The organism is Nonomuraea sp. NPDC049646 (assembly GCF_044465525.1).
Taxonomy (GTDB): Bacteria; Actinomycetota; Actinomycetes; order Streptosporangiales; family Streptosporangiaceae; genus Nonomuraea.
In genome coordinates, this window is sequence record NZ_JBITLU010000010.1 from 220,566 (window position 1) to 333,456 (window position 112,891).

Below are 112,891 nucleotides of genomic sequence, written 5' to 3' on the forward strand. Positions count from 1 at the left end.
TGCACGCACCCTCTATCCTGATTTTTCGCTTTTATTCGCTTTTATCAGGGATTACCCCGTAGCCAGCGAGCCGACGATCGACGCCCTGGCCGCCCGCCGGGCCGGCACCACGGCGGCCAGCACGCCCGCCAGCCCCGAGAGCACCACGAACAGCGCGATCTGCCCGATGGGCGCGGAGAAGACCGCCCCCGGCAGCATCGCCCGTACCGCGGCCCAGCCGAACACGCCGCCGAGCACCACGCCGACCAGCGCCCCGATCAGGCCGAGCAGCAGCGCCTCGACCGAGAGCATCCGCCGCAGCTGCGGCCGGGTCAGCCCGAGCGCCCGCAGCAGCGCCGACTCCCTGGTGCGCTCGTGCACCGACAACGACAGGGTGTTGGCGATGCCGAGCAGCGAGATCAGGATCGCCAGCCCGAGCAGCCCGGTCACGATCATGAGCAGCATGTCCAGGGTCTCGTCGAACTGCCCGCGCACCTCGGTCGAGCTGGCCATCTGGACGGTGGGATGGGCCGCGATGGCGGCCCTGACCACCTCGCGGGCCTGGTCGGTCGCGACGCCGTCGCGGATGTTGATCATCACGCGGGCGTCGGGCACCCGGTCGTAGTAGGTGTCGAACGGCCGCTCGGCGACGGTGAGCGGCGGCAGGGTGGAGTTCGTCCCGGCCAGGACGGCGACCACCTTCAGCGGCACGGACCCGGCCAGCTCGGTCCTGACGGTGACCGTGTCGCCGACCTTGACGCCCAGGGCGGAGGCCGCGTAGTCGAGCAGCGCGACCTGCCCGGCCGACAGGCCCGCCATCGAGCCGGACAGCACCTCGGGGGCGAGGGTCCCGTGGTAGGTGCCGATGTCGAAGCGCCGGTCGCCCACCTTGCCCGGTGTCTCGCGGACCTGCAGCACCGAGGCCAGCTCGGGCCGGCCGCGCAGCTTCTCGGCCACCGACCTGGGCACGCCGCTGTCCTGCACCTGGCCGGTCAGCATGTAGTCGACCGGGAACTGCTCGTCGAGCTTGTTCCACACGGTCAGCCGGGTGGAGGCGCTGAGCACCGAGATCAGCGTCATCAGCGTGACGCCGATGGTGAGCGCGACCGTGGTGGTCGCGGCGCGCCGGGGGTTGCGGGCCGAGTTGTCCAGGGCCAGGCGTCCGGGCACGCCGAACAGCTTGGCCGGGATCCAGCCCACCACCGCGCTCAGCGGCCCGACCAGCACCGGCCCGAGGATCAGCACGGCCAGGAAGACCAGCGCGCCGCCGGCCATCACGACGAACAGCGTGCTCGTCTCGCCCGCCGGCAGCCCCGCCACGCCGAACGCGGTCAGGCCCGCGCCGCCCAGCAGGAACAGCCCCGCGAACACCGAGCGCAGCAGGCCGGTGCGGAAGTCCTGCTCCTCCGGCTGGGCGCGCAGCGCCGCGACCGGCGGCACGCGGGTGGCCGCCCGCGCGGGCAGCAGGGCCGCGAACAGGGTGACCACCAGGCCGACGGCCAGGCCGATCCCGATGGTGGCCGGCGTCAGCGCGACCGCCGCGTCCGTGGGCATGGGGGCGTCGAACGCGGCCAGCAGCGTCAGCGCGAGCACCGCCAGCCCGTAACCGGCCAGCAGGCCGAGCGCGGAGGCGAGCAGCCCGACCGCGATCGATTCCAGCACGATCGAGCCGAACACCTGCCCGCGGGTCGCGCCGATGCAGCGCAGCAGCGCCATCTCCCGGGTGCGCTGGGCGACCAGGATGGTGAAGGTGTTGTAGATGACCAGCGCGGCCACCATCATCGCCACCGCCCCGAACAGCAGCAGGCCGATGGTCAGCGTGCGCATCGACAGCCCGGCCGCGGCCGCCAGGTCGTCGGCCAGCTCCGCGCCGGACTTGACCTCGTACGCCTCGCCGAGGGCCGCGGCCACGGCCTGCTTCAGCCCGGGGGCCGAGCCGGCGACGTCGATCTCGCGGTAGCCCTTGGCGCCGGTCATGCGCTGCGCGGTGGCCGCGGTGAAGCCGACCGCGCCGGTGAAGGAGAGCTCCTGGTCCACCCCCGGGTCGAGCAGGCCGACCAGCCGGAACTGGTGCCGGGCCTGCTTGCGGTCGAGCACGGTGATCGTGTCGCCGAGCCGCAGGCCCTGCGACTTCGCGGTGTTCTTGTCCAGCACGGCCGCCTGGTCGTCGGTGCCCGGGCCGGTGCCCGCGACGATCGAGACGCGGTCCAGCGGGCCGGGGACGATTGACAAGGCCGTGGTCGGGCTGCTGCCGACCGCCCTGCCGTCCTTGCCGAGCAGCGGCGCGGGGTCGCGGATCAGGCCCTGCGCCTCGGTCACTCCGGCCAGGGCACGCACCCGTTCCAGGGCCTTCTCCGGCAGCACGCCGTCGCGCTCCTTGGGCAGGACGGCCACGTCCACCTTGTCGGCGTCGGCGGTGACGCGCTGGGAGAAGCCTGCCTGGATGGTGTCGTTCAGCACGAACGTGCCCGCGATGAAGCCCACCCCGAGCGTGATCGCCAGCGAGGTGAGCAGCAGCCTGAGCGTGTGCGCGCGCAGCCCGGCCAGCGCCGTCTTCAGCACCTCAGCCCTCCAGCTTCACGAGGGTGTCCAGGACGGCCTGCGGCGACGGCGAGGTGATCTCGGTGACCAGCTCGCCGTCGCGCAGGAACACCACCCGGTCGGCGTAGGCCGCCGCGACCGGGTCGTGGGTGACCATGACGATGGTCTGGCCGAGCTCGCGGACCGAGGTGCGCAGGAAGGACAGGATCTCCGAGCCGCTGCGCGAGTCCAGGTTGCCCGTGGGCTCGTCGGCGAAGATCACCTGCGGCTTGCTGATCAGTGCCCTGGCCACGGCCACGCGCTGCTGCTGGCCGCCGGACAGCTCGGTCGGCCGGTGCGCGAGCCGGTCGCGCAGCCCGACGGTGTCGATGACCCGGGCGAACAGCTCCTCGTCCGCCTGCCGGGCGGCGATGTCCAGGGGCAGCCTGATGTTCTGCTCGGCGGTCAGCGTGGGCAGCAGGTTGAACGCCTGGAAGATGAAGCCGATCCGCTCCCGGCGCAGCAGCGTGAGCTGCCGGTCGGCCAGGCCGGTCAGCTCGACGTCGCCGATGTGCACCGTGCCCGAGGTGGCGGTGTCCAGGCCGGCCAGGCAGTGCATGAGCGTGGACTTCCCGGAGCCGGAAGGGCCCATGATCGCCGTGAAGGCGCCGGTGGCGAAGGCCACGTCCACGCCGCGAAGGGCGTGGACCTGGGCGTCGCCCTGGCCGTACACCTTGGTCAGGGCCTTGGCCACCACCGCGGGCGGTGCCGCGCGCCAGGACTCGGTGAGGGTCACTTTCACTCCTTGTCGCAATTTCTCGTCGCGACCAACGTTAGGAGTGGAAATTTCAGGAATTGTGGGCCCTGAGGAGGGACTTCGTGTAGGACCTCAGACGACCCCCGTCAGCCTTTCGGCCGATGCGAGGGCACGACGAGCCCCGCCTCGTACGCGTACACGACCACCTGGGCCCGGTCCCGCAGCCCCAGCTTGGCCAGCACCCGGCCGAGATGCGTCTTCACCGTGGCCTCGGCGACCTCCAGGCGGCCCGCGATCTCCATGTTCGACAGGCCGCGGGCCACCATGAGCAGCACCTCCCGCTCGCGCGGGGTCAGCTCGGTCGCCGCAGGCAGCTCCTCCACCGGCAACTGGGCGGCGAAGCGGTCCAGCATCCGGCGCAGCGTGCGCGGCGAGACCACGGCGTCGCCCGCGTGCACCTGCCTGATGGCGTTGACCAGGTCGGCGGGCGGCACGTCCTTCAGCAGGAACCCGGCCGCGCCCGCCTTGATCGCGGCCAGGGCGTACTCGTCGAGGTCGAACGTGGTCAGGATGAGCACCTTCGGCCCGTCGATGCGCCTGGTCGCCTCGACGCCGTCCATGCGCGGCATGCGGACGTCCATGAGCACGACGTCCACCTCGACGCGGTCCAGCAGCTCCAGGGCCGTGACGCCGTCGGCGGCCTCGGCCACCACGTCGATGTCGGGCTGGGCGCCGAGCACCATCCGGAACCCGGCCCGCAGCAGCTCCTGGTCGTCGACCAGCATCACCCTGATCATCACGCCGCCCTGGCCGTCGGGAGGCGGGCCAGCACCTCGAAGCCGCCGCCGGTCAGCGGGCCGGCCGAGACCGCGCCGCCGTACATGCCGACGCGTTCGCGCATGCCGATCAGGCCGTGCCCGTCGGGGCTGCGCGGTGCGGCCGCCCCCCGGCCGTCGTCGGTCACCCGGACGACCAGCTCGGGCCCGCCGTAGTCGATCTCGACCCGCGCCTGGACGTGCGGGCCGCCGTGCTTGAGCGCGTTCGTCAGCGCCTCCTGGACGATGCGGTAGACGGCGAGCTGCTGCCCTTCGGGAAGGTCGCCGGGCACGCCGCCGATCCGCAGGCTGGCGGGCACGCCGGCACCGCGTACCAGCTCTTCGAGCTGGCCCAGGCCGGGCTGCGGGGTGTAGTCGGTGCCGTCGTCCTCGTTCTCGCGCAGCACGCCGACCATCCTGCGCATCTCGGCCAGGGCCGCCCGCCCGGTCTTGGAGATGTTCCGTACGGCCAGCCGGGCCTGCTCGGGATCGCTGTCGAGGGCGAAGCCCGCGCCGTCGGCCTGCACCACCATCACGCTGACATTGTGCGCCACCACGTCGTGCAGCTCCCTGGCGATCCTCGTCCGCTCGGCCGCCGCGGCCATCCTGGCCTGCTGGTCGCGTTCGCGTTCGGCCCGCTCGGCGCGCTCCTCCAGCCCTTCGAGGTAGCGGCGGCGGGTGTTGGCGTACAGGCCGGCCAGCCAGATGGTGACGACGAAGATCGAGCCGCTGAAGAACATGCCGAAGGTGGCGACCGACCAGTTCACCAGCGCCAGGAAGATGCCCAGCTCGGCCACCAGCCCGGCGGCCAGCGCCCACCGGAACGCGCACTCGGAGGCGACCGTCCACAGCGCCACCATGACCGCGAGGTTGGCGGGCAGCGGATCGACGTGGGCCAGCCACTGCCCGAAGGAGGCCAGCGAGATCACCGCGTACGCCGCCAGCGGCCTGCGCCGCCACAGCAGCGGCGCGATCAGCAGCACCGAGAGCGCGACGTAGCCCGCCACGCCCAGGTACCGGCTGCCCGGCGCCGGGGTGAGCGAGGCGTAGGGGATCGCCAGAAGCAAGCTGAAGACGGCGAGGGGGGCGACCCGCAGGACGCTCACCAGCCCGCCGTGGCGCCTCGACCACGCCCGTACCCTGCCGAACACATCATCACGATATGTAAGCCAGGCCGGGGGTTTGTCCGCCTGGAGGGGGAAGTCCGCGTACGACCCAGGTCTTACATGGGTCTTACGGAGGACCAGGCATGGTGGTACACGGGAGCGCCCCTCGTGGGCGAGTAAAGGGAGATCGTGATGGCGGATCATGATCGAGACGCGGGTCGCGCGGTGAAGAGGAAGCACCGCGCGACCCGGCCCCCCGGACGGCGCGGCCCGCGCGGCCGCCGCGTGTGCGGGCGGGGGGACTCGAACCCCCACAGTGTCTCCACCAACAGGACCTAAACCTGCCGCGTATGCCATTTCGCCACGCCCGCGATCCCGCCGAGGCGGGCTGGGAACAGCTTAGCGCTCCGGCCGTGACCGGGCAGCCTTCCACGACGACCGCAGGCCCCTGACGGCGGGTCCCTGACAGCGGGTCCCTGACTGGCGGGCCCTGGCAGCGGGCCCCTGACGGCGGGGCCCGCGAGCCGGGTCAGGCCAGGCCGAGCTTCTTCTTGAGCGAGGCCACGTGGCCGGTGGCCTTCACGTTGTAGAGCGCCTGCTCGATCTTGCCGTCGGCGTCGATGACGAACGTCGAGCGGATCACGCCGATCATCTCCTTGCCGTAGAGCTTCTTCGGGCCGTACGCGCCGTAGGCCTGGTGGACGGCGAGCTCCGGGTCCGACAGCAAGGGGAAGGTCAGGGCGTCGCGGGCGACGAACTTGGCCAGCTTCTCCGGCTTGTCCTTCGACACGCCGAGGACGACGAAACCCTCGCCGGTCAACTGGCTGAGGTTGTCGCGGAAGTCGCAGGCCTGCTTGGTGCAGCCGGGCGTCATGGCGGCGGGGTAGAAATAGAGGATCACCCTCTTGCCGCGCAGGCTGTCGAGGGAGACGGCGCCGCCGTCGGCGGTGGGTAGCGTGAACTCGGGCGCGGCGTCGCCGGGCGCGAGCTTGGTCTCTGTCATGGGCCCTCCTGAGTTCCTCCGGCAAACCTACCGGCCCGGCCGCTGTGCCGTACGGCGCGCCGACCTGACAGACTGATCACGACCAGAACGGACGGAGCTCGCGACGGACAACGTAGCGGGCGCGACCACGCGTACGGTCGAAAGGAGAGCCATGGCTGACACCGATCCCGACGAGTTGGAGCGGCGGATCGCGCGTACGCGCGCGGAGTTGGCGCAGACGGTCGACGCCATCGCCGACCGGGTGAGCCCCAAGCGGGTCGCCGAGCGTACGGTCGCCGATGTCAAGAGCCGGGCGGGCCACTTCGTGGCGTCCGTGGGGGACGCCCTCGGGGTGACCGCCCGCCCGGTCGACTACGGCGACAAGCCCGAAGGGGTGTGGGAGGACGAGCAGCCCAACCTGGCGCCGGTGCTCATCGGCGTCGGCGCGGTGCTGGTCGTCGGCGCCGCGATCGTGCTGTTCCGGCGCAGGCGCCGCCGCCGCTGAGCGCGGGCCGGGGCCGGGGCCGTCGTCACAGGAACGTCCGGCCCTCGCCCCGGTACGTCGGCACCGACTCGGCGAGGGTGTCGCCGTCCACGAGGTGGAGGGTGTCGAAGCGCTCGCACATCTCGCCCGCCTTGGCGTGCCGGAACCACACCCGGTCCCCGACCCGCAGCTCCTGGGCCGCCTGGCCCAGCAGCGGGGTCTGCACCTCGCCCGCGCCCTCGTCCTGCGCGTACCGCAGGCCGGCGGGCAGGTACGGCTGCGGCAGCCGGCTCGGCCCGGGAGGGCCGGAGGCGAGGTAGCCGCCGCCCAGCACCGTCACCGTGTCCGGGCCGGGCCGGCGGACGACCGGCAGCGCGAACAGGGCCGCAGGACGCCCGGTGAAACGCCGGTAGAAGTCGAACAGCCGCGGGTGGAAGAAGCCCGATCCGGCGGCGACCTCCGTGACCGCCTTCTCCCTGACGGTCGTCTCGATCGAGCCGGTGCCGCCGCCGTTGACGAACTCCAGGTCGGCGACCTGGCGCACGGCGTTCACGACGCGGCCGCGGCGGAGGATCAGCTCGCGGGCCGAGCGGGCCTGCATGACCCGCACGACGCGGGCGAAGGCGGCGTTGCCCGGCGGGGCGTCGCCCACCCCGGCGATCTGCGCCTCGTAGGCCATGAGCCCCACCAGGCGCAGCCCCGGGCGCTTGGCGATGGCCGTGGCCAGGTCGGCGGCCTCGTGGGGCTCGCGCACGGGGGAGCGGAGCGCGCCGGCCCTGAACCTGCCGCCGAGGGCGACGTAGCCGGCGTCCAGGTCGAGGGAGAGCCGCAGCTCGGCCCTGGGATGCACGCCCGACACGGCCTTGTCGACGAAGTCGAGCTGCTCGCGGGAGTCGACGGTGATCGCGATCTCGGCGGCGGCCCGCGGGTCGGCGGCCAGGGCGCGCAGCGCCTGCCGGTCGGCCGTGGGGTAGGCGACCAGGATGTCGGTGAAGCCCTGTCCGGCCAGCCACAGGGCCTCGGGGAGGGTGAAGGCCATGATGCCGCGGAAGCCGTCCATGGCCAGGATGCGTTCGAGGACCGGGCGGCTGCGCACGGACTTGCTCGCCACCCGGATCGGCTTGCCGGCGGCGCGGCGTACCAGGTCGGCCGCGTTGGCCCGCATGGCCGCCAGGTCGAGGATCGCGAAGGGCGGTTCGAGCGCGGCGGTGGCGCGGTCGTAGCGCCGGCGGTCATCCATGTCAGCAGGGTAACGGCATATCGGGCGAATGAATATGAGTGGGGTTCATATTCATTGGCGGAGCGGGGGAGAGGTTCACTTTCCTTGGTGCGGCCGTAATGATCGGGCAAACGGGCGGCGAGGGCGCGGTCGCGGCCCCCGCGGATCCATGTACGTCTGTCGTTGTGATGACCACGCTTCAGCAGATGGTGCCCGCAGCCATCACCGCCCAGCACCACACCGGGCTGCGCCGGGCGAGAAGGGCGCTCAGACCGGCGCGCACGCTGCCCGGCGCGCTCGTCGCGCTCGTCTCGGCGGCCGTGCTCGGCGCGACGACCGCCGAGGTGGTGACGTCGCTGCTCGGCAAGCCGCTGGGCTGGGTCCCGGTCGACGAGGCGGTCGAGCTGGCCGGCGCGCGGACGTGGCCGCAGGTCTCCTCGGCCGCGCTGCTCACCGCCGGGGCCGGGCTGCTGATGCTGCTGCTCGCGATCGTGCCGGGACGGTCCAGGACGGTCCCGGTCGAGACGTCCGACCCGCTGATCGTCATCGGCATCACCCGCGCCGGGCTGCGCCGCACCCTGCGCGCGGCCGCCCAGAAGGTGAACGGCGTGGACCGGGCCCGGGTGCGGCTGCGCCGGCGGACCATCGAGGTCACCGTCGTGACCGGGCCGGAGAGCTCGGGCGCGATGCTCCGGCAGGTCGGCACGGCGGTCGGCGACCGGCTGGCCGGCGTCGGCACGCTCGGCACCGGCGAGGTCGTCGTCCGGCTGCGCAGGAAGGGCGTGTGATGCGGCAGTACACCGGCAACCGCGTCGGCCTGGCCCTGGTCGGCCTCGCCCTGCTCGCCGTGGGCGGCTACGGCTGGCTGCGCGGCCGGGGCCTGCTGTTCGACCTGCCGCGCAACGCCAAGGTGCTGCCCGCCGAGTTCGCCCGCACGCTGGCCGCGGACCCCTGGACGTTGTGGCTGCTGGCCTTCGCCATGCTGATCCTGGCCATGCTCGCCGTGCGCTGGCTGCTGCTCAGCCTGGGCTGGGGCCGCCGGGGCGCGGCCAGCGGCACCGGCACGGCCATGCTGTGCGTGGGCCTCAAGGGCGTGGACGGCCTGGGCCGGGCGGGCGTACGGGTCGCCGACAACGGCCTGCGCGTCGCCCTGACCTGCCCCTCCGACGCGGACGTCGGCGCGGTGGTGACCAAGCTCGACCAGGACATCGTCGGCCGCATCCGCCGCGAGGTGCGCGACGACGAGACGCCTGCGGTCGTCCGCGTGCACGTCCGCCGCCAACCGGCCGAGCGCCGCTGACCACTCAGCCAACCGGCTGCTCGTAGCCCACAGGAAGAAGGCGCTACTCGGCGCCTTCGTCGTCGAATCCGATCGGGAGGTCGTCATTCACCGCATCATCGGCGCGTTCGCCGCCGCAACCCTCGCCCTCGCGCTCGCCGCGCCCGCCGCCCACGCGGCGACGGGCGACGGCTTTCCGCTGATCCCCTGCAAGATCGGGGAAGACGGCCAGATGCAGTGCGTCGGGGATCACCTGCCCGGCCTGCTGGCCAGGGCGCTCAGCCCCGCGGTCGGCCTGGTCTGCGTGAACAGCCACACCACCACGGTCATCTGCCGCTCGTCCGCCTGAACCCCGGCCCGCCCGGCCCCTCCTGCGCGGAGGGTCCGGGCGGACCGCCGCGTCTCTACTCGTAGTGGTAACGAGCCTGCAGGACGACGATCTCGTCGTGTGCGACCAGGTACACCAGGCGATGCTCGTCGGTGATGCGCCGGGACCAGGCGCCCGCCAACGCGTACTTGAGGGGCCCGGGCTTGCCGATGCCCTCGTAAGGATCGCTCAGGACATCCTCGACGAGCCGGTCAATGCGCTTGAGCACCTGCCGGTCAGCCGTCTGCCAGTGGACGTAGTCCTCCCAGCCCTGGCTGGTGAACGCCACCTTCACCGAGCAGCCTCGTCGCCCAGCAGCTCGTGCCGCTCATGACGCCCTTGGACCGCTTCCTGACAGGACTCGATCAGCCGGCGGGCGTTGGCCGGGGAACGTAGCAGGTAGGCCGTCTCCTGCAGGGCTTCGTACTCCTCTGCGGCCACCAGGTAGGCGCTGCCGCTCTTGGACACGATCTCCACGGCGGTGCGGTCGTCGTTGACCTCTTCGATGAGAGGGAACAGACGACGGCGAGCCTCGCTGGCGGTGATGGACATGGTCGCCTCCTCCGAGTGGTACAACTTCACGGTACCACTCGGAGGCGGGTCAGCACTCGATGACGTTGACGGCCAGGCCGCCGCGGGAGGTCTCCTTGTACTTGTCGAGCATGTCGCGGCCGGTGTCGCGCATGGTCTTGATGGCCTTGTCCAGCGCCACGTAGTGGCGGCCGTCGCCGCGCAGGGCGATCCTGGCGGCCGTGATGGCCTTGTTGGAGGCCACCGCGTTGCGCTCGATGCACGGGATCTGCACCAGGCCGCCGATCGGGTCGCAGGTCAGCCCGAGGTTGTGCTCGATGCCGATCTCGGCGGCGTTCTCCACCTGCTCGGGGGTGCCGCCCATGACCTCGGTCAGGCCGGCCGAGGCCATCGAGCAGGCCGAGCCCACCTCGCCCTGGCAGCCGACCTCGGCGCCGGAGATCGAGGCGTTCTCCTTGAACAGCACGCCGATCGCGGCCGCCGTGAGCAGGAAGCGCACCACGCCGTCGTCGTCGGCGCTCGGGACGAACTTGGTGTAGTACGTCAGCACGGCCGGGATGATGCCCGCCGCGCCGTTGGTCGGGGCGGTGACGATGCGGCCGCCGGCGGCGTTCTCCTCGTTGACGGCCAGGGCGAACAGCGCCACCCAGTCCATCGCCTGCAGCGGGTCCTTCTCGGCCGACTCGGCCTGCAGCCGCCGGTGGAGCTGGTTGGCCCGGCGCTTGACCTTCAGGCCGCCGGGCAGCACGCCCTCCTTGCTGATGCCGCGCCGCACGCACTCCGACATCACCCGCCACAGGTTGAGGATGCCCGCGCGGATCTCCTCCTCGGTGCGCCCGAACGCCTTCTCGTTCTCCAGCATCAGGGCGGAGATCGACAGGCCGGTGTTCGAGCAGTGCTTGAGCAGCTCCTCGCCCGAGGCGAACGGGTAGGGCAGGACGGTGTCGTCGGGCTTGATGCGGTCGGCGCCGGTGGCCTTCTCGTCCACGACGAAGCCGCCGCCGACGGAGAAGTAGACCTTCTCGCGCACGGTCTCGCCCTGCTCGTCGCGGGCGGTGAAGCGCATGCCGTTGGGGTGCTCGGGCAGGGAGATCTTGCGCTCGAAGACGAGGTCCTGGCCCACGACGAAGGGGATCTCGCGCTCGCCGTAGAGGTTGACCGTGCCCGAGGCGCGCATCTCGGCCAGGCGGGCGTCGACGGAGTCGACGTCGACCAGCTCCGGCTTCTCACCGGACAGGCCGAGCAGCACCGCCTTGTCGCTGCCGTGGCCCTTGCCGGTCAGGCCGAGCGAGCCGTACAGGATGACCTCGACGCGGGCCACGCGGGGGAGCAGGCCGTCGTCGTGCAGCCTGCGGGCGAACTTGTGCGCGGCGGCCATCGGGCCGCCCGTGTGGGAGCTGGACGGTCCGATGCCGATCTTGAAGAGGTCGAAGACGCTGATCGCCATTGATGGGCGCCCTTCAGTTCAGGAAGTGCCGGGGCCCGCCGCGGGCCCCGGCGGTGGTGTCAGGACTCGCCTGAGGTGAGCGCCGTGTACTCCTCGGCGGACAGCAGGTCCTCCGCGTCGCCCTCCATGCGGACGCGGAACATCCAGCCGTCGCCGTACGGGTCGCTGTTGGCCAGCGACGGGTCATCGGCCACGGCCGAGTTCACCTCGACGATCTCGCCGCCGACGGGGGCGTAGATCTCGCTCACCGACTTGGTGGACTCCACCTCGCCGACCGAGTCACCCGCCTCGACGGTCGAACCGACCTCGGGGAGCTGCACGAAGACGACGTCACCAAGAGCCTCGGCGGCGAAGGCCGTGATGCCGACGGTCACGGTGATGCCGTCGTCCACGCCCGACACCCACTCGTGCTCCTTGGTGTAGTTCAGGTCGTCAGGGATGTTGCTCACTTGTTCCTCCTGTAGAAGGGCAGCTCGACCAGGTCCATAGGTTCATGGCTGCCCCGGATGTCCACGGCCAGACCTGTGTCGGCCCCGGCGTCCACGTAGGCCATCGCGATGGGCTTGCCCAGGGTCTGGGAGGGCGCACCGCTGGTGACCTCGCCGACGACGGCGCCGTCGCGGGTGACCGGGTAGCCGTGACGCGGCACCCGGCGGCCCTGGGCGACCAGGCCGACGAGGCGGCGGCGGGGCTGGTCGTCCTTGACCGCCTCCAGCGCCGCCCTGCCGACGAAGTCACCGGGCTTGTCGAATTTCACCACTCTGCCCAGCCCCGCGTCGAACGGGGTCAGGTCGGAGCTCAGCTCGTTGCCGTAGAGCGGCATGCCGGCCTCCAGCCTGAGGGTGTCGCGGCTGGACAGACCGGCGGCGCGCAGGCCGTGCGGCTCGCCCGCCGCCTCCAGGGCGCGCCAGAGCGGCACGGCGTCCTGGTTGGCGACGAAGAGCTCGAAGCCGTCCTCGCCGGTGTAGCCGGTGCGGGCGATGAGCGCCTGGCGGCCGTCGACCACGCCGGGCAGGCCCGCGTAGTACTTGAGACCGTCGAGGTCGGCGTCGGTGAGCGTGGCCAGGATCTCCTGGGCCTTCGGGCCCTGGATCGCGATGAGGGCGTACTGCTGGGAGCGGTCATCGACCACCGCGTCATACGACTTAGTACGATTTTTCAGCTCATCCGCGACTTTGTCGGAGTTCGAGGCGTTGGCCACCACCATGAACTCCTCGTCCGCCAGCCGGTAGACGATCAGGTCGTCGAGCACCCCGCCGCGCTCGTCCACGATCATCGTGTACCTGGCCCGGCCGGGCGCGAGCGCCGACAGGTGGCCGACCAGCGCGTAGTCGAGGGCCTCTCCGGCCTGCGGACCGGTCAGGAAGATCTCGCCCATGTGCGAGAGGTCGAACAGCCCGGCCGCCTCGCGGACGGCTTTGTGCTCCGCGGACTCGCTGCCGTACCGGAGCGGCATGAGCCAGCCGGCGAAGTCGGTCAGCGTGGCGCCTAGGGCCTCGTGGACGTCTCGTAGCGGCGTAGGTCGGGACATTTGTCGCACCTCAGGACAGGATTGGATGCCAGCATCCTCCCCCTCTGTCATGGATGCCTGAGAGCTTCGCCCGAGTTTTACCGGACTTTCACCTTCGGCGAGGCCCCGGGGGCCTGCTTTCCAGAGGTCACCTCCCCGTAAGAACGCCTTACAGGGCTGCCGCGCGGTCCTTTGCCTTGAGAGGTTCGCGGGGAGGGCTTGCTCCTTCAGGGACCCTGACCGGCTGTCAGGGTGCTCTCCCGCACGGTTTCGCCGGTGATGTCCGTCAGCCTAGTGCCGTCATGGGGGTGTTGTCGCGCTTCGCCCCCCGCCATCCGCGGCATCCGCGGCATCCCGCACGCAGCGAAAAGCGGCCGCGGCCCCGGAGAGGCGGGGTCGCGGCCGCGTTGGTGGCCGCGCGCGAGCCGGTCATGGCAGGTCAGCTCGCACGCGGCAGCTCGGGGCGGGCCGGCCTGGACCGGCCCGCGGGGGATCGAACCCGGGATCAGGCCCGAGGATCAGGCCCGAGGGTCAGGCCCGTGCCCAGAGGGCGGGCACGTTCGGCGGCTCCCAGCCCGGCAGGCTGGTGTGCGCCTGGAGGCAGCGGTAGCTGACCCCCTGGTAGGTGACGACGTCTCCGGCCGTGTACGACTTGTAAGCCGTCCAGGTGGTGCCCTGGCCGTCCCCTCCGACGGTCAGGGTGAAGGACGCGGAGTGGTCCGCCGTCGCCCCGTCGCCGTTGATCCCTATGGTGTACGTCCCCGCCGCGACGCCGCCGGTGGTGGCGATCGTGACGGTGGACGACTGGCCCGCCTGAACCGTGGACGGGCTGAAGGAGACGGTGACCCCGCTCGGCACGTTCCCGGCGGAGAGCGCGACGCTCTGCGCCTGGCCGGACGTGACCTGGGTACTGACCGCCGCGGTAGCCGACTGACCGGCCTGGACCGACGCCGACGACGGGGTCACCGAGATCGAGTAGTCGTTCTCCGTGGGCGTGCTGGTGCCCACGGCGAGCTTCCATATGGCGTACGCGATGGCGTCGGAGTTGCGGTCGAGCGCCGTGGTGTTGATGGCGCTCGGGTAGCTGTCGCAGGCGCTGTGGTAGCAGCGGTCGAACGCCTGCCCGGCCGAGCCGCCCCACTTGGCGGCCTGGGCCGAGCTCTTGACCGCCCCGGCCCCGGTGGCCAGGCCGCCGACCCGGACGCCCGCGCTCTTGAAGGAGGCGTGGTCGCTGCGGCCGTCGCCCTCCCTGTCACCCTCGGTCTGCAGGCCGATGGTGGCGAAGTAGTCGTTGAAGGTCCGCTGGATCGCCGCGTCGTCGTCGTAGACGAAGTAGCCGGCGTTGGTCGAGGCGATCATGTCGAAGTTCAGGTACACCTCGACGCCGCTCGCGCCGCCGTTCTGCACGTAGTACCTGGACCCGACCATGCCCGCCTCTTCGGCGCCCCACCAGCCGAAGCGCACGTGCTTGGTGAGCGTGGGCCTGCGGGCGGCGAGGGTGAGGGCGTTCTCCAGGAGGGCGGCCGAGCCGGAACCGTTGTCGTTGATCCCGGGGCCGGCCGCGACGCTGTCGAGGTGGGCGCCGAGCATCACGGTCTGGTTGGCAGGGCCGCCCGGCCAGTCGGCGATCAGGTTGCTGCCGCCGCTGAAGTTCTGCACGCGGGTGGTGAAGCCGGCCGCGTCCAGCTTGCCCTTGATGTAGTTCATCGAGGCGGTGAAGCCCGGCCTGCCCGAGGCGCGGTTGCCGCCGTTGCTCGTGGCGATGGACTGCAACTGGCTCAGATGCGCCGTCACGTTCGCGACGGGGATGTCGGGCGCGGGGTCGGCGGCGGCGCCGGCCGGTCCGGCCGGCGTGGTGAGGGTCAGGGCCAGCGCGGCGGTGGCCGCGGCGCCCAGCCTGAGCATGGCGTTCACGTTCTGTGGCTCCTCAAGGGGGTTGGGCGGCCACCCCGGCGTGGCCGCCCAGGTCGAGCGACTTAGACCGGCTGCCAGAGGGCAGGGGTGTTGGGCGGCTCCCAGCCCGGCAGGCTGGTGTGCGCCTGGAGGCAGCGGTAGCTGACGCCCTGGTAGGTGACGGTCTGTCCGGCCGTGTAGGCCGTGTACGTCTGCCACGTGGTGCCCTGGCCGCCGCCCACCGTCAGGCTGAAGGAGGCCGAGTGGTCGGCGCTCGCGCCGTCGGCGTTCAGGCTGATCGTGTACGTGCTCGGCGTCACGCCGCTCGTGGTCGCGAACGTCACCGTGGACGACTGCCCGGCGGTGATCGTGGACGGGCTGAAGCTGACCGTCACGCCCGCGGGCACGTTGCTCGCCGACAGGGCGACGCTCTGCGCCTGACCGGCGGTGACCTGCGTGCTGACCGTGGCCGTGGCCGACTGCCCGGCCTGCACCGAGGCCGACGACGGGGTCACGCCGAAGGAGTAGTCGTTCGGCGAGCTCTGCCCGATCTGCAGGTTGTAGGTGGCCTGGCGGTCCACGTCGGCGCCGTCGGCCGTGATCGCGATCGAGTGGCTGCCCTGCGGGCTGCTCGCCGAGGTGCTGATCGTCAGCGTCGAGCTCTGCCCCGCGGTGATGGTGGCCGGGCTGAACGAGGCGGTCACGCCGGCCGGCAGGGTGCCGGTCCGCAGGGTGATCGACTGCGCCGAGCCGCCGGTCACGGTGGTGCTCACCGTGGTCGTGGTGCTCTGGCCCGGGGTGACGCTGCCGGAGGCGGGGTTCAGGTTGACCGAGAAGTCGTTGCTGCCCTGGGTGCAGGTCGGCTCGCCGGACTGGGCCCGTACGCTGACGCCGTCCCAGGCGTTCTTGACCACGTTGAACTCGGTGCAGCTGCCCGGGTACAGGGTCTTGGCGGCCTGGAGGGTGGCGACCCTGGCCTTGGCGTGCGTCCACGGCTGGGTCTTCATGTTCAGCGCGGACATGAACACCTCACCGGCCTTGCGGATGCCGATGCCGGTGATCGCGGCGCCGTTGTCGCAGCGGGTGCTGGCGGGCTTGCCCGAGGGGTTGGTGCCCTCGGCCACGAGGTAGAACCAGTGGTTCTGCGGGCCGGCCGCCGCGTGCACCTCGGTGTTCGGGATGGAGGCGCTGTAGCAGTTCGGGTGGCTGAGGGCCGACGGGTTGTACATGTTGCGGATCGGCCCGGACCCGGAGAGGTTGACCTCCTCGCCGACCAGGTAGTCCGGCGGGTCGTTCGGGTTGTTGGCGTACGCCTCGGTGAGCGCGCCGAAGATGTCGCCGGTGGACTCGTTCATGCCGCCGGTCTCGTTGCCGCTGCCCGAGCCGCCGCTGGTGAACTGGAAGATGCCGTGGCCGAACTCGTGGCCGACCACGTCCATCGACGTGAGCTGCTGGGAGTTGGCGGAGTTGTGGCCGAAGGAGCCGTACTGGCCGTTCCAGTAGGCGTTGACGTCGGCCAGGCCGACGCGGGCCGGGTAGCCGCCGCCCTGGCCGTTGATGCCGTTGCGGCCGAGCCAGGCGCTCAGCATGTCCCATTCCCGCTGCGCGGCGTAGAGCGCGTCGACGCAGGCGGTCTCCAGGTTCGTGCCCGAGCCGTTGCCCCAGGTGTCGGTGGTCTTGGTGTACGGCGAGCCGTTCTGGCCGCCGCACGCCACGCCGCTCCTGCGGGGGTCGCGCATCGTGTACGAGGGGCTGGTGTCGATGGTGACGGTGCCGACGTAGTAGCTGTTGCCGGTGCCGTCGCGCACCTCGTCCCAGTCGTCGATGACCCTGCCGGTGAGGGCGTCCACGTAGACGTGGAGCTTGGTCTCGTGACCGGCGGCGGTGGCGCCGGTGACGAGCACCTCCCAGGCCAGCCGCGGGGTCGTCGTGGTGGCGTGCACGGACAGCACCGGCGTGGCGACGGTCTCGACCCTGGCCACCTTGGCCCTGGCCGTCACGGCGGCCTGGGCCGCGGTGACCTTCGCCTTCGTGCCGATCCCGATCTTCGTGCGCTGCCCGGTGGCGACCGTGTCGACCACCGCGCCGGAGGCGTCCGTGGCGACGACCACGTCGCCGCCGTAGACGGGCAGGCCCGCGTGCTTGCGGGCGTAGGTCAGGTACTGCAGGCCGCGGACGCCTTCGACGGTCGACGTCAGCGTGAACGTGTCCTGCTCGGATGCCAGCAATGCCGCCGAGTCGGCCAGGATCGCGTTGTGTGCGGTGGCGATCGCGTTCCTGCGCTCGTCGGGGCTGGGAGGATCGGCCACCTGCGACGCTTGGGCTGTGGCGCTCGTGGCGCCCACCAGCGAGCTGGTGGTCAGGGCTAGCGCGAGCATTGCGGCAGCCCCCAACCTGAGTTTGGGGTTCACTCTCTGGCTCCTCAGGGGGGTGTGGAGTGGAAGAGCCCCGGCCGGCTGGGGATGAACACAGGGTGACACCGGGATGGCGCGACCCGGTACCCAACAAGTTTCCTATAACGCGGTGGTATGGCCCCCTGAGCTGGGATTTCGCGGGATTTTAGGGCGCAGAAAAGGTAAAGAAGCTTTCCAGTAACGGTCTCAGCAGGCCGCCGTGAACGCCTCGAAGAGCGCCGCCCCGTCGCCCGCCTCCGGGTGCCACTGGACCGCCGCCGCGAAACCGCCGGAGTCGAGCTCCACCGCCTCGATCGTCCCGTCGGCGGCCGTGGCGGTGACCGTGAGTCCGGGGGCGAGCCCGTCGATCGCCTGGTGGTGGTAGTGCGGGACCGCCACCGGGTCCGTGCCGAGCGCCTTGGCCAGGCGGCTGCCGGGCACGGGCGTGACCGGCAGGTGGCCGAACTCGCCGGGCGCGGGGGAGTGGCCGGTGTGCCCGGTCACGTCGGGCAGGTGCTGGTGCAGGGTGCCGCCGAGCAGCACGTTGAGCACCTGGAGGCCGCGGCAGATGCCCAGGAACGGCAGCCCGGCCTCCAGGGCCGCCGCCAGGAGGGCGAACTCGGCCTCGTCCCGGAACCGCCGGACGTAGCCGGTGCGCTCGTGCGCCGCGCGGCCGTACCTGGCCGGGTCGACGTCGCCGCCGCCGGCCAGGACGAGACCGTCGAGCCGCCCCACGACCTGGGCGGGATCGCCGGCCGGCGGCAGCAGCACGGGCTGCCCGCCGGCCTGGACGATCTTCTCGACGTACATGTACGGCAGCAGCGCGACGGGCAGGTCCCACACGGTGAAGCGGGCGGGCTCGACGTACGTCGTGACGCCGATGACCGGACGGGTCACAGCGGCGTCACGTACGCGCCGGAGATGCCGCCGTCCACCAGGAACTCGGCCCCCGTGATGAAGGAGGCGTCGTCGCTGGCCAGGAACGCCACGGCGGCGGCGATCTCCGACGCCTCGGCGAAGCGGCCCACCGGAATGTGCACCAGGCGCCGCTGGGCCCGCTCGGGGTCCTTGGCGAACAGCTCCTGCAGCAGCGGCGTGTTCACCGGCCCCGGGCACAGCGCGTTGACCCGGATGCCCTCGCGGGCGAACTGCACGCCCAGCTCGCGCGACATCGCCAGCACGCCGCCCTTGGAGGCCGTGTACGAGATCTGCGACGTGGCCGACCCCATCACCGCCACGAACGACGCGGTGTTGATGATCGACCCCTTGCCCTGCCGCCGCATGTACGGGATGGCGTGCTTGCAGCACAGGTACACGCTGGTCAGGTTCACCTCCTGGACGCGGCGCCAGGCGTCGAGGCCGGTCTCCAGGATCGAGTCGTCGTCGGGCGGCGAGATGCCGGCGTTGTTGAAGGCGACGTCCACGCTGCCGTAGGTCTCGTGGGCCGTGGCGAACATCCGGACGACGTCGTCCTCGCTGGTCACGTCGGCCTTGACGAAGAGGCCGCCGACCTCGCCCGCGGCCTTGGCCCCGGCCTCCTCGTCGATGTCGACGCAGACGACCTTCGCGCCCTCCTGCGCGAACCTGCGCGCCGTGGCCAGCCCGATGCCGCTGCCCGCCCCGGTGACGACGGCCACCCGGTCCTGCAATCGCTGCACTGTCACTCCCATGAGATGAAGACGTTCTTGGTCTCGGTGAAGGCCGTCAGGGCGTCCGGGCCGAGCTCGCGGCCGAGGCCGGACTGCTTGAAGCCGCCGAACGGCGTCCAGTAGCGCACCGAGGAGTGCGAGTTCACCGACAGGGCGCCCGACTCCACCGCGCGGGCCACCCGCAGCGCCCGCCCGACGTCGCGCGTCCAGATGGACCCGCTCAGCCCGTACGGCGTGTCGTTGGCGATGCGCACGGCCTCGGCCTCGTCGCTGAACGGCACCACCGACACGACCGGGCCGAAGATCTCCTCGGTGAAGGCGCGGTCGGTGACCTCGGAGGTGAGCACGGTCGGCGGGAACCAGAAGCCCTTGCCCTGGGGGCAGTCGCCCTGGAGGTAGGGCGTGCCCTCGACGAAGCCGCGGACGCGTTCCAGGTGCTCGGCGCTGATCAGCGGGCCCATCTCGGTGGACTCGTCGAGCGGGTCGCCGACCTTGACGCCGCGCACCGCCGCCGACAGGCGTTCCAGGAACTCGTCGTACACCTCGGCCTGGACGAGGATGCGCGAGCGGGCGCAGCAGTCCTGGCCGGAGTTGTCGAAGACCGCGTAGGGAGCGGTGCTGGCCGCCTTGCCGAGATCGGAGTCGGCGAAGACGATGTTCGCCGACTTGCCGCCCAGCTCCAGCGTCACCCGCTTGACCTGCGCCGCCGCCTTCGCGGCGATCTCCTTGCCCACCTCGGTCGAGCCGGTGAACACGATCTTGGCCACGCCGGGATGCTCGACCAGCCGGGCGCCCGCGACCTCCCCTGCCCCGGGCAGCACCTGGAGCACCCCCTCGGGCAGGCCCGCCGCCAGGGCCAGCTCGGCCAGCCGCAGCGCCGTGAGCGGAGTCCATTCCGCCGGCTTGACGATCACCGTGTTCCCCGCCGCCAGCGCCGGGGCCACGCCCCACGACATGATCAGCATCGGGAAGTTCCACGGCACGATGACGCCCACCACGCCCAGCGGCTCCTGGAACGTGACGTCCACGCCGCCGGGCACCGGGATCTGCTTGCCGTGGTTGCGCTCGGGGGCGGCGGCGTAGAAGTGCAGCACGTCGCGGACGGCCCCGGCCGCCCAGCGCGCGTTGCCGATCGGGTGCCCGGCGTTGTCCAGCTCCAGCCGGGCCAGCTCCTCGCCGTGGGCGTCCACCAGGTCGGCGAAGCGGCGCAGCAGCCGCGCCCGGTCGCCCGGCGCCACCTCCCGCCAGCTCCGGTACGCCTTCGCGGCCCGCTCCACCGCCCGGTCGACCTCGGCCGCGTCGGCCAGCTCGACCTCGGCGACGACCTCTTCCGTCGCCGGATTAACGATCCTCATGCCTACCGTCACATTCGCTCGAAACCACGGAACAGCTCCCAGTCCGTCACCGCCGCGTCGAAGGCGGCCAGCTCCACGCGCGCGTTGTTCGCGTAGTGCTCGACCACGTCGTCGCCGAACGCCTCCCTGGCCAGCTTCGACCCCTCGAACAGGGCGAGCGCGTCCCGCAGCGTGTGCGGCACGGTCTCGGCGCCGGAGTCGTAGGCGTTGCCGGTGAAGGCGTCCTCCAGCGGCAGCTCCCGGTCGATGCCGTCCAGCCCGGCCGCGATCAGCGCCGACACCGCCAGGTAGGGGTTGACGTCCCCGCCCGGCACCCGGTTCTCCACCCGCAGCGACGGCCCGTGGCCCACCAGCCGCAGGGAGCAGGTGCGGTTGTCGACGCCCCACTTGACGGCGGTGGGCGCGAAGCTGCCGGGCACGTAACGCTTGTAGGAGTTGACGTTGGGCGCGTACAGCAGCGTGAGCTCGCGCATGCGGGCGAGCTGCCCGGCGATGAACCGCGCGCCGAGCGGCGAGAGCCCGTACGGCCCCTCGCCCGCCATCGCCAGGCCGCCGTCGAGGCCGCGCAGCGAGATGTGGATGTGGCAGGAGTTGCCCTCGCGCTGGTTCGGCTTGGCCATGAAGGTGATCGAGCGGCCCTCCTGGGCGGCGATCTCCTTGGCGCCGTTCTTGTAGATCGAGTGGTTGTCGCAGGTGCGCAGGGCCTCGTCGTAGCGGAAGGCGATCTCGTGCTGGCCGAGGTTGCACTCGCCCTTGGCCGACTCGACGTACATGCCGGCGCCCTCCATGTCGCGCCTGATGCGCCGGAGCAGCGGCTCGACGCGGGCGGTGCCGAGGAGGGAGTAGTCGACGTTGTAGAGGTTGGCGGGGGTCAGGTCGCGGTAGGCGCGCCGCCAGGCGTCCTCGTAGCTGTCGTCGTAGACGACGAACTCCAGCTCGGTGCCCACGTACGCGGCCAGGCCCCGCTCGGCCAGGCGGGCGAGCTGGCGGCGCAGGATCTGCCGGGGGGAGGCGGTGACCTCGCCGCCCTCCTCCCAGGCCAGGTCGGCCATGACCAGGGCGGTGCCGTCCTGCCAGGGGACCCGGCGCAGGGTGGACAGGTCGGGCTTCATCGCGAAGTCGCCGTAGCCCCGGTCCCAGGAGGACATGTCGTAGCCGGCGACGGTGTTCATGTCCACGTCGACCGCGAGCAGGTAGTTGCATCCCTCGGAGCCGTGGTGGAGCACCTCGTCCAGGAAGTAGCGGGCGGAGAGCCGTTTGCCCTGCAACCTGCCCTGCATGTCGGCGACGGCGAGCAGCACCGTGTCGATCCGGCCGGAGGCGACCTCGCCCCGCAGTTCCTCGACGGACAGGAATCCGTTGCCCGCTGCTTCGCTCACCCTAGGTCGCTCCGATCTGCTCTGAAGCGCTTTCCCGTTGATTGGGCTAGTCTCAGACCATTGATGTGCATGCCGGGATCGCTTGTCAAGACCTGAGGACACCTTGGACGATTCGGCGCGTTTGATGACAGTGCTCCGCCCGGTGAGGGCGGGAAACGCCTTCGAGGAGACCGTGGAACGGCTGCTCCAGGCGATCAAACTGGGCGTGGTGCCGTACGGCGACAAGCTGCCGCCCGAGCGCGAGCTCGCCGTGCGGCTGGGCATCAGCAGGGTCACCCTGCGCGAGGCCATCCGCGCCCTTCAGGACGCGGGCTACCTCGACGTGCGGCGCGGCCGGTACGGCGGCGCGTTCGTCACCTATGTCCCGCCGCGGCCCGACGCGGGTGACCTGCGGCAGGCGGTGGCCGCCATGGGCATGGCCGAGCTGTCGGACGCGCTGACGTTCCGGCTGGCGGTCGAGTGCGGGGCGGCGCAGGTGCTGGCCGCGGCCGAGCTGACCCCGGCTCAGCGGGAGGTGCTGCCGCGCCGCCTGGCCGAGCTGGACGAGGCGCCCCTGGAGGACTACCGGCGCCTGGACACGGCCTTCCACCTGTCGATCGCCGAGCTGACCGGCTCGACGCTGCTCGCGGCGACGTGCGCCGACGCCCGCTCCCGGGTGAGCGACCTGCTGAACGCGATCCCGATGCTCCAGGTGAACATCGAGCACGCCGCCGCCCAGCACCGGGCCATCGTGGACGCCATCCTGGCCGGCGACCCGGACGCGGCGCGCCGGGCGATGGCCGAGCACCTGGAGGGCACGGCCGCCCTCCTCCGAGCCTTCCTGGCCTGAGCGCCCTTCCCGGCCTGAGGCTCTTCAGCGGGGGCCGGGGCCGTCAGGCGGTGCGGGCGTCCGGGGGCCGCACCCGGAAGGTGTGGCGGGCGCCGTCGGGCCAGGTCAGCGTGATGTCGTCGGCCGTCACCGCCGCCGTCGGCACCTCGAAGGGGTCGCCGCCCAGGACGGCCGCGCCGACCGCCCAGCCGTCGGCCGCCACCCCCTCCAGCACGGGCACGGCCGCCGGAGCCCCGAAGGCGCTGCCCTCGGGGTCGGCGGCGACGTGGGCCCGGCTGTAGCCGCGCATCGCGACCAGCTCGGAGACCAGCCCGTCGCCGTCCCGCACCCGCGCGCCGGGCCCGCCGGCCGGGTCGGCGGGCGCGACGAGCGCCCACCCGCTCTGCCGGACCGCCGAGCCGGGCGCGACCCGGTGGACGCGCACCTCGACGGCCCCCCTGACCAAGCTCAGGCTCTCCACGCCCGCGCCCGCCGACGCGGCCCACGCCAGGTCGCCCGCCGAGCCCGCCCCCCGAGGGATGATCGTGCCGCGCCCGGCGACCGTGCCGTCCGGGCCGACGACGCCGAAGTGGTTGTCGGGGACGCCCGTGGTCGGCGCGGTGCGGGTGGAGTAGGCGTAGCGGTCGTACAGGGGGTCGCCGGGGTGGTGCTGGCTGCCGTGGTTGAGCAGCCGGGCGACGTCGCCGGTGTGCTGGACGACCAGCCCGGGGCCGGGCAGCGCGGCGAGCCCGGTGGGGCCCGGCTCCTCGGGCGCCGTCCACACCGGGTGGCCGGCCGGCAGCAGCAGCCCGAGGAACGCCTTCGAGGCCCAGTACGGCGACGCCGAGCCGGAGTAGGACTGCAGCGAGGGCTCGTGGGGGCCGTGCCAGCCCAGCGTGAGCAGCCCTTCGGGGGAGAGCGCGCCCTCGTCGAGGAAGCGGCGCAGGACGCCGGAGGCGATGCGGCGGGTCTGGCCGGGGGACAGCGGGGTGGCCTCCAGCAGGGCTCCGGCGAAGAGCGAGGTCGCCGAGGCGAAGCGGTAGGTGAGGGAGCGGCCCTGGTAGAGCATGCGGCCGTCCTGGTCGAAGGTGAGGGCGTAGCTCTCCAGGAAGCGGCGCAGGCGGGGCCCGGGGGAGCCGTGGCCCGACAGGTGGGCCAGCAGGGCCGGGTAGAGGTGCATGGCCCAGCCGTTGTAGTGGTCGAAGGAGCGGTTGTCGCCGTCGGTGTACCAGCCGTCGCCGGCGTACCAGGGCTCGATGCGGGCCAGGCCGCGTTCCACCGCCGCGCCGGCCTCCTCGGCGTGCAGGCCGGCGGCCGACAGGAAGCCGCCCACCATGGCGGGGAACAGCCACCAGTTGTTGTCCACCGGCTCGTGGCGCAGGGCCCCGGCCAGGTAGGCGGCGACGCGTTCGCGGGTGGCGGCGGGCAGGCGGTCCCACAGGCGCTCGCGGGTCAGCCAGAGCGACAGGGCGATCGAGGCCGCCTCGACCATGGGCTGGGTGCGGTCCTCGATCGGCTGCCAGACGCCGGGGCCGGACTCCAGGCCGCGCGCGTACGGGGCCAGCAGTTCCTCGGGGCCGCCGCCGGCCACGCGGAAGGCGGCCAGCAGGAAGGTGCGCGCGTACCCCTCCAGACCGTCGCAGCGCGACCAGCTCTCGCGTCCCGGCAACGTGATCACGGCGCCGTCCGCGGAGCGGTACGGTTCCACCGCGGCCAGCAGCCCGTCGGCCACCGCCTCCCAATGGGCGCGGGTCCAGCCGGTGTACGGGCTGAGCGTTCGATCCTCCGGCGGAAGCGGGAACATGCGGCACTCCAAAGGGACGTCCGGTCTCCGGCGGGACCTTAGCATCCTGATCGAACGAAAGCATCCGTTCAAAAACGAAAGCACTTCCCGCTAGGATCGCAGGGTCGAGTCAGAAGGAGTCGCGGTGTTCGCCGAACAACGTCATGAACTGATCCTGCGCGAGGTGCGCGAGCGCGGTTCCGTACGCCTGGCCGAGCTGGTCGACCGGCTCAACGTCTCGATGGTCACCCTGCGCAGGGACGTCGAGCACCTGGCCGGACAGGGCCTGGTCAACCGCGTGCACGGCGGCATCACCCGGCCCGAGTCCGCGCCCGCCCCGGCCAGGGAGCGCTCGCTGACCCTCGGCATGCTGGTGCCCTCGGCCACCTACTACTACCCGGCGGTCATCAGGGGCGCCCGCGAGCGGGCCGAACGGCTGGGCGCGCGGCTCGTCCTCGGCGTCTCGCGCTACGACGACGAGGAGGACCGCACCCAGGTCAGGCAGCTCGTGGACGGCGGCATCGAGGGCCTGCTGCTCACCCCGAGCAGGCAGCCGGACGCCTCGCACGAGGACTGGCTGGCCGAGCTGGGCGTGCCGGCGGTGCTCGTCGAACGGCGGGCCGAGCTGGGCGGGCCCGCCTCGCTGCTGGACGCGGCGGCCTCCCACCACGCTCACGGGGCCTTCCTCGGCACGCGGCACCTGGCAGAGCTCGGGCACCGGCGGCTGGCCATGGTCTCGCGGGACAGCCCGACGGCCCCCCGGGTGCGGCACGGGTTCCTGGCCGCCGTCCGCGACCTGGGGCTGGCCGAGCCCGTCCACCTCGACGTCGCGCAGGAGGGGCCATCGCGCGAGCAGGTGGCCGACGTGGTCGCGGCGATCAGGGGCGGGGTCACGGCCATGCTCGTGCACAACGACGAGGACACGTTGCTGCTGGTCCAGCACCTGCGCACGGCCGGGGTCCGCATTCCCGAAGAGGTGTCGCTGGTCGCCTACGATGACGAGGTGGCGGCGCTCAGCGACCCCCCGCTCACGGCCGTCGCGCCTCCCAAGGCCGCGGTCGGCCGCTGTGCCGTCGACCTGCTGGTGAGCCGGATCCAGGAGGGCCCGCGGCGCCCTGCCCAGCACGTGGCGCTGCTGCCCGAGCTGAGGGTCCGGGAATCCACGGTCGCGCCGCGTCCGTGACGTTACGCATCCATTTCGTTATTGATCGATTTGTGGCCTCTCTCTAGACAACCGATCGAGTATGAGCGAATGATGCCTTATCGATCGAAAGCGATGAGGAGCCATCGATGGGACGCAAGAGCGCCGGCATTGCCGGACTGCTGGCCGGTATGAGCCTGCTCGCCGCCGCGTGCGGCAGCACGGAGCCGGCGCAGCCCGCGGGCGAGGCGGGCAAGCCCGCCGAGGTCACCTTCTGGGGCTGGGCCAAGGGCACCCAGCAGGTCGTGGACGCCTTCAACAAGTCACACAAGGACGTCCAGATCAAGTACGAGGAGATCCCCTCGGGCAACGCGGGCGGCTACGCCAAGTTCTCCAACGCCGTCAAGGCCGGCAACGCCCCCGACGTCATGTCCGTGGAGTACCCGCAGCTCCCCGACTTCGTGAACCAGGGCGCCCTGCAGGACATCTCGGCCGACGTGGCCGACGTCAAGTCCAAGTACCCGGCCGAGGTCTTCAGCCTGGTCGAGCTGGGCGGCAAGGCGTGGGCGCTGCCCATGGACGCCGCGCCGCAGGTGTTCTTCTACCGCAAGGACCTGTTCGAGAAGAACAAGATCGAGGTCCCCAAGACCTGGGACGACTTCCGCGCCGCCGCCGAGAAGGTCAAGAAGGCCGACGGCAAGTCCCGCATCGCGACCTTCTTCCCCGACGACCCGAGCGTGCTGGCCGCGCTGTCGTGGCAGGCGGGCGGCAAGTGGTTCGGCACCGAGGGCGACGCCTGGAAGGTGACGATCAACGACGAGCCCAGCAAGAAGGTCGCCGAGTACTGGCAGGGCCTGGTCAAGGACGACCTGCTGAAGGTCCAGCCGTCCTTCAGCCAGGAGTGGAACGCCGCCTTCGAGGACGACACCCTCTGGGGCTACGTCGGCGCCAACTGGGGCGCGGGCGTCATGAAGGGCAACCACGCCGGACAGTCCGGCAAGTGGGCCATCGCGCCGATCCCCAACTGGGGCACCCCGGCCAGCGGCATGCTCGGCGGTACCACGTTCGGCGTGAGCAAGGGGTCGAAGAACGCCAAGGCCGCCGTCGAGGTCGTCAAGTGGCTGACCGGCTCGGAGGAGGCGTGGACCGCCCGCCTGTCCTCGGGCACCTCCAGCGGCTTCCCGGCCATCGCCGACCTCGTGCCGGTCGCGGCCAAGAGCTTCGACGCCTCCTTCTACGGCGGCCAGGACATCTACGCGCTGTTCTCGGAGTCGTACAAGACGGTCCAGCCCGGCTGGACGTGGGGCCCGAGCATGGTGCAGACGCTGACCACGTTCAAGGACGCCCTCGGCAAGGTGTCCAGCGGCGGCACCACCATCCCCGGCGTGCTGGACGCCGCCCAGACGGCCACCGTCGGCGAGATCAAGAGCCGCGGCCTCAACGTCGCCCAGCAGTAGCACGACGCGCGCGGCGGAGCGCCGGCTCCGCCGCGACCCACCGAAAGGCAGCTTGTGACTTCTCCCCTAGGAAGCGGTCGCGGCGGCGAGGGGTGGCGGCGGCGGGGGGCGATCCTGCTGTTCGTCGGGCCGTTCTTCGCGCTGTTCGCGGCCGTGATCGTGGCCCCGCTGGCCTACGCGGTCTACCTCAGCCTGTTCAGCGAGAAGTCGTCGGGGCTCGGCTTCGGCGGCGCGGAGACCGTGTTCGTCGGGCTCGGCAACTACCTCGACACCCTGAAGGACTCCGCCTTCACCGACGGCTTCCTGGTCATCCTCGGCTACTGCGTGCTGTACATCCCGCTGATGATCGGCGGCGCGCTCACGCTGGCGCTGCTGCTGGACTCCGGGCTGGCCAGGCTGGGCAAGTTCTTCCAGCTCGCGCTGTTCATGCCGCACATCGTGCCGGGCGTGATCGCCGGGCTGATCTGGCTCTACCTGTACCTGCCCGGCATCAGCCCCATCGTGGACCTGCTCGGCGACGTCGACTTCCTCGGCGGCGACCACGTGCTCGGCTCGGTGGTCAACATCGCGCTGTGGGAGTGGGTGGGCTACAACATGATCATCTACTTCGCGGCGCTCCAGGCCATCCCGGCCGAGGTCGTCGAGGCGGCCAGGATGGACGGCGCCGGCCCGCTGCGCGTCGCCCTCCAGGTCAAGGTGCCGCTGATCCGCGGCGCCGTGGTCACCACCGTGCTGTTCACGATCATCGGCTCGCTGCAGCTGTTCACCGAGCCGATGGTGCTCGACAACGTCAGCGACGGCGTCGTCAGCACCTGGACGCCCAACATGTACGCCTACAACGAGGCGTTCGGCAACAACGACTACGGCCAGGCCGGCGCGGCCTCCATCCTGCTCGCGCTGCTCGCCGCCGTGCTGTCCTACGCCGTCACGAAGTGGGGGAACCGCCGGTGAAGTGGATGTCCCGCGCCACGGTCAACGTGCTGCTGATCATCTCTGCGCTCTACACGCTGCTGCCGCTGACGTGGCTGCTGTTCGCCTCCACCAAGTCGCTGTCCGACCTGTACTCGACGCCCGGCTTCTCCTTCGCCGGCTTCAACCTGTTCGAGAACATCAGGGCGGTCGCGCAGGAGGGCGACGGCGTCTTCTTCCGCTGGTACCTCAACAGCGTCCTGTACGCCGGGGTCGGCGCGGCGGTCAGCTCGTTCGTCACGGTGATGTGCGGCTACGCCTTCGACAAGTACTCCTGGTTCGCCAAGGAGAAGATGTTCGGGCTGGTGCTGCTCGGCGTCCTGGTGCCGACCACCGCCACCGCAGTGCCGCTCTACCTGCTGGCCTCGAAGGTCGGCGTGGTGAACACGTTCTGGTCGGTGTTCGTGCCGGTGCTGGTCCATCCGTTCGGCGTCTACCTGGCGCGGGTGCTCTCCTCCGGGTACGTGCCCGGCGAGGTGCTGGAGGCGGCCAGGTCCGACGGGGCCGGCGAGCTGCGCACGTTCGCGTCCGTGGCGCTGCCCATGCTGCTGCCCGCGTACGTGACGATCTTCCTGTTCCAGTTCACCGCGATCTGGAACAACTTCTTCCTGCCCCTGGTCATGCTGAGCGACCAGCGGCTCTACCCGCTCAGCCTCGGCCTGTACGGCTGGGAGAAGCAGGGCAACGCCTTCCCCGAGTTCCACAGCCTCGTGATCACCGGGTCGCTGCTGTCCGTGGTGCCCCTGCTGCTGGTGTTCGTGTCCCTGCAGCGGTTCTGGAAGGCCGGGATGACGGCGGGCAGCGTCAAGTGAACGAGCTCTCGGGGGAGAACATGAACAAGCCGGTGACGGTCGTCGCCATGGCCGCCGAGGTCGCCGGGCGCATGCTCACCGGCGAGGTGCGGGCCCGGCTGGCCCGGGTGGCCGACGTGCGGGCCGAGGTCGCCGCGTTCGGCGACGCCGACCTGTCGGAGGCCGAGGTGCTGTTCACCTCGTGGGGGTGCCCGCCGGTGACCGCGGAGGTGCTGGCCCGCGCGCCCCGGCTGCGGGCGATCGTGCACGCGGCCGGCTCGGTCAAGCACCACGTCACCGACGCCTGCTGGGAGCGCGGCATCGTGGTCTCCTCGGCCGCCTCGGCCAACGCCGAGCCGGTGGCCGAGTTCACCCTCGCGGCGATCCTGTTCGCGAACAAGCGGGTGATCGACATCGCCCGCGCCTACCGGGCACGGCGGGCCAACGACGACTGGGACGCCCGCTTCCCCGGCTTCGGCAACTACCGGCGGGTCGTCGGCGTCGTCGGGGCCTCCAGGATCGGGCGGCGGGTGATCGAGCTGCTGCGGCCGTTCGACTTCGAGGTGCTGGTCAGCGATCCGTACCTGGCCGAGGACCTGGGGGCGCAGCCGGTCGGGCTGGACGAGCTGGTCGCCCGCTCCGACGTGGTCAGCCTGCACGCGCCCGATCTGCCAGAGACTCGCCACCTGATCGACGCGGCCCGGCTGGCCGCCATGCGCGACGGCGCCACGCTGATCAACACGGCCAGGGCCGCCCTGGTCGACCAGGACGCGCTCATCGCCGAGCTGACCTCAGGACGGCTGTACGCGGTGCTCGACCACACCGAGCCGGAGTTCCTGCCCGCCGGGTCGCCCCTGTACGACCTGCCGAACGTGCTCGTCACGCCGCACGTCGCCGGTTCGCTGGGCGGCGAGCTGGCCAGGATGGCCGACCTCGCGCTCGACGAGCTGTCCCGGCACGCCCAGGGCCTGCCCTTCGAGCACGGCGTCGAGCCCGACACGCTGTCCCGGTCCGCCTGAAGCCCTCTGAACCGCTCTGAACTGCTCAGAGTTCGCCTGAAACACCCCCGGAGAGTAAACATGCGCCTTCAGTTAGTCGCGGCCCTGGTCGTGGCGGCCGGACTGGTCGCCACCCCCGCGCAAGCGGCCGCCGCCCGGAACTTCTTCGTCGACTGCCAGGCGCCGGACGGCGGCTCGGGGCGCAACGCCGCCGGGCCGCTGAACAGCCTGGCGGACGTCAACGCCATCACCTTCCGCGAGAAGGACACGATCAAGTTCAGGGCGGGGACCGTCTGCGCCGGCCGGCTCGAACCCGTCGGCTCCGGCACGGCCGCGCACCCCGTCGTCTTCACCTCCTACGGCGAGGGCCCCAAGCCGATCATCCAGGGCGACGGCGGCGAGTGGGCCGTGCACCTGGTGGACAACAGCTACCTGACGCTGGAGAAGCTGCACATCACCAACCCGGCGGCCACCACGGCCAAGCGGACCGGCGTGCAGTACAACTCCACCACCCCCGAGCCGAAGGCCGGGCTGGTCCTGCGGGACCTGGAGATCTCCGACGTCGCCGGCTGGGGCAACAAGACCGGGGCGAACGGCTCCTGGTTCTCCTACTCGGCGGGCATCAGCATCCAGGCGCTGCCCGAGGGCAAGGTCGGCTACCTCGACGGCATCACGATCACCGGCAACTACGTGCACGACACGGGCGGCGGCGGCATCAAGATCAGCCGTAAGGGCACCGACTACCACCGGAACGTGCTCATCGCCCGCAACACCATCCGCGCGGTCGGCGGCGACGGCATCGTGGTGCACGCCTCGGACCGGCCGCTGGTGGAGCAGAATCTGTTCGACGAGGGCGGTGCCGGGAAATACCCGTACGTAGACGGAAATTTCGCGGGAATGTGGCCGATCAACTCTGTTGACCCGGTGTTTCAGTTCAACGAGGTGACCCGGCAGCGGCCCACCATCTTCGACTCCACCGCCTGGGACTGCGACGGCGGCATCAAGGGCTCGTGCGTCTACCAGTACAACTACTCGCACGACAACGCCGGCGGCTTCTACCTCGGCTGCCAGAGCTGCACCGAGTTCCCCAACTACAAGGCCACCGCCATCCTGCGGTTCAACATCGCCCAGGACGACTGCCGCATCGCGGGCAACGCCTCCGGCGACAACACCAGCCCGCTGTGGCTGTACAACAACACGTTCTTCTGCCCGTCGCAGAAGCTGGACGTGGCCGTGCCCACCGGCAACTCGAAGATCGTCAACAACATCTTCTACGCGCCGTCCGGCACGCTGCCGGCGGCCCCCGGCATCGGCTACGACTCCAACGTCTACCACGGCGGCGTGGCCGTACCGGCGGCCGACGCCCGCGCGGTGACGGCCGACCCCGGGCTCGCCGCCCCCGGCACCGCCGACGGCGCCACCGACGTGGACGGCTACAAGCTGCTCGAAGGCTCGCCCGCGCTGGCCTCCGGCGCGCTCGTGGACGGCCTCGGCGACCGCGACTACTTCGGCAACCAGGTCGCCGGGACGGTCTCGCGCGGGGCCTACAACGGGCCCGCCGCCGCGCCGGTCGTGGCCGGCTCGGTCGAGGAGGCCTACAACAACGTCGCGGTCAGCTCCGACCTCAACCCCAACGTCGGCGGCTTCTCCACCAGCGGCCGCAGCTACTCCGGCCAGGCGCTGGAGAAGGCGGGCCTGACGCCGGGCCGGACCGTGAACGTGCTCGGCGCCGACTTCGTCTGGCACCGGCGCCCGTACGGCATGACCGACAACGTCAAGGCCGCCGGGCAGACGGTCGCGCTGCCGGGGCAGGGCGCCAGGCTGGTCCTGCTCGGAGCCGGTGGCCTGAAGGCGCGCGAGGGCGTCTTTAAGATCACCTACACCGACGGGACGACCGAGGACAAGACCGTCAGGTTCGGCGACCAGTGGGACGCGACCGCGCCCGCCGGCGGCGTCCTCGTGGCCCGCGCCGACTACCACAACATGACGCAGACCAGCTACAAGAACCCGGCTACCGGGCAGACGCGCGAGTCCGGCGTGTCGGTGTTCGGCTACGCGGTGCCGCTCGACGCCTCCAGGACGGTCGCCACGGTGACCTTCCCGGCGGGCAGCCCGCTGGCGAACGCCGGGTTCCACGTCTTCGACATGAAGATCGCGAGCTGACGCCGTGACGAGCACCCCGGCCACCGGCCGGCCGCGCCGGGCGTCCGGCCCGCGTCCGAGGTTCCCGGCGCGCGGGCGGGTCGTGTGGGCGGCTCTCGCCCTGGCCGGGGTGCTCGCCGGCGGGCTCGCCGCCGGCGTCGCGGTGGCCGGTGAGCAGGCCGGGGGCGGCGGTCCCGCGCGGACGGCGTCCGCGGGCGTGGCCGAGGTGCTCGGGATGCGTCCCGGGGACACGGTCGTCACGTTCGAGGGGGAGCCGGTGAGCGGGGCCGAGGTGCTCAGGGCGGCCGAGACCGTGCGCGCCGAGGTGATCTCCGAGTTCGCCGCCCAGGGGCTCGGCCCCGGTTTCTGGGACCGTCCCCGCGAGGGCGTCACCCCGGCGCGGCGGCTCAGGGAACGGGCGGTGCGGGCCGCCGTGCTGGACAAGGCGCGGCGGATCTGGGCCCGCGAGGCGGGCCTGCTCGCCGACGTCAGCGAGCAGGGGTTCCAGCGCGAGCTGGCCGCCGAGAACGCCCGCCGCGCGCAGGCCGCGCGCTCGGGCCGCCCGATCCCGGGCGTGCCCTCCTACGACCAGTACACCTACGCGCAGGTGCGGGCCGCCGAGCTGGACTCGGCGCTCGGCAAGCTGCACGCGGCCACCCTCGACCTGTCCGAACGCCGCCTGCGCGACCGGTACGCCCGCACCGCGGCCCCCGGCGCGCCCCCTTTCGACCAGGTACGCGACAACATCAGGCGGCAACTCGTCATCGAGGGCTACGAACGGGCCCTCCGGGCGAGAGCCGCCTCATGAGCCGTCCGGCAGCGGACATACAAGGCTGTTCCGGCTCGTACCATCGACTTCTAAGGTCATGGGGAACTGGTTCCAGAGCAACATCGTCACCACAGGACGGCTGCCGCTGTTCTGTTACTTCGTCACGCTCATCGTGGCGTTCATCGCCACCCGCATCAACGTCCGCCTGATCAGGGCCAAGGTCGGCTGGTTCCGCAACGTGAACGTGGGCGAGATGCACATCCACCACGTCGTGTTCGGCGTCGTGCTCATGCTCATCGGCGGCGTGACCGGGCTCGTCGTCAACGGCGCCGCGCAGGCCGGGCAGGTGGTCGCCGCCTGCGTGTTCGGCGTCGGCTCCGCGCTCGTGCTGGACGAGTTCGCGCTGATCCTGCACCTGCACGACGTCTACTGGGAGGAGGAGGGGCGCACCTCGGTGGACGCGGTCTTCATCGCCGTCGCCGTGACCGGCCTGCTCCTCATCGGCCTGCGCCCGCTGACCTGGGACTACGGCACGCCGGTCAACCCGGCGGTGCTGATCGTGGGCAACCTCGCGCTGGCGGTGGTCACGCTGCTCAAGGGCAAGATCTGGACCGGGATGGCGGGGCTGTTCCTGCCTTTGCTGCTCGTGGTGGGCGCCGTGCGCCTGGCCCGTCCCGGTTCGCCGTGGGCCCGCTGGTTCTTCCGCGGCGGACGCTCGCCCCGCAAGCTGGCCACCGCCGTCCACCGTGAGGAACGCTGGCGGCGGCCGGTCATCAGGGCCAAGATCGCCTTCCAGGAGTTCCTGTCCGGGCGGCACGACCTGCCCTCCAGCCGGCGCGGCCGTCGGCATACTTGACCCATGACACCGCTCGCGCCCCCCGTCGCGCTCTGATGCGCTTACCGCCGTTCCCCGAGCGCCTGCTGCGGGCCCTGTCGCCGGCCGGCGAGCGGCACGGGCTGCTGCTGGCCGGCGGCCACGCACTGCGGGCCCACGGCTTCACCGACCGCCTGGTGGAGGGGCTCGACCTGGTGACCGCCGCCGAACGGCCGCTGCCGTCCGCCGCCGACGACGTCGTGGCCGCGTTGCGCGCCGGCGGGCTGGTCGCGCAGGTCGCCGAGAGCGCCGCGTGGGCGGCCCGCCTGACCGTCACGGACCCGGCCGGCGGGCGCGAGGCCGAGATCGTCCTCACCCGCGAGGCGCTGCGCGAGCCCCCGGTCGTGTGCGACGGCCTGCCGGTGGCGGCCCCGGCGGACGTGATCGGGCTGCGGGTGCGCGACCTGCACGAGAGGGGGCTGCCCGCCGACGTCGCCGACGCGGCCTCGGCGGCCCACGTGTTCTCCTTCCGCGACCTCGAACGCCTGGCCGCCGTCCACCTCGACGACTTCTCGCCGCAGGAGCTGCTCATGCGGCTGGAGTTCGTCGAGCTCATGAGCGACGAACGCTTCGAGGCCCACGGCCTGGACGAACGGCACATCGCGGACATCCGCGCCTTCGCCCGCGAGTGGGCCGAGGACATCAAGCTGCGCAGGGCCGACGACGGCGACGCCGACTACGACGACCCCGACCTGCCCGAGGTCGACTGATCCGGCAGGCCCAGGAGCACCGGCGCGAGCGCCGGGCGCTTGCACACCCGGCCGTCGCCCGACGAGCGGCCCCGCAGGCGCCGGGCGATCCACGGCCCGGCGAACGAGCCCAGCCAGCGGGCCTCGGCCGCCGCCGTACGCAGGCGGCCGGGCGGGGGCAGCACGGGCAGCGGCAGGTTCCAGCTGTCGTCGCTGCCGGGCAGCTCCAGCGCGTACGCCACCGCCGCGGCGAACCTGGCGTGCCCCGCCGGGCTGGCGTGCAGCCGGTCGGAGCTCCACAGCCGCGCGTCGGTCACCGCCGTGTCGGGGAAGGTGTCCACCAGCGTCACGCCGTGCCGGGCGGCGGCCTCGCGCACCCGGGCGTTGAGGTCGAGCACGCGCGGCAGCAGCGGCCTGGCCAGCGGCGCGATCCTGCCGATGTCGGGGAACGTCACCGTCACCACCCGCGCGCCCGCCCCGGTCAGCGCCGCGAACATGTGCTCCAGGTCGGCCGCCACGGCGGCGGCGTCGAAACCGGGACGGATGACGTCGTTCATGCCCGCCATCACCGTGGCCAGGTCGGGACGGAGCTCCAGCGCGGCCGGAAGCTGCTCGGCGCGGATCTGGGCGGCCACCCGGCCGCGCACGGCGAGGTTGGCGTAGAGCAGGCCGGGATTGCCGCGGGCCAGGTGCTCGGCCAGCCGGTCGGCCCAGCCGCGGTGGCCGAGGACGTCGTCGCCGTCGCCGAGGCCCTCGGTCTGGCTGTCGCCGAGCGCGACGTAACGGGTGTAGGTCACGGGTTCTCCTCAGGGGTGCGGGCGGCACGCTCGCCGAGCGTCCGGGCGGTGCTCAGGCACCAGTCGCGCATCTCCCGCTCCAGGCGGCAGCCCGCCAGGCAGGACAGGTACGGGCCGACCCGCTCGCCCTCGCGCAGGAACGACTCCTCGTCGCGGTCGCCGCGCAGGCGCAGCAGGGTCTTCTCGAAGAAGGCGAGCTTGGCGGCGGCCTCCCCGGCGCGGTCGAGGAGCTGGGCGATCAGCGGCGCCGGGTCGAGCCGGTCGGCCGCGTGGACCTTGACGGCCAGGTCGTCGCGGAGCAGCAACGGCTTGGCCGGGGCCGCGGCGAAGGCGGCCAGCTCGTCCAGGCCGGCCGGGGTGACGGCGAACAGGCGCTTGTTCGGACGGCCGCGCTGGACCACCTCCCGGCCGGTGACCAGGCCGTCGGCCTCCAGCCTGGTCAGCTCGGCGTAGAGCTGCTGGGGGGCGGCGTACCAGAAGTTGGAGACGCCGACGTCGAAGATCTTGGTGAGCTGGTAGCCGCTGTACTCGCCGTCGAGCAGCGCCGCCAGCACGGCATGCCGCAACGCCATCAGCGACGCTCAAGAACATGACTACTCATGGACATGACTATAGGGCCGCCGCCGATCCCGGTGCCAGGGGGCGGCGATCACCCGTGCGTCTCCTTCTCAAGGAGGAGGCGTCAACGAAAGTTGACATACTTTGGTCGTCAATCTAAGTTGACCCTGGCGCGGCGGTGCGGATCGTGCTGCGCCGTTCGTTGGGGAATTTCGAGAAATGTCGTGAGAGGAGTTGGGGTGCTCAAAGAGCTGCTGGCCTACATCAGGCCGCACCGGAAAGTCCTGATCGCGGGCGGTCTGCTTGGATTGATCGGCTCGGTGGCGGGGCTGGCGATGCCCCTGCTGGCCAAGTACGTCGTGGACGCCTTCGGCGAGGACCAGTCGCTGGCCGCGCCGCTGTTAGGACTGACCGTGGCGGTGCTCGTCGGAGCCGTCGTCTCGGCCGGGGGCAACTACCTGATGGAACGCACCGGCGAGGGCGTCGTGCTGGGCGCGCGGCGCAGGCTCGTCGACCGGATGCTCCGGCTCAGGGTCGCCGACGTCGACCGGCTCAAGCCCGGCGACCTGATGTCGCGGGTGACGAGTGACACGACGCTGCTGCGCGCGGTGCTGACCAACGGCATCGTCGAGTCGGTCAGCGCGGTCTTCATGCTGGTCGGCGCGATCGTCATGATGGCCACCATGGACGGCGTGCTGCTGCTGGTCACGCTGCTCGTCGTGGTGGTGATCGGCGGCCTGGTCGCGCTCATCATGCCGCGCATCCAGCGGGCGCAGACGCAGGCCCAGGAGGCCGTCGGCGAGATGGGGGCCGTGCTGGACCGGGCGCTGCAGGCGTACCGGACGGTCAAGGCCAGCGGCGCGGAGGAGCGGGAGATCGCGGTCGTCGGGGAGGCGGCCGAGCGCGCCCGCGACCGCGGGCTCCAGGTGGCCGGCTGGACGTCGCTGGCCGGCGTGGCGACCTGGATGGCCGTGCAGATCGCCTTCCTGTGCGTGCTGGCCGTCGGCGGGTCGCGGGTGGCGTCGGGCGTGCTGGAGGTCTCGTCGCTGATCGCGTTCCTGCTCTACCTGTTCTACCTGGTGCCGCCGATCGGGCAGCTCGTCCAGGGCGCCGTCCAGCTCCAGAACGGGCTGGCCGCGATGCGGCGCATCAAGGAGATCGAGGACCTGCCCGGCGAGCCGGTCAGCGCCGCCGTCCCGGCCGCCGCGAGCACGCCGGTGGGCCTGCGCTTCCAGGACGTCGTCTTCCGGTACGGCGACGACCGCCCCGCCGTGCACGACGGCGTCACCTTCGAGGTGCCCGCGGGCGGGCTCACGGCGCTGGTCGGGCCGTCGGGCGCGGGCAAGTCCACGGTGTTCGCCCTGCTCGAACGGTTCTACGAGCACCAGGACGGCCTGATCTCCATCGGCGGCAGGGACATCCGCGACTGGCCGCTCGGCGAGCTGCGGGCCGCGCTCGGCTACGTCGAGCAGGACGCCCCCGTCCTGGCCGGCACGCTGCGCGAGAACCTGCTCTTCGCCGCCCAGGACGCCACCGAGGACGAACTGCGCCGCGCCGTCACCCGCACCCGCCTCGACGACCTGGTCGCCCGGCTGCCCGAAGGGCTCGACACGGCGGTGGGCCACCGCGGCGTGCTGCTGTCCGGCGGCGAGCGGCAGCGGGTCGCCATCGCCAGGGCGCTGCTGCGCAGGCCCAGGCTGCTGCTGCTCGACGAGGCCACGTCCCAGCTCGACGCGGTCAACGAGCTGCGGCTGCGCGAGGTCATCGCCGAGGTGGCGGCCGAGACGACCGTGCTGGTCATCGCCCACCGGCTGTCCACCGTCACGAACGCCGACCGGATCGTGGTGATGGAGGCGGGCGGCGTACGGGCGGTCGGCACCCACGCCGAACTCGTCGCGGGCGACGACCTCTACCGCGAACTAGCCGCCACCCAGTTCCTCACGAGCTAGACGAAGCCGGCGGACCGTAGGCGCAGGCTTCGCCTGCCGTCTACGGTGGACCGCTGCGCGTTGAGGACCGTAGGCGCAGGCTTTGCCTGCTGCCTGCGGTGGACCGCTGGACGCGGTCCACCGTAGTCTTCGGGTGACAAAGGTGAATGTGTTCATTCAGGAGGGTCACCATGAGCCGCAGCGTGCGCGCACCGCGAGGCACCACGATCACCGCGAAGGGGTGGCCGCAGGAGGCGGCGCTCCGCATGCTCCAGAACAACCTGGACCCCGAGGTCGCCGAGCACCCCGAGCAGCTCGTCGTCTACGGCGGCTCCGGCAGGGCCGCCCGCGACTGGCCCTCCTTCGACGCCATGGTCAGGACCCTGACCACGCTGGAGGGCGACGAGACGCTGCTGGTCCAGTCGGGCCGCCCGGTGGGCGTCTTCCGCACCCACGAGTGGGCCCCGCGGGTGCTCATCGCCAACTCCAACCTGGTCCCCGACTGGGCCAACTGGGAGGAGTTCCGCCGCCTGGAGGCCGCCGGCCTCACCATGTACGGCCAGATGACCGCCGGCTCGTGGATCTACATCGGCACCCAGGGCATCCTCCAGGGCACGTACGAGACGTTCGCCGCCGTCGCCGCGAAGCGGTTCGGCGGCTCGCTGGCCGGCACGATCACCCTCACGGCCGGCCTCGGCGGCATGGGCGGCGCCCAGCCGCTGGCCGTCACCATGAACGGCGGCGTCGCGATCTGCATCGACTGCGACCCCCGCTCGGTCACCCGCCGCATCGAGCACCGCTACCTCGACGTGCAGGCGGCCTCCCTGGAGGAGGCGCTGCGGCTGGCCTACGAGGCCCGCGACGCGCGCCGCCCGCTGTCCATCGGCGTCGTGGCCAACGCCGCCGAGGCCCTGCCCGAGCTGCTGGCCGGGGGCGCCGAGATCGACATCGTCACCGACCAGACCTCCGCGCACGACCCGCTGATGTACCTGCCGGTCGGCGTCGCCTTCGAGGACATGGCCGCCGAGCGCGACAAGGACCCGGCCGGCTTCACCGAGCGGGCGCGCACGTCGATGGCCCGGCACGTCGAGGCCATGGTCGGCTTCAAGGACGCCGGGGCCGAGGTGTTCGACTACGGCAACTCCATCCGCGGGGAGGCCCAGCTCGCCGGGTACACGCGGGCCTTCGACTTCCCCGGGTTCGTGCCGGCGTACATCAGGCCGCTGTTCTGCGAGGGCAAGGGCCCGTTCCGGTGGGCCGCGCTGAGCGGCGACCCGGCCGACATCGCCGCGACCGACCGCGCGATCCTGGAGCTGTTCCCCGACAACGAGCCGCTGGCCAGGTGGATCGCGCAGGCCGGCGAGAAGGTGCACTTCCAGGGCCTGCCCGCGCGCATCTGCTGGCTCGGCTACGGCGAGCGCAACGTCGCGGGCGAGCGGTTCAACGACATGGTGGCCTCCGGCGAGCTCCAGGCGCCGATCGTGATCGGCCGCGACCACCTGGACAGCGGGTCGGTGGCCTCCCCCTACCGGGAGACCGAGGCCATGGCCGACGGCTCGGACGCCATCGCCGACTGGCCGCTGCTCAACGCCATGCTCAACACCGCCTCCGGCGCGGCCTGGGTGTCCATCCACCACGGCGGCGGCGTGGGGATCGGCCGGTCCATCCACGCCGGGCAGGTCACGGTCGCCGACGGCACCGCGCTGGCCGGGGAGAAGCTCAACCGCGTCCTCACCAACGACCCGGGCACGGGCGTGATGCGGCACGTCGACGCCGGTTACGAGGAGGCCGCCGAGGTGGCCGAGGCCCGTGGCGTGCGCATCCCCATGCGCGAGTCCTGACCCCGCCGTCGCCGTCCCCCGCGCGGCGCGGGGGATGAGAATGCCGGTGGCGCAGTGTTGGAGGTGGCGTGGCTGACGGATATCACGGTGGGCTCGGCGTGCTGCTCGACGGCCGGAGGTTGTCGCCGGTGCAGCGGAGGATCGCCCACTACCTGGGCGAGCACCTCGACGAGGCGATCTTCCTGTCCAGCGTCGAGCTGGCCGAGCGGGCCGGGGTCAGCCAGCCCTCGGTGACCAGGTTCGCCATGGTGCTCGGCTTCGCCGGCTATCCCGAGCTGCGCCAGGCGCTGCGTCCGCTGGTGCTCGGCGGCGGCGTGGTCGCGCCCCAGGAGAGCCTGCTGCGCAACGCCATCGACAGCGAGATCCGCAACCTCGCCGTGGTCCGCGAGCGGCTGGCCGCCCTCCCGCTCAAGGAGCTGGGCGAGCAGCTCGCCGCCACCGAGCCGCTGCCGGTGCTGGGCCTGCGGGTCTCCTGCGGCCTGGCCACCACCTTCGCCTACTACGCCAGGCGCATCCACCCCGACGTGCGCCTGCTCACCCACGGCGGCTCCGAGCTGGTCGAGGGGCTGCACGCGGCACGGCGGGCGGGCGCGGAGTGGGTGGTGGCGGTGGTGCTCCCGCGTTACCCGGCCGAGGTCGTGCAGGCGCTGGAGTACGCCGGGAAGCTCGGCCTGCGCGTCGCCGCCATCACCGACAGACCGGACTTCCCGGCCGAGGTCGTGCTCGACGGCCCGGTCGGGGACCGCCTGGTGTTCGACTCCCACGCGGCCCCCCTGGCCCTCGCCATGGCCCTGGTCGAGGCCATGGCCGACGCCGCCCCGCTGCGTACCAGGGCCAGGCTGGAGGAGTACGAGCGGATGACCGACGAGGCCGGCACGTTCCTACCCGGCGATCCTGCGTAGCGACCGCATCGACCAGATCGTCGTGAGCACCGCGAGCACGATGAACAGCCCGAACGCGATCGGGATCGACGAGTCGCCGAGCCGCCCGGCGAACAGCGCCCGCCCGGCCTCGACCGCGTGGTAGAGCGGGTTGACCGGCGCGATCGCCCGCATCCAGCCGGGCGCGAACGAGATCGGGATGAACAGCCCGGCCAGCAGCATGATCGGCAGCATGAACAGGTTGAGCGTCTGCGACATGCCGTTCTCGTCGCGCACGGTCAGCGCCAGCCCCTGCGACAGCCCCGAGGCGAACAGCCCGGTGGCCGCCATGAGCGCCAGCACCAGCACCAGCTCGACGCCGCCGATCCGCACGCCCATGGCCACGGCCACGACCAGCACCAGGACCGCCTGGCAGACCAGCACGACCATGTCCTTGGCCACCCGCCCGAGCACGATGGCCGGCCGCCAGGCGGGGCTGACGGCGTACCGTTCGAGCGAGCCGTTGCGCAGCTCGGCGATCAGGCCGAACCCGGAGAACAGCGAGCCGAACACGGCGATCATCATCATCGACGCGGGCGTGAACATGCGCAGGGCGTCGACCGTGCTGCGGCCCGGCGTCAGGTCCTTGAGCAGCGGCGCGAACATCAGCAGGTAGAGCACCGGCTGCAGGATGCCGAACAGCGGCCAGACGGGGTTGCTGAAGGACTTCTTCAGCTCGTAGCCGGTGAACAGGGCGATGTGGCGGATCATGCGGCGGCTCCGGTGTCGCGCAGGGACCGGCCGGTCTTGGCCAGGAAGACGTCGTCGAGGGTGGAGCGGTCGAGCGCGATCGAGCGCAGGCCGATGCCCTGCTCCTCAAGGACGCGCAGCAGCGCGGGCAGCGTGTGCTCGCCGTCGTCGACGTAGACGCGCAGGGCGTCCTCGTCCAGGCGGACCTCGCGGGCCAGCGGCCTGAGCGCCTCGGCGGCCCGCTCGGGCTCGGCCAGCCGCAGCGTGACGACGTCGCCGGAGACCTCGCGCTTGAGCTCGCCGGGCGTGCCCTCGGCCACGATGCGTCCGTGGTCGACGATCACCAGCCGGTCGCAGAGGGCGTCGGCCTCGTCGAGGTAGTGGGTGCTGAGCAGCACGCTCGTGCCGGCCTCGCGGAGCTGCCTGATGCGGTCCCAGAGGTTGGCCCGGTTCTGCGGGTCGAGGCCGGTGGTGGGCTCGTCGAGGAAGAGCAGCGGCGGGGCGTGCACCAGCCCCAGCGCGACGGCCACCCGCCGTTTCTGGCCGCCGGAGAGCGTGCGGCCGGGCCGGTCGGCCATCTCGGCGAGGTCGAAGCGGTCGAGCACGTCGGCCGTCGCCTGCCTCGGGTCGGCCACGCCGTGGATCTTCGCGGCCATCATGATCTGGGCGCGGGCGCTCGTGGTGTCCTCCACGCCGCCCGCCTGGCTGACGTAGCCGAGCCGGCGGCGCACGGCCTCCGGCTCCTTGCGCAGGTCGTGGCCGGCGACGACGGCGGTGCCGGAGTCGGGCGTGATCAGCGTGGCCAGCATGCGGATCGTCGTGGTCTTGCCGGCGCCGTTGGGGCCGAGCACGCCGAAGATCTCGCCCTTCTCGACGTCGAGGTCGATGCCGCGCACGGCCTCGACGGTCTGGGAGCCCTTGCGGCTCCTGGTGGTGAACGTCTTGCGTAACTCACGTGCCTCAATGATCATTTTTCTCCTCAGGGCAGTTCGTCCTTCTCGACCCGGCCGATCGCGCCTTCCACCCAGTCGAGCTGGGCTTGGAGCATGGCCTGGGTCAGGCGGAGGTTCTCGTCGAGGTGGCGGGGCTCGCCGTAGCGCTGCTTGGTGCCGTACGCGTGGTCGATGGTCTCGATGTTCAGTCGCAGTTGCCGAATCCTGCCATGCAGGGCGTCGAGAATCTCCTGCTTTTCCATCCGGTGCATGAACGTCAGCGCGACCTGGAAGGGGTCGACGACGGGTCTCACCTCGGACCAGCTGTGCATGAGCAGCCGGTGGAACTCGTAGCGGCCGGCCTCGGTCAGCTCGTAGACGACCTTGCCGCCCTTGCCGGCCTCGACGACCGCGAGCAGCCCCTCGTCGGCCATCTTGCCCAGGCCGTGGTAGATCGAGCCGAAGGCGACGTTGGCCCAGGTGTCGGCGCCCATCATCTCCAGCCGGCGGCGTACGCCGTAGCCGTTCATGGGGCCGTCGAGCAGGGAACCGAGAATCAGGATGCGCGTGGACGCCGACATGTGCTCAAGTTTGTACTCAAATTTGCATAGCCGTCAAGGTCATAAACTCGGCACCATGACTGAACGACCGACCGCGCTGGTCACCGGCGCTTCCCGCGGCGTGGGCGAGGCCGTGGCACGGGCGCTGGGCCCCACGCATCACGTCATCCTCGGCGGCAGGGACGAGTCCGCGCTCGCCAGGCTGGCCGGCGAGCTGCCCGACGCGCGGCCCTGGCCCGTCGAGCTGACCCGGCTCACCGAGGCCGACGTCAGCGGCGTCGAGCGGCTCGACGTGCTCGTGCACAGCGCCGGGATCGCGCTGCTCGGCCGGATCGCCGACCAGCCCGCCGGCAACTGGCGCACGACCATGGAGCTCAACGTCGTCGCGGTCGCCGAGCTGACCCGGCTGCTGCTGCCCGCGCTGCGCCGCGCCCGGGGGCACGTCGTCTGCGTGAACTCCGGGGCGGGGCAGCGGGCCAACCCCGAGTGGGCCTCGTACGCGGCCAGCAAGTTCGCCCTGCGCGCCTTCGCCGACGCGCTGCGCCTGGAGGAGCCCGAGCTGCGGGTCACCACCGTCTACCCGGGCCGGGTGGCCACCGACATGCAGCGCGGCGTACGCGCCCAGGAGGGCGGCGCGTACGAGCCGGACAAGTACCTCACCCCGGAGAGCGTCGCGCGGGCCGTGCTCGCCACGATCAACGCCGGACCCGACGCCCACCTCACCGAACTGACCATCAGACCGAGCGCGGGCCCGGCCAACTGACATGTGAATGAATCCATTCACTACAGTGGACCCATGCTTGAACCACTCGCGCACATAGGACGAGATCCCCGCTCCGGCGGATACGTGAGAGACGCCTGGTCGGCCGCCGACATGGAGCTACGCGGGTGGTTCGCGGGCGAGGCCGCGCGCCGCGGGCTCGACCTGCGGGAAGACCGCAACGGCAACCTCTGGGCCTGGTGGGGCGACCCGTCGCGGCAGCCCGGCGTGGTCACCGGCAGCCACCTCGACTCCGTGCGCCACGGCGGCGCCTACGACGGCCCGCTCGGCGTGGTGTCCGCCTTCGCCGCCCTCGACCTGCTGCGCGAGCGGCAGGTCACGCCGGGCCGGCCCATCGGCGTCGCCTGCTTCACCGACGAGGAGGGGGCCAGGTTCGGCGTGCCGTGCATGGGCTCGCGGCTGCTCACCGGCGCGCTCACGCCGGAGCGCGCGCTCGCGCTCACCGACGACGAGGGCGACACGCTGGCCGACGTCCTGGCGCGGGCCGGCCGCAAGCCGGAGGCGCTGGGCCGCGACGCCGAGACCCTGGCCACCATCGGCACGTTCGTCGAGCTCCACGTCGAGCAGGGCCGCGGCCTGGTGCACGAGGGCCGCCCGGTGGGCGTGGCCGCCGCCATCTGGCCGCACGGCCGGTGGCGGTTCGACTTCCACGGCAGGGCCGACCACGCGGGCACCACCCGGCTGGCCGACCGCGACGACCCGATGCTGCCCTTCGCCCGCCTGGTGCTGGCCGCCCGCGAGGCGGCCGAGCGGCACGACGTGGTGGCCACGGTCGGCAAGACCCACGTCTCGCCCGGCAACGCCAACGCCGTCCCCGGCCTGGTCACCGCCTGGCTGGACGCCCGAGGCCCGGCCGAGCCCGCGGTCCGCGCCCTGGTCGAGGAGCTCTCCGCGGCGGCCGGCGCCGACGTGCGCGAGGAGTCGTGGACCCCGGAGGTCGCCTTCGGCGCGGCGCTGAGGGACCGGCTGGCCCGCGTGGCGGGCGGCGACACGCCCGCGCCGATCCTGCCGACCGGAGCGGGCCACGACGCCGGAATCCTCGCCACGGCGGGCGTCCCGAGCGCGATGTTGTTCGTACGCAACCCCACCGGCGTGTCCCATTCCCCCGAGGAGCACGCCGACCAGGCAGACTGCCATGCGGGAGTGGTGGCACTCGCGGACGTGCTGGAGGATCTGTGTCGCTGACCTACTGGTGCGAGCAGGCCTGGTTGCCCGACGGGGTCGCCCACGGCGTCCTCATCGAGGTCGAGGGCGCCCGGATCGCCAGGATCGGGCGGGGGGAGCCCGGCTCGGCCGAGCGGCTGCCCGGCCTGACCATCCCCGGCCTGGCCAACGCCCACTCCCACGCCTTCCACCGGGCCCTGCGCGGCGCCACCCAGCGCGGCAAGGGCGACTTCTGGACCTGGCGCGACCAGATGTACGAGGTCGCGGGCAAGCTCGACCCCGACACCTACTTCCAGCTCGCAAGGGCGGTCTACGCCGAGATGGCGCTGGCCGGGGTGACCTGCGTGGGCGAGTTCCACTACCTGCACCACGGCCCCGGCGGCCGCCCGTACGAGGACAGGAACGTGATGAGCCACGCGCTCGTCCAGGCCGCGCGCGAGGCCGGGCTGCGCATCACGCTGCTCGACACCTGCTACCTGTCCGGCGGCATCGGCGTGCCGCTGTCGGGCACCCAGCTCCGCTTCAGCGACGGCAGCGCCGAGGGCTGGGCGGCCAGGGCCGACGAGCTGGCCGCCGCCTACGAGGGCCAGCACGACGTGGAGATCGGGGCCGCCGTCCACTCGGTGCGCGCGGTGCCGCCCGACCAGATGCCGGTGGTGGCCGAGTTCTCCCACCGGCACGCCGCCCCGCTGCACGCGCACGTCTCCGAGCAGCGCGCCGAGAACGCCGCCTGCGCCGAGACGTACGCCGCCACGCCGGTCCAGATCCTGCACGAGCGCGGCGTGCTGGGCCCGCGCTCGACCGCGGTGCACGCCACCCATCTGACCGACTCCGACGTGGAGCTGCTCGGCCAGTCGGGCACGTCCATCTGCATGTGCCCCACGACCGAGCGCGACCTCGCCGACGGCGTCGGCCCGGCCAGGGCGGCGGCCGACCGCGGCACCCCGATCACGCTGGGCTCCGACGGCCACGCCGTGATCGACCTGTTCGAGGAGGCCCGCGCGGTCGAGCTCGACGAGCGGCTGACCAGCGAGCGGCGCGGCCACTGGAGCGCCGCCGACCTGCTCACCGCCGCCACCGGCGCCGGGCACACCTCGCTCGGCTTCGCCGACGCCGGCCGGCTCATCCCCGGGGCCTGGGCCGACCTGGTCTCGGTCCGGCTCGACTCGGTCCGTACGGCGGGCATCGGCGGCCTGGAGGCCGTGGTGTTCGCGGCGACGGCCTCCGACGTGCACTCGGTGGTCTCCGGCGGCCGCAGGGTGGTCGCGCAGGGCCGCCACCAGCTCGGCGACGTCGGGCACATGCTCTCCGAGGCGATAGGAAAGGTGCGATGACCACCACGCTGATCGACGGGATCGGGCTGCTCTACACCGGCGACCCCGAGCGCGAGGAGATCGCCGACGCGGCGCTGGTCGTCGAGGACGGCCTGGTGGCCTGGGTCGGCCCCGCCGCCCAGGCGCCCGCCGCCGACGAGCGCCTGCACGCGGGCGGCCGGGCCGTGCTGCCCGGGTTCGTGGACAGCCACGCCCACCTGGTGTTCGCCGGCGACCGTACGGCCGAGTTCCAGGCCCGCATGTCGGGGCAGCCGTACACCGGCGGGGGCATCAGGACGACCGTCGCCGCCACCCGCGCGGCCAGCGACGCCGACCTGGCCACGCACGCCCGCGCCCTGGTGGAGGAGATGCTCGCCCAGGGCACCACCACCGTGGAGATCAAGAGCGGCTACGGGCTGTCCGCCGAGCACGAGCGCCGCTCCCTGGAGATCGCCACCACCCTCACCGACGAGACGACGTACCTGGGCGCGCACGTCGTCCCCGAGGGCGCCGACGCCGACGACTACGTCCGGCTGGTGACGGGCGAGATGCTCGACGCCTGCGCCCCCTACGCCAAGTGGGTGGACGTCTTCTGCGAGCGCGGCGCGTTCGACGGCGACCAGACCAGGGAGATCCTGAACGCCGGGATCAAGGCCGGGCTCCAGCCCCGGGTGCACGCCAACCAGCTCACCGAGGGGCCCGGCGTGCGCATCGCCTGCGAGCTGGGCGCGGCCTCGGCCGACCACTGCACCCACCTGTCGGCGGCCGACGTCGACGCCCTCGCCTCCAGTGGGACGGTGGCGACACTGCTGCCGGGGGCCGAGTTCTCCACCCGCTCGCCCTATCCCGACGCGCGGCGGCTCATCGACGCGGGCGTCACGGTCGCGCTGGCCACCGACTGCAACCCGGGCTCGTCGTTCACCTCGTCGATGCCGTTCTGCGTGGCGCTGGCGGTGCGTGAGATGGGGATGACGCCGCTGGAGGCGGTGCGCGCGGCCACGTACGGCGGGGCCCGCGCGCTGCGCCGCACGGACGTAGGGTGGCTGCGTCAGGGGGCCCGCGCGGACCTGGTCGTGCTCGACGCCCCCTCCTATGTCCACCTGGCGTACCGGCCCGGTGTTCCCCTTGTCCACCAGGTGTTTCAGGCGGGTCTCCTCCTTTAGGAGGACGTTCAAGACCCTCCCTCTGGCGTAGCTGTTTAGGGAATCTTTGCTTCCGGCCGGACGTTGGCCGGATATAGGACGCAGCTGCGGAACGAGGTGCCAGGGGATGGCAAGGCCTACGGGGAGTCGCACGCAGGAGCAGCACGTCGCTGACCGCGACCTGCTGGGGACGTATCTGGCCGAGATCGGCCGGGTCCCGCTGCTCACGGCGGAGGAAGAGGTGGAGCTCGCCAAGCGGATCGAGGCGGGCCTGTTCGCCGAGCAGCTTCTTGACAGCGGAGGCTCCGAGCCGCGGATCGGGGACGCGGCCGACGAGGAGCTGGAGCGCCTGGCCGTCTCCGGCCAGCGCGCCAAGGACGAGTTCATCCAGGCCAACCTGCGCCTGGTGGTGGCGGTGGCCCGGAAGTACTCGGGCCGGGGGATGCCGCTCATCGACCTGGTCCAGGAGGGGAACCTGGGCCTGGTCCGAGCGGTGGAGAAGTTCGACTACCGCCGGGGGTACAAGTTCTCCACCTACGCGACCTGGTGGATCAGGCAGTCGGTCGGACGGGCCATCCACGAGCAGGCCCGTCCGGTCCGGCTGCCGACGCACGCCGGGGAGCAGATGACCCGGCTGATGCGGGTGCGCCGCGACATGCTGGCCGAGTTCGACGCCGAGCCGACCGACGGCGACCTCGCCGAGATCCTCGACCTGCCGATCGAGCGGGTGCGCGAGCTGCGCCGCTGGGCCTCCGACCCGGTGTCGTTGCAGCTCGGCGTGGGTGACGAGGACGAGACCGAGCTCGGTGACATGATCGCCGACGAGACCTGGGCCGATCCCGAGCAGCAGGCCATCGACATCCTTGAGCGCGAGCGGCTCGACCAGTGGCTCACCGGCCTGGAGGGCGACACCAGCGAGATGCTGCGCTGGCGCTACGGGCTGGTCGACGGGCGCGAGCACACGCTGACCGAGGTGGGGGAGCGCTACGGCATCGGCCGCGACCGCGCCCGCCGCATCGAGCGCGACGCCCTGGCCCGGCTGCGCCGCATGGCCAACGCCGCCGCCTGACCTTTCTCCGCGTGCCCGGCCCCGCCGCCCGGCCTTCCGGGCGGCGCCGCCGTTTCCGGGCAGTCTCCGGACTCCGGGGGCCCGCCACGGCTTGAGGACGCGGGCTCTGAGGGCCCGCTACGGCTTGAGGACGCGGGCTCTGAGGGCCCGCTACGGCTTGAGGACGCGGCGCAGGAACTCCTCCACGGCGGCCTCCGCCGTCGCCGTGTCGCCGCCCCTGGCGACGAGCAGGGCGCTCTCGTTGACGGCCGCCAGCAGCATGTGGGCGTGCAGGTCGACGTAGTCGTCGGGCACCGCGCCGGTCGCCTGCAGGGCCGCCTTCAGCATGCCGAAGGAGTACCGCTCCTCCATCGCCCGCCAGCTCTCCCAGCCCAGCACCGCGGGCGCGTCGATGAGCACGATGCGCCGGATCACCGGATCGCCCGCCAGCCTGACCCAGGCCAGCGCGCCCGCCAGCAGCGCCGCCGCCGGGTCGGCGATGCCGCGCACCGCCTTGGCGATCTTGACGCCGATGGCCGACTCCGTGGCCTCCAGCACCGCCTCGAACAGCGCGTCCTTGCCCGCGTAGTGGTGGTAGAGGGCGCCGCGGCTCAGCCCCGACTCCTGGAGCACGGTCTCGATCGACGTGTCGTCGTAGCCCCGCTCGGCGAACAGCCGCGTGGCGATGGCCAGGACCTTGTCGCGGGTGGCCGCGCCGCGCTCCGCCTTGAGGTTCATGCCCTCACTCTAGACAAACCGACCAACGGTCGGTAATTTCCTAGACCGACAGTCGGTCTGTAATTGAGAGGAGGCCGGCATGGACGGCATCAACTACGTGGACGTGGGCCAGGGCCCGGTGACCCTGTTCGTGCACGGCGTGGGCACCAGCTCGTACCTGTGGCGCAACGTCATCGCCGAGCTGCGCGACGAGCGCCGCTGCGTGGCCATGGACCTGCCCGCGCACGGCGGCAGCGAGCCGCGCGACGACCTGTCCATCCCCGCGCTGGCCGAGGCCGTGGAGGAGCTGTGCGCCGGGCTCGGCCTGGCGGAGGTGGACCTCGTGGCCAACGACACCGGCGGCGCCGTCGCCCAGGTCTTCGCGGTACGCCACCCCGGACGCCTGCGCTCGCTCACCCTCACCAACTGCGACGTGCACACCAACACCCCGCCGGAGGCGTTCAAGGACACCGTGGAGCTGGCCGCCAGGGGCGAGCTGGCCGGGCTGGTGGCCGCCGTGCTGGACCACCCGGAGCTGCTGGCCGGAACCGCCCTGGGCGCCGGCTACGAGCACATCGACGACCCCGCCGCGCTGGTGGACGCCTACCTGCGCCCGATCCTGGCCGGGCCGGGCGGCGGACGCGCCTTCGAACGCCTGCTGACCTCGATCGACGCCGCGGACATGGTCGCCATCGAGCCGCAGCTCACCGTGCTCGCCGTGCCGACGCTGGTCGTGTGGGGCACCGGCGACGTGTTCTTCGACGTGAGCTGGGCCCGCTGGCTGCGCGACACGATCCCCGGCGTGCGGGAGGTCGTCGAGATCGAGGGCGGGCGGCTGTTCTTCCCCGACGAGCGGGCCGCCGAGCTGGTCCCTCACCTGCGCCGCTTCTGGGGCCGGGCCTAAGCTCTCGATCATGCATGTCGAGACGTTGCGTCGCTATCCGGTGAAGTCGATGCTGGGCGAGGAGATCGCCGAGAGCGAGGTGACCGAGCGCGGCCTGTCCGGCGACCGGGCCCGGGCGGTGCTCGACGTCGCCACGGGGAAGATCGCCAGCGCCAAGAATCCGCGGCTCTGGCGCGACCTGCTGACCCTCGAAGGCGCCCGCGCGCCGGGCGACGAGGAGCTGTCGAAGCTGCTCGGCCGCGAGGTGCGGCTGATCGACGTGCCGCCGGAGGGGGCCGAGCTGGAGCGGTCGGTGCCCGAACGGGTGCTGGCCGAGGGCATCGAGGCGGAGGTGCCGTACACGGTGGGCACGCTCGGCGGGGCCGCGCCGGAGGGCACCTTCTTCGACTTCGCGCCCCTGCACCTGATCTCCACCTCGACGATCGAGCGCATCGGCGAGCTCAGCCCGCGCGGGCACGTCGAAGCCCTCCGCTACCGGCCCAACCTGATCATCAGGACGGAGGCGGCGGGCTTCGCCGAGAACGACTGGGTGGGGCGCGAACTGCACGTTGGAGACGAGGTCGTGCTCCAGGTCATCGTGGCCAGCCCGCGCTGCGCGGTGCCGACGCTCGCCCACGGCACGCTCGGCCGCGACGCCGAGGCGCTGCGCGTGCCGGCCCGGCACAACCGGGTCCAGGTGCTGGAGGCCGGGCTCCAGGCGTGCGCGGGCGTCTACGCGCGGGTGCTGCGCCCCGGCCGGATCGCCCGGGGCGACCGGGTCAGGCCAGCGGGCTGAGGTACTTCTCCAGGTCGTCGAGGATCTTGCCGGCGGCGGTGACGCCGATGCCGGTCATCCAGATCTCGTCGTCCACGTCGTGGGCGTGGCCGGCCTTCACCGCGGCGAGGTTCTGCCACAGCGGGCCGCCGGTCACCGTGGCCTGCGACTTGGCGGCGGCCTCGCCGTAGGCGCTGTAGAAGACCACGTCGCCGTCGGCCTTGGCGATGTTCTCCTGGCTCAGCTTGCCGAAGCGCTTGTCGTCCTGGTCGGCCAGGCGCTGGGCCTCGGGCCGCTGGACGCCGGCGTCGCCGACGACGATGCCGCTGAACGACTCGGGGCCGTACATGCGGATCTCGGTGGGCATGAAGCGCACGATGCTCACCGACAGCTTGCCGAACTTCCCGCCCAGCGCCTCGGCCCGCTGCTCGTAGGCCGACAGCAGCCCGGACGCCTGCTCCTTCTTGCCCAGGGCCTCGGCGTCCAGCAGGAAGTTCTCCTTCCAGGTGACGCCCACCTTCTCGGTGAACACGGTCGGCGCGATCTTGGCGAGCTTGTCGTAGAAGGCGGCCTGGCGGAACTTCGAGCCGAGGATGAGGTCCGGCTTGAGGGCCATGATGGCCTCGATGTTGGGCTGCTGGAGCGTGCCGACCGGCTTGGTGGCCGACAGCGCCGAGCCGAGGTACTCCGGCCAGGTCTGGTTCTCGCCCGCCTGGGCCGCGCCGACGGGGGCCATCCCGAGGGAGACCATCGTGTCCAGCTTGTCGGTGTCGAGCACGACGACCCGCTTGGGGGTCATCGGCACCTTGGTCTCGCCCATGGCGTGCTTGACGGTCCGGGTGGGGCCGGCGTCCTCCGTGCCGGTGGAGGTGCCGCAGGCGGCCAGGGCGAGGACGGGGAGCAGGGCCAGAAGCCGGAGACGCATGAGGGATTCCTTGATCTATTAGGTTAGGCAATCCTAAGTATCTCATGACCGGATCGGCGCGTGTGAAGGGGCCGAAACCTACCCGAAACACCGTGCCGACGAGATTCACCGGCGCGAAACACTGCAGGTCGAGCCACGAAACCCCGGCCGAACACGCTGTGGCCACACGTCACATGTAAGGAGGGTCGCGTCGTGAAGATCGATAGCGGCACCACAGCCTGGATGCTCGCGGCCACCGCGCTGGTGTTGCTGATGACTCCGGGTCTCGCGTTCTTCTACGGGGGCATGACCAGGGCCAAGAGCGTCCTGAACATGATGATGATGTCCTTCGGCGCCATCATCACGGTCACCGTGGCCTGGGTGCTGTTCGGGCACTCGCTCGCCTTCACCGACAACGGCAGCTCGCTGCTGAACAACGTCGTCGGCGGCTTCGACGCCCTGGGCCTGCAGAGCCTGGTGGAGACGGCCACCAAGGACGACGGCACAGGCATGCCGAGCCTGGTCTTCTCGGCCTTCCAGCTGACGTTCGCCATCATCACCGTCGCCCTGATCAGCGGCGCGATCGCGGACCGGGCGAAGTTCGGCGCGTGGATCCTGTTCAGCGTCATCTGGGCCACCGTCGTCTACTTCCCGGTCGCCCACTGGGTGTGGGGCACCGGCTGGCTCAACACCATGGGCATCGAGGACTTCGCCGGCGGAACCGTCGTGCACATCAACGCCGGCGCCGCGGCGCTGGCCCTGGCCCTCGTGCTCGGCAAGCGCCAGGGCTGGCGCAAGGAGCCGATGCGGCCGCACAACCTCACGCTGGTCCTGCTCGGCGCGGGCCTGCTGTGGTTCGGCTGGTTCGGCTTCAACGCCGGCTCCGAGCTGGCCGTGGACGGCACCGCCGGGCTGGCGTTCATGAACACCCAGATCGCCACGGCGGTCGCCGCGGGGGCCTGGCTCGTCGTGGAGAAGCTGCGCGACGGCCACGCCACCAGCCTCGGCGTCGCCTCCGGCGCGGTCGCCGGCCTGGTCGCCATCACGCCGGCCTGCGGCTTCGTGGACCCGTGGGCCGCGATGGTCATCGGCCTGGCCGCCGGTGCCGTGTGCGCCTACGCCGTGGGCCTGAAGTACCGCCTGGGCTTCGACGACTCGCTCGACGTGGTCGGCGTGCACCTGGTCGGCGGCGTCATCGGCGCCGTCTCGCTCGGCTTCCTGGCCGCCTATCCCTTCCTCGACCAGCAGAGCAAGGGCCTGTTCTACGGCGGCGGCCTCGGCCAGCTCGGGCTCCAGGTGCTCGGCCCGGTCGCGATCGGCGGCTACTCGTTCGTCGCCACCTGGATCGTCGGCAAGCTCATCGACAGGACGATGGGCTTCCGCATCTCCGCCGAGGACGAGCTCACCGGCATCGACGTCACCACGCACGCCGAGACCGGGTACGACCTCGGCACGGTCTACGCCTCCGGCGTGACCACCCCGAACGGTCCGCTCACCCCGGCTCCGGCACCCAAGAAGGTGGAGGCATGAGGCTCATCACCGCGATCATCAAGCCGTTCAAGCTCGACGACGTCAAGGCGGCGCTGGAGCAGTTCGGCATCAAGGGCATGACGGTCAGCGAGGCCAGCGGCTACGGCCGCCAGCGCGGCCACACCGAGGTCTACCGCGGCGCCGAGTACCAGGTGGACCTGGTGCCGAAGGTGCGCCTGGAGGTGCTGACCGAGGAGGACGACGCCGAGGACGTCATCGACGTCATCGTCAAGGCGGCGCACACCGGCAAGATCGGCGACGGCAAGGTCTGGTCCGTGCCCGTCGACACGGCCGTGCGCGTACGCACCGGAGAGCGAGGGCCGGAGGCCCTGTGAGAGGAGAGGCGCGCTCGTACGCCGCGGCCCGCAAGGAGCGGACCGCGGACACCGACCGCTGGCTCAAGGACCTCTTCAGGACGGCGAGCGACGGCGACCAGGTCTCCCTGGTCGCCGTCGGCAGCCTCGGCCGCGGCGAGCCGGCCCCCGGCAGCGACCTGGACCTGGTCCTGCTGCACGACGGCCGGGCCGATGTCGCGCGGATCGCCGACCGCATCTGGTACCCGATCTGGGACTCCAGCGTCGGCCTCGACCACTCCGTGCGGACCGTGGCGGAGGCCGTGGCCGTGGCCAGGCAGGACCTCAAGGCCGTGCTCGGCCTCATCCAGGCCAGGCACGTAGCCGGCGACCCCGACCTGACCCGGAGGGCCAGGGAGGCGGTGCTGGCCGAGTGGCGGGCCGACTCGCGGCGCAGGCTGGGCGAGCTGCGCGCGTCGGCCGACCGGCGGGCGCAGGTCAGCGGCGAGCTGGCCTTCCTCCTCGAACCCGACCTCAAGGACGGCCGCGGCGGGCTGCGCGACGTCCAGGCGATGCAGGCCGTGGCGGCGGCGTGGGTCGCCTCGGCGCCGGGACCGCGGGCCCGCGAGGCCCACGAGTTCATCCTCGACGTGCGGCACGCGCTGCACGTCGTCACCGCGCGCGGCGCCGACCGGCTGGTGCTCCAGGAGCAGGACGCGGTGGCCGGGCTGCTCGGCCTGCTGGACGCCGAGGCCCTCATGCGCCGGCTCGCCGAGGCCGGCCGGACCGTCTCCCACGCCTTCGACGCCACCTGGCGCACGGTTGACAGGCTGCTGTCAGGGCCGGTCCCGCGCGGGCGCCGTCCGCTGGCCGACGGCGTGGTGGAGCACGGCGGGGAGGTGGTGCTCGCCAGGGGCGCGGACCCGCGCAAGGACCCCGTCCTGGTGCTGCGGGCCGCCGCCGCGGCGGCCGGCTCCGGGCTGCCGCTGGCGCCCGCCACGGTGTCCGTCCTGGCTGCTCAGTCGGCTTCGATGCCGGTGCCGTGGCCGGAGGAGGCGCGCGACGCGCTGGTGTCGATCCTCGGCGCGGGACGGGCCGCCGTGCCGGTGTGGGAGGAGCTCGACCAGGCGGGCGTGCTTGTCAAGCTGCTTCCTGACTGGGAGCGCGTGCGGCACCGTCCGCAGCGCAACCCCATCCATCGCTTCACCGTCGACCGGCACCTGATCGAGGCCGCCGCGAACGCCGCCGGCCACGCCCGCGAGGTCTCCCGTCCCGACCTGCTGCTGATCGGCGCGCTCCTGCACGACATCGGCAAGGGCTGGCCGGGCGACCACTCGGCGACGGGCGAGGTCGTGGTGCGCGACATCGCCCGCCGCATGGGGCTGCCCGCCCGCGACGTCGAGACGCTGGCCACGGTCGTCCGCCACCACCTGCTGCTGCCCGAGACCGCCACCCGCAGGGACCTCGACGACCCGGTCACGATCGAGAAGGTCGCCGCCACGGTCGGCTCCCGCGAGGTGCTCGACCTGCTGGCCGCGCTGGCCGTCGCCGACGGCAACGCGACCGGGCCGGCCGCCTGGAACGCCTGGAAGGCAGGGCTGGTCGCCGACCTCGTCCGCCGCGTGAGGTCCGTGCTGTCGGGCGCGCCGCCGCCCAGGGCGCCCTCGATCCCGCCCGAGCAGGCGGCGCTGGCCCGGCACGGCGGCGGCGCGGTGCGCGTCAACGGCGGCGCGGTCACCGTCGTCGCGCCGGACCGGGCCGGGCTGCTGTGGAGCGCCGCCGGGGTGCTGGCCGCCCACCGGATGGTCGTCCGCTCGGCCTCGGCCGCCTCGGCGGGCGGCACGGCGGTCATCGAGTTCGCCGTCGTGCCCGAGTACGGCTCGCCGCCCGACCCCGCCACCCTGGAGGCCGACCTCCGTCTCGTCCTTGCCGGCCGTCTTGACATCGAGCAGCGGCTGGCCCGCCGGACCAGGTCCGTGCGGCCGCCGCGGGTACCTGTGGCTCCACCTCGGGTGACACTGGTGGACGACGCCTCCGCGACGGCCACCGTGGTGGAAGTCAGGGCCCATGACAGGCCGGGGCTCCTGTGGCGCATCGGACGGGCGTTCGGGGAGTGCGGTCTTGACGTGAGAGCCGCCCGCGTGGAGACTCTCGGCGCGGAGGCGGTGGACGTCTTCTATGTCGTGGACCGCGCCGGTCGCCCCCTCAGCGACAGCGCGCAGCGAGCTCAAGTCCACGATCAGGTGCTGGCCGCACTGCGATAACCAACAGTGAACAACTGTCGGTCACATATGTAACGATTGTGTCCGAAATGCCTGTTAAGTCGGATGCTGCGGATACCTTGTGGACGGCTTTGACACCCGTCGTTGAACGGGACGATTGAGGGGTAGCGAAAGCAGTGATCACGGGGAACTCCGACAGCGGCCATGCCGCGAGGCGGGACCGCGGGAAGCGGTCGCTGCCTCGCCTCGGCCTGCGCAACTGGCGCGTGAGATGGCGTCTGACGGCGCTCATCCTCGTGCCCACCATCGCCGGCGTCGTGCTCGGGGGAGCGCGTGTGGTCGGCTCGGTCCAGAGCATCGGCGACTACGACCGCACGGCCACCGCGGCCGAGCAGTCCGGCCGGATCCGGGACCTGGTGCAGGCACTCGGCCTGGAGCGTGACACGGGGGGCTGGATCGGCGCCTATCCCAAGTTGCGCAAGTCGAAGGCCGGCGAGCTCGCCGAGTACAAGGCCGCGGTGGACAAGCTGGTCACCAGCGTCCGCGCGGACCTCGACACCATGGACGAGTCCTACGGCGAACGCGTCGTGAAGGCCGCCGGCCAGGCCAAGTACGACCTCAACCGGCTGTCCAAGATCCGCGCCGAGGGCCAGGCCGACACCATCCGGTACGACTTCCTCACCGACACCCTGCTCAAGCTGCACGACGAACTCGCGCTGCTGTCGGACGACTCCCAGATCATCGGCCACTTCCGCGCCCTGAGCGCGCTCGCGCAGGCCAAGGAGGAGATGTCCCGCCAGCGCGTGCAGCTGCTGAAGAACTCCTACAACGTCGAGCGCGTCGACGCCAAGGAGGTCGAGCGGTTCATCGCCTCCAACGCCCGCGAGCAGAGCGACATCGCCACCGTGGGCGCCGAGGCCGGCGTCGAGATCGGCCTGCAGCTGTCCAAGCTGCTGACCGGCAAGAACGAGTACGTCAACGTCCAGCTCACCAAGGCCCGCGCGGTCACCCTGGCCAGCGGCCGGGCCCCGGGCGTGCGGATCGCCGACAACCTGATCTCCTCCCGGTCCAACGCCCGCGAGCAGTGGTTCAACGACAACAAGGTCGCCATCGGCGTCCTGCACGAGATCGAGAAGGACCTCGCCGACAAGGTGAACCTGCGCAGCCAGGAGCTGCGCGAGTCCGAGATCCGCAACGCCATCATCGCCGGTGTGCTGATCCTGGCGCTGCTGCTGGTCGTGCTGCTGCTCACCGTGGCCATCGCCCGTTCGATGGTCGGCCCGCTGCGCCGGCTGCGCACCGAGGCCCTGGAGATCGCCGGCTTCCGGCTCCCCGACGTGGTCCGCCAGCTCCGCGTCTCGGGCGAGGCCAGCACCGACGTCCGCCCGATCGAGGTCGAGGGCCAGGACGAGATCGGCGAGGTCGCGCGGGCCTTCGACCAGGTCCACCGCCAGGCCGTGCGCCTGGCCGGCGAGGAGGCCGAGCTCCGCAGCAACATCAGCTCGATGTTCGTCAACCTCTCGCGCCGCACCCAGACGCTGGTCGAGCGGCAGATCTCGCTGATCGACGGCCTGGAGAAGGGCGAGCAGGACGGCGGCCGCCTGGCCGACCTGTTCAAGCTCGACCACCTGGCCACCCGCATGCGCCGCAACTCCGAGAACCTGCTGGTCCTGGCCGGCCACGAGGCCACCCGCCGGCGCAGCCAGCCGGCCAAGCTGGTCGACGTCGTGCGCGCCGCGCTGTCGGAGGTCGAGGGCTACGAGCGCGTCCAGGTCAAGGTCCACCGGGCCACGTCCGTGCAGGGCAGCGCCGCCAACGACCTCGTCCACCTGGTGGCCGAGCTGGTCGAGAACGCGATCCAGTTCTCCCCGAGCAACTCCCAGGTCCTGGTCTCCAGCAGCCTCATCGAGGGCGGCGGCGCGCTGCTGTCGGTGAGCGACTCCGGCATCAGCATGACCGAGGAGGAGCTGGCCGAGGCCAACCGCCGCCTGGCCGAGCCGCCCGTCGTGGACGTGTCGGTCTCCCGCCGCATGGGCCTGTTCGTGGTCGGCCGGCTGGCGCTGCGCCACGGCATCCGGGTGCAGCTGCGCAAGGGCGAGGGCGAGGGCCTGATCGCCATGGTGCTGCTGCCGCCCACGCTGATCGCCGACAACATGCAGCAGCCGCTGCCGCAGCGCCCGGCCTTCGGCGGCGGGACCGTGCCGCCGCCCGCGCCGAACGGCTCGTTCCGGTCGTTCGGCAGCTTCGACTCGGTCGAGGCGAACGGGGCCAGGCCGGCTCCGGGCGCCCCGGCCAGGTTCGGCACCGGACCGTCGGCGCCCGCCGCGCCCGCCATGCCCGCTGCGCCCCCGGGGGCCTTCGACAGCGCGGCCGCCGGGCCGCCGTCCTTCGACAGCGCGCCCTCGGGGCCGCCGTCCTTCGACAACCCGCCGCCGGCGCCCAGGCACGGGCTCGGGGCGTTCAACTCCGACCCGGGCCGTCCGGTCAACGGCTTCACGGCCGACACCGACGGCGGCTCCTACCGGCGGCAGCCGTCCTCGTTCGACTCCGGGGCCTACCCGTCGTTGCCGTCGGGCACCGGCTCGTTCCCGTCGTACCCGGCGAGCGGCAACGGGGCGTTCCCGACGCCGCCGCCGTACGCGACGAACTACGGGACGAACGACGTACGCCGTCCCGATCCGGCGCCCTCGGTGGACGTCTCGCCGATGGAGCTGGAGCAGGAGGAGTTTCTGCCGATCTTCGCGTCGGTGGAGTCCGCGTGGTTCCGCAGGCCGCCGGGGGAGCCGGCGCCCGAGGCGTCCTCGTCCGGCGAGAACGGCGGTGAGGCGAGGCCCGCGCAAGCCGTACCCTCTGGGGAGGAAGCGTGGCAGACGGCCGCGGACGCCGGTTGGCGTGCGGCGGCCAAAGCCAGCGAGCCCAGCCTCGGCGGCGTGACCGCCGCGGGGCTCCCCAAGCGCACCCCCAAGGCCAATCTGGTCCCCGGCACGGCCAGCCAGCCCGCTCAGCAGCAGGCTCAGCAGTCGCCGCCGCCGGCGCCGCCGGTCTCAGCCGACCGGATGCGCAGCCGCATGGCCAGCTACCAGAAGGGTGTGCGACGGGGCCGCCAGGAAGTACGTGGACAGGAGGAACAGAGTGAGTAAGCGTCCCGCTGGGGAGGATGCGTGACAACGCTGAGCCATGAGGCCAACCGCTTCGACTGGCTGATCACCGACTTCGTGCGCAACACTCCGGGGGTCGCGCACGCCGTGGTCGTCTCGGCGGACGGCCTGTGCCTGGCCGCCTCCGAGGGTTTCCCGCCGGACCGGGCCGACCAGCTCGCGGCGGTCTCCGCCGGGCTGCTGAGCCTGACGGTCGGCGCGTCCAGGGTGTTCGAGGGCGGCGCGGTGTCGCAGACCGTCGTCGAGATGCAGCGCGGGCTGCTCCTGGTCATGGCGATCAGCGACGGCTCCGTGCTCACGGTGCTGGCGGGTCCTGATTGTGACATGGGGCTGGTGGCGTACCAGATGACGCTGCTGGTAGACAGAGCGGGACAGGCGCTCACGCCGGCCCTGCGCGCCGAACTCCAGGCCGCCAGGACCCGGTGATGTGATGGAACTGATGGGAGAGGGCCGTGTACGGCAGTGACGGGACCGGGGACGACGAGCCCCTGTTCCGTCCTTACGCGGTGACCGGCGGCCGTTCCGAGCCGCGGTATCACCTCGCGATGGAGACGCTGATCTCGTCGATGTCGATCCCGGACGACGAGATGGCCATGCTCACCCCCGAGCAGGAGGCCATCATGCAGCTCTGCAGGACGTTCCGGTCGGTCGCCGAGATCTCGGCCCTGCTCCGCGTCCCGCTGGGCGTGGCGAGGGTGCTTGTGGCGGACATGTCAGACGAAGGTCTCGTCCGCCTGCACCAGCCACGCCTCAGCCAGGGACAGCCAGACCTCAACATGCTCGAAAGGGTGCTCAGTGGACTTCGCAGGCTCTAGCCCCGGCCTCACTTCGACGAAGATCGTCGTCGCTGGTGGGTTCGGCGTCGGCAAGACGACGTTCGTGGGGGCGGTGTCCGAGATCCTCCCGCTCACCACGGAAGCGGTGATGACCGACGCGTCCGCGGGCATCGACGACCTCGGGTTGACGCCGAACAAGCAGACCACGACCGTCGCCATGGACTTCGGCCGGCTCTCGCTCGACCGCGACCTGATCCTGTACCTGTTCGGCACCCCCGGACAGCACCGGTTCTGGTTCATGTGGGACGACCTGGTCCGCGGCGCCATCGGCGCGGTCGTGCTGCTCGACACCCGCCGCCTGGCCGACAGCTTCCCCGCCATCGACTACTTCGAAGAGGCCAAGCTGCCGTTCGTGGTGGGCATCAACGGCTGGGACGGGCAGTTCCCGCACACCGACGACGAGGTGCGCGAGGCGCTGGCGCTGGGCTCGCACGTGCCGATCGTGCGCACCGACGCGCGCAACCGCGAGTCGGTCAAGACGACGCTGATCTCGCTGGTCGAGCACGTCGTACGGCTGCGCGCGGCCCCCGTCCGCTAGCCGCCGACCGCCCACGGGGCGCTCTCCAGCGAGTTGAGCACGGGCACCAGCGCCTGCTCCTCGTCGTCGAAGTGGCTCTCCAGCTCGGCGGCGAGGCGTTCGATCGCCGCCGGGTCGCTCGCGGCACGCAGCTCCTCCACCAGCGCCGCGATCACCTCGTGCCCGCGGCGCAGCCGGTCGAGCGCCTCCTTCAGCTCCGGGCGCACGCCCTCCAGGTGCGGGAACGCCACCCGGTCCTCGCCGGAGTGGTGGAAGCTCAGCGCGTCGCAGAAGGTCAGGCAGTGTGCCCGCAGGTCGTCCGTGACGGCACCGCCCGCGCGCAGCGCCGCCAGCTCGCCCCTGAACCAGTCGTGCACCTTGACCAGCTCGTCCCCGAAGGCCCGCACCCGCTCGTCCATGTCACTATCCTTTGCCCAGACGACGACAAATTAGCTTTGCAAACAAAGCTAATTTAGACAGCAAGGTATTGGTGATGTCAACCGACGGCTTGAGCGTGGACGAAGGCATCAGGACGCTGCTGCTCCTGATGCCGCGCATGGTGGGCCGGGCCAAGCGGCTCAAGGTGCCCGAGGCGCTGCGGTCGCTGTCGCTGGCCCCCCGGCACCTGTCGCTGCTGGCCTACCTGCTGTTCGACGGCCCGACGACGGTCAACGAGCTGGCCGGGCGCCTGGAGGTGGCGCCGGCCACCGTGAGCCTGATGGTGGGCGAGCTGAGCAGGAAGGGCGTGCTGGAGCGCCGCGAGGACGACGCCGACCGGCGCCGCACGATCGTCAGCATCGCCCCGGCCCACCAGCAGGCGATCACCGAATGGCTCGGCTACGGCGCCACGGCCTGGCGGGCCGCGCTCGACCCGCTGACGCCGCAGGAGCGGCAGACGTTCGTGCGCACCCTGCTGGCCTACGAGCAGGCGTTGTCAGCCCGCTGACCGGCTGTCGACCAGCACCTCGACCCCGTCGAGCACGCGCTGGAGGCCGAACTCGAAGGCGTGCTCGGGGCTGTAGGCGGCCTGCAGCGCCTCCCCGGCCGCCTGGCCGACGCGCGAGGCCGTGGGGAACATGGCGGGGTCGGAGATCCGGCTGAGGAAGGGCGCGTGCGCGGCCCACCACTGCATGTCGGTCATGCCGGTCTGGCTCTCGGCCTGGGCGGCCTCCACCGCCCCCCGCGCGGTGCCGTGCACGAAGCCGGTGACCAGCGTGATCACCGAGTCCATCTCCAGGTCGGTCAGGCCGATGCCGTCGATCGCGCGCAGCTCGTAGTCGTACTTGGCGGTGACGTTGGGGCCGAGGACCGGGCGGCTCGCCGCCACCTGGAGCAGCCACGGGTGGCGCAGGTAGAGGGCGAAGTTCTCGCGGGCGATCAGCTCCAGCCGGGCCCGCCAGCCGCCCGGCACGTCCTCGGGGCGGGCGGTCTCGCCGTAGACGGTGTCGAGCATGACGTCGAGCAGCTCGGGCTTGCCCGGCACGTACGTGTAGAGCGACATCGTGCCGACGCCCAGCTTCTCGGCCACCCGGCGCATGGACAGCGCCGCCAGGCCCTCGGCGTCGGCCACGTCGATGGCGGCGCGGACGATGCGCTCGACGCTCAGCTCGGGCTTGCCCTTGCGGCTGGCCCGTTCGCTCGTCCGCCACAGCAGCGCGAGGCTGCGGGCCGGGTCGCCCTTGCCCGGGTATTCGACAGTCACCCTCGTACGGTACACCGTACGGTTGCGTGCGTCGATCGTATGCCGTACGGTACGGCGTACGCTTCAATAGGGAGGTGGCCATGTCCGCAGTGCTCGCCCAGGGCCTGCGCAAGACCTACGGCTCGAAGACGGCGCTCGACGGCATCGATCTCGACGTGCCGGAAGGCACCGTCTACGGCCTGCTCGGGCCCAACGGCGCCGGGAAGACCACCGCCGTCCGCATTCTCACCACGCTCCTTCGCCCCTCGGCCGGCCGGGCGGAGGTGGCCGGGTTCGACGTGACGGCCGAGCCGCGCCGGGTCCGCGCCGCCATCGGCCTGGTCGGCCAGCAGACGGCCGTGGACGAGATCCTGACCGGCCGGCAGAACCTGGAGCTGTTCGGCCGCCTCTACCACCTGAGCGCGCCGGCCGCCCGCGCCAGGGCCGCCGAGCTGCTGGAACGCTTCGGCCTGACCGGGCACGACGGCCCGGCCAAGGAGCTGTCCGGCGGCCTGCGCCGAAGGCTCGACCTGGCCGCCAGCATGATCCTGGCGCCGCCCGTCCTCTTCCTCGACGAGCCCACCACCGGTCTCGACCCGCGCAGCCGCGCCGGGATCTGGGACGCGGTGCGCGAGCTGGTCGCGGGCGGCACGACCGTGCTGCTGACCACCCAGTACCTGGAGGAGGCCGACCACCTCGCCGACCGGGTCGCGGTGATCGACTCCGGCCGGCTGGTGGCCGAGGGCACGCCGGAGGAGCTGAAGTCCAAGCTCGGCGGCGACCGGCTCGACGTGGTGATCAACGACCCGGCGCGGCTCGACGAGGCGGCAGCGATCCTCTCGGCGGCGTCCGCGGGCCCCGCCGAGATCGACCGGGACACCCGGCACGTCAGCGCCCCGGTGGCCGACCGGGTCAGCGCGCTCACCCGGGTCCTGCCCGCGCTGGCGGCGGCCGGCATCGAGGCCGCCGACGTCGCGCTGCGCCGGCCGACCCTCGACGAGGTCTTCCTGAACCTGACGACCGCGGGAGGCGATCGATGACCGCACTCAGATGGGCGCTGGCCGACGGCTGGACCGTCGCCCGCCGCGACCTGATCCACTGGGCCAACCAGCCCATGACGGTGGTCTTCGGGGTGCTCTTCCCCGTGGTGATCACCCTGGCCTTCGGCTACCTGTTCGGCGGCGCGGTCGAGGTGCCCGCCGGAGCCGACTACTTCGCCTTCCTCATGCCCGGCATGTACGGCATGACGATGCTCTTCGGCCTGAGCTCCACCATGATCGCCGTCTCCTCGGACGTCTCCAAGGGCGTCACCGACCGGTTCCGGTCGATGCCCATGGCGCCCTCGGCCGTGCTGGTCGGGCGGGCCGTGGCCGACCTGCTCAACTCGGTCCTGATCCTGGGCGGGCTGCTGCTGTGCGGCCTGGCGGTGGGCTGGCGGCCCGCCTCGGCCGGGGGCGCGCTGGGCGCGATCGGCCTGCTGCTGCTCCTGCGCTTCGCCCTGCTGTGGGCGGGCATGTACCTCGGCCTGCTCACCCGCGACCCGGGCGCGGTGGTCGCGATCCAGACGCTGGAGTTCCCGATCGGCTTCCTGTCCAACGCCTTCGTCGCGCCCGGCACCATGCCCGGCTGGCTGGGCGCGATCTCGGAGTGGAACCCGCTCTCCTCCACGGTCGCCGCCGCCAGGCAGCTGTTCGGCAACCCGGGCTGGGGCGGCGACTCGTGGGTGGCCCAGCACGCCGTGACGATGGCGGTGCTGTGGCCGGCGGCGATCACCGTCGTCTTCTTCGTCCTGTCCGTCCGCCTGTACCAGCGGCTGGACCGGTAGACCGGCTCAGGCGTGGCGGTGGAAGGCCGTGGTGTCGGGGGCGAGGGGGGTGTTGCCGAGGATCAGGTCGGCGGACTTCTCGGCGAGCATCATGACCGGGGCGTAGATGTTGCCGTTGGTGACGTACGGCATGGCGGAGGCGTCCACGACGCGCAGGCCGTCCAGGCCGTGCACGCGCATGGTGCCGGGGTCGACCACGGCCAGGTCGTCCACGCCCATCTTGCAGGTGCACGACGGGTGGAGGGCGGTCTCGCCGTCCTTGGCCACCCAGGCCAGGATCTCCTCGTCGGTCCGGACGTCCGGGCCGGGCGAGATCTCGCCGCCGTCCAGGCCGGACCAGGCGGGCTGGGACAGGATGGCGCGGGCGTGCCTGATCGCCTCCACCCACTCGCGGCGGTCCTGCTCGGTGGAGAGGTAGTTGAAGCGCAGCGCGGGCTTGGCGCGGGGGTCGGCCGACCGGATCCGCACCGAGCCGCGGGCGTCGGAGTACATCGGGCCGATGTGCACCTGGTAGCCGTGGCCGCCGGCCGGCGCCGAGCCGTCGTAGCGCACGGCGATCGGCAGGAAGTGGAACATCAGGTTCGGGTACGCGACGTCGTCGTTGGAGCGGATGAACCCGCCCGCCTCGAAGTGGTTCGTGGCGCCGGGGCCGCGCCGCAGGAACAGCCAGTCGGCGCCGATGAACGGCCGCCGCCACATCGCCAGCGACGGCTGCTGCGAGACCGGCTGCGTGCAGGCGTGCTGGACGTAGACCTCCAGGTGGTCCTGGAGGTTCTCGCCGACGCCCGGCAGGTCGTGCACCACCTGGACGCCCACGGACTCCAGCAGCGCCTTCGGCCCGACCCCGGAGAGCTGGAGGAGCTGCGGGGTGTTGATCGCGCCGCCGCACAGGACGACCTCGCGCGCCTCGATGCGCTCGCCGCCGCACTGGACGCCCACCGCCCGCGTCCCCTCGAACAGCACCTTCTCCACGTGGGCCCGCGTCCTGACCGTGAGGTTGGGACGGCGGCGCACCGGATGCAGGTAGGCGCGGGCCGCGCTGAGCCGCCGGCCCCGGTGGACGTTGCGGTCGAAGGCGGCGAAGCCCTCCTGGCGGTAGCCGTTCACGTCGTCGGTGAGGGGATGGCCGGCCTGCTGGACGGCCTCGAAGAACGCCTCGAACAGCGGGCCGCGGGCCGGGCCGCGCTCCAGCTTCAGCGGGCCGTCGCCGCCCCGGAAGGGCGAGCCGGGGTCGGCCAGGCAGTTCTCCATGCGCCTGAAGTAGGGCAGGCAGTGGGCGTAGTCCCAGGTCTCCATGCCGGGATCGGCGGCCCAGCGCTCGTAGTCGAGCGGGTTGCCGCGCTGGAAGATCATCCCGTTGATGCTGCTGGAGCCGCCCAGGACCTTGCCACGCGCGTGGTAGATGCGCCGGCCGTTCATGTGCGGCTCGGGCTCGGACTCGTACTTCCAGTCGTAGAACCGGCTGCCGATGGGGAACATCAGCGCGGCCGGCATGTGGATGAAGACGTCCCAGAGGTAGTCCGGCCGGCCCGCCTCCAGCACCAGCACGGACACCGACGGATCGGCGCTCAGCCGGTTGGCCAGGGCGCAGCCGGCCGAGCCGCCGCCCACGATGACGAAGTCGAAGCTCAACGCGGGATCCAGTCCTTCCACACGATCTTGTTCTCCTCCACCCACTGCCGGGCGGCCTGCTCGGCGGTCTTCCTGCCGTTGATCATCTCGGCGGCCACGGCGTTCTGGTTGTCGTTGGTCCAGGTGAAGTTGCGCACCAGCTCGTACGCCTTCCCGCCGCGCTCGGCGAACCGCCTGCTGACGATCTTGTCCAGCAGGTACGGCGGGTAGTCGCAGGCGACCTTGGCGGGCACGTCGTCGCACCCGATCGCGTACGGGGGCAGGTTGACCTTGACCAGTTTGACCTTGGTGAACAGCCATTGCGGTTCGTAGAAATACATGAGCAGGGGCGTGCGGGCGCGCGCCGCCGTCTGCGCGGCCTTGATCAGCGCGTCCTCGCTGCCGGAGTAGACGACCTTGTAATCGAGGCCGAGGTTCTTGATGAGAACCTCGTCGTTGGTGACGAATGTCGGGTCCCCGTCGAGCACCTGACCCAAATTTCCGGTTTTGGAGGTCCGGAATAGGGGCGCGTACTTGTTCAGGTTCCGGTAGTCGGTTATGTCGGGATATTTCTTGGCCATCCACTCGGGGACGTACCAACCGATCACGCCTTTGTTGCCGGTGAGCCCGGCCGACAATGCCACCTTCTTCTGCTCGATGTAGATCTTCTTCAGGTCGTTGTGTCCCCAGTTCTCGACGATCACGTCCACCTTGCCGGATTCGAAATCGCCCCAGGATTTCTTCTCCTCCATCCGGCGCGTGCTGACCTTGTAGCCCAGCTCGTGTTCGAGCAGGTAGGCCAGGACGGCGGCCTGGGCCTCGTACCCGGCCCAGGCGTGCACGTCGATGTTGACCGTGCCCCTGGCCGCGACCCCGGTCTCGGGGGCGCCGCCGGAGCAGGACGTCAGGAGCAGGGCCGCGAGCAGCGGCCCGGCCAGCTTCTTGGTTCGCATGAGAGATCTCCGCGACCGCGTCTCCGCCGGCGCCCGGCCGGAGGGGAGGCGGTCAAGAGGGGTCACTTGGGGAGCCAGGCCTGCCACTTGGCGGTGTTGGCCTCGACCCACTTCTTGGCGGCCTGCTCGCCGGTCAGGCCGTTGTTGGTCATGTCGTTGGCGACCGCGTTCTGGTCCTCGTTCGTCCAGCTGAAGTTCTTGACCAGCTCGTACGCCTTGCCGCCGGTGTCGGCGAACTTCTTGCTGACGATCTTGTCGAGGTCCAGCTCGGCGTAGTCGCAGGCGACCTTCTTGGCGTCGGCGTCGCAGCCCTCGGTGTACGGGGGCAGGTTCACCCGGGTCAGCTCGACCTTGTCGAACAGCCAGTGGGGCGTCCAGAAGTAGAACAGCAGCGCCTTCTTCTGCGCCTGCGCCTGCTCGGCCGCCTTGAGCAGGGCCGCCTCGCTGCCGCCGGTCACCACCTTGTAGTTCAGCTTGAGGTTCTTGACCAGGGCCTCGTCGTTGGTGACGTAGCTCGGGTCGCCGTCGAGGAGCTGGCCCTTGCCGCCGGACTCCGACGTCTTGAACAGGTCGGCGTACTTGTTCAGGTTCTTGTAGTCGGTGATGTCGGGGTACTTGTCGGCCATCCACTTGGGCACGTACCAGCCGATGACGCCCTTGTTGCCGGTGGAGCCCGCTGAGAGCGCGACCTTCTTCTCGTCGATGAACTTCTTCTTCAGGTCCGGATGGCCCCAGTTCTCGATGATGACGTCCACGTCGCCGGTCTCGAAGCCCTCCCAGGCGACCTGCTCCTTGATCTCGGGGAGCTGCACGTCGTACTTGAGCTCGTTCTTCAGCAGGTAGGCGACGACGTTCGCGCTGGCCTCGTAACCGACCCACGGGTTGATCGCGATCTTGACGGTGCCGGTCGTCGCCGCGCCGGAGGCGGCGCCGGCCGACGGGGCGGCGGAGCTGGGGGAGGTCTCCACCTTGGCGCCACCGCCGCAACCCACGGCGGTGAGGCCGACAACGAGCAGGCCTGCGAGCAGGCGAATCTTCATGTGCGCTTCCTCTTTCGGGGGGAAGGGCGCCTGTCGGCGCCCTGCGTGATGCGGTCGAGCATGACTCCGAGCAGGACGGTCGCGATGCCCGCCACGAAGCCCATGCCGAAATCCGTGCGCTGGGAGAAGCCGACGACCACGTCGTAGCCGAGCGCGCCCGCCCCGACCAGGCCGCCGACGACGACCATGGCCAGCGTCATCACGATGCCCTGGTTGGCGGCCAGCAGGATGGCCCGCCGCGCCATCGGGAGCTGGACCTTCCACAGGAGCTGGCCCGGGGTCGAGCCGGCCGACGCGGCCGCCTCGACGACCGTGCCGGGCACGCCTCTGATGCCGTCCTCGACCAGGCGCACGACAGGCGGCACCGCGTAGATCACCGAGGCGAAGATCGCGGTGAACCGGGTCGTCTCGAACAGGGCCAGCGCCGGCAGCAGGTAGACGAACGCGGGCATGGTCTGGGCGGCGTCCAGCAGCGGGCGCTGGACGGCCGACCAGCGCGGCGAGCGGGCCGCGGCCACCCCCAGCAGCAGGCCGACGACGAGGGTGACGAGCACCGCCACCGCGACCGTGGTCATCGTCTGCATGGCGTGCTCCCACACGCCGAGCAGCGCGATGGCCAGCAGGCAGCCGAGCGCGGTCAGCGCCGGGCGTATCCCGCTCACCCGCCAGGCCAGGGCCAGCACCGCGAGGGCGACCAGCCACCACGGGGCGGAGGTGAGCAGGCCCTCCAGCGGGTTGAGCAGGAAGGCCGAGGTCACGTCCTTGACGAACGTCGTGACCGGGTACCAGGTCGTCTCCGCCCAGCGGACGGCGTCGTTCACCGCGCCGGCGAAGGAGACCGTCAGGCCGTCGGGCCAGCCCGCGGGCAGCGCGAGCCCGGCCGCCACGCCCGCGACCGCCAGCCCGGCCGCTACCACCAGGTCCGGCCGGCCGAGCGCCGCGTGCGCCTGGCGGCGGGCCACCGACATGAGCATGCGGTCGAGCACGACGGCCATGACCACGATGGCCAGGCCCGCCGGGAGCATCATGCCGACCTGGGCCCGCGACAGGCCGCGGATGATGTCGCCGCCCAGGCCGGGGGCCGAGATCAGGTTCGCGATCACGACCATCGACAGCGCCATCATGATGGTCTGGTTCACCGCCAGCGCCATCGTCGGGCGGGCCAGCGGCAGCTGCACCTTGAACAGCGTCTGACGGCGGGTCGCGCCGAGCGACGCCGACGCCTCGACCGCCGTGGCCGAGACCCCCTCGACGGCCAGCGCCGTGATCCGGATCGCCGGCGGGATCGAGTAGATCATCGTCGCGATCGCCCCGGCCGGCGCGCCGATGTGGAAGAACAGCACGAGCGGCGCCAGGTAGGCGAACGTCGGCATGATCTGCATGACGTCCAGCACCGGCGTCAGCACCCGGCGCACCCGCGCCGACAGCCCGGCCCAGACGCCGAGCGGCACGCCGACCGCCAGCGACAGCAGCACCGAGGCCGCCACCAGCGCCAGCGTGTCCACGCTCGACTGCCACAGCCCGAGCACCCCGAACGCGCCCACGCCCGCCGCCGCCAGCAGCGCGATGCGCCAGCCGCCGGCCAGCCAGGCCAGCGCGGCCAGGACGCCGATGAGACCGGGCCAGTTCAGGGCGGTGAGCGCGGTCTGGAAGAAGGTGTAGACGCCGTCGACGAACAGCCGGACGTAGTTGAGGAAGTACAGGAAGAGCGGGCTCTCGTTGCGGTGGTCGTCGATCCATTCGCGCAGGTCGGTGACCGCCAGGAACTGCGGCGCCTCCTTGTCGTGCGGCAGCGTGCCGGTGCCGCGGAAGACCAGGTACGCCACGGCGAACAGGACCGCCACCCCGGCGGGACCGGCCCATCTGGGGATCTTGAGCCTGGTGGGGGCGCTGACCGCGGTGGTGCTCACGCGCCTGCCCTCACCGCGGCGTCCGCGCCGGCCAGGAAGGACAGCAGGTCCACGCGGTCCACGACGCCGGTCAGCTCGCCGCCGTCCATCACCCGGATCGGGCGGGAGGAGGCCGAGGCCGCGGCGATGGCGTCCTTGACCAGGGTGGCGGCGGGGAGCTGGGGGCCGTCCAGCGGCTCGCCGGGCTCGGGGGCGCGGCAGATCCAGCGCAGCGTCAGCACGTGGCTGCGCGGCACGTCGCGGACGAAGTCGGCCACGTAGTCGTCGGCCGGCGCGCCCACCAGCTCCTCGGCCGTGCCGAGCTGCACGATCGAGCCGGCCCGCATGATGGCGATGCGCTCGCCCAGCTTGAGCGCCTCGGACAAATCGTGGGTGATGAACACCATCGTCTTGCCGACCTCGCGGTGCAGCCGGATCACCTCGGTCTGCATGTCGCGCCGGATCAGCGGGTCGAGCGCGCTGAACGGCTCGTCGAACAGCATGACCTGGGGATCGACGGCCAGCGCGCGGGCCAGGCCGACGCGTTGCTGCATGCCGCCGGAGAGCTGGTCGGGGTAGGAGCCGGCGTACCCGTCGAGGCCGACGAGGGTGAGGATCTCGGCGGCCCGCGCGTGCCTGGCGGCCCTGGGGGTGCCCTGGATCTCCAGGCCGTAGGCGACGTTGTCGATGACCTTGCGGTGCGGCAGCAGGCCGAAGTGCTGGAAGACCATGCTGACCCGGTGGCGGCGCAGCTCGCGCAGCTTGGCGGGGGAGGCGTGGCCGACGTCCTCGCCGCCGATGCTGATGCGGCCGGCGGTGGGCTCGACGAGCCTGGTCAGGCAGCGGACGAGGGTGGACTTGCCGCTTCCCGACAGGCCCATGACGACGAAGACCTCGCCGGGGCGCACCTCGAAGCTCACGTCGCGGACGGCGGCGGTGCAGCCGGTCTTCTCTCGCAGAGCGGCGGGGTCGAGGTGTCTGTCCTCGCTGTCCAGCACCTTTTGCGCCCTGGATCCGAAGATCTTCCAAAGCCCTTCGACGCTGATAGCCGCGCTGTCGGGAGAATCCCGCACCCTCGCCTCCTCGATTGCCGGGGCTCAACATATGCGGTGAATAACGCAAATCTCAACGCTGTGACCTGGGAGAGACCTGGCTGCTCCTCCCGTGTTATGCGCTTGGAACGCGCTAAACGCCCATATGTGGACATATGAAGGTATAGAGGGTTATTTCTGGTTGGACGGAAGGCAAGATGGGGCTCCAGCTTTCGTCCCACTGGGCACAGAAGTTGAATTACGCACCGATATGTGCGGCTGGCCACCTCCGCTTAGGATGTGTTCCAATTACCCGCACTTGCTGATTTCTCCCAAGGGCCACAGCCCTGACAAATACGCCGATTCGGGCGAGGTGCGTTCGGTGACAACACAGCTGGGCGAGCGGCAGGCCGTCGAAGGCAACTGGCGCCTGCGCAATTGGCGCGTACGTGCGCGCCTGGTCGCCCTCATCCTGGTGCCGACCGCCGCCGCCGTGCTGCTGGGCGGCGTCCAGGTGCTGTCCTCGACGGGCGCCGCCGCCGACTACGACCGGACGAACCGATTAGCCGTGCTGTCGGAGCAGGTGGGCGACCTGACCCACCAGGTCGCCGGCGAGCGGGCCAAGACCGCCTGGTACATCGCCAGGAACCGGCCCGTGAACGGGCTCGGCGGCGTCCGGTCCCAGATGGACCAGGTGGACGTCGCCATCAGGGACGTACGCGGCACCGCCCAGCAGATCCTGGCCGACGTCGAGGGCCGTACCGCCGACCAGATCGAGAACATGCTCAGCCGCCTGGACGACCTGACCTCGCTGCGCGAGCAGGCCATGGACGCCGACCTGCTGCCCGGCCCGGCCGTCGACCTCTACACGACGGTGATCGGCGACCTTCTCTCCATCCACACCGAACTGATCAAGGGCAGCTCCGACGACGAGCTGTTCCGCCAGACCCGCATGCTGGACGGCCTGGCCAGGGCGAAGGAGAGCGTCTCCTACCAGCAGGCGCTGCTCACCACCGTCCTCGTCGAGGGCGCCTTCGGCCAGGACCAGCTCAAGCGCTTCCTCGGCGAGCTGTCCGCCGAGACCGCCGAGCGCAAGGGCTTCGCCGCCGAGGCCACCGCCGACGAGCGCCGCTTCTTCGACGAGACCGTCAACGGCCGCAGCGCCGACCGCATGCTGTTCCTGCGCGAGCTGGTGCTCATCAGGGCCTCCGCCTCGCTGCCGCTGCGCGGGCTGGACCTGGCCAAACGCGACGACGCCAAGGAGTGGTTCGACGCCTCCAACGTCGTCGTGGACTCCATGCGCAAGGTCGAGCAGCGCCAGGCCGCCGGGATCGTCGCGCGCAGCGCCACGCTCAGCGCCGAGGAGCAGCGGCGGGCGCTGGTCATCGCGGGGGCGGTGCTCGCGCTGCTGGTCGCCGTCCTGCTGATCACCACCGGCGTGGCCAGGTCGCTGGTCCGGCCGCTGCGCAGGCTGCGCGGCGAGGCGCTGGAGATCGCCGGGCGCCGCCTGCCGGACTTCGTCCAGCACCTGCGCGAGTCGCGCGACGGCGCGGTCGACGCCGAGGTGCCGCCCATCGGCATCTTCTCCAAGGACGAGGTCGGCGAGGTCGCCCGCGCCTTCGACGAGGTGCACCGCGAGGCCGTCCGGCTGGCGGGCGACGAGGCGCGGCTGCGCTCCAACGTCAACGCCATGTTCGTCAACCTGTCGCGGCGCAGCCAGACCCTGGTCGAACGGCAGCTCACCCTGATCGAGCGCCTGGAGCGCGGCGAGCGCGACGACGAGCGCCTCGGCGACCTGTTCAAGCTCGACCACCTGGCCACCCGCATGCGCCGCAACAGCGAGAACCTGCTGGTCCTGGCCGGTCAGGAGGCCGCGCGCAAGTGGAGCGAGCCGGTCGAGCTCATGGACATCGTGCGCGCGGCGCTCGGCGAGGTCGAGAGCTACGACCGGGTCAGCGTCCAGGCGCAGTCGGACGTCGCCATCGCCGGGCAGGCCGTCACCGACGTGGTGCACCTGCTGGCCGAGCTGGTGGAGAACTCGGTCTCGTTCTCCTCCAAGGACACCAAGGTGATCATCTCCAGCAGCCGCATCGACGGCGGCGGGCTGATGGTCTCGGTGACCGACAACGGCATCGGCATGACCCCCGAGGAACTGGCCGAGGCCAACTGGCGGCTGGCCCACCCGCCGGTCGTGGACGTGTCCGTGTCGCGGCGGATGGGGCTGTTCGTGGTCGGGCGGCTCGCGCTGCGGCACAGCATCAAGGTGCAGCTCCGCCGCCAGGACATCGGCGGGCTGACCGCGATGGTGCTGATCCCGGAGATGCTGCTCGCCGCGGTGCCCGGCGCGGTGGCCGGGCCCCTGCACGGCTCGATGGCCGCGGCCGCGCACGCCCCGGCCATGTCCGCCATGGGCCGCCCGGACCAGGTGCGCCCCGAGCGCTTCCAGAGCCCCGCCCCCTTCCGAAGCGCCGACCCCTTCCAGAGCGCCGACCCGTTCCAGAGCGCCGACCCCTTCCACAGCGCCGAGCCTGTCCAGAGTGCCGACCCCTTCCACAGCGCCGAGCCTGTCCAGAGTGCCGAGCCCTTCCACAGCGCCGAGCCGTACGCGCCGCCCACGGCACCGATGCCCGCCTACGGGCACCCGTCGTTCGACCCCATGCCGGCCGCGTCCGAGTCGTCGTGGTTCACCTCGTCCGCCTCGCAGTCGGTCGAGCAGCCGGAGCCGTCCGGCGGGTCGTACCCGTCGTTCGCCACCGGGCCCCAGCCGGCCGGGGCCGAGCCGGCGGCCGGGAGCGAGTTCCTGCCGATCTTCGCCTCGGTCGAGGAGAGCAGCTGGTTCAGCAAGGCCGCGCCGACCGCCGACCGGCGGGACCCGGCCTGGTCCTCGCCCGCCGACCAGGGCTGGCAGGCGGCGAACACGACCGCCGAGCCCGCCCAGGGCGGCACCACGAACTCCGGCCTGCCCAAGCGCACGCCGCGGGCGAATCTGGTGCCGGGCGCCGCGGTTCCCCAGCCGCCGCCCGCGCCGGTTCCGCCGCCGTCCCCCGACCGGCTGCGCAGCCGGCTGGCCAGCTACCAGCAGGGCGTGCGCAAGGGCCGAGCCGAGCTAGAGGAGGACTGATGAAGGAACTGAGCCAGGGGGCCAGGGACATCAACTGGCTGGTGAGCGCGTTCGTCGAGGAGGTGCCCGGCGTGGCCCACGCCGTGGTCGTCTCCGCCGACGGCCTGCCGATGGCCTTCTCCCGCGGCTTCCCCAAGGACCGCGCCGACCAGCTCGCCGCCATCGCGGCCGGGCTGGTCAGCCTGACGCAGGGGTCGGCGCGGGTCTTCGAGGGCGGCGGCGTCACGCAGACCCTGGTGGAGATGGAACGCGGGCTGCTGCTGGTGATGTCGATCAGCGACGGGTCGTGCCTGGCGGTGCTGGCCGCGCCGGACTGCGACATGGGCCTGGTGGCGTACCAGATGACGATTCTGGTCGAACGCACGGGGCAGGTGCTGACCCCTGCCGTACGGGCGGAGTTGTCATCCGCGCGCCCCTGGTGATGGGAGTGGACGTTGGCATCGTGGCATGACGGGGAGCCGGAGCCCCAGCGCAGCTCGCTGGTGCGCATGTACGCCGTCACCGGCGGCAGGACGGCGCCGCGCACCGGCCTGGCCATGGAGGCGCTGGTCTCGTCGGCGACCTCGGCCCGGCTCGGCATGACCTACACCCGCGAGTACCGCGCGATCAGCGAGCTGTGCCGCCAGGTGCGCTCGGTGGCAGAGATCTCCGCGCTGCTGGCCGTGCCGCTCGGCGTGGCGCGGGTGCTGGTCGCCGACATGGAGGCCGACGGGCTGGTCAAGGTCTACCAGCCGCAGCTTGAGGCCGGGCTGCCGGACCGCAGGCTGCTGGAGAGGGTCCTGAGTGGACTTCGCCGGCTCTAGCCCAGCGCTCACCTCGACGAAGATCGTCGTGGCGGGCGGGTTCGGCGTGGGGAAGACCACCTTCGTCGGCGCGGTGTCGGAGATCGTGCCGCTGACGACCGAGGCCGTGCTGACGGACGCCTCCTCCGGCATCGACGACCTCGCGCACACGCCGGGCAAGTCCACCACCACGGTCGCCATGGACTTCGGCCGCGTCTCGCTCGAACGCGACCTGATCCTCTACCTGTTCGGCACGCCGGGCCAGCACCGGTTCTGGTTCATGTGGGACGACCTGGTGCGCGGCGCGATCGGCGCGGTCGTGCTGGTGGACACCCGCCGCCTGGCCGACAGCTTCCCGGCCGTCGACTACTTCGAGGAGGCCGGGCTGCCCTTCGTCGTCGGCCTGAACGGCTGGGACGGGCGGTTCCCGCACGTGGAGAGCGAGGTGCGCGAGGCGCTCACGCTCTCACCGCAGGTGCCCATCGTGCGCACGGACGCCCGTGCCCGCCAGTCGGTCAAGAACACCCTGATCACGCTGCTCGAACACGTGATCGGCGCCCGCCCCTACTGAGCGTTCCACCAGTAGGCGGCCACCAGCTCGGCCACCAGCGTCTCGGTGAGCAGCGCCACGCCGGGGTCGTCGTCGTGCGCGTAGCGGATCGCCGCCGCCGCGTCCTTCACCTCGCCGCCCACGGAGATCACCGTGGAGCCGCGCTCGCGCACCCAGTCCATGGCCTGCTCGTCGTAGCGGGAGCCGGGGAACAGCAGCGCCCGGTAGTCGAGGGTCTTGGTGAGGTAGACGTCGACGTGCGACCAGTCGCCCGCCTCGCAGGCGTCGGCCGCGCGGCGCGGGCCCTCGCGGAACATCAGCGCCGACTGCTCGGCCGACGACAGCCGCTCGGCGGGGGCGATCGTGTAGACGCCGTGGGGCCCGTCGAGGAGCTCCATGGTCAGCGGGAGCCAATCGTCGCGGCGGTCCAGGAGGTCGCGGGTGGCCTCGGCGGCCCGGGTGAGCAGGGCGGGCAGGTCGCCGCCGGCCCCGGCGAGCCGGGCTTCGAGCGCCAGCAGCAGGGCCAGGGTGTGCTGGAACGTCCGGCAGGCCACGCCGCCGCGCTCCTCGCCCGCCTCCATGGGGACGACCAGGTCGGCCGCCTCGGTGACGGGCGAGCCGGGCACGTTGGTGATCGCGGCCACGTACGACGGGCCCCCGGCGTAGCGGGCGAGGGCGTCGAGGGTCTCGCGGCTGCCGCCGGTGGCCGAGATCGGCACGACCAGCGTGTCCGGCCCGGCCGGGTAGGTCGCCGCGGCCGAGGCGTAGTCGGCGTAGGCGTCCACGCCGGCCGCGCGCAGGCGCAGCGCCGCCACCCCGGCGGCGTACCGGGAGCTGCCCATGCCGAGGAACAGCACCCGGCGCACGCCCTCGGGCAGCCCGGCGAAGGGGTCGGCCGCGCGCAGCCCGTCGGCGAGGGCGGCCAGGGCGGCGGGCTTGGCCTCCAGGTCGGCCAGGTAGAGCTCGGGATTCACGGCAGGTTCTCCTCGGGGTACCAGGTGCGCAGCACGCCCATGGGGGCGTAGCGCCAGCGGGGCAGGTGGCGGGCGGCGTAGATCAGCTCGCGGCACTCCTGCTCGACCTCGAACGGGCGGATCAGGGTCTCGTCCAGCAGGTCGGACCGGCCGAGGCCGGACAGGCGGTCGCGGTAGGCGTCCAGCAGGCCGGCCCGGGACCGCGCCGCCCAGGCCGCGGCGTGGGCGGGCGGGGTGCCCCGGCGCCTGACGGCGACCTGGGCCACGTGCTCCAGGCTCGTGGTGAGCTGGGCGACGTCCCTGGCGGCCGGCTGGCGCACGCCGGTGTCGGCCACGGTCGGGTTGCCGTCGAAGTCGATCACGGCGTAGCCGTCGCGCCACCGCAGGATCTGGCCCACGTGCAGGTCGCCGTGGATCCTGATCGCCGGGCCCGCGAAGCCGGCGCGCAGCGGCTCCAGCTCGGCGGCCAGGGCGCCGGCCCGCGCGGCCAGCCACTCGCCGTCGGCGCCGCCGGTGAGGGCCAGCGCCTCGGCCAGCGCGTCCGCGGCCCGCGCCGCCGGGTCGGCCTGCCGCGCGGACGAGCCGCCGGGCAGGGTGGACAGCGCGACGTGCAGGTCGGCGGCCAGCCGGCCGAGCTCGCCGGCGAACCGCGTGCCGCCGGACTCGGCCTCGTCCACGCACCACTCCCAGCCGTCGCGCGCCTCGGGCAGGTAGCCCGTCACCAGCGCGAGCAGCTCCTCGCCGGCGTCCGAGGCGCGGGTCAGCGCCAGGTACGGGGGCGCGGTGCCGGTGAAGCCGACCTCGACGAGGTGGGCGAAGATCTCGGGCGTCGGGTGGGGGAGCGGGACCGGCGGGGCCAGCCACTTGACGACCATCCGCTCGTCCACCACGACCGAGTGGTTGGTCTGGTCGACGTGCGGCCCGAAGCCGCGCTCGGCGGCCGTCGCCGCGAGGACGGGAAGGTCATGGAACCGGCGGACGGCGAACGGGGGCGGCGGGTCGTGCGCCAGCGCCCGCAGCAGGCTCGTGGACAGGCCGTGATCCCGGTCGGAGACGGGCTCCACCGCGAGGGCGGCGAGCCGGGGCGCAATTGAATCCCAGTTCAACAGATTGACCATGGTTCCCGATCGACGTGTGGAAGGAAGTCTCGCTCAAGTTGATATCCGCTGCAACTTCGCCCTCTTCTGAGCCCGTCCGCGCATTAGGGGAAAAGCGCCCGCCGCCGGTCAGGAGGGTACGGACCCGCCCCCGGTGCTCACTCCGGCCTCCCGGGCGAAGCCTTCACTGACGGGCCGGGCGCCACGTGCCGGCGACCGGCATCCCGCTTCGGATGGATCCCGATCCTTCGCCCGTTTCCTGAGCACCCGCCAGGGATCGCGCGCTCCCGAGCCGATAGATTACGGCTGGGAGAGATGGCGCGAAGAGCGCGGCCCAAAGGCGGTCCGTACGCGAGGTGAGAGGTCCCTCACGGACCGGGATGAGGCGACTCCGTTATTGAATCTCGATTCAACACTCTGATCAAACTTCCTGGTAGCAATGTCGGGAAAAGTCTTGCTCATGTTGATTTCTGCTGCAACACTCCTGCTCTGGTCTGCCGTGTCCAGTAAGGTCGCGCGACCCCTCAATCCTCAGCACCAGAAGGAGTAGCGGCCGTGTCCCGTAACCGGTTCACCCGTCGTCTTCCGGCCGCCGTGGCGGTGGCCGGCCTCGCGCTAGCCGTCGCGGCGTGCGGCGGCGGGTCGTCGAGCAGCTCAGACGGCACGACCGCGGCCAAGGCCGAACAGCTCCAGCCCAACGCCGACCTGACCAAGCAGTCGCTCCAGGTGACCGTCTGGCCGGGCTACACCCCGGAGGAGCTGCCCGAGAAGGTCAAGCAGCAGCTCAAGGTCAAGGAGATGGGGATCACCAACCACGACACGAACGAGCTGGCGATGGCCAAGCTGACCGCCTCCGGCGACAGCGGCATCGACGTGGCGTTCGTGTCCGGCCAGTACGCCCAGGCGCTCAACGCCCAGGGCCTGCTGGAGCCCATCCACGCCGAGCTGATCCCCAACCTGGCCAATCTCTACCCCGAGGCCACCCAGCTCTCCTACGACAAGGGCAACAAGTACTCGGTGCCCTACACCTGGGGCACGACCGGCATCTGCTACCGCAGCGACCTGGTGAAGACGCCGCCGACGAGCTGGAACGACATCCTCAAGCCCGCGTCCTGGGCCGAGAAGAAGGTCACCATGATGACCACCGAGCGCTGGCTGGTCCTGCCCGCGCTCAAGGCGCTCGGCTACTCGGTCAACACCGAGAAGGACGAGGAGATCGCCAAGGCCAAGGAGCTCCTGGTCTCGCAGAAGCCGCACCTGCTGCGCTACGACGACACCACCTTCGGCGACCGGCTGAAGTCCGGCGAGGCCATCATGGTCGAGGCGTGGGACGGCTGGTGCCCGACCACGGACGAGAAGCAGAACATCAAGTTCGTGGTGCCGAAGGAGGGCAGCGACCTCTGGGTGGACACCATGGTGATCATGAAGTCCTCCAAGAACAAGGAGGCGGCCCACGCCTTCATCAACATGATCCTCGACCCGGAGATCCACCGCTGGGCGGCCGAGAACATCAACTACAAGGTCCCCAACAAGGCCGCCATGGACAAGGTGACCATCCCCAAGGGCTCGCTGCTGGACATCAAGCCGGCGGAGCTGCTCAACGGTGAGTCGATCATCGACCTGGGACAGGCGTCGACCAAGTTCAGCCGCCTGTCGCAGGAAGTCACGGCCGGATAGTCGTTGGTGCAGTGAGATCCGAGGTCAAGGCCCGGCCGGTGTCCCGTAAGCGGGGTCGCCGGCTGGGCGCGTTCGTTTTCCTTTCGCCAGGTCTGACGTACCTGGTCGTGCTCCTTCTCGTGCCGCTGGCGCTGGTGCTCAGCTACACCGTCTTCCAGCGGGGGCGCTTCGGGGGCATCGTCTACGAGTTCACGCTGGAGAACTTCCAGCGCCTGTTCGATTCGCTCTACCTGAACGTCGTGGGCGACTCGCTGAAGATGGCGACGATCGCCACCCTGATCGCGTTGCTGCTCGGCTACCCGACGGCGTACCTGATCGCCCAGCTCCCGTCGAAGTGGAAGACGATCGCCCTGGTGGCGATCGTGCTGCCCTTCTGGACGAACTTCATCATCCGCGTCTACGCGTGGATCATCATGCTCAGCAGTCAGGGGCTGCTCAGCTCACTGCTGGGCAAGGAGATGGAGCTGCTGTACACCCAGGGCGCGATCGTCACCGGGCTGCTCTACTCGTACCTGCCGCTCATGGTGCTGCCGTTGTACTCATCGATCGAGAAGCTCGACCCGCAGTTGCGCGAGGCGTCGGCGAACCTCGGGGCCTCGGCGTTCACCACGTTCCGGAAGGTGACGCTGCCGCTGACCCTGCCCGGCGCGCTGACCGGGGCGATGTTCGTGTTCGTGCCGAGCTTCGGCAACTTCGTCATCCCCGAGATGCTCGGCGGCAACAAGTCCATCATGGTGGGGAACCTGATCCGCAACCAGTTCCTGGTCGCGCGCGACTGGCCGTTCGGCTCGGCGCTGGTGCTGGCGCTGATCGCGGTGCTGATCCTGCTGCTGCTCGTGCAGGCGTGGGCGGCCCGCCGTGCGTAGACCCAAGCTGCTGTACGTGCCCTTCTGGGCGACCTACGCCTTCCTGTACGTGCCGATCATCGTCCTGGTCGTCATGTCGTTCAACTCCGGCAAGTCGGCCTACACCTACGAGGGCTTCAGCCTGAAGTGGTACGGCGAGCTGGCCGCCGACGAGAAGATCAGAGAGGGCCTGGTCAACACGCTGATCGTGGCCGCGGGCTCGACGGCGATCGCCACCGTGCTCGGCACGCTGCTGGCCGTCGGCCTGGCCCGGTACACCAGGTCGAAGATCCTCGACGCGATCTCGCTCATGCCGGCCGTGCTGCCCGACCTGGTGCTCGGGATCGGGCTGCTGGTCCTGTACGCCATGATCAACACTTTCCTGGCCCAGTGGGACGCCCAGTTCGCGCTCGGCCTGCCCACGGTGACCATCGCGCACGCCGTGTTCTCGATGGCGTTCGTCGCGGCGGTGGTGCGCACCCGGCTCACCAACGCCGACACCTCGCTGGAGGAGGCCTCGCGCGACCTGGGTGCCGGGCCGGTGGTCACGTTCATGAAGGTCACGCTGCCGCAGCTGGTGCCGGGGATCGTCGCCGGGGCCCTGCTGGCGTTCACGCTGTCGCTGGACGAGTTCGTGATCGCCTTCTTCACGATCGGCAACGCCGAGCCGACGCTGCCGATCGTCATCTACTCAATGGTTCGTTTCGGGGTGACCCCGAAGATCAACGCGCTGGCCGCGATCCTGCTCCTCGTGAGCTTCACGGCGGTGATCGCCGGGCAGCGGATGACCAAGATCGGGAAATCACGTGCTCAGGATTGACGGGGTCACCCGCAGGTTCGGTGACGTCACCGCGCTCGACGGCGTCTCGCTGGAGATCGAGCAGGGCGAGTTCTTCGCCCTGCTCGGGCCCTCCGGCTGCGGCAAGACCACGCTGCTGCGCATCATCGCCGGGTTCGAGACGCCGGACGCCGGCGCGGTCACGCTCGACGGCGAGGACCTGCTGTCCAAGCAGCCCAACCGGCGGCCGATCAGCCTCATGTTCCAGTCGTACGCGCTGTTCCCGCACATGACCGTGGCCAAGAACGTGGCCTACGGCCTGGAGCGGGAGAAGCTGCCCCGGCAGGAGATCAAGCAGCGGGTCGGCGAGGTGCTGGAGACCGTGGGCCTGTCGGCGCACGCCTCGCGCAAGCCCGCCCAGCTGTCCGGCGGCCAGCGGCAGCGGGTCGCGCTGGCCCGTTCCATCGTCAAGCGGCCGCGGCTGCTGCTGCTCGACGAGCCGCTGTCGGCCCTGGACAAGAAGGTCCGCGCGGACATGCAGCTGGAGCTCAAGCGGCTGCAGAGCGAGGTGGGCATCACCTTCGTGGTCGTCACGCACGACCAGGAGGAGGCCATGTCGCTGGCCGACCGCATCGCGGTCTTCGACAGCGGCACCGTGCGCCAGGTGGACGCCCCCGTGGCCCTGTACGAGCGCCCGCGCTCGCCGTTCGTGGCCGACTTCGTCGGGGCGAACAACCTGTTCGAGGGCGTCTGCACCGGCCTGGACGGGATCAAGAGCGAGGAGTTCGGCATGCTGGCCGGCACCCCGCTCGAAGACCTGGCAGCCGACAGCAAGGCGCTGCTCGCGGTGCGGCCCGAGAAGATCGAGCTGGCCGACGAGAACGCGGCGCGGGGCCTGAAGGGCAGCGTCCTGGACGTGAGCTTCTACGGCGGCGTCTCGCACATCTCCGTGGACGTGCCGGGACGGGCCAAGCCCGTGCTCGCCGCGGTGCAGGGGGCGAGCACGGTGCAGCCCGGCGCCAAGGTGAAGGTGCGCTGGGAGGCCCAGGACGCCGTCATCATGGCGGTCGATCAATGAGCCAGGTCGTTGCCCGTCGCCGCCCGCGCGTACGACAGGATCAGCTCGGCCGCCTCGTCGGGGCCGATCAGCGGATGCCTGGCGGTGATGCGGTAGCCGTAGGCGTCCTCCAGGGCCACCAGGTTGCGCGCGACGGTCACGGAGTCGGCCGTCAGCCGGAAGACCCCGAGCGCGGCCCCGGTGTCCAGGATCGCCTGGTACATCGAGACCTGGCGGTCGTACAGCGAGGTGAGCAGCACGCCGTAGACCCGGTTGCGGCCCGCGGCGCCGCCCAGCTCGTTGAGCAGGCGGACGTCGGGGTCGAGCGGCCCGGTCGGCAACCCCGACCGGATCGTGACGACCAGCTTCTCGACCGGGTCGGTGAAGTCGGCCAGGCGGCGCATGCGCAGCTCGTAGAACCGCTCCATGCCCGCGTGCTGCGCCTCGACCAGCAGTTCGCCCAGGTCGGGGTAGTGGTAGAGCACGGCTCCGGAGGTCAGACCGGCCTCCTCGGCGACGTGCGAGAGCTGTACACCGTCGATGCCGTGGCGGATGATGGCTCGGCGCGCGGCCTCGATCAAGTCGATGCGCCGGTCACTACGGCTTTTGCGCTGGGCCACGACCACCACCCCCCGTGCGTTTGGTCACCATTCAGATCGGCCGTGACCATAGTGCACTTAACTTGCGCTTCACGCTAGATGAGTATTTGAATTCCTCTTCAATTTGACGAGTTCCCCCGGAGTTCACGATGTCCCTCACCATCCTGTTCATGCCAGAGAGCGCGTACGGCCCCACGAACAACTGCATCGGCATCGGCGACATTCTCCGCCGTCGCGGGCACCGCGTCGTCTTCGCCGCGGAGTCGTCCTGGAAGGGCAAGCTCGAAGCGCTCGGCTTCGAGGAGGACCTCGTCGACCTGGCGCCGCCGCCCGAGAACGCCGAGGAGCAGGACGCCGGCCAGTTCTGGAAGGACTTCATCCGCGAGACCGCGCCGGAGTACCGCAAGAGCACGCTGGAGCAGCTCGACACCGTCACCAAGCCCATCTGGGACTCCCTCATCGACGGCGCCAAGTACTGCGAGCCGCAGCTCAAGGCCATCATCGAGCGCGTGAACCCGGACGTGATCGTCGAGGACAACGTGATCACGTTCCCGGCGCTGCTCACGGCGGGCAAGAAGTTCGTCCGCATCGTCTCCTGCAACCCGCTGGAGGTGCGCGGCGAGAACGTCGCGCCGGTCTTCTCCGGCCTGCCCGCCGACGACCGCTCCGGCTGGGACGCCTTCCGCGCCGAGTACGAGCGCACCCACCGCGAGATCTGGACCGCCTTCAACGAGTGGTGCGTCGAGCAGGGCGCCGCCCCGCTGCCCGACCTGGACTTCATCCACGAGGGCGACCTGAACCTCTACGTCTTCCCCGAGATCCTCGACTACACCGACGCCCGCCCGCTCGGCCCGAGCTGGCACCGGCTCGACTCCTCGGTGCGCGAGACCGACGAGGACTTCACGCTGCCCTTCCAGCGCAACGACGGCTCGCTGATCTACTTCTCGCTCGGCTCGCTCGGCTCCTCCGACGTGGAGCTGATGCAGCGCGTGATCGACATCCTGGCCGGCACGCGGCACCAGTACATCGTCTCCAAGGGCCCGCTGCACGAGGAGATCAAGCTCGCCGACAACATGTACGGCGCCGAGTTCCTGCCGCAGACGAAGATCATCCCCCTGTGCGACCTGGTCATCACGCACGGCGGCAACAACACCACCACCGAGGCGGCGCACTTCGGCAAGCCGATGATCGTGCTGCCGCTGTTCTGGGACCAGTACGACAACGCCCAGCGGGTGGACGAGCTGGGCTACGGTGTCAGGCTTTCGACCTACACCTTCACCGACGAGGAGCTGACCGGCGCCGTGGAGCGCCTGCTCGGCGACACCGAGATGCGCGCGAGGCTCGCCGCGGCGGGCGAGGAGATCCGCCGCCGCGACGGACTGCGCAAGGCCGCCGACCTGATCGAACAGCTCGGCCAGTAGGGATTTCGAGGACTTTCCATGCGTGAACTGATCAACCCCGCCACCGGCCTCCCGTGCGCCGAGATCGCGGACACCCCGGTGGCCGACGTGGCGGCGGCCGTCCGGACCGCCCGGGGCGCGTTCGAGGAGTGGGCGCAGACCACCCCCGCCGAGCGCCAGCGGCTGCTGCTGCGCCTGGCCGACCTGGTGGAGGCCGACGCCGAGGAGCTGACCCGGCTGGAGGTGGAGGAGACCGGCAAGCCGGCGGCCGTCTTCAGGGACGGCGAGCTGCCCTTCGCCGTCGACAACCTGCGCTTCTTCGCCGGCGCCGCCCGCTCGCTCGAAGGGTCGGGGGCCGGGGTGTTCAGCGCCGGTTACACCTCGGTGCTGCTGCGCCGTCCGGTCGGGGTGGTGGGGTCGATCGCGCCGTGGAACTTCCCGTTCGTCATGGCGGTGTGGAAGGTCGGCCCGGCCGTGGCCGCCGGGAACGCCGTGGTCATCAAGCCGGCGCCGCAGACGCCGCGGACGACGCTGCGCCTGGCCGAGCTGTTTGCCAAGGCGGGCGCGCCCGAAGGGCTCGTCCAGGCGGTCACCGGCGACGCCGAGGTCGGCCAGGCGCTGGTGACCGACCCGGGCGTGGACATGGTCAGCGTCACCGGCTCGACCGGCACCGGCCGGGCGGTCATGACCGGCGCGGCGGCCACGCTCAAGCGGGTGCACCTCGAACTCGGCGGCAAGGCGCCCGCCCTGGTCTTCCAGGACGCCGACCTGGCCGAGATGGCCCGCGGCGTGGCCATGGGCGCCACGTACAACACCGGCCAGGACTGCACCGCGGCCACCCGCGTCTACGTCGCCCGCGAGATCTACGACGACGCCGTGGAGGCCATCCGGGCGACGCTCGCCGAGATCACCGTGGGCGACCCCTGGGACCCGGCGACCGACATCGGCCCGCTGATCTCGGCCGCCCACCGCGAGCGCGTGCACGGCTTCGTCGCGCGCTCGGGCGGACGGATCGTGCACGGCGGCGCGCCCGTCGAGGGCCCCGGGTTCTTCTACCCGCCGACGCTTGTGACCGATGTCGCACAGGACAGCGAGATCGTCCAAGGTGAACTTTTCGGACCGGTCCTTGTGGCGCTGCCGTTCGACGGCGAGGACGAGGCCGTCCGGCTGGCCAACGACACCCCCTACGGGCTGGCCTCGTCGGTGTGGTCGCGCGACGTCGCGCGGGCGATGCGCGTGTCGCACCGGCTCGACGTGGGCGTGACCTGGGTGAACGATCATCTGCCGATCGCCAGCGAGGCGCCGCACGGCGGCGTGAAGGGCAGCGGGTTCGGCAAGGACATGAGCCAGGAGGCGGTGCAGGAGTATTCGGTGACGCGTCACCTCATGGTCAAGCACGCGGCGCCCGTGGAGCGGGATTCGTTCCGGCCCGCCTGAAAACGTGTACGGCGATATGACGCCCAAAGTGTCGCTTTGGGTGCATTTAGTGGGAAATGTGCGGTTGGCCGTCTGGTACGGACTGTGTTCCAATTACCCAGCCGGACAGAATCCCATGCGCCACACGCGTGTCTGATTTCTTTCGAGCACGTACCGGCGAGAGGTAGCGAGAGTCAGTGAGGACGGAAAACCCCAGGCACACGAGGTCAGGGGAGTACACAGGCGGAAGGTTCCGGCTGGGGAACTGGCGTGTGCGCTCGAGGTTGATCGCGCTGATCCTCATCCCCACCATCGTGGGCGTGCTCCTCGCGGGCGTGCAGCTCGCCAACGCCATCGGGACGAGCTCCGAGTACCGCCGGCTGACCCAGGTCGCCGAGCTGGTGCAGCGCATCGGCGGGCTCAACCACGAGCTGGCCAAGGAGCGCACGCTCACCGCGTGGTACGTCACCGACCAGTCGAAGGCGGGGCGTTTCGTCCAGCTCAAGACCCAGCGCGCGGCCGTCGACGCGGCCAAGAAGAAGGTGCTGGCCTCGGCCAACGCCATCGACGCCGCGCACTCGGCCCGTATCCGCGACGGCGTGGAGAACATGCGCCGGTGGCTCACCGGCCTGGACAGCCTCCGCACGTCGATGGTGGCCGAGGGCGTGCCCCCGCGAGCCGCGATCACCACGTACACCACCATGATCGGCGTCTTCTCCGCGATCCAGGGCGACCTGGGCGACGGCGTGAACGACGACGACCTCCAGGGTGACGTGGCCGCCCTCGGCTCGCTCCAGCGGGTCAAGGAAGAAGTCTCCAGGCAGCAGGCCATTCTCATGATCGCGCTCATTGAGCGTGAGCTGGACTACGACGACCTGTCGGAGTTCCTCGGCTCGTGGAGCCGCCAGCAGGCCGAGCTGACCGCCTTCGAGCGGGAGGCCGACCCGGCGGACCTGCGGGCGTACCAGAAGAGCATGCGCGGGCCGGACATCGACCGCGCCGACGCCATGCGGCAGCGCGCCCTGGCCCAGGTCCGCGAGTACAACCGGATCCGTGACCTCGACGTCACCTCCGCCCGCGACCTGAGCCGCTGGTACGACAGCACCACCCTGGCCGGCAACACCATGCGCAAGGTCGAGGACTCCCTGGCCACCAAGATCGTGACCAGGGCCCGCGAGCTGAGCGACACCGAGCAGCGCAACGCCATCATCAGCGGCGCGACCATCCTCGTCCTGCTGCTGCTCGTCCTGATCATCACCACCCGGGTGGCCGGTTCGCTGGTCCGCCCGCTGCGCCGGCTGCGCGCCGAGGCGCTCCAGGTGGCCACCACCCGGCTGCCCGAGACCGTCCGCATCCTGCGCGAGTCCGGCGACGGCGCGCAGATGCCCGATGTGCCCTCGGTCGGCGTCAACACCCGCGACGAGATCGGTGAAGTGGCGCGGGCCTTCGACGAGGTCCACCGCGAGGCGCTCCGGCTGGCCGGCGACGAGGCCAAGCTGCGCGCCAACGTCAACGCCATGTTCGTCAACCTCTCCCGCCGCAGCCAGACGCTGGTCGAACGGCAGCTCCAGCTCATCGAGGGCCTGGAGCAGGGCGAGGAGGACGAGCAGCGGCTCGCGAACCTCTTCCGCCTCGACCACCTGGCCACCCGCATGCGCCGCAACAGCGAGAACCTCCTGGTCCTCGCCGGCCAGGAGGCCGCACGCAAGTGGAGCGAGCCGGTGCCGCTGGTCGACATCGCCCGCGCCTCGCTGTCGGAGGTCGAGAACTACGAGCGGGTCCAGATCAAGATCCCGTCCGGCACGCTGATCGTCGGCCCGGCCGTCACCGACGCCGTCCACCTGCTCGCCGAGCTGATCGAGAACGCGATCTCCTTCTCGCCGCGCGAGAGCAAGGTCGAGGTCTCCAGCGTGGCCGCCGACGGCGGCGTCATGATCTCCATCAACGACCTGGGCATCGGCATGAGCCCCGAGGAGCTCGCCGAGGCCAACTGGCGCCTGGCCAACCCGCCCGTCGTGGACGTCGGCGTCTCCCGCCGCATGGGCCTGTTCGTGGTCGGCCGCCTGGCGCTGCGCCACGGCATCCGCGTCCAGCTCAGCATGCGGGAGACCGGCGGCCTGAGCGCGCTGGTGATGATGCCCGACATGCTCATCAGCGGCGGCGCCGGCATGCCGCAGCAGCCCGGCAGCCAGTACGAGGCGTTCACCACGTTCGACCCGAGCCAGTTCGGCGTCGCCGCCGCGCCGGCCGAGGCGAGCCAGAACGGCGCCCCCGTCTCCGCGCCGGACGCGGCCGACCGGGTGCTGGACACGCAGTGGCCGGGCTCGCTGCCCGCCCCGGGCACCGGCAACTGGCCGTCCTTCGCCGACGAGCCGGCCCAGGAGGAGACCCGCTGGGGATCCTTCGGCGAGGAGCCGGGCCGGGACGAGCCGCGCTGGCCGTCCTTCGCCGAGGAGCCCAAGCCGTCCTTCCCCGACGAGCCCAAGCCCTTCTTCGCGGACGAGCCCAAGCCGGCCTTCGGCGAGCTGTCCAAGCCGTTCTTCGCCGACGAGCCGCCCGCGGCCCCGCCGGCGGCCCAGCCCGAGCCGCAGCCGCAGTCCCCGTGGGGCGAGCAGCGCTGGCCCTCCTTCGCCGAGCAGCCGCCGCCGCTGCAGGACGACGAGCCCCGCTGGCCGTCCTTCGCCACCGAGCCGCCGCAGAGCGGGACGGAGGAGCCCCGCTGGTCCTCCTTCGGCTCGCCGTCCTTCGGCGACACCTCGCTCGGCCAGTCGGCCTTCAACGAGGAGCCGCCGCGGCGGTCCCTGTTCGAGTCGGTCGACCCGCCGCGCCCCTCGGCGTTCGGCGAGGAGCCCTACCGCGCGGCCTTCGGCGACCTGCCGGGGTTCGGCGCGGAGGAGCCCAAGCCCGCCGACCAGTACGAGCAGAGCCGTCCGGGCGCCTACGGCCCGTTCGGCCAGGGCGACTACTCCTCCCAGGACCTGACCGGCCCGCTCCCCGTGGTGCGGACCTCGCCCCTGGAGGAGCAGAGCGAGGAGTTCCTGCCGATCTTCTCGTCCGTCGGCTCGGACTGGTTCCGCAGGCCCGACCCGGAGCAGCTGCGCCAGCAGGAGCAGGAGCAGGAGCACGAGATCACCGCCGTGCACCCGCCCGTGCCCGCCGACCCTCCGGCCGCCGCGCCGCCCGCCGCCCCGGCGGTGGGCCGGTCCGGGCTGCCGCAGCGCAGGCCCGGCCAGTCGGGCGCCGGCGCGTCGTGGTCCTCGCCCGCCGACTCCGGTTTCCAGGCGGCCCAGGCCGCCGCGCAGCCCGCCCAGGCCGGCACGACGTCCTCGGGCCTGCCGCGCCGGGTGCCCAAGGCCAACCTCGTGCCCGGTACGGCCAGTCTCGCCGAGCCGCAGCCCACGTCACCGCCGCCGCAGATCTCGCCCGAGCGGTTGCGCAGCAGGCTCTCCAGCTTCCAGCAGGGAGTGCGGCAAGGCCGCGCGTTCACCCGCGGCGAAGAGAATGAGGAGGACAAATGAGAGAGATGAGCCAGGGAGCGCGTGGCATCAGCTGGCTGATCACCGACTTCGTGAACAACGTGCCGGGCGTCGCGCACACCGTCGTGGTGTCGTCCGACGGCCTGCCGCTGGCCTTCTCGGAGGGTTTCCCCAAGGACCGGGCCGACCAGCTCGCCGCGGTCGCCTCGGGCGTGATCAGTCTGACGCAGGGCGCCGCGCGGGTCTTCGAGGGCGGCATGGTCACCCAGACCGTCATCGAGATGCAGCGCGGCCTGTTGATGATCATGTCCATCAGCGACGGGTCCTGTCTGGCCGTCCTCGCGGCTCCCGACTGTGACATGGGCCTCGTGGCGTACCAGATGACGCTGCTGGTCGAGCGCGCCGGTCAGGTGCTCACCCCGGCCGTACGCGCTGAGCTGCAAGCGGCCCGCCCCCGCTAGCGGGCGGTGACAGGAGATCATGGTGTCAGGTCAGGGTTGGGCTGGTGATAGCACTCCGCCGCATCCGGCGGCCCCTCGTCCGCAGAAGCCGAGTTCCCTGGTACGGCCCTATGCCGTGACCGGGGGGCGCACCGCGCCGCGGATGAAGTTCGCCATGGAGGCTTTGGTGTCCTCCGTGACGTCGGAATACCAAGACATTTCCCTACTGAGTCCGGAGTATCAGGCGATCATTCAGCTGACCCGGAACGTCCGGTCGGTTGCCGAGATCTCCGCCCTTTTACGCCAGCCCCTTGGTGTGGTCCGGGTGCTGATCGCCGACATGGCGTCGGAGGGCCTGATCCGCGTGCACCAGCCTGCGCTGGAAGCGGGAAAGCCGGACCTCAACTTGCTCGAAAGGGTGCTCAGTGGACTTCGCAGGCTCTAGCCCCGGTCTGACCTCGACGAAGATCGTCGTGGCCGGGGGCTTCGGCGTGGGGAAGACGACGTTCGTGGGAGCGGTCTCGGAGATCCTGCCGCTCACCACGGAAGCGGTCATGACGGACGCCTCGGCCCACGTCGACGACGTCTCGCTCACGCCGAACAAGACGACCACCACGGTGGCGATGGACTTCGGACGTGTGTCGCTGGATCGCGACCTGATCCTCTACCTGTTCGGCACCCCCGGACAGCACCGGTTCTGGTTCATGTGGGACGACCTCGTGCGCGGCGCGATCGGCGCCGTCGTGCTGGTGGACACGCGCCGTCTGGCGGACAGCTTCCCCGCCATCGACTACTTCGAAGAGGCCAAGCTGCCCTTCGTCATCGGCATCAACGGCTGGGACGGCCAGTTCGCCCACGCGGAGGACGAGATCCGCGAGGCCCTGTCGGTCGGCGGTCACATCCCGATCGTCCGCCTCGACGCCCGCCAGCGCGACACGGTGAAATCCACCCTGATCACGCTGGTGGAGCACGCGCTGACCCGCCACTCGCACACGCCGGTGTAGCCGGACGCGCCCCGGGCGCGCGCAGCTGGATCAGCGCGCGCCCGCCCGCGCGGATCTGGGTCCGCGCGCGCCGGCCCGCGCCTCAGACGGTGGCGGCGTGGCCGCGCACCAGCCGGCCGACCTCGGCGCGGAGGTGCACGAAGTCGGGGTGCTCGCGGGTGGTGATCTGGTCGCGCGGTTCGGGCAGGTCGACCTTGAGGTCGCCGACCACGTGCGCGGGCGCCTTCGACAGCACCACGACGCGGTCGCCGACGTAGACGCTCTCGTCGATGTCGTGGGTGATGAGCACGATCGTCATCTGGTGGTGGCCGCGCACCTTCAGCACGAGGTCTTCCAGGTCTTCGCGGGTCTGGGCGTCGACCGAGCCGAACGGCTCGTCCATGAGCATGAGCGAGGGCCGGTAGGCCAGCGCCCGCGCGATCGCCACCCGCTGCTGCATGCCGCCGGAGAGCTGGAACGGGTACTTCTTCTCGGCGCCCTGGAGCCCGACCGACTCCAGCGCCTCCTGGGCGGCCTCGCGGCGCTGCTGCTTGTCCATGCCCCGGCGGCGCAGCGGCAGGGCCACGTTGTCGGCCACCGACATCCACGGGAACAGCGACCGGCTGTAGTCCTGGAAGACCACCGCCAGGTTGTCGGGGGTCTGCCGGACCAGCTCGCCCTCGACCCTGACCTCGCCGCCGGTCGGCCTGATCAGCCCGGCGATGGAGCGCAGCAGGGTCGACTTCCCGGCTCCCGACGGCCCGACGATGCACAGCAGCTCGCCCGCGGCGACGCTCAGGTTCAGCCCTTCGATGGCGTGGTGCGCGTTGGGGCCACCGCCGCCGTAGACGTGGGAGAGGTTCTCTATCTCGAGCATGGATGTCCTAGGGGGCGAGGCCGCGAGCGGAGGACCGACTCGGGAAGCCGGAAATGTCGGGATGGCTCTACGGTGTCGGATCTTACCCTTGAGTCTTCGCGGCTGTCATGGGATGCGTACGCTCCACGACTCCCGCTCGTTCAGCGCCCGGACGTCGGCGTCGGAGATGCGCCGCTGCGCCCCGGCCATGGCGGCCAGCTCGGCCTCCGTCAGCACGTCGGCGATGTCGGCGAACCCGTCGGGCGCGCGCTCGGTCACCAGTGCGATCGTATCCTCGATGGGCAGCGCCCGATGCGCCACCACCAGCGCCGACGTGGGCGGACGCCGTTCCTCCTCGTACGCCTTGAGCGCCGTGACCGGGTCGCCGGACGTCGCCAGGCACCGGGCCAGCACCCGCGCGTCGAGCACCGCCTGCGAGCCGCCGTTCGAGCCGATCGGGTACATCGGGTGCGCGGCGTCGCCCAGCAGCGTCACCCGGCCCTCTCCCCAGACGGGCAGCGGGTCCCGGTCCACCATCGGGTACTCCAGGATGCGCGGGGAGGCCGCGAGCAGCCCCTGCACGTCGGCCGGCCGGTACCGCCAGTCCGCGAAGTGCGCGGCCACCTCCTCCAGCCGTCCCGCGCGCGACCAGTCGGCCTCCGCGGCGACGCCTGGCCCGGCCACCTTGACCTCGGCCACCCAGTTGACCAGCCGGGGGTTCTTGGCCGAGATGTGGTAGGTGACGAACTTCCCGGCCAGGTTGGAGCCGCCGACCAGCACGGTGGCGCCGTCCAGGATGGGGTCGGCCTCGGCCACCCCGCGCCACATCCGGATGCCCGCCCACAGCAGCGGGTCGTGCGACGGGTGCAGCAGGGCCCGTACCGTGGACTGCACGCCGTCCGCGCCGACGAGCACGTCCACGCGTTCCTCCACCAGCTCGCCGCCCTGCCGGAGGCGGACGAGGACCTCCTCGCCGTCCTGCTCGAAGCTCTCCAGGCGGACGCCCGTCCGCACCGGGCCGGCCCGTTCCTCGACCGCGGCCAGCAGCGCCATCTGCAGCTCGCCCCGGTGGATGCTGTACTGCGGCCAGCGGTAGCCGGCCGAGCGCCCGCGCGGCAGCGCCAGGATCACGTTGCCGTGCCGGTCGGCGAAGGTCATGAAGGTCGTCTCCACGCCCAGCGCGGCCAGCTCGCCGGCCAGCCCCAGCTCGGTCAGCTCCCGTACGGCGTGCGGTTGCAGGTTGATCCCGACGCCGAGCGGCCTCAGCGCGGCGGCCGCCTCCACGACCACGCACTCCAGCCCGGCCGCCGCCAGGCTGAGCGCGGTGGTGAGCCCGCCGATGCCGGCGCCCACGACCATCGTCCTCACGTCGCCCCCAGTGGTCTCGATCCGGTCCCACGTGTCCCTGACGGGGAACATGACGGTAAGTTTCTCGCCCTTTGCAGGCCGAAGACCAGACTTATCCCATTAACCTCGTTCCTATCTGGGTGTGAGGTGTGTGATGCGCGGATTCAGTGACGGGGAGTTCGCCTACCTGCTTGAGCACGACCTGGCGCGGCTCGCCACGGCCGGAGCCGGGGGGACGCCGCACGTCGTGCCCGTGCGCATCCATCTCCAGCCGGACCGCGGCATGATCGCGGTCGGCTCCCGCCTGCTGCCCGGCGGCGTGCGTCCCCGGCGGTACCGGCGTGACGTCAGGGACAACCCCGAGGTGTCGCTCGTCGTGGACGACTTCACCGAGGACGGGCCGCGCGGCGTCCTCGTCCAGGGCGTCGGGCGGGTCCACGCCAAGGGCGGCGAGCGGCTGAAACCCGGGTACGAGCCCGTATGGGTGGAGATCATGCCGCTGGCCGTCGCGTCGTGGGGCATCGACTCGGGCGCCTACGAGCCACCGCGCACCCGCCCGGTCGCCGCCGGCACGTTCACCGCTCCGTGAGCCGCCCGCACGTTCACTGCTCCGTGAGCCGCTGCGCGCCGAGGTGCCAGGCCAGCACCCGCCGCTCGGCCACCAGGAACAGCTCGTTGAGCAGGTAGCCCAGCACGCCGAGCAGCACGATCCCGGCCCACATCGCGGGCAGGTCGAACGTCGAGTACGCGGTGGTGAGCTGGAACCCGATGCCGTTGGAGGCCCCCGGCAGCAGCTCGGCGAAGACCATGACGATCAGCGACAACGACAGCGACAGCCGCAGCCCGGCGAACATCTTCGGCAGCGCCGACGGCAGGACGACCCGCAGCAGGCGTTCGGTCGCCGACAGCCGGAACACCCGCCCGGTGTCCAGGTGCAGCGGATCGACCGCCCGCGCGCCGTCGGCGGTGTTGAGCAGCACCGGCCACACGACGCTGAACATGATGAACGCCAGTTGCATGCGCAGCCCGAAGCCGAACACCACCAGGAACACGGTGACCAGCGCGGGCGGCGGGATCGCGCGCAGGAACTGCAGCACGCCGTCGAGATAGTCGTAGACCCGCGCCGACAGCCCGAACGCCAGCCCGAGCACCACCCCGGCCACCGCCCCGCCCGCGAACCCGGCGGCCATCCGGCCCAGGCTCGGCAGGACGTCGTCCACCGCCGCGCCGGTCAGGAACAGGCTGCCCGGCGGGCCGGAGAACCACATCTGGTGCATCCGGGCCACGATCGTCGTCGGCGGCGGGAAGAACGAGCTGCCCGCCAGCCGCGTGCCCGCCTCCCAGGCCAGGACCAGCACGGCCAGCACGGCCACCCGGAACGCCGTGCCGCGCGTGCGGTCGCGCGCCGACGGGCCGCGCCCGGCCCTGGTCACGACCCCTCCGTCAGCCGGGCGTGGTGCCAGCGGAAGGCGCGCCGCTCGACCGCCACCAGCAGCGCGTTGACCAGCACGCCGAACAGCCCCACCCAGAACACCCCGGCCAGGATGTCGGTCATCCTGGCCGGGACCGCGATCCCGGCGAAGAAGATGAACACGCCGATGCCCTCCCCGCGCCCGGCCACGATCTCGGTGCTGACGGTCAGGATGAGCGCCACGGACGCCGCCAGCCGCACGCCCGTGGTGATGAACGGCGCCGCCGACGGCAGGCTGACGCGCAGCAGCACCGACAGCGGGCCGAAGCCGTAGGAGCGCAGGGTCTCCTTGGCGACGGGGTCGACGCCGCGCAGGCCGTACATGGTGTTGTAGAGGACGGGCCACATGGCGGCGTAGAGCACGAGCGTGACGCGGAGCTGCAGGCCGGTGCCGATCACGAGGGCGACCAGCGGGATCAGCGCCACCGAGGGGATCGGCCGCAGGAACTCCACCACCGAGCGGGTGGCGGCGTCGATCACCGGCACGCTGCCGAGCAGCAGGCCGAGCGGCACCGCCACCAGCACCGCGAGGCCGAGCCCGAAGGCCCAGGCCAGCAGGCTGGTGCGGGCGTGGGCCAGGAAGGCGGGGTCGGCGAGCAGCGCCAGGCCGCGCCCGACGATCCGGCTGGCCGGCGGCAGCACCTCGGCGTCCACCAGCCCCGACCGGCTCAGCAGCTCGACGAGGACGGCGAAGCCGGCCGCCCCCGCCGCCCGGCGCGACCACCGCGTGGCGGCGCCGGCCGGACGGCGGACGACGCCCGTAGCGGTGCTGCTCACCCCGACGTCGTCGGCGACATCAGCGTCTTGACGTCGATCTCCTTGCCCAGCCACTTGGCCTCCCACATCCAGTCGGCCACCCGCTGCAGCCGTACCGGGTTGTCGGAGCTGGAGAAGTAGGGGAAGGTGACCGTGGCCGCCGTGGACGCGTCGATCTGCGTGAAGTTCGGCAGCACCTTGGCCACCACCTCACGGTTGTTCTCCATCAGCTTGGCCGCGTTGTGGATGGCCCGCTGGAAGGCCGCCGCCGTCCTCGGGTTCTTGTCGTACCAGTCCTGGGTGCTGATGTATCCCGAGATCGGGAACTCCGCCGCCGGCCCGGAGGCCGGGTCGAGGATCTTGCGCGCGCCCATCGACGAGGTCGCCGCGGTGACCTGCGGCTCGCCCAGGTAGGCGGCGTCGATCTGGCCGCTCTTCCACGAGGCCATGATGTTCTGGAACGTCACGGGGACGTACTTGATCGTGCCGGGGTCGATGTTGTTGGCCTTGAGCACCTGGGTGAGCGCGAGCTCCTGGAAGTTGTGCAGGACGTTGACGTTGATCGTCTTGCCCGCGAGGTCCTTCGGCGTCTTGATGGGGGAGTTGGGCAGCGCCATGATGCTGAGCGAGTCGGGGGCGGCCCGCGAGCCCTCGGCGAGCACGTGGATCTTGATCGCCCCCTTGTCGTGCGCCTGGAACATCGACACGTAGTTGCCGAACATGGCGTCGATCTCGCCGTTGACCAGCATGGGGATCGCCTCGGGGGCGGCCTGGACGACCTGCGGGGTGACGTCGAGACCCTCCTGCTCGAAGAGCTTCTGGTCGATGGCGACGTAGATGGCGGCACTGTCGATGGCGGGCAGGGTGGCGATCTTGAGCTTCGTCTTCTCCAAGGCGCCGCCGCCGCCGTTCGCGGAGGCGGAGGGTGGTGCGCTGGCGGTGGTTGAGCCGCCGGTGCTGCACGCTACGGCGCCTAAAGTCACAGCGAACCCGATGATGGCGGCCTTGGCGGAGCGGCCAAGCCTCATGTCAGGGACTCCCTTCAAGACGTGGAGCCGGGGGGACCGGGTGGCTGAACTGCCCCCGGGGCTGAGTGCCTGACGAACAAGCAGGAATCGACCGTAGCACCACATTGGCAGTCATTATCAAGAAAATGACTCTTGTGGTTGCAATGTCCGTTTGCCGCTCTATCGTAAATAGAGGCGTGAGATGTCTTTGTCCGTTTTGGGAAAGAGGGTGGCGACCGGGGCGTCTGTTACTGGTGGGACTAGCTGACCTGGATCGTTCCGCGGGCGGAAGGGGGCTTGCGGAACACGTTTCGGCTGCCCGTTTTTGCAGGTAAACGGCGGTCTACCAATTTTGTCACAATTTTTGGACAATCCGGGATATAAGCCTCAGAGGGGCACTATAGGTGGTTGGTCCAGACCGGCACCTGTGCTCAAATGGCCCTCATCTCGATTGTACATATTGCCCCACGTGCATTTACCTGCATGGTCTTCGAGAATTCCCCTCCGGGGCGAGAGGTTGCGAGGCAAGTGAGAACGCAGAGCGCTGAAGCTTCCGCTGACCGCGAGCCGCACGGGCACCAGAAGCGACGGCTGCCCAAACCTGCTTCTAACAGGTTCGGATTGGGCAATTGGCACGTACGATCGCGCCTCGTGGCGTTGATCGTCGTGCCCACGGCTGTCGCGGTGGGCCTGGGCGGGCTGAACGTGATCACCTCCCTCAGGGACGCCAACACCTACCAGACACTCAGAGAGGTGGCCGAGCTCAGCGAGCAGCTCGGCGCCGTCACGCACGAACTGGCCTTCGAACGGGACGAGACCGCTCTCTACATCGCCCAAGGTCGTCCGGAGAGCCGCGCGGCCCAGCTCCGCACCACCTACAGCGGGGTCGACAACCTCATCGACGAGGCCAAGGTGCGGGCCGGCGCCCTCACCGACACCCACGCGGACTCCGTACGCCCGGTGCTGCGCCGCCTGGAGGAGATCCAGACCCTGCGCGACACCGCCGTCAAGGGCAAGATCCAGCCGCTGCCGATGATCCAGAAGTACTCCCAGATCATCGCCACCCTCCTGCAGTTCCACGACCAGGTGGGACAGGTCGCGGTGGACGACGACATCTCCCACAGCGCCAGCTCCATGGCCGCCATCGCGCGCGCGAAGGAGCAGGCGTCCAAGCAGCGCGGCATCCTGGCCAGCGCCCTGGACAAGAAGAGCTTCGACAGCGGCGAGCTCGACGCGCTCTCCGACGCCAAGGCGCGCGAGGAGAGCGAGGAGACCCTCTTCGCCACCCTCGCCAGCATCGACCAGCTTGAGCTCTACCGCGACACCGTGGTGGGCAGGGACGTCGACCAGACCGACCTGTTCCGCCTGCGGGCCATGGCCCAGTCCGTCGAGGCCAAGCCCCTGAGCATCGGCGTACGGCCGGACAAGGACGTCGGCACCTGGTTCGACGTCAGCACCGGCAAGATCGACGCCCTGCGCAGCGTGGAGAAGTCGCTGGCCTCCTCGGTCATCCTGCGGGCCCGCGCCCTGGAGGAGGCGGCCAACCGCTCGGCGCTGATCTCCGGCGTGCTCATCATGATCCTGCTGATCGTGGTGCTGATCATCATCACCTTCATCGCCCGCTCGCTCATCAGGCCGCTGCGCAGGCTGCGCGGCGAGGCCCTGGACATCGCCGGCAAACGCCTGCCGGAGACCGTGCGGGCGCTCCGGGAGGCGGGTGACGGCAAGGTCGGGCCCGTCCCGCCGATCGGCGTGGACACCCACGACGAGATCGGCGAGGTGGCGCGCGCCTTCGACGAGGTCCACCGCGAAGCCGTCCGGCTGGCCGGCGAGGAGGCGCGGCTGCGCTCGAACGTCAACGCGATGTTCGTGAACCTGTCGCGGCGCAGCCAGACGCTGGTGGAGCGGCAGATCACCCTGATCGACGGTCTGGAGCAGGGCGAGCAGGACGAGCAGCGGCTCGGCAACCTGTTCAAGCTGGACCACCTGGCCACGCGCATGCGGCGCAACAGCGAGAACCTGCTGGTGCTGGCGGGTCAGGACCCGCCGCGGCGCTGGAGCCAGCCGGTCAAGCTGGTCGACGTCGCCCGCGCCTCCCTGTCGGAGGTCGAGAGCTACGAGCGCGTCGTGCTCCAGGTGCCCGACGGCGTGTCGGTGGCCGGCCAGGCCGTCAACGACGTCATCCACCTGCTGGCCGAGCTGGTGGAGAACGCGCTGTCGTTCTCGCCGCGCGAGACCCGGGTGGCGGTGTCGGGCAGCAGGATCGACGGCGGCGGCGTGATGTTGTCGATCACCGACTCCGGCATCGGCATGACCCCCGAGGAACTGGCCCAGGCCAACGACCGCCTCACCGACTCGCCCAGCGTCGACGTGTCGGTCTCGCGGCGGATGGGCCTGTTCGTGGTCGCCAGGCTCGCCCACCGGCACGGCATCAGGGTGCAGCTCCGTCCGCACAGCTCGGGCGGGCTGACCGCCATGGTGCTCGTCCCGGAGAACATGCTCGGCACGCAGCCGCCCGGGTTCGCGGGCATGCAGCCGGCGGCGGCCGAGAGCACGGCCGGGAGCGAGCCGTACGTGGGGCCGCACGCGGCGCCCCCGGCCACCGACTGGCCGCCGATCTCCGCTCCGCCCGAGGCCGACTGGCCCGCGGCCGCCTCGGCCGCCGGGTCCGACTGGCCGCCCGCGCCGCCCGCCCCGGGAGCCGACTGGCCGCAGACGCCGCTCACGCCGGCGGCCGACTGGCCGCAGGCGCCCCCGGCCGCCGGACAGGACTGGCCGCGGCCCACCTACCAGATGGGGCCCGCGCACCCGTCGTACCCCTCGAACCCGGAGGCGGGGGGCAACTGGCCGCAGTGGCCGTCCGACGGCTGGCCCTCCGACCCGCACGGCGGCGGCTTCGACAGCCACGACATCTGGTCGCCGCCGCGCAACAACGGCGATCGCGGGCTGCCCAAGAGGCCCCCGGCCGAGCCGCCGCCCCCCTGGAAGCAGGACGGCTTCCCGCGTGCGCGGCCCGACTTCCCCGAGACCGAGTCGGCGGCCACCGGCCCGATCCCGCCCGTGCCGCCCGCCTCCGCCGGGGACGACTACCTGCCGATCTTCGCCGCCGTCGAGTCGGCCTGGTTCGGACGCGACGAGGGCGGCTGGGGCTCGACCAAGGCCGACGCCGGCTGGAGCGCGGCCGAGGCGGTGGCCGAGCCGGCCCGCGACGGCACGACCGCGGCCGGCCTGCCCAAACGGGTGCCCAAGGCGAACCTGGTGCCGGGCTCGGCCGACACCTCCGCCTCGCCCAAGGGCGTCTCCCCGATGCCCTCGGTCTCGCCGGACCGGGTGCGGAACCGGCTGTCCAGCTTCCAGCAGGGCTTCCGGGCGGCCCGCGACGACATCACCGGGGGCAAGGCGTTCCAGCCGGGCCCTCGCGGCTCCTTCAACGGTGAAGCCCACAACAGTGACAGAGAGGAGGGCGCATGAACGACCTGAGCCACGCGGCGCGCGGAGTCGACTGGTTGATCACCGACTTCGTCAGCACGGTCCCCGGTGTGGCACATGCGGTGGTCGTCTCGTCCGACGGGTTGCCGCTTGCGGCCTCGTCGGGTTTCCCGGCTGACCGGGCTGACCAGCTGGCCGCCATCGCGTCGGGGCTGGTGAGCCTGACGCAGGGTGCGGCCAGGGTGTTCGAGGGTGGTGCGGTCAACCAGACGATCGTGGAGATGCAGCGCGGGCTGATGCTGATCATGTCGATCAGCGACGGCTCGTGCCTGGCGGTGCTGGCGGCTCCGGACTGTGACATGGGGCTGGTGGCGTACCAGATGACTCTGATGGTGGATCGCGCCGGTCAGGTGCTGACCCCGGCGGTGCGGGCCGAGTTGCGCGCCAGCCAGACCAGGTGATGTAGGTGACGGACCAGAGATGGAACAGCGGCGGCTGGGCGCCTCCGCCCAAGCCACAGCCCCAGTCGCAGCTGCACCCCGACCCCGCCTCACCCGTCCGCCCGTACGCGGTGACGGGTGGGCGGACGGCGCCCAGGGTCAAGCTGGCGATGGAGGCCCTGGTGTCGTCGGCGACCGCCGAGCACCGGGAGTTCTCCCACATCACGCCGGAGTACCAGGCGATCAGCCAGCTGTGCAGGCAGGTCCGGTCCGTGGCCGAGGTGTCGGCGCTGCTGCGGATCCCGCTGGGCGTGGTGCGTGTTCTGATCGCCGACATGGCGGCCGAGGGCCTGGTCCGCGTGCATCAGCCACAGCTGGACGCCGGCAGGCCGGACGTTAATCTGCTCGAAAGGGTGCTCAGTGGACTTCGCAGGCTCTAGCCCCGGCTTGACTTCAACGAAGATCGTGGTGGCCGGCGGTTTCGGGGTGGGCAAGACGACGTTCGTCGGCGCGGTCTCGGAGATCATGCCGTTGACCACGGAGGCGGTGATGACCGACGCCTCCGCGGGGATCGACGACCTGGGCATGACGCCCCTGAAGTCGACCACGACCGTCGCGATGGACTTCGGCCGCGTCTCGCTCGACCGTGACCTGATCCTCTATCTGTTCGGCACGCCGGGCCAGCACCGGTTCTGGTTCATGTGGGACGACCTGGTGCGCGGCGCGATCGGCGCGGTCGTGCTGGTGGACACCCGCCGCCTGGCCGACAGCTTCCCCGCGATCGACTACTTCGAGGAGGCGCAGCTGCCGTTCGTGGTGGGCGTCAACGGCTGGGACGGCCAGTACCCGCACAGCGACGCCGAGGTCCGCGACGCCCTCACGCTGGCCCCCCACATCCCGCTCGTCCGGCTGGACGCCCGCTCCAAGGACTCGGTCAAGAGCGCCCTGATCCACCTGGTCGAGCACGCCCTGTCGATCAGGATGGCGGTGCCGGGCTGGAGCGGCGGCGGCTGATCCGGCCCGCCGCCGCCCCGCGCGCTCAGCGGGGCCGGGCCTCGATGAGGCTGGCTCCCGAGCCCAGCTCGACGACCTCGGCCAGGCGCAGGTCCGCCCGGTCGAGCAGTGCCGTGTACTCCTCGCGGCTGCGCTCGGCGCCGCCGTCGAAGATCGCCAGCATCCGCATGTCGATGTCCTTGCCCAGGTGCGGCGCCTCGTCGTCGGGCAGCACCACCTCCAGCACCAGGACGCGGCCGCCGGGGTTCATCGCCCGGCGGACGTTGCGCAGGATCGTGACCGCGTCCTCGTCGTCCCAGTTGTGCAGGACGCTGGCCAGCAGGTAGACGTCGCCGCCCGCCGGGACCTCGGTGAAGAAGTCGCCGGTGACGACCTCGCTCCGCTCACCCAGCCCCTCGGCGGCCAGCAGCTCCCTGGCCCGGCCGGCCACGTGCTCCAGGTCGAACAGGATGCCGCGCATGTCCGGGTTGGCGTGCAGGACGGTGGCCAGGATGTGGCCCTTGCCGCCGGCGACGTCCACCATGGTCGCGGTGGCCGGGAAGTCGTACCGCTTGGCCAGGCCCTCGGTGAAGGGGATCGCGCGGGCGGTCATGTAGTCGTCGAACAGCTTGCCCGCTCCCGGGTTGGCCGCCAGGTAGTCGTACAGGTGGCCGTAGCGGGCGGCGAAGGCCGAGCCGCCGTCGCGGACGGTCGCGGGCAGGTTGCCCATGGCGTGCCAGAAGCCCTCCTCGCCGAGCATCCGGATCGACGAGCGCACCGAGTCAGGCACGTCCGACCGCAGCGCCGTGCCGCGCTCGGTCAGGTCGAAGGTGTCCGGCCCGGCGCCGCGGACCACGCCCATCCCGGCCAGCTCGCGCAGCACGCGGCGCAGCCTGGGGGCGTCGGCCTCGCAGCGGGCGGCCAGGTCTGCGGTGGTGAGCGGACCGTGGGCGAGATGGTCGGCCAGGCCGAGCTCCGCCATGGTCAGCAGAGCGGCGAAGCGCGAGATGTCGGCCACGGCCCCCCAAAGGAGGTCATCCGAGTGGGGCATGGGGTCCTTCCAGAAAGTCAGACGTTGCGGTTGGCCTGCCGGTGCCACACCAGCAGGCGGCGCTCGGCCAGCACGAACAGCGAGTTCACCAGGTAGCCGAGGATGCCGAGCAGGGCGATCGCGGCCCACACGCCGGGCCCGTCGAAGCTGCGCTGGGCCTGCAGGAGCTGGTAGCCGATGCCGTCCGTGCTGCCGAACAGCTCGGAGATCACCATGAGGATCAGCGCCAGCGACAGGCTCAGCCGCAGCCCGGCGAAGATCTTCGGCGAGGCGGCGGGGAGCACGACCACGCGCAGGCGCTGCGCCTTGGACAGGCCGAACACGGTGGCGGTCTCGGTGTAGGTGCGATCCACGGCCCGGACGCCCTCGATCGTGTTGAGCAGCACCGGCCAGATCACGCCGAACACGATCGTGGCGAGCTGCATGCTGAGCTGCGCGTGCTCGGTGCGCGCGAACAGCGCGACGAACAGCGGCAGCAGCAGCGGCGGCGGGATCGCCCGGCCGAACTCGAACAGCGCGTCCACGTAGTCGGTGGCCGCCCTGGAACGGCCGAGCGCCACGCCGAGCAGCACCCCGAGCAGCGAGGCCAGGATCCAGCCGCTGAACATGCGGCCGAGGCTGGGCAGGATGTTGCCGATCGCCTCTTCGGTGAGGAACAGGTGGGAGACGGGGCCGGAGAACCACATCTGGTACATGCTGGTGACGATGGTCAGCGGCGGCGGGAAGTCGGTGTCGTCGATGAGCCGCCCGAGCAGCTCCCAGACGACCAGCACGACCGGCACCACCCACAGCCTGGACAGCCGCCTCACGACTCCGACGCTCCCATCCGGACGCGGTGCCAGCGGAACAGCCGCCGCTCGCCGGCCAGCAGGACGAGGTTCGCGAACACCCCGAACGCCCCGGCCCAGAACGTCGCCGCCATGATCAGGTCCATCCGGTTGCCGCTGCCCGCCTGGATCGTGTAGACGCCGATCCCGGCCGTGCCGCCGGCCAGCAGCTCGGCGCTCACAGCGAGCACGAGCGCGATGCCGGCCGCGATCCTGATGCCGGTCGCGACGAAGGGGGCGGCGCTCGGCAGGCTGACCCGGGCCAGCACGGCCAGGCGGCCGAAGCCGAAGCTGCGCAGCGACTCCTTGGCCAGCGGGTCCACGTCCTGCATGCCGTACAGGGTGTTGATCAGGATCGGCCACATGGACGCGTACACGATGACCGAGACCTTCATCAGGCCGTCCACCGGGATCAGCAGGATCGCCAGCGGGATGATCGCCACCGAGGGGATCGGGCGCATGAACTCCAGCAGCGGCCGGATCGCCCGCTCCACCGGCGGCACCGCCCCCAGCAGCACGCCCAGCGGCACGGCCACGACGATCGCGGCGAGCAGGCCGAGCGCCCAGTTGGTGAGGGTGGTGACCAGGCCCTGCGTGAACACCGGGTCGGCGAGCAGGCGCACGGCTTCGTACAGGATGACGGAGGGCGCCGGGAAGATCACGCCGTCGCTCAGCGCGAAGCGGATGACCAGCTCACCGGCGATGAGGAACCCCGCGGCGCCGGCGGCGCCGCGGAGCAGACGCGCGGTGTTCATCAGCTTGCAGGGGCGGCGATGACCGACTTCACGTCGACCGGGCTGGTGAGGTACTTGTACTCCAGCATCAGGTCGGCGACCTTCTGCAGCCGGTTCTCGTTCAGCTCGCTCGGGTACGTGCCGAGCGTGATCACCGAGGCCGTCTTGGCGTCGATCTTGGTGTACTTCGGCAGCGTCTCCTCGATGACCTTGCGGTCACTGGAGGCGAGCTGCTGCGCCTTGGCGATGGCCCGCTGGAAGGCGGCCAGCGTCTTCGGGTACTTCTGCACCCAGTCCTCGGTGGCCATCCAGCCGGCGATGGGGAAGTCCTCCGTCTGGCCGGTCATGGTGTCGGCGAGCTTGCGGAAGCCGAAGGTGCTCTGGTTGGCGGTGATGAAGGGCTCGGTCATCCAGCCCGCGTCCGCCTGCCCGGTGTTGATCGCGTTGCCCTGCTCGGGGAACGGCTTCTCCACGAACTTGACGTCGGTGTCGGCCAGACCGGCGACCTTGAGCTGCGTCTCCACGGCCAGGGTGGCGATGTTCTTGAGGTTGTTGACGTAGATCGTCTTGTCCTTCAGGTCCGCCACCGTCTTGATGGGGGAGTCCTTGGGCACCATGATGTTGAACGTGTTGGGCGCGGCCTGGTACATGTCCGCGACCAGCTTGATCTTCTTGCCCTTGCTCACCGCGAGGAAGGTCGAGACGTAGTTGGTCTGCGAGATGTCGAGCGCGCCGCTCTCGATCTGCGGCAACGCCGCCGCGCCACCGGTGATGGTGACCGGCTCGACGGTCAGTCCCTCTTCCTTGAAGAAGCCCTTTTCGTTGGCGAGATAGACCGACACAACGTCGGGCACGGGGAGGGCGCCGACCTTGATGGTGGTCTTCTCCAGGCCCTTGCTGTTGGCCGAGCTCTTCGCGGTCTCGCCGCTGCCTCCGCCGCAGCCTGCAAGGGTGAGCGCCAGAGCCACGCCGACGACAATGGCGTGACCGCGCATAGTGCGTGTCATGGGGGGGTTCTCCTACCAGGGGGAAGTTCCGGAGATCGGCACGGGATGCCGGGCGTGAAGCGTACCGGAGCCGTCTTCGGATCTACAGCGCTATGCCGCGTATATGTAGGTTTATCGCGAAAATATGACAAATCAGCGTTATAGATGTAAATCTAGAGATTAAGTATGTTTAGTGGTGATATGTCCGTATTGGGACGGTGGTTGCGCTCCGTGTGCGGTGGCATGCGACGTGAAGGGAGTGCGATGTGGAACGGTTGAAAACCACCGAAACGTTGGCCTAAGTATGAGGTTTGTGCTCAAATTGGGCCTCGAACTTGCCTGCGATCACTCGTCCGCGTGACGAAGCCGCTGATTCCCCCTGAAGCAGGCCATGGCGAGAGGTTGCCACCAGTGAGGACAACAACGACCGGACCCGGTCGTGGCAGGGCTCCGGACGCCCCGGAAAAGGCCGCGGACGGCGAGGTGCAGCAGGCCCACCCGCCCAAGGCGGGCAGCCCGTTCGCCCTGCGCAACTGGCGCGTGCGTACCCGCCTCATCGCCCTCATCGCCATTCCCACGCTCGTGGCCGTCGTCCTCGGCGCCCTGCGGGTCACGACGTCGATCAACAGCGCGCAGCAGTACCAGGACATCAGCAGCGTGGGAACCCTGGTCGCGCAGCTCGGCGAGCTCTCCCGCGACCTCGGGCTCGAACGCGACCTGGCCGTCCGCCACGTCGCCACCAACCGCGGAGCCTCCGACGAGCAGCGGTTGAAGAGCCAGCACGAGATCGTCGACAAGCGCATCGCCAGCACCCTTGACGCGGGCAAGAAGTCCGAGGCGTCGCTGTCCGACCTCGGCAGGAAGTCGCTCGACCACATCCGGATCCGGCTCGGCCAGATCCCCTCCATGCGCAAGGCCGTCGCCGAGACCAAGCTCGGGCCGCTGCCCACCAGCGAGAAGTACTCCGAGGCCATCGCCGAGCTGCTGCAGCTCTACGACGAGCTCGGCCAGGGCTCCACGGACGAGGAGATCATCGCCACCAGCGCGGCCCTGCGCGCCGTCGCCCGCGCCGAGGAGGAGGCCTCCAAGCAGCGCGGCCTGCTGACCAGCGCCCTGATCAGAGGCTCGTTCGAGGAGCCGGAGTACAACGCCTTCCTCGACGCCCGCTCCCGCCGCAACAGCGAGCGCGACTCCTTCCGCGCCGTCGCCACGCCCGCGCAGCGGCAGTTCTACGACAACACCGTCGCCAGCCTGAAGATCGGCCGCGCCGAGTTCTACGCCAGCCGTGCGGTGCTGCTGCACAACGCCAACGATTCACTGCGCCGGCTCGACACCTCGACCAGGGACGACACCGACCAGTGGTTCCAGTCCATCACCGAGACCGTCGAGCGCCTGCACACCGTGCAGAAGTCGCTGTCGGAGCAGATCGCCACCCGAAGCGCCGACATCGCCAGCAGCGACCGGCAGCTCGCCGCGATCAACATCGGCGTCGTGGTGGGCCTGCTCGTCCTGGTCCTCGCGATCACCGCCCTGATGGCCGGCTCGCTGGTACGCCCGCTGCGCCGCCTGCGCTCGGACGCCCTGAAGATCGCCGGCCAGACGCTGCCCGACCTGGTCAGGCAGCTGCGCAACACCGACGTCAGCCCCGAACAGCTCCAGGTCCCGCCGATCGAGGTCAACTCCAGGGACGAGATCGGTGAAGTCGCCCGCGCCTTCGACGAGGTCCACCGCGAAGCCGTCCGGCTGGCCGGCGAGGAGTCCAGGCTCCGCTCGAACGTCAACGCGATGTTCGTGAACCTGTCGCGGCGCAGTCAGACGCTGGTGGAGCGGCAGATCACCCTGATCGACGGTCTGGAGCAGGGCGAGCAGGACGAGCAGCGGCTCGGCAACCTGTTCAAGCTGGACCACCTGGCCACGCGCATGCGGCGCAACAGCGAGAACCTGCTGGTCCTCGCCGGCCAGGACCCGCCGCGGCGCTGGAGCCAGCCGGTCAAGCTGGTCGACGTGGCCCGCGCCTCCCTGTCGGAGGTCGAGAACTACGAGCGCGTCGTCCTGGAGGTCCCCGAGGGCGTCTCCATCGCCGGCCAGGCCGTCAACGACGTCATCCACCTGCTGGCCGAGCTCATCGAGAACGCGCTGTCGTTCTCCCCGCGCGAGACCCGCGTCCCCGTCTCCGGCAGCAGGATCGACGGCGGCGGGATCATGCTCTCCATCAGCGACTCCGGCATCGGCATGACCGGCGACGAGCTGGTCCAGGCCAACGAGCGCCTGACCGACGCCCCCACCGTGGACGTGTCGGTCTCCCGCCGCATGGGCCTGTTCGTGGTCGCCAGGCTCGCCCACCGGCACGGCATCAGGGTGCAGCTGCGCCCGCACGGCTCCGGCGGCCTGACCGCCATGGTCCTCATCCCCGAGACGCTGCTCGGCGCGCAGCCCGCCGCGGTCGCCGGCGCGGGCGGCAACACCGCCGCCACGACCGCCCGCGAGGACGCCTTCGCCGCCTCCCAGCCCGCCGCCGGGGCCCAGCAGTGGCCCGGCGCCTCGGGCTTCGGGCTCGCCCCCGGGCACCCGTCCTACCCGTCGTACCCGTCCGAGCCGGCCGGCGGGTCGTGGCCGTCGATGCCGAACTCGCTGCCGTCCTCGATGCCCTCCATGCCGTCCGCGATGCCGCAGTGGCCTTCGACGGAGTCGACGAACACCGGCTCCGACTGGCTGCCGGACTCCTCCTCCGACGTCTGGGTGTCCTCACGCGGGCCGGTCACCGGGGAGCACGCGCCGCCGCAGCGCGGCCTGCCCCCCGAGGAGCCCCGCCCCTGGTCGGCTCCGCCGCAGGAGACGTCGCCCGCGTCCAAGTACGACTACCCCGAGACCGAGTCGGCGGCGACCGGCCCGATCCCCGTCGTCAAGCCCGCCTCCGGCGGGGACGAATACCTGCCGATCTTCGCCGCGGTGGAGTCGGCCTGGTTCGACCAGGGCGAGCCCAGCGCCACCTGGGGTTCGGCCAAGGCCGACGCCGGCTGGAACGCGGCGGCGTCCGTGGTGGAGCCCGTACGCGACGGCTCGACGGCGGCCGGGCTGCCCAAGCGGGTGCCCAAGGCCAACCTGGTGCCCGGATCGGCGGACACGGCGTCCGCGCCCAAGGGTGTGGCTCCCATGCCGTCGGTCTCGCCGGACCGGGTGCGCAGCAGGTTGTCGAGCTTCCAGCAGGGCTTCCGGGCAGCGCGTGACGACATCAGCGAGGGCAGGACATACCAATCCGGCCCGAGGAACGACAGTAGGGAGGAGGGCGCGTGAATGACCTGAGCCACTCGGCGCGCGGAGTCGACTGGTTGATCACCGACTTCGTCAGTACCGTCCCGGGGGTCGCGCACGCGGTGGTCGTGTCATCCGACGGCTTGCCGCTCGCGGCTTCGTCGGGTTTCCCGGCTGACCGGGCTGACCAGCTGGCCGCCATCGCGTCGGGGCTGGTGAGCCTCACGCAGGGCGCCGCCAGGGTGTTCGAGGGTGGTGCGGTCAACCAGACGATCGTGGAGATGCAGCGCGGGCTGATGCTGATCATGTCGATCAGCGACGGCTCGTGCCTGGCGGTCCTGGCGGCTCCGGACTGTGACATGGGGCTGGTGGCGTACCAGATGACCTTGATGGTGGATCGCGCCGGTCAGGTGCTGACCCCGGCGGTGCGCGCGGAGCTGCGCGCCAGCCAGACCAGGTGATGTAGGTGACGGATTCCTGGAACAGCGGCGGTTGGGAGCCCCAGCCGCCGGTCAGCTCGGACCCGGCCTCGCCGGTGCGCCCGTACGCGGTGACGGGCGGGCGTACCGCGCCCAAGGTCAAGCTGGCCATGGAGGCCCTGGTCTCGTCGGCTACGGCCGAACACCGGGAGTTCTCCCACATCACCCCCGAGTACAAGGCGATCAGCCAGCTCTGCCGTCAGGTGCGGTCGGTCGCCGAGGTGTCGGCGCTGCTGCGGATCCCGCTCGGTGTGGTGCGTGTTCTGATCGCTGACATGGCGGCCGAGGGCCTGGTACGGGTGCATCAGCCGCAGCTGGATGCGGGTAGGCCGGACGTCAACCTGCTGGAAAGGGTGCTCAGTGGACTTCGCAGGCTCTAGCCCCGGTCTGACCTCGACGAAGATCGTGGTGGCCGGCGGCTTCGGCGTGGGCAAGACGACGTTCGTCGGCGCGGTCTCGGAGATCATGCCGCTCACGACGGAGGCCGTCATGACGGACGCCTCCGCGGGCATCGACGACCTGGGCATGACGCCGCTGAAGTCGACCACGACCGTCGCGATGGACTTCGGCCGCGTCTCGCTCGACCGCGACCTGATCCTCTACCTGTTCGGCACCCCCGGACAGCACCGGTTCTGGTTCATGTGGGACGACCTCGTGCGCGGCGCCATCGGCGCCGTCGTGCTGGTCGACACCCGCCGCCTGGCCGACAGCTTCCCCGCGATCGACTATTTCGAGGAGGCGCAGCTCCCGTTCATCGTGGGGATCAACGGCTGGGACGGCACCTACGCCCACAGCGACGCCGAGGTCCGCGACGCCCTCACGCTGGCCCCCCACATCCCGCTGGTGCGCCTCGACGCCCGCCAGAAGGACTCGGTCAAAAGCGCTCTGATCAACCTCGTCGAGCACGCGTTGACCGTCCGGATGGCCGTGCCAGGCTGGAGCGGCTAGGAGAGCGGATAGGCTGAAGTCTTAGACGTACATTCGCTTCGAGGACTGGCCAACCACGTGTTCGAGACGCTTTCCGACCGGCTGACATCGGTCTTCTCCTCCCTCCGATCCAAGGGTCGGCTGTCCGACGCCGACATCGACGCCACCGCCCGCGAGATCCGCATCGCCCTGCTCGAGGCCGATGTCGCGCTCCCGGTGGTCAAGGCGTTCGTCGCCCAGGTCAAGGAGCGCGCCCGCGGCGCCGAGGTCTCCCAGGCGCTCAACCCGGCGCAGCAGGTCGTCAAGATCGTCAATGACGAGCTGATCGAGATCCTCGGCGGCGAGACCCGCAGGCTCCGCTTCGCCAAGACCGCGCCGACCGTCGTCATGCTCGCGGGTCTCCAGGGCGCCGGCAAGACGACCCTGGCCGGCAAGCTGGCCCGGTGGCTGCGCGAGCAGGGCCACGCGCCCATGCTGGTCGCCGCCGACCTCCAGCGGCCCAACGCCGTGCAGCAGCTCCAGGTCGTGGGCGAGCGCGCCAAGGTCGCCGTCTTCGCGCCCGAGCCGGGCAGCGGCGTCGGCGACCCGGTCGACGTCGCCCGCCGCTCGATCGACGAGGCCAGGCGGCTCAACCACGACATCGTCATCATCGACACCGCCGGTCGCCTGGGCATCGACCAGGAGATGATGAAGCAGGCCGCCGACATCCGCGACGCGGTCCGCCCCGACGAGGTCCTGTTCGTGGTCGACGCCATGATCGGCCAGGACGCCGTCACCACGGCCCAGGCGTTCATGGACGGCGTCGGCTTCGACGGCGTCGTGCTGACCAAGCTCGACGGCGACGCCCGCGGCGGCGCCGCGCTGTCGGTGCGGCACATCACCGGCCGCCCGATCATGTTCGCCTCCACCGGCGAGAAGCTGGAAGACTTCGACGCCTTCCACCCCGACCGGATGGCCTCCCGCATCCTCGACATGGGTGACATCCTCACCCTGATCGAGCAGGCGCAGAAGACGTTCGACGAGGAGCAGGCCGCCAAGATGGCGGGCAAGCTCACCTCGGGCGAGAACTTCACGCTCGACGACTTCCTCGAGCAGATGATGATGGTCCAGAAGATGGGCCCCATCAAGAACCTGCTCGGCATGATGCCCGGCATGGGGCAGATGCGCGACCAGCTCAACTCCATCGACGACCGCGACCTCGACCGCATCGCCGCCATCATCCGCTCGATGACGCCCGGCGAGCGGCAGGACCCGAAGATCATCAACGGCTCCCGCCGCGCCCGCATCGCCGCCGGCTCCGGCGTCACGGTCAGCGCCGTGAGCAACCTCGTCACGCGCTTCTTCGAGGCGCAGAAGATGATGAAGCGGGTGGCCGGGGGCATGGGGCTGCCGGGCATGCCCGGGGGGCGCGGGAAGGCGTCCAAGGCCCAGAAGAAGGCCAAGAAGGGGCGGCGCGTCAGCGGCGACCCGCGCAAGGCGGGCCTGGAGAAGTCGGCGTCCCCGTCGCCCGACGGCGAGGGCGCTTCGCCCAAGGCCGGGGGAGTGCTGGGGAACCTGGGCGGCAAGCTGCCGCCGGGGCTCGAACTGCCGCCGGGCTTCGACCCGTCGAAGCTGAAGCTGCCCGGCCAGTAACCACCACCGGGGGCGGGCCGCACCTGCGCCCGCCCCGCCCGCTGGCCGGGCCTGCCGCCCCTGGCACCCACCTGCCCTGCCTGCTGGGTCTGCTCGCCTAGCTGTTGGGCCTGCCGCGTCTGCCCGCCGCGCCGGCTTGTCAGGTGCCCGTCTGTCGCGTGACTGTCTGTTGCGCGCGCCCTTGCACCAGCGGTCCTTGCGCCGGCGGTTCTGTGCCAGCGGTCTTGGTGCTGAGCGGCTTGGCGCCGGTCCGCTTCGCATGCCGGCCCTTCTCTTGCCTGGACTTCGGGGGGACCCTTCGTGCGTCGGCCCCCTGCGCGGACCGGATCCATGACGGTGGTCGCGGGTCGGTGCTGCGTCGCCGTCCTCTGGCGCGTTCCGTCGCCCGAACGGGTGCGCGCCCGGGACCGTGGTCGGTCACCGGGCGCGCGGATGGGGGGCCGTTCGGCCTGCTCTAACGGCAGAGGAGCATCCACTGCAGAGCGGGGTCCATGAGGAGCCATCCTGAGGCGGCCGTTACGGGCATCCACATCGGCAGGCCGGTGAGCGGCGACCTCTGGGTCACCCAGGCGTCTTCGTGCGCCGGGCCGAACTCGCCGCCGTGGTCGCCGGGCCATTGATGACCGCTGGGGCCGCCGTGGTGGTGCGGCTCATGCGGGTTGTGCGGCCACTCACAAGGCGGCCAGTAGCTCTTCTCGTGCGGTTTGTGAGTCTTGTGCGGCTTGTGAGTGCAGTCATGCGTGGGCGTTGGGCTCGGCGTGGGCGTGGGCGTCGGAGTCGGGGTGGGCGTCGGGTTCGGTGTCGGTGTCACGGTGGGTGTCGGCGTGACCGTGGGGGTGGGTGTCACGGTCGGCGTGGGCGTGATCGTGGGCGTCGGGGTCACGATCGGCGTCGGTGTCACGGTCGGAGTCGGAGTCGGAGTCGGAGTCGGGTTCGGCGTCGGCGTGACCGTGGGTGTAGGCGTCACGGTCGGCGTCGGCGTGACCGTGGGCGTAGGTGTGACCGTGGGGGTCGGTGTGACCGTGGGGGTCACTGTCGGGGTGGGCGTCACGGTGGGCGTAGGGGTGATGGTGGGTGTGGGGGTCGGGGTCACTGTGGGGGTGATCGTGGGTGTCGGGGTGGGCTGGTTGGGGACGCAGTTGACCTCCACCCGGCCGATGATGACCGTCGTGAGCGGCCCTTCGTAGACGACGCCGCCGTCTTCGTCCAGCAGGCGGCCCGAGATGGTGATCGTCATGTCCGCCTCGGCGGAGGTCGCGTCGTTCGTCGTGGCGTTGTCGGTCCTGACCACCGTCAGCGTGCCGGAGGCCACGCCGGGGTACCCGAGCTGCGCGCCCGTCGCGGGCACCTCCGTGGTCCCCTGCTCCACGGGCACGCCGAGCACCGTGATGGTCCCCGGCGCCGCCTGTACGGACGCCATCGCCGGAGCCGGCGGCGTGCACCGCGCGTGCGTCTCCACGTTGCCCGTGACCAGCAGCGGCTCGGACGCGTCCGGGTTGAGCTGAAGGGTGTTGACGACCAGTTGGGCGCTGGCCTCCCAGACGTCCGGCGCGTCGAGGCCGCTGGCCTGGAGCTGTTCGTTGGCCAGGCTGACGAAGTCGGTGACCCCGTCGGGGTCGCTCCAGTCGCCGGTGTCGGTGCCGGGCTCAGGCCCGACGGACGCCGTGCCCCAGGTGCCGGAGAAGCCCGGCTGGCCCAGTTCCGGGATCTCGGTGACGGTCAGGCCGATACCGTTGGCATTGGCGAACTCGCCCGCCGCGGCGGTGGCCGTAAGCCCGAACAAGGCGCCGGTGAGCAGGACGGACGCGCCGGCGGTGAGCAGCCGCGCGCGCGTGAACAGCGGATTGATCGTGGTGGTCACCCACCCATTCCGCAGGGAAGTTGATCAACCCGGACGAGGTGACACGCGGCCCTTGCCGAGCCTTTGCCGGGGCCTGCCGGGACAGGTCGAAGGCACTGTCCGCGGTCTGGCAGAATGACATGTTGGAACATCGTGACCAGGTGGGTGCCCTCTCATCTCCTGCCGGCCACGCCTGTCCCTGGAGCGTCGTCTCATCGTGCCCCACTCGATGAGGTGCCGTTCACCCACGCTCGAATGCAGGAGAGACCACACCAGTGGCAGTCAAGATCAAGCTCAAGCGGCTCGGCATGATCCGCAACGCTCAGTACCGAATCGTCGTCGCCGACAGCCGCACCAAGCGTGACGGCCGGGCGATCGAGGAGATCGGCCTGTACCACCCGAAGGAAAACCCTTCGCGCATCGAGGTCAACGCCGAGCGTGCGGCCTACTGGCTGGGTGTCGGCGCGCAGCCGACCGAGCCGGTGCTCAAGCTGCTCAAGCTCACCGGTGACTGGCAGAAGTTCAAGGGCGAGGCCGCCCCGGCGCCGATGAAGGTCGCCGAGCCCGCGCCCGACCGCCACGCCCTCTACGAGGCCGCGGCCAAGGAGGCGCTGTCCGGTGGCGACACCGGCACGGCCGCCACCACGGCGCCCAAGCGTGCCAAGAAGAAGGAAGAGGCTGAGGCCGCCCCCGCCGCCGAGACCCCGACCGAGGGCGAGGGCTGACGTGCTCGAGGAGGCTCTCGAGCACCTCGTTAAGGGCATCGTCGAACATCCCGACGATGTCCGGGTCCGCGCTCGCCGCATTCGCAGCGGGCGCGTCCTGGAGGTCCGGGTGCACCCCGAGGACCTGGGCAAGGTCATCGGACGCGGCGGGCGCACCGCCAAGGCGCTGCGCACCGTTGTGAACGCCCTGGCCGACGGGAAGTACGTACGGGTCGATCTGCTCGACCTGGACGAAGCAGTCCGTTAGCGTCAGGAATTCGCGCCCTCATCGGTCCCGAAAGGGCCGATGGGGGCGCTTGCGTTAGGAGAAGGTGGGTTCACGTGCAGCTGGTCGTCGGCCGGATAGGCCGTCCGCACGGGGTACGCGGTGAGGTGACCGTGGAGGTGCGCACCGACGATCCCGAGCTGCGCTTCGCCGAGGGCGTGGCCGTCGCGACCGACCCGGCGAGCGCCGGGCCGCTCGTGGTCGAGCATCGCCGCTGGCACAAGGGCGTGCTGCTGATCGCGTTCGAGGGGGTTCACGGCCGTGACGCGGCCGAGGAGCTCCGGGGCACCATGCTGGTCATCGACTCCGCCGACGTGGAGTCGTCGGACGACCCGGACGAGTTCCACGACCACCAGCTCGTCGGGCTGGCGGTGGAGACCGTGTCGGGCGAGCCCGTCGGCGAGGTCACCGACGTGCTGCACCACGGCCAGGACCTGCTGGTCGTACGCCGGCGCGGGCAGGACGACGCGCTCATCCCGTTCGTGAAGGCCCTGGTGCCCGAGGTCGATCTGACGGGCGGGCGCCTGGTCGTCGACCCGCCAGAGGGCCTGCTGTGATGCGCCTCGACATCATCTCCATCTTCCCCGAGTACTTCGCCCCGCTCGACGTCTCGCTGATCGGCAAGGCGCGCGAGCGCGGCACCCTCGACGTGCGCGTCCACCAGCTCCGCGACTGGGCGCACGACGTGCACAGGACGGTCGACGACACGCCGTACGGCGGCGGTCCCGGCATGGTGATGAAGCCCGAGGTCTGGGGCGAGGCCATCGACTCGGTGATCGGCGACGGCGCGCCGCGGGTGATCGTGCCGACGCCGAGCGGGCGGCCGTTCACCCAGGAGATGGCCCAGGAGCTGGCCGCCGAGCCGTGGCTGCTGTTCGCCTGCGGGCGTTACGAGGGCATCGACTCGCGCGTCATGGCCGAGTACGGCGCCCGGCTGCGGGTCGACGAGGTCAGCATCGGCGACTACGTGCTGGCCGGCGGCGAGGTCGCGGTGCTGGTGATGGTCGAGGCCGTCGGCAGGCTGCTGCCCGGCGTGCTGGGCAACGCACAGTCG

At 71.3% G+C, this 112,891-nt stretch carries 107 protein-coding genes, 1 tRNA gene and 2 riboswitches (1 of these 110 running past the window's edge); of the genes, 61 read left to right on the plus strand and 47 right to left on the minus strand.

Going from position 1 to position 112,891, the window contains the following annotated elements; genetic code table 11:
- Positions 1–51: 51 nt before the first annotated feature.
- The 6 genes from ACIBQ8_RS29550 to bcp all read right to left on the minus strand — a co-directional run bounded on the left by ACIBQ8_RS29550 (position 52) and on the right by bcp (position 6,180).
- Complete coding sequence (locus ACIBQ8_RS29550; RefSeq protein WP_397193480.1) at positions 52–2,541, minus strand: ABC transporter permease; 2,490 nt, start codon at positions 2,539–2,541, stop codon at positions 52–54.
- 1 nt (position 2,542) lies between these two features.
- Positions 2,543–3,295, minus strand: coding sequence for an ABC transporter ATP-binding protein (locus tag ACIBQ8_RS29555; protein ID WP_397169576.1), 753 nt, complete (start codon positions 3,293–3,295; stop codon positions 2,543–2,545).
- 107 nt (positions 3,296–3,402) lie between these two features.
- Positions 3,403–4,053 (minus strand): response regulator transcription factor, encoded by a 651-nt coding sequence (locus ACIBQ8_RS29560; RefSeq protein WP_358283557.1) that lies wholly within the window; start codon positions 4,051–4,053, stop codon positions 3,403–3,405.
- A complete protein-coding gene (locus tag ACIBQ8_RS29565) occupies positions 4,053–5,222 on the minus strand; it encodes a sensor histidine kinase (RefSeq protein ID WP_397169572.1) in 1,170 nt (389 codons plus the stop codon). The genes ACIBQ8_RS29560 and ACIBQ8_RS29565 overlap by 1 nt, the downstream gene beginning before the upstream one ends.
- A 243-nt stretch (positions 5,223–5,465) precedes the next feature.
- Positions 5,466–5,548 (minus strand) — tRNA-Leu (locus ACIBQ8_RS29570).
- A gap of 158 nt (positions 5,549–5,706) precedes the next feature.
- Positions 5,707–6,180, minus strand: coding sequence for a thioredoxin-dependent thiol peroxidase (bcp, locus tag ACIBQ8_RS29575; protein WP_397169570.1), 474 nt, complete (start codon positions 6,178–6,180; stop codon positions 5,707–5,709).
- A gap of 151 nt (positions 6,181–6,331) precedes the next feature.
- Between bcp and ACIBQ8_RS29580 the strand changes: the two genes are divergently transcribed.
- Positions 6,332–6,664, plus strand: coding sequence for a DUF3618 domain-containing protein (locus ACIBQ8_RS29580; protein WP_189648887.1), 333 nt, complete (start codon positions 6,332–6,334; stop codon positions 6,662–6,664).
- A 25-nt stretch (positions 6,665–6,689) separates the two neighbouring features.
- Here ACIBQ8_RS29580 and ACIBQ8_RS29585 read toward each other — a convergent pair whose 3' ends face one another.
- Positions 6,690–7,883: an amino acid deaminase/aldolase gene (locus tag ACIBQ8_RS29585; RefSeq protein ID WP_397169568.1), complete on the minus strand. Its 1,194-nt coding sequence runs from the start codon at positions 7,881–7,883 to the stop codon at positions 6,690–6,692.
- Positions 7,884–8,068: 185 nt separating this feature from the next.
- Here ACIBQ8_RS29585 and ACIBQ8_RS29590 point away from each other — a divergent pair, with 185 nt between their 5' ends.
- The gene (locus tag ACIBQ8_RS29590; RefSeq protein ID WP_397169566.1) at positions 8,069–8,650 is read left to right on the plus strand and encodes a DUF6286 domain-containing protein; all 582 of its coding nucleotides are present in this window, start codon (positions 8,069–8,071) and stop codon (positions 8,648–8,650) included.
- On the plus strand, positions 8,650–9,162 hold the full coding sequence (locus ACIBQ8_RS29595) for a hypothetical protein (RefSeq protein WP_397169565.1): 513 nt from the start codon (positions 8,650–8,652) through the stop codon (positions 9,160–9,162). Before ACIBQ8_RS29590 ends, ACIBQ8_RS29595 begins: the two co-directional genes overlap by 1 nt.
- Before the next feature lie 43 nt (positions 9,163–9,205).
- Here ACIBQ8_RS29595 and ACIBQ8_RS29600 read toward each other — a convergent pair whose 3' ends face one another.
- The 12 genes from ACIBQ8_RS29600 to ACIBQ8_RS29655 all read right to left on the minus strand — a co-directional run bounded on the left by ACIBQ8_RS29600 (position 9,206) and on the right by ACIBQ8_RS29655 (position 21,665).
- Entirely contained in the window at positions 9,206–9,394 is a 189-nt protein-coding gene (locus ACIBQ8_RS29600) for a hypothetical protein (RefSeq protein ID WP_397193481.1), read from the minus strand.
- Positions 9,395–9,545: 151 nt separating this feature from the next.
- Positions 9,546–9,803: a Txe/YoeB family addiction module toxin gene (locus tag ACIBQ8_RS29605; protein ID WP_397169563.1), complete on the minus strand. Its 258-nt coding sequence runs from the start codon at positions 9,801–9,803 to the stop codon at positions 9,546–9,548.
- Entirely contained in the window at positions 9,800–10,060 is a 261-nt protein-coding gene (locus ACIBQ8_RS29610; protein WP_397169562.1) for a type II toxin-antitoxin system Phd/YefM family antitoxin, read from the minus strand. The genes ACIBQ8_RS29605 and ACIBQ8_RS29610 overlap by 4 nt, the downstream gene beginning before the upstream one ends.
- A 49-nt stretch (positions 10,061–10,109) precedes the next feature.
- Entirely contained in the window at positions 10,110–11,486 is a 1,377-nt protein-coding gene (locus tag ACIBQ8_RS29615; protein WP_397193482.1) for an L-serine ammonia-lyase, read from the minus strand.
- A 59-nt stretch (positions 11,487–11,545) separates the two neighbouring features.
- Positions 11,546–11,935, minus strand: a complete 390-nt coding sequence (gcvH, locus tag ACIBQ8_RS29620; RefSeq protein WP_352324995.1) for a glycine cleavage system protein GcvH — start codon at positions 11,933–11,935, stop codon at positions 11,546–11,548.
- The gene (gcvT, locus tag ACIBQ8_RS29625; protein ID WP_397193483.1) at positions 11,932–13,017 is read right to left on the minus strand and encodes a glycine cleavage system aminomethyltransferase GcvT; all 1,086 of its coding nucleotides are present in this window, start codon (positions 13,015–13,017) and stop codon (positions 11,932–11,934) included. The genes gcvH and gcvT overlap by 4 nt, the downstream gene beginning before the upstream one ends.
- 34 nt (positions 13,018–13,051) lie before the next feature.
- Positions 13,052–13,151, minus strand: a riboswitch (glycine riboswitch).
- Between the two features lie 20 nt (positions 13,152–13,171).
- Positions 13,172–13,269: riboswitch (glycine riboswitch) on the minus strand.
- Between the two features lie 258 nt (positions 13,270–13,527).
- Positions 13,528–14,901 (minus strand): M28 family peptidase, encoded by a 1,374-nt coding sequence (locus ACIBQ8_RS29630; protein ID WP_397193560.1) that lies wholly within the window; start codon positions 14,899–14,901, stop codon positions 13,528–13,530.
- A gap of 71 nt (positions 14,902–14,972) precedes the next feature.
- The gene (locus tag ACIBQ8_RS29635) at positions 14,973–17,267 is read right to left on the minus strand and encodes a M4 family metallopeptidase (protein ID WP_397169557.1); all 2,295 of its coding nucleotides are present in this window, start codon (positions 17,265–17,267) and stop codon (positions 14,973–14,975) included.
- 222 nt (positions 17,268–17,489) lie between these two features.
- Positions 17,490–18,179, minus strand: coding sequence for a gamma-glutamyl-gamma-aminobutyrate hydrolase family protein (locus ACIBQ8_RS29640; RefSeq protein WP_397169555.1), 690 nt, complete (start codon positions 18,177–18,179; stop codon positions 17,490–17,492).
- Complete coding sequence (locus tag ACIBQ8_RS29645) at positions 18,176–18,940, minus strand: 3-oxoacyl-ACP reductase (protein WP_397193484.1); 765 nt, start codon at positions 18,938–18,940, stop codon at positions 18,176–18,178. The genes ACIBQ8_RS29640 and ACIBQ8_RS29645 overlap by 4 nt, the downstream gene beginning before the upstream one ends.
- Before the next feature lie 2 nt (positions 18,941–18,942).
- Positions 18,943–20,286 (minus strand): aldehyde dehydrogenase family protein, encoded by a 1,344-nt coding sequence (locus ACIBQ8_RS29650; protein ID WP_397193485.1) that lies wholly within the window; start codon positions 20,284–20,286, stop codon positions 18,943–18,945.
- Positions 20,287–20,294: 8 nt separating this feature from the next.
- Complete coding sequence (locus ACIBQ8_RS29655) at positions 20,295–21,665, minus strand: glutamine synthetase family protein (RefSeq protein WP_397169550.1); 1,371 nt, start codon at positions 21,663–21,665, stop codon at positions 20,295–20,297.
- Positions 21,666–21,789: 124 nt separating this feature from the next.
- On the opposite strand from ACIBQ8_RS29655, the gene ACIBQ8_RS29660 reads away from it, so the two are divergent.
- Positions 21,790–22,494, plus strand: coding sequence for a FadR/GntR family transcriptional regulator (locus ACIBQ8_RS29660; RefSeq protein WP_397169549.1), 705 nt, complete (start codon positions 21,790–21,792; stop codon positions 22,492–22,494).
- 43 nt (positions 22,495–22,537) lie between these two features.
- On the opposite strand, the gene ACIBQ8_RS29665 is transcribed toward ACIBQ8_RS29660, so the two are convergent.
- Positions 22,538–24,277: a DUF2264 domain-containing protein gene (locus ACIBQ8_RS29665; RefSeq protein WP_397193486.1), complete on the minus strand. Its 1,740-nt coding sequence runs from the start codon at positions 24,275–24,277 to the stop codon at positions 22,538–22,540.
- 124 nt (positions 24,278–24,401) lie between these two features.
- Here ACIBQ8_RS29665 and ACIBQ8_RS29670 point away from each other — a divergent pair, with 124 nt between their 5' ends.
- The 9 genes from ACIBQ8_RS29670 (at position 24,402) to ACIBQ8_RS29710 (ending at position 34,107) form a co-directional block, all read left to right on the plus strand.
- The gene (locus ACIBQ8_RS29670; RefSeq protein WP_397169545.1) at positions 24,402–25,439 is read left to right on the plus strand and encodes a substrate-binding domain-containing protein; all 1,038 of its coding nucleotides are present in this window, start codon (positions 24,402–24,404) and stop codon (positions 25,437–25,439) included.
- Between the two features lie 107 nt (positions 25,440–25,546).
- Complete coding sequence (locus ACIBQ8_RS29675) at positions 25,547–26,854, plus strand: ABC transporter substrate-binding protein (protein ID WP_397169544.1); 1,308 nt, start codon at positions 25,547–25,549, stop codon at positions 26,852–26,854.
- A gap of 54 nt (positions 26,855–26,908) precedes the next feature.
- Positions 26,909–27,805: a sugar ABC transporter permease gene (locus ACIBQ8_RS29680; RefSeq protein ID WP_358283596.1), complete on the plus strand. Its 897-nt coding sequence runs from the start codon at positions 26,909–26,911 to the stop codon at positions 27,803–27,805.
- A gap of 5 nt (positions 27,806–27,810) precedes the next feature.
- The gene (locus tag ACIBQ8_RS29685) at positions 27,811–28,635 is read left to right on the plus strand and encodes a carbohydrate ABC transporter permease (protein WP_397170696.1); all 825 of its coding nucleotides are present in this window, start codon (positions 27,811–27,813) and stop codon (positions 28,633–28,635) included.
- Positions 28,632–29,633: a hydroxyacid dehydrogenase gene (locus ACIBQ8_RS29690; RefSeq protein WP_397193487.1), complete on the plus strand. Its 1,002-nt coding sequence runs from the start codon at positions 28,632–28,634 to the stop codon at positions 29,631–29,633. Before ACIBQ8_RS29685 ends, ACIBQ8_RS29690 begins: the two co-directional genes overlap by 4 nt.
- Positions 29,634–29,693: 60 nt before the next feature.
- Entirely contained in the window at positions 29,694–31,775 is a 2,082-nt protein-coding gene (locus ACIBQ8_RS29695; protein ID WP_397193488.1) for a right-handed parallel beta-helix repeat-containing protein, read from the plus strand.
- A gap of 4 nt (positions 31,776–31,779) precedes the next feature.
- The gene (locus ACIBQ8_RS29700) at positions 31,780–32,562 is read left to right on the plus strand and encodes a hypothetical protein (protein ID WP_397193489.1); all 783 of its coding nucleotides are present in this window, start codon (positions 31,780–31,782) and stop codon (positions 32,560–32,562) included.
- A gap of 58 nt (positions 32,563–32,620) precedes the next feature.
- Entirely contained in the window at positions 32,621–33,379 is a 759-nt protein-coding gene (locus ACIBQ8_RS29705) for a hypothetical protein (protein ID WP_397193490.1), read from the plus strand.
- 35 nt (positions 33,380–33,414) lie between these two features.
- Complete coding sequence (locus ACIBQ8_RS29710) at positions 33,415–34,107, plus strand: hypothetical protein (RefSeq protein WP_397169536.1); 693 nt, start codon at positions 33,415–33,417, stop codon at positions 34,105–34,107.
- Here the strand turns inward: ACIBQ8_RS29710 and ACIBQ8_RS29715 are convergent.
- Entirely contained in the window at positions 34,074–34,883 is an 810-nt protein-coding gene (locus tag ACIBQ8_RS29715; protein ID WP_397193491.1) for an SGNH/GDSL hydrolase family protein, read from the minus strand. The genes ACIBQ8_RS29710 and ACIBQ8_RS29715 overlap by 34 nt on opposite strands.
- Positions 34,880–35,455 (minus strand): PadR family transcriptional regulator, encoded by a 576-nt coding sequence (locus ACIBQ8_RS29720; protein WP_397169532.1) that lies wholly within the window; start codon positions 35,453–35,455, stop codon positions 34,880–34,882. The genes ACIBQ8_RS29715 and ACIBQ8_RS29720 overlap by 4 nt, the downstream gene beginning before the upstream one ends.
- 225 nt (positions 35,456–35,680) lie before the next feature.
- Between ACIBQ8_RS29720 and ACIBQ8_RS29725 the strand changes: the two genes are divergently transcribed.
- From ACIBQ8_RS29725 to ACIBQ8_RS29735, 3 genes are all read left to right on the plus strand, one after another.
- Positions 35,681–37,390 (plus strand): ABC transporter ATP-binding protein, encoded by a 1,710-nt coding sequence (locus tag ACIBQ8_RS29725; RefSeq protein ID WP_397169530.1) that lies wholly within the window; start codon positions 35,681–35,683, stop codon positions 37,388–37,390.
- Positions 37,391–37,560: 170 nt separating this feature from the next.
- Positions 37,561–39,210, plus strand: coding sequence for a urocanate hydratase (hutU, locus tag ACIBQ8_RS29730; protein ID WP_397169529.1), 1,650 nt, complete (start codon positions 37,561–37,563; stop codon positions 39,208–39,210).
- A gap of 68 nt (positions 39,211–39,278) precedes the next feature.
- Positions 39,279–40,112 carry a MurR/RpiR family transcriptional regulator gene (locus ACIBQ8_RS29735; RefSeq protein ID WP_352326830.1) on the plus strand — a complete coding sequence of 278 codons (834 nt, stop codon included), beginning with the start codon at positions 39,279–39,281 and terminating at the stop codon, positions 40,110–40,112.
- Here ACIBQ8_RS29735 and ACIBQ8_RS29740 read toward each other — a convergent pair.
- From ACIBQ8_RS29740 to ACIBQ8_RS29750, 3 genes are read right to left on the minus strand one after another with little or no spacing between them, the layout of a single operon-like run.
- Positions 40,092–40,841 carry an ABC transporter permease gene (locus ACIBQ8_RS29740; protein WP_397169527.1) on the minus strand — a complete coding sequence of 250 codons (750 nt, stop codon included), beginning with the start codon at positions 40,839–40,841 and terminating at the stop codon, positions 40,092–40,094. The two genes, ACIBQ8_RS29735 and ACIBQ8_RS29740, sit on opposite strands and share 21 nt — an antisense overlap.
- A complete protein-coding gene (locus ACIBQ8_RS29745; protein ID WP_397170694.1) occupies positions 40,838–41,788 on the minus strand; it encodes an ATP-binding cassette domain-containing protein in 951 nt (316 codons plus the stop codon). The genes ACIBQ8_RS29740 and ACIBQ8_RS29745 overlap by 4 nt, the downstream gene beginning before the upstream one ends.
- 11 nt (positions 41,789–41,799) lie before the next feature.
- Positions 41,800–42,333 carry a PadR family transcriptional regulator gene (locus tag ACIBQ8_RS29750; protein ID WP_397169525.1) on the minus strand — a complete coding sequence of 178 codons (534 nt, stop codon included), beginning with the start codon at positions 42,331–42,333 and terminating at the stop codon, positions 41,800–41,802.
- 55 nt (positions 42,334–42,388) lie between these two features.
- Between ACIBQ8_RS29750 and ACIBQ8_RS29755 the strand changes: the two genes are divergently transcribed.
- The 5 genes from ACIBQ8_RS29755 to ACIBQ8_RS29775 all read left to right on the plus strand — a co-directional run bounded on the left by ACIBQ8_RS29755 (position 42,389) and on the right by ACIBQ8_RS29775 (position 47,781).
- A complete protein-coding gene (locus tag ACIBQ8_RS29755; protein WP_397193492.1) occupies positions 42,389–43,075 on the plus strand; it encodes an SDR family oxidoreductase in 687 nt (228 codons plus the stop codon).
- A 33-nt stretch (positions 43,076–43,108) separates the two neighbouring features.
- Entirely contained in the window at positions 43,109–44,278 is a 1,170-nt protein-coding gene (locus tag ACIBQ8_RS29760) for an allantoate amidohydrolase (RefSeq protein ID WP_397193493.1), read from the plus strand.
- A complete protein-coding gene (locus ACIBQ8_RS29765; protein ID WP_397193494.1) occupies positions 44,269–45,591 on the plus strand; it encodes a formimidoylglutamate deiminase in 1,323 nt (440 codons plus the stop codon). The genes ACIBQ8_RS29760 and ACIBQ8_RS29765 overlap by 10 nt, the downstream gene beginning before the upstream one ends.
- Positions 45,588–46,733, plus strand: a complete 1,146-nt coding sequence (hutI, locus tag ACIBQ8_RS29770; protein ID WP_397193495.1) for an imidazolonepropionase — start codon at positions 45,588–45,590, stop codon at positions 46,731–46,733. The genes ACIBQ8_RS29765 and hutI overlap by 4 nt, the downstream gene beginning before the upstream one ends.
- A gap of 106 nt (positions 46,734–46,839) precedes the next feature.
- Complete coding sequence (locus tag ACIBQ8_RS29775; RefSeq protein ID WP_352350215.1) at positions 46,840–47,781, plus strand: sigma-70 family RNA polymerase sigma factor; 942 nt, start codon at positions 46,840–46,842, stop codon at positions 47,779–47,781.
- A gap of 150 nt (positions 47,782–47,931) precedes the next feature.
- Here the strand turns inward: ACIBQ8_RS29775 and ACIBQ8_RS29780 are convergent, their stop codons facing one another.
- Complete coding sequence (locus ACIBQ8_RS29780; RefSeq protein ID WP_397169517.1) at positions 47,932–48,498, minus strand: TetR/AcrR family transcriptional regulator; 567 nt, start codon at positions 48,496–48,498, stop codon at positions 47,932–47,934.
- A gap of 79 nt (positions 48,499–48,577) precedes the next feature.
- Between ACIBQ8_RS29780 and ACIBQ8_RS29785 the strand changes: the two genes are divergently transcribed.
- A complete protein-coding gene (locus ACIBQ8_RS29785) occupies positions 48,578–49,381 on the plus strand; it encodes an alpha/beta fold hydrolase (protein WP_397193496.1) in 804 nt (267 codons plus the stop codon).
- Positions 49,382–49,391: 10 nt separating this feature from the next.
- The gene (locus ACIBQ8_RS29790; protein ID WP_397193497.1) at positions 49,392–50,156 is read left to right on the plus strand and encodes an MOSC domain-containing protein; all 765 of its coding nucleotides are present in this window, start codon (positions 49,392–49,394) and stop codon (positions 50,154–50,156) included.
- Here ACIBQ8_RS29790 and ACIBQ8_RS29795 read toward each other — a convergent pair.
- Complete coding sequence (locus ACIBQ8_RS29795) at positions 50,140–51,060, minus strand: ABC transporter substrate-binding protein (protein WP_397169511.1); 921 nt, start codon at positions 51,058–51,060, stop codon at positions 50,140–50,142. The genes ACIBQ8_RS29790 and ACIBQ8_RS29795 overlap by 17 nt on opposite strands.
- 192 nt (positions 51,061–51,252) lie before the next feature.
- Here ACIBQ8_RS29795 and ACIBQ8_RS29800 point away from each other — a divergent pair, with 192 nt between their 5' ends.
- From ACIBQ8_RS29800 to ACIBQ8_RS29830, 7 genes are all read left to right on the plus strand, one after another.
- On the plus strand, positions 51,253–52,569 hold the full coding sequence (locus tag ACIBQ8_RS29800; RefSeq protein ID WP_397169509.1) for an ammonium transporter: 1,317 nt from the start codon (positions 51,253–51,255) through the stop codon (positions 52,567–52,569).
- Complete coding sequence (locus tag ACIBQ8_RS29805) at positions 52,566–52,904, plus strand: P-II family nitrogen regulator (RefSeq protein ID WP_352321406.1); 339 nt, start codon at positions 52,566–52,568, stop codon at positions 52,902–52,904. Before ACIBQ8_RS29800 ends, ACIBQ8_RS29805 begins: the two co-directional genes overlap by 4 nt.
- Complete coding sequence (locus ACIBQ8_RS29810) at positions 52,901–55,126, plus strand: [protein-PII] uridylyltransferase (RefSeq protein ID WP_397169507.1); 2,226 nt, start codon at positions 52,901–52,903, stop codon at positions 55,124–55,126. The genes ACIBQ8_RS29805 and ACIBQ8_RS29810 overlap by 4 nt, the downstream gene beginning before the upstream one ends.
- 224 nt (positions 55,127–55,350) lie before the next feature.
- Positions 55,351–58,224: a nitrate- and nitrite sensing domain-containing protein gene (locus tag ACIBQ8_RS29815; RefSeq protein ID WP_397193498.1), complete on the plus strand. Its 2,874-nt coding sequence runs from the start codon at positions 55,351–55,353 to the stop codon at positions 58,222–58,224.
- Between the two features lie 21 nt (positions 58,225–58,245).
- Positions 58,246–58,668: a roadblock/LC7 domain-containing protein gene (locus ACIBQ8_RS29820; protein ID WP_357971168.1), complete on the plus strand. Its 423-nt coding sequence runs from the start codon at positions 58,246–58,248 to the stop codon at positions 58,666–58,668.
- A 26-nt stretch (positions 58,669–58,694) separates the two neighbouring features.
- Entirely contained in the window at positions 58,695–59,057 is a 363-nt protein-coding gene (locus tag ACIBQ8_RS29825; RefSeq protein WP_125631446.1) for a DUF742 domain-containing protein, read from the plus strand.
- Positions 59,038–59,616: an ATP/GTP-binding protein gene (locus ACIBQ8_RS29830; RefSeq protein WP_352321413.1), complete on the plus strand. Its 579-nt coding sequence runs from the start codon at positions 59,038–59,040 to the stop codon at positions 59,614–59,616. Before ACIBQ8_RS29825 ends, ACIBQ8_RS29830 begins: the two co-directional genes overlap by 20 nt.
- On the opposite strand, the gene ACIBQ8_RS29835 is transcribed toward ACIBQ8_RS29830, so the two are convergent.
- Positions 59,613–60,014: a hemerythrin domain-containing protein gene (locus ACIBQ8_RS29835; RefSeq protein ID WP_397193499.1), complete on the minus strand. Its 402-nt coding sequence runs from the start codon at positions 60,012–60,014 to the stop codon at positions 59,613–59,615. The two genes, ACIBQ8_RS29830 and ACIBQ8_RS29835, sit on opposite strands and share 4 nt — an antisense overlap.
- Before the next feature lie 74 nt (positions 60,015–60,088).
- On the opposite strand from ACIBQ8_RS29835, the gene ACIBQ8_RS29840 reads away from it, so the two are divergent.
- Positions 60,089–60,541, plus strand: coding sequence for a MarR family winged helix-turn-helix transcriptional regulator (locus ACIBQ8_RS29840; protein WP_397169502.1), 453 nt, complete (start codon positions 60,089–60,091; stop codon positions 60,539–60,541).
- Here the strand turns inward: ACIBQ8_RS29840 and ACIBQ8_RS29845 are convergent.
- Positions 60,530–61,297, minus strand: coding sequence for a TetR/AcrR family transcriptional regulator (locus ACIBQ8_RS29845; protein ID WP_397169500.1), 768 nt, complete (start codon positions 61,295–61,297; stop codon positions 60,530–60,532). The two genes, ACIBQ8_RS29840 and ACIBQ8_RS29845, sit on opposite strands and share 12 nt — an antisense overlap.
- Before the next feature lie 80 nt (positions 61,298–61,377).
- Between ACIBQ8_RS29845 and ACIBQ8_RS29850 the strand changes: the two genes are divergently transcribed.
- Positions 61,378–62,316: an ATP-binding cassette domain-containing protein gene (locus ACIBQ8_RS29850; RefSeq protein WP_397169498.1), complete on the plus strand. Its 939-nt coding sequence runs from the start codon at positions 61,378–61,380 to the stop codon at positions 62,314–62,316.
- Positions 62,313–63,101, plus strand: a complete 789-nt coding sequence (locus tag ACIBQ8_RS29855; protein WP_397169496.1) for an ABC transporter permease — start codon at positions 62,313–62,315, stop codon at positions 63,099–63,101. The genes ACIBQ8_RS29850 and ACIBQ8_RS29855 overlap by 4 nt, the downstream gene beginning before the upstream one ends.
- A gap of 6 nt (positions 63,102–63,107) precedes the next feature.
- Here the strand turns inward: ACIBQ8_RS29855 and betA are convergent, their stop codons facing one another.
- The 5 genes from betA to ACIBQ8_RS29880 form a co-directional block, all read right to left on the minus strand.
- The gene (betA, locus tag ACIBQ8_RS29860) at positions 63,108–64,754 is read right to left on the minus strand and encodes a choline dehydrogenase (protein WP_397193500.1); all 1,647 of its coding nucleotides are present in this window, start codon (positions 64,752–64,754) and stop codon (positions 63,108–63,110) included.
- Positions 64,730–65,665, minus strand: coding sequence for an ABC transporter substrate-binding protein (locus ACIBQ8_RS29865; protein ID WP_397169493.1), 936 nt, complete (start codon positions 65,663–65,665; stop codon positions 64,730–64,732). Before ACIBQ8_RS29865 ends, betA begins: the two co-directional genes overlap by 25 nt.
- Positions 65,666–65,727: 62 nt before the next feature.
- Entirely contained in the window at positions 65,728–66,705 is a 978-nt protein-coding gene (locus ACIBQ8_RS29870) for an ABC transporter substrate-binding protein (RefSeq protein ID WP_352350246.1), read from the minus strand.
- A complete protein-coding gene (locus tag ACIBQ8_RS29875) occupies positions 66,702–68,615 on the minus strand; it encodes an ABC transporter permease (RefSeq protein WP_397193501.1) in 1,914 nt (637 codons plus the stop codon). The genes ACIBQ8_RS29870 and ACIBQ8_RS29875 overlap by 4 nt, the downstream gene beginning before the upstream one ends.
- Complete coding sequence (locus tag ACIBQ8_RS29880) at positions 68,612–69,592, minus strand: glycine betaine/L-proline ABC transporter ATP-binding protein (protein WP_397169489.1); 981 nt, start codon at positions 69,590–69,592, stop codon at positions 68,612–68,614. Before ACIBQ8_RS29880 ends, ACIBQ8_RS29875 begins: the two co-directional genes overlap by 4 nt.
- Positions 69,593–70,007: 415 nt before the next feature.
- On the opposite strand from ACIBQ8_RS29880, the gene ACIBQ8_RS29885 reads away from it, so the two are divergent.
- The 4 genes from ACIBQ8_RS29885 to ACIBQ8_RS29900 all read left to right on the plus strand — a co-directional run bounded on the left by ACIBQ8_RS29885 (position 70,008) and on the right by ACIBQ8_RS29900 (position 74,099).
- Positions 70,008–72,746 (plus strand): nitrate- and nitrite sensing domain-containing protein, encoded by a 2,739-nt coding sequence (locus ACIBQ8_RS29885; RefSeq protein ID WP_397193502.1) that lies wholly within the window; start codon positions 70,008–70,010, stop codon positions 72,744–72,746.
- Entirely contained in the window at positions 72,746–73,168 is a 423-nt protein-coding gene (locus tag ACIBQ8_RS29890; protein WP_352321436.1) for a roadblock/LC7 domain-containing protein, read from the plus strand. Before ACIBQ8_RS29885 ends, ACIBQ8_RS29890 begins: the two co-directional genes overlap by 1 nt.
- 66 nt (positions 73,169–73,234) lie before the next feature.
- A complete protein-coding gene (locus ACIBQ8_RS29895) occupies positions 73,235–73,549 on the plus strand; it encodes a DUF742 domain-containing protein (RefSeq protein WP_229824241.1) in 315 nt (104 codons plus the stop codon).
- On the plus strand, positions 73,530–74,099 hold the full coding sequence (locus ACIBQ8_RS29900; protein WP_397169485.1) for a GTP-binding protein: 570 nt from the start codon (positions 73,530–73,532) through the stop codon (positions 74,097–74,099). Before ACIBQ8_RS29895 ends, ACIBQ8_RS29900 begins: the two co-directional genes overlap by 20 nt.
- Here the strand turns inward: ACIBQ8_RS29900 and ACIBQ8_RS29905 are convergent.
- Positions 74,093–75,052 carry an SIS domain-containing protein gene (locus ACIBQ8_RS29905; protein WP_397193503.1) on the minus strand — a complete coding sequence of 320 codons (960 nt, stop codon included), beginning with the start codon at positions 75,050–75,052 and terminating at the stop codon, positions 74,093–74,095. The genes ACIBQ8_RS29900 and ACIBQ8_RS29905 overlap by 7 nt on opposite strands.
- The gene (locus tag ACIBQ8_RS29910) at positions 75,049–76,158 is read right to left on the minus strand and encodes a hypothetical protein (protein WP_397193504.1); all 1,110 of its coding nucleotides are present in this window, start codon (positions 76,156–76,158) and stop codon (positions 75,049–75,051) included. The genes ACIBQ8_RS29905 and ACIBQ8_RS29910 overlap by 4 nt, the downstream gene beginning before the upstream one ends.
- Positions 76,159–76,704: 546 nt before the next feature.
- Between ACIBQ8_RS29910 and ACIBQ8_RS29915 the strand changes: the two genes are divergently transcribed.
- The 4 genes from ACIBQ8_RS29915 to ACIBQ8_RS29930 all read left to right on the plus strand — a co-directional run bounded on the left by ACIBQ8_RS29915 (position 76,705) and on the right by ACIBQ8_RS29930 (position 80,527).
- A complete protein-coding gene (locus ACIBQ8_RS29915; RefSeq protein ID WP_357971184.1) occupies positions 76,705–77,826 on the plus strand; it encodes a spermidine/putrescine ABC transporter substrate-binding protein in 1,122 nt (373 codons plus the stop codon).
- A 107-nt stretch (positions 77,827–77,933) separates the two neighbouring features.
- Positions 77,934–78,692, plus strand: a complete 759-nt coding sequence (locus ACIBQ8_RS29920) for an ABC transporter permease (protein ID WP_397169482.1) — start codon at positions 77,934–77,936, stop codon at positions 78,690–78,692.
- The gene (locus ACIBQ8_RS29925) at positions 78,685–79,491 is read left to right on the plus strand and encodes an ABC transporter permease (RefSeq protein ID WP_397169480.1); all 807 of its coding nucleotides are present in this window, start codon (positions 78,685–78,687) and stop codon (positions 79,489–79,491) included. Before ACIBQ8_RS29920 ends, ACIBQ8_RS29925 begins: the two co-directional genes overlap by 8 nt.
- Entirely contained in the window at positions 79,478–80,527 is a 1,050-nt protein-coding gene (locus ACIBQ8_RS29930; RefSeq protein ID WP_397169479.1) for an ABC transporter ATP-binding protein, read from the plus strand. The genes ACIBQ8_RS29925 and ACIBQ8_RS29930 overlap by 14 nt, the downstream gene beginning before the upstream one ends.
- On the opposite strand, the gene ACIBQ8_RS29935 is transcribed toward ACIBQ8_RS29930, so the two are convergent.
- Entirely contained in the window at positions 80,521–81,126 is a 606-nt protein-coding gene (locus ACIBQ8_RS29935) for a TetR family transcriptional regulator (protein ID WP_352350268.1), read from the minus strand. The two genes, ACIBQ8_RS29930 and ACIBQ8_RS29935, sit on opposite strands and share 7 nt — an antisense overlap.
- Before the next feature lie 128 nt (positions 81,127–81,254).
- On the opposite strand from ACIBQ8_RS29935, the gene ACIBQ8_RS29940 reads away from it, so the two are divergent.
- The 6 genes from ACIBQ8_RS29940 to ACIBQ8_RS29965 all read left to right on the plus strand — a co-directional run bounded on the left by ACIBQ8_RS29940 (position 81,255) and on the right by ACIBQ8_RS29965 (position 88,841).
- Entirely contained in the window at positions 81,255–82,526 is a 1,272-nt protein-coding gene (locus ACIBQ8_RS29940) for a glycosyltransferase (RefSeq protein ID WP_397169477.1), read from the plus strand.
- A gap of 18 nt (positions 82,527–82,544) precedes the next feature.
- Complete coding sequence (locus ACIBQ8_RS29945; RefSeq protein WP_397169475.1) at positions 82,545–83,942, plus strand: aminobutyraldehyde dehydrogenase; 1,398 nt, start codon at positions 82,545–82,547, stop codon at positions 83,940–83,942.
- Positions 83,943–84,193: 251 nt separating this feature from the next.
- Positions 84,194–87,439: a nitrate- and nitrite sensing domain-containing protein gene (locus ACIBQ8_RS29950; RefSeq protein WP_397193505.1), complete on the plus strand. Its 3,246-nt coding sequence runs from the start codon at positions 84,194–84,196 to the stop codon at positions 87,437–87,439.
- Positions 87,440–87,444: 5 nt separating this feature from the next.
- Complete coding sequence (locus ACIBQ8_RS29955) at positions 87,445–87,858, plus strand: roadblock/LC7 domain-containing protein (protein WP_201760494.1); 414 nt, start codon at positions 87,445–87,447, stop codon at positions 87,856–87,858.
- Between the two features lie 19 nt (positions 87,859–87,877).
- Entirely contained in the window at positions 87,878–88,282 is a 405-nt protein-coding gene (locus ACIBQ8_RS29960) for a DUF742 domain-containing protein (RefSeq protein ID WP_397169472.1), read from the plus strand.
- A complete protein-coding gene (locus tag ACIBQ8_RS29965) occupies positions 88,263–88,841 on the plus strand; it encodes a GTP-binding protein (protein ID WP_397169470.1) in 579 nt (192 codons plus the stop codon). The genes ACIBQ8_RS29960 and ACIBQ8_RS29965 overlap by 20 nt, the downstream gene beginning before the upstream one ends.
- 82 nt (positions 88,842–88,923) lie before the next feature.
- Here ACIBQ8_RS29965 and ACIBQ8_RS29970 read toward each other — a convergent pair whose 3' ends face one another.
- Positions 88,924–89,697, minus strand: a complete 774-nt coding sequence (locus tag ACIBQ8_RS29970) for an ABC transporter ATP-binding protein (RefSeq protein ID WP_357971191.1) — start codon at positions 89,695–89,697, stop codon at positions 88,924–88,926.
- Positions 89,698–89,802: 105 nt separating this feature from the next.
- Positions 89,803–91,095, minus strand: coding sequence for a flavin-dependent oxidoreductase (locus ACIBQ8_RS29975; protein ID WP_397193506.1), 1,293 nt, complete (start codon positions 91,093–91,095; stop codon positions 89,803–89,805).
- A gap of 82 nt (positions 91,096–91,177) precedes the next feature.
- Between ACIBQ8_RS29975 and ACIBQ8_RS29980 the strand changes: the two genes are divergently transcribed.
- Positions 91,178–91,612 (plus strand): pyridoxamine 5'-phosphate oxidase family protein, encoded by a 435-nt coding sequence (locus ACIBQ8_RS29980; RefSeq protein ID WP_397169467.1) that lies wholly within the window; start codon positions 91,178–91,180, stop codon positions 91,610–91,612.
- 13 nt (positions 91,613–91,625) lie between these two features.
- Here ACIBQ8_RS29980 and ACIBQ8_RS29985 read toward each other — a convergent pair whose 3' ends face one another.
- Genes ACIBQ8_RS29985 through ACIBQ8_RS29995 form a run of 3 tightly spaced genes read right to left on the minus strand, consistent with a single transcriptional unit; the run spans position 91,626 to position 94,143 of the window.
- Positions 91,626–92,456, minus strand: coding sequence for an ABC transporter permease (locus tag ACIBQ8_RS29985; RefSeq protein WP_397169466.1), 831 nt, complete (start codon positions 92,454–92,456; stop codon positions 91,626–91,628).
- Entirely contained in the window at positions 92,453–93,271 is an 819-nt protein-coding gene (locus ACIBQ8_RS29990) for an ABC transporter permease (protein WP_397169464.1), read from the minus strand. Before ACIBQ8_RS29990 ends, ACIBQ8_RS29985 begins: the two co-directional genes overlap by 4 nt.
- Entirely contained in the window at positions 93,268–94,143 is an 876-nt protein-coding gene (locus tag ACIBQ8_RS29995) for an ABC transporter substrate-binding protein (protein ID WP_358283719.1), read from the minus strand. Before ACIBQ8_RS29995 ends, ACIBQ8_RS29990 begins: the two co-directional genes overlap by 4 nt.
- 765 nt (positions 94,144–94,908) lie before the next feature.
- Between ACIBQ8_RS29995 and ACIBQ8_RS30000 the strand changes: the two genes are divergently transcribed.
- The 4 genes from ACIBQ8_RS30000 to ACIBQ8_RS30015 all read left to right on the plus strand — a co-directional run bounded on the left by ACIBQ8_RS30000 (position 94,909) and on the right by ACIBQ8_RS30015 (position 99,140).
- A complete protein-coding gene (locus tag ACIBQ8_RS30000; protein ID WP_397169462.1) occupies positions 94,909–97,728 on the plus strand; it encodes a nitrate- and nitrite sensing domain-containing protein in 2,820 nt (939 codons plus the stop codon).
- The gene (locus tag ACIBQ8_RS30005) at positions 97,725–98,147 is read left to right on the plus strand and encodes a roadblock/LC7 domain-containing protein (protein ID WP_020546542.1); all 423 of its coding nucleotides are present in this window, start codon (positions 97,725–97,727) and stop codon (positions 98,145–98,147) included. Before ACIBQ8_RS30000 ends, ACIBQ8_RS30005 begins: the two co-directional genes overlap by 4 nt.
- A gap of 71 nt (positions 98,148–98,218) precedes the next feature.
- Entirely contained in the window at positions 98,219–98,566 is a 348-nt protein-coding gene (locus ACIBQ8_RS30010; RefSeq protein ID WP_352350491.1) for a DUF742 domain-containing protein, read from the plus strand.
- A 7-nt stretch (positions 98,567–98,573) separates the two neighbouring features.
- Complete coding sequence (locus ACIBQ8_RS30015; protein WP_352329408.1) at positions 98,574–99,140, plus strand: ATP/GTP-binding protein; 567 nt, start codon at positions 98,574–98,576, stop codon at positions 99,138–99,140.
- A 25-nt stretch (positions 99,141–99,165) separates the two neighbouring features.
- Here the strand turns inward: ACIBQ8_RS30015 and ACIBQ8_RS30020 are convergent, their stop codons facing one another.
- Genes ACIBQ8_RS30020 through ACIBQ8_RS30035 form a run of 4 tightly spaced genes read right to left on the minus strand, consistent with a single transcriptional unit; the run spans position 99,166 to position 102,738 of the window.
- Positions 99,166–100,170, minus strand: coding sequence for a methyltransferase (locus ACIBQ8_RS30020; RefSeq protein WP_397169460.1), 1,005 nt, complete (start codon positions 100,168–100,170; stop codon positions 99,166–99,168).
- A 17-nt stretch (positions 100,171–100,187) separates the two neighbouring features.
- A complete protein-coding gene (locus tag ACIBQ8_RS30025) occupies positions 100,188–100,979 on the minus strand; it encodes an ABC transporter permease (protein ID WP_397169458.1) in 792 nt (263 codons plus the stop codon).
- A complete protein-coding gene (locus tag ACIBQ8_RS30030; protein ID WP_397169456.1) occupies positions 100,976–101,752 on the minus strand; it encodes an ABC transporter permease in 777 nt (258 codons plus the stop codon). Before ACIBQ8_RS30030 ends, ACIBQ8_RS30025 begins: the two co-directional genes overlap by 4 nt.
- Positions 101,752–102,738: an ABC transporter substrate-binding protein gene (locus ACIBQ8_RS30035; protein ID WP_397169455.1), complete on the minus strand. Its 987-nt coding sequence runs from the start codon at positions 102,736–102,738 to the stop codon at positions 101,752–101,754. The genes ACIBQ8_RS30030 and ACIBQ8_RS30035 overlap by 1 nt, the downstream gene beginning before the upstream one ends.
- Before the next feature lie 462 nt (positions 102,739–103,200).
- Here ACIBQ8_RS30035 and ACIBQ8_RS30040 point away from each other — a divergent pair, with 462 nt between their 5' ends.
- The 5 genes from ACIBQ8_RS30040 to ffh are packed head-to-tail and all read left to right on the plus strand — an operon-like array spanning position 103,201 to position 109,007.
- Complete coding sequence (locus ACIBQ8_RS30040; protein ID WP_397193507.1) at positions 103,201–106,011, plus strand: nitrate- and nitrite sensing domain-containing protein; 2,811 nt, start codon at positions 103,201–103,203, stop codon at positions 106,009–106,011.
- Positions 106,008–106,430 (plus strand): roadblock/LC7 domain-containing protein, encoded by a 423-nt coding sequence (locus ACIBQ8_RS30045; RefSeq protein WP_352350301.1) that lies wholly within the window; start codon positions 106,008–106,010, stop codon positions 106,428–106,430. The genes ACIBQ8_RS30040 and ACIBQ8_RS30045 overlap by 4 nt, the downstream gene beginning before the upstream one ends.
- A 5-nt stretch (positions 106,431–106,435) precedes the next feature.
- Positions 106,436–106,828 carry a DUF742 domain-containing protein gene (locus ACIBQ8_RS30050; protein WP_352350303.1) on the plus strand — a complete coding sequence of 131 codons (393 nt, stop codon included), beginning with the start codon at positions 106,436–106,438 and terminating at the stop codon, positions 106,826–106,828.
- 7 nt (positions 106,829–106,835) lie between these two features.
- Positions 106,836–107,396 carry an ATP/GTP-binding protein gene (locus ACIBQ8_RS30055; protein ID WP_352350493.1) on the plus strand — a complete coding sequence of 187 codons (561 nt, stop codon included), beginning with the start codon at positions 106,836–106,838 and terminating at the stop codon, positions 107,394–107,396.
- 57 nt (positions 107,397–107,453) lie between these two features.
- Positions 107,454–109,007, plus strand: a complete 1,554-nt coding sequence (ffh, locus tag ACIBQ8_RS30060; RefSeq protein ID WP_397169452.1) for a signal recognition particle protein — start codon at positions 107,454–107,456, stop codon at positions 109,005–109,007.
- Between the two features lie 454 nt (positions 109,008–109,461).
- Here the strand turns inward: ffh and ACIBQ8_RS30065 are convergent, their stop codons facing one another.
- Complete coding sequence (locus tag ACIBQ8_RS30065; RefSeq protein ID WP_397193508.1) at positions 109,462–110,868, minus strand: hypothetical protein; 1,407 nt, start codon at positions 110,866–110,868, stop codon at positions 109,462–109,464.
- Positions 110,869–111,122: 254 nt separating this feature from the next.
- Here ACIBQ8_RS30065 and rpsP point away from each other — a divergent pair, with 254 nt between their 5' ends.
- The 4 genes from rpsP to trmD form a co-directional block, all read left to right on the plus strand.
- Positions 111,123–111,572, plus strand: a complete 450-nt coding sequence (rpsP, locus tag ACIBQ8_RS30070; protein WP_397169448.1) for a 30S ribosomal protein S16 — start codon at positions 111,123–111,125, stop codon at positions 111,570–111,572.
- Between the two features lies 1 nt (position 111,573).
- Positions 111,574–111,819: an RNA-binding protein gene (locus tag ACIBQ8_RS30075; protein WP_020546537.1), complete on the plus strand. Its 246-nt coding sequence runs from the start codon at positions 111,574–111,576 to the stop codon at positions 111,817–111,819.
- A gap of 74 nt (positions 111,820–111,893) precedes the next feature.
- Entirely contained in the window at positions 111,894–112,394 is a 501-nt protein-coding gene (gene rimM / locus ACIBQ8_RS30080; protein WP_397169446.1) for a ribosome maturation factor RimM, read from the plus strand.
- Positions 112,394–112,891: the 5' portion of a tRNA (guanosine(37)-N1)-methyltransferase TrmD gene (gene trmD / locus ACIBQ8_RS30085; RefSeq protein WP_397169444.1), read on the plus strand. Its footprint extends 282 nt past the window's final position; only the first 498 of its 780 coding nucleotides appear in the window; the start codon lies at positions 112,394–112,396; its stop codon lies beyond the right edge, outside the window. The genes rimM and trmD overlap by 1 nt, the downstream gene beginning before the upstream one ends.

What these genes read in the sequence shown, in the direction of transcription:
- ACIBQ8_RS29560 (WP_358283557.1), bottom strand. Translation starts at nt 4,053, where the DNA reads ATGATCAGGGTGATGCTGGTCGACGACCAGGAGCTGCTGCGGGCCGGG.
- bcp (WP_397169570.1), bottom strand. Translation starts at nt 6,180, where the DNA reads ATGACAGAGACCAAGCTCGCGCCCGGCGACGCCGCGCCCGAGTTCACG.
- ACIBQ8_RS29580 (WP_189648887.1), top strand. Translation starts at nt 6,332, where the DNA reads ATGGCTGACACCGATCCCGACGAGTTGGAGCGGCGGATCGCGCGTACG.
- ACIBQ8_RS29585 (WP_397169568.1), bottom strand. Translation starts at nt 7,883, where the DNA reads ATGGATGACCGCCGGCGCTACGACCGCGCCACCGCCGCGCTCGAACCG.
- ACIBQ8_RS29590 (WP_397169566.1), top strand. Translation starts at nt 8,069, where the DNA reads ATGGTGCCCGCAGCCATCACCGCCCAGCACCACACCGGGCTGCGCCGG.
- ACIBQ8_RS29595 (WP_397169565.1), top strand. Translation starts at nt 8,650, where the DNA reads ATGCGGCAGTACACCGGCAACCGCGTCGGCCTGGCCCTGGTCGGCCTC.
- ACIBQ8_RS29610 (WP_397169562.1), bottom strand. Translation starts at nt 10,060, where the DNA reads ATGTCCATCACCGCCAGCGAGGCTCGCCGTCGTCTGTTCCCTCTCATC.
- ACIBQ8_RS29615 (WP_397193482.1), bottom strand. Translation starts at nt 11,486, where the DNA reads ATGGCGATCAGCGTCTTCGACCTCTTCAAGATCGGCATCGGACCGTCC.
- gcvT (WP_397193483.1), bottom strand. Translation starts at nt 13,017, where the DNA reads ATGTCCCGACCTACGCCGCTACGAGACGTCCACGAGGCCCTAGGCGCC.
- ACIBQ8_RS29630 (WP_397193560.1), bottom strand. Translation starts at nt 14,901, where the DNA reads ATGCTCAGGCTGGGCGCCGCGGCCACCGCCGCGCTGGCCCTGACCCTC.
- ACIBQ8_RS29635 (WP_397169557.1), bottom strand. Translation starts at nt 17,267, where the DNA reads ATGCTCGCGCTAGCCCTGACCACCAGCTCGCTGGTGGGCGCCACGAGC.
- ACIBQ8_RS29650 (WP_397193485.1), bottom strand. Translation starts at nt 20,286, where the DNA reads ATGAGGATCGTTAATCCGGCGACGGAAGAGGTCGTCGCCGAGGTCGAG.
- ACIBQ8_RS29660 (WP_397169549.1), top strand. Translation starts at nt 21,790, where the DNA reads ATGACAGTGCTCCGCCCGGTGAGGGCGGGAAACGCCTTCGAGGAGACC.
- ACIBQ8_RS29665 (WP_397193486.1), bottom strand. Translation starts at nt 24,277, where the DNA reads ATGTTCCCGCTTCCGCCGGAGGATCGAACGCTCAGCCCGTACACCGGC.
- ACIBQ8_RS29675 (WP_397169544.1), top strand. Translation starts at nt 25,547, where the DNA reads ATGGGACGCAAGAGCGCCGGCATTGCCGGACTGCTGGCCGGTATGAGC.
- ACIBQ8_RS29685 (WP_397170696.1), top strand. Translation starts at nt 27,811, where the DNA reads ATGTCCCGCGCCACGGTCAACGTGCTGCTGATCATCTCTGCGCTCTAC.
- ACIBQ8_RS29695 (WP_397193488.1), top strand. Translation starts at nt 29,694, where the DNA reads ATGCGCCTTCAGTTAGTCGCGGCCCTGGTCGTGGCGGCCGGACTGGTC.
- ACIBQ8_RS29705 (WP_397193490.1), top strand. Translation starts at nt 32,621, where the DNA reads ATGGGGAACTGGTTCCAGAGCAACATCGTCACCACAGGACGGCTGCCG.
- ACIBQ8_RS29710 (WP_397169536.1), top strand. Translation starts at nt 33,415, where the DNA reads ATGCGCTTACCGCCGTTCCCCGAGCGCCTGCTGCGGGCCCTGTCGCCG.
- ACIBQ8_RS29720 (WP_397169532.1), bottom strand. Translation starts at nt 35,455, where the DNA reads ATGGCGTTGCGGCATGCCGTGCTGGCGGCGCTGCTCGACGGCGAGTAC.
- hutU (WP_397169529.1), top strand. Translation starts at nt 37,561, where the DNA reads ATGAGCCGCAGCGTGCGCGCACCGCGAGGCACCACGATCACCGCGAAG.
- ACIBQ8_RS29740 (WP_397169527.1), bottom strand. Translation starts at nt 40,841, where the DNA reads ATGATCCGCCACATCGCCCTGTTCACCGGCTACGAGCTGAAGAAGTCC.
- ACIBQ8_RS29750 (WP_397169525.1), bottom strand. Translation starts at nt 42,333, where the DNA reads ATGTCGGCGTCCACGCGCATCCTGATTCTCGGTTCCCTGCTCGACGGC.
- ACIBQ8_RS29755 (WP_397193492.1), top strand. Translation starts at nt 42,389, where the DNA reads ATGACTGAACGACCGACCGCGCTGGTCACCGGCGCTTCCCGCGGCGTG.
- ACIBQ8_RS29760 (WP_397193493.1), top strand. Translation starts at nt 43,109, where the DNA reads ATGCTTGAACCACTCGCGCACATAGGACGAGATCCCCGCTCCGGCGGA.
- hutI (WP_397193495.1), top strand. Translation starts at nt 45,588, where the DNA reads ATGACCACCACGCTGATCGACGGGATCGGGCTGCTCTACACCGGCGAC.
- ACIBQ8_RS29775 (WP_352350215.1), top strand. Translation starts at nt 46,840, where the DNA reads ATGGCAAGGCCTACGGGGAGTCGCACGCAGGAGCAGCACGTCGCTGAC.
- ACIBQ8_RS29780 (WP_397169517.1), bottom strand. Translation starts at nt 48,498, where the DNA reads ATGAACCTCAAGGCGGAGCGCGGCGCGGCCACCCGCGACAAGGTCCTG.
- ACIBQ8_RS29785 (WP_397193496.1), top strand. Translation starts at nt 48,578, where the DNA reads ATGGACGGCATCAACTACGTGGACGTGGGCCAGGGCCCGGTGACCCTG.
- ACIBQ8_RS29790 (WP_397193497.1), top strand. Translation starts at nt 49,392, where the DNA reads ATGCATGTCGAGACGTTGCGTCGCTATCCGGTGAAGTCGATGCTGGGC.
- ACIBQ8_RS29795 (WP_397169511.1), bottom strand. Translation starts at nt 51,060, where the DNA reads ATGCGTCTCCGGCTTCTGGCCCTGCTCCCCGTCCTCGCCCTGGCCGCC.
- ACIBQ8_RS29805 (WP_352321406.1), top strand. Translation starts at nt 52,566, where the DNA reads ATGAGGCTCATCACCGCGATCATCAAGCCGTTCAAGCTCGACGACGTC.
- ACIBQ8_RS29835 (WP_397193499.1), bottom strand. Translation starts at nt 60,014, where the DNA reads ATGGACGAGCGGGTGCGGGCCTTCGGGGACGAGCTGGTCAAGGTGCAC.
- ACIBQ8_RS29840 (WP_397169502.1), top strand. Translation starts at nt 60,089, where the DNA reads ATGTCAACCGACGGCTTGAGCGTGGACGAAGGCATCAGGACGCTGCTG.
- ACIBQ8_RS29850 (WP_397169498.1), top strand. Translation starts at nt 61,378, where the DNA reads ATGTCCGCAGTGCTCGCCCAGGGCCTGCGCAAGACCTACGGCTCGAAG.
- ACIBQ8_RS29855 (WP_397169496.1), top strand. Translation starts at nt 62,313, where the DNA reads ATGACCGCACTCAGATGGGCGCTGGCCGACGGCTGGACCGTCGCCCGC.
- ACIBQ8_RS29865 (WP_397169493.1), bottom strand. Translation starts at nt 65,665, where the DNA reads ATGCGAACCAAGAAGCTGGCCGGGCCGCTGCTCGCGGCCCTGCTCCTG.
- ACIBQ8_RS29870 (WP_352350246.1), bottom strand. Translation starts at nt 66,705, where the DNA reads ATGAAGATTCGCCTGCTCGCAGGCCTGCTCGTTGTCGGCCTCACCGCC.
- ACIBQ8_RS29890 (WP_352321436.1), top strand. Translation starts at nt 72,746, where the DNA reads ATGAAGGAACTGAGCCAGGGGGCCAGGGACATCAACTGGCTGGTGAGC.
- ACIBQ8_RS29895 (WP_229824241.1), top strand. Translation starts at nt 73,235, where the DNA reads ATGTACGCCGTCACCGGCGGCAGGACGGCGCCGCGCACCGGCCTGGCC.
- ACIBQ8_RS29940 (WP_397169477.1), top strand. Translation starts at nt 81,255, where the DNA reads ATGTCCCTCACCATCCTGTTCATGCCAGAGAGCGCGTACGGCCCCACG.
- ACIBQ8_RS29945 (WP_397169475.1), top strand. Translation starts at nt 82,545, where the DNA reads ATGCGTGAACTGATCAACCCCGCCACCGGCCTCCCGTGCGCCGAGATC.
- ACIBQ8_RS29955 (WP_201760494.1), top strand. Translation starts at nt 87,445, where the DNA reads ATGAGCCAGGGAGCGCGTGGCATCAGCTGGCTGATCACCGACTTCGTG.
- ACIBQ8_RS29960 (WP_397169472.1), top strand. Translation starts at nt 87,878, where the DNA reads ATGGTGTCAGGTCAGGGTTGGGCTGGTGATAGCACTCCGCCGCATCCG.
- ACIBQ8_RS29970 (WP_357971191.1), bottom strand. Translation starts at nt 89,697, where the DNA reads ATGCTCGAGATAGAGAACCTCTCCCACGTCTACGGCGGCGGTGGCCCC.
- ACIBQ8_RS29975 (WP_397193506.1), bottom strand. Translation starts at nt 91,095, where the DNA reads ATGTTCCCCGTCAGGGACACGTGGGACCGGATCGAGACCACTGGGGGC.
- ACIBQ8_RS29980 (WP_397169467.1), top strand. Translation starts at nt 91,178, where the DNA reads ATGCGCGGATTCAGTGACGGGGAGTTCGCCTACCTGCTTGAGCACGAC.
- ACIBQ8_RS30005 (WP_020546542.1), top strand. Translation starts at nt 97,725, where the DNA reads ATGAACGACCTGAGCCACGCGGCGCGCGGAGTCGACTGGTTGATCACC.
- ACIBQ8_RS30020 (WP_397169460.1), bottom strand. Translation starts at nt 100,170, where the DNA reads ATGCCCCACTCGGATGACCTCCTTTGGGGGGCCGTGGCCGACATCTCG.
- ACIBQ8_RS30030 (WP_397169456.1), bottom strand. Translation starts at nt 101,752, where the DNA reads ATGAACACCGCGCGTCTGCTCCGCGGCGCCGCCGGCGCCGCGGGGTTC.
- ACIBQ8_RS30035 (WP_397169455.1), bottom strand. Translation starts at nt 102,738, where the DNA reads ATGACACGCACTATGCGCGGTCACGCCATTGTCGTCGGCGTGGCTCTG.